The 115,343-nt window shown below is 50.0% G+C and carries 98 protein-coding genes, 2 tRNA genes, 2 pseudogenes and 1 riboswitch (2 of these 103 cut by a window edge); of the genes and pseudogenes, 33 read left to right on the top strand and 69 right to left on the bottom strand.

Going from position 1 to position 115,343, the window contains the following annotated elements; all coding sequences use genetic code 11:
* From CRO57_RS00750 to CRO57_RS00725, 6 genes and pseudogenes are all read right to left on the bottom strand, one after another.
* Positions 1–1,280, bottom strand: a pseudogene (locus CRO57_RS00750) (EAL domain-containing protein); its annotated part reaches 1,537 nt to the left of the window's first position; the annotation flags it as partial.
* A 326-nt stretch (positions 1,281–1,606) separates the two neighbouring features.
* Entirely contained in the window at positions 1,607–2,293 is a 687-nt protein-coding gene (locus CRO57_RS00745) for a GNAT family N-acetyltransferase (RefSeq protein ID WP_097151502.1), read from the bottom strand.
* 92 nt (positions 2,294–2,385) lie between these two features.
* Positions 2,386–3,645, bottom strand: a complete 1,260-nt coding sequence (locus tag CRO57_RS00740) for a M16 family metallopeptidase (protein ID WP_244579983.1) — start codon at positions 3,643–3,645, stop codon at positions 2,386–2,388.
* Between the two features lie 138 nt (positions 3,646–3,783).
* Positions 3,784–5,208 (bottom strand): threonine synthase, encoded by a 1,425-nt coding sequence (gene thrC, locus CRO57_RS00735; protein ID WP_170956020.1) that lies wholly within the window; start codon positions 5,206–5,208, stop codon positions 3,784–3,786.
* 317 nt (positions 5,209–5,525) lie between these two features.
* Positions 5,526–5,903 (bottom strand): type II toxin-antitoxin system ParD family antitoxin, encoded by a 378-nt coding sequence (locus CRO57_RS00730; RefSeq protein WP_097151500.1) that lies wholly within the window; start codon positions 5,901–5,903, stop codon positions 5,526–5,528.
* Positions 5,904–5,953: 50 nt separating this feature from the next.
* Entirely contained in the window at positions 5,954–6,373 is a 420-nt protein-coding gene (locus CRO57_RS00725) for a hypothetical protein (protein ID WP_097151499.1), read from the bottom strand.
* Positions 6,374–6,536: 163 nt separating this feature from the next.
* Between CRO57_RS00725 and CRO57_RS00720 the strand changes: the two genes are divergently transcribed.
* Together CRO57_RS00720 and CRO57_RS00715 are read left to right on the top strand one after the other, a co-directional pair.
* The gene (locus CRO57_RS00720; protein ID WP_170955892.1) at positions 6,537–7,097 is read left to right on the top strand and encodes a DUF3592 domain-containing protein; all 561 of its coding nucleotides are present in this window, start codon (positions 6,537–6,539) and stop codon (positions 7,095–7,097) included.
* Positions 7,098–7,382: 285 nt separating this feature from the next.
* A complete protein-coding gene (locus CRO57_RS00715; protein WP_097151497.1) occupies positions 7,383–7,709 on the top strand; it encodes a PilZ domain-containing protein in 327 nt (108 codons plus the stop codon).
* A 105-nt stretch (positions 7,710–7,814) separates the two neighbouring features.
* Here the strand turns inward: CRO57_RS00715 and rnhA are convergent, their stop codons facing one another.
* Complete coding sequence (rnhA, locus tag CRO57_RS00710) at positions 7,815–8,252, bottom strand: ribonuclease HI (RefSeq protein ID WP_097151496.1); 438 nt, start codon at positions 8,250–8,252, stop codon at positions 7,815–7,817.
* A 323-nt stretch (positions 8,253–8,575) separates the two neighbouring features.
* Between rnhA and CRO57_RS00705 the strand changes: the two genes are divergently transcribed.
* Positions 8,576–9,415 carry a class I SAM-dependent methyltransferase gene (locus tag CRO57_RS00705; RefSeq protein ID WP_097151495.1) on the top strand — a complete coding sequence of 280 codons (840 nt, stop codon included), beginning with the start codon at positions 8,576–8,578 and terminating at the stop codon, positions 9,413–9,415.
* A gap of 48 nt (positions 9,416–9,463) precedes the next feature.
* Here CRO57_RS00705 and CRO57_RS00700 read toward each other — a convergent pair whose 3' ends face one another.
* The 3 genes from CRO57_RS00700 to CRO57_RS24455 all read right to left on the bottom strand — a co-directional run bounded on the left by CRO57_RS00700 (position 9,464) and on the right by CRO57_RS24455 (position 11,893).
* Complete coding sequence (locus CRO57_RS00700; RefSeq protein ID WP_097151494.1) at positions 9,464–10,429, bottom strand: homoserine kinase; 966 nt, start codon at positions 10,427–10,429, stop codon at positions 9,464–9,466.
* A gap of 34 nt (positions 10,430–10,463) precedes the next feature.
* Positions 10,464–11,510: a 4-hydroxy-3-methylbut-2-enyl diphosphate reductase gene (ispH, locus tag CRO57_RS00695; RefSeq protein ID WP_097153118.1), complete on the bottom strand. Its 1,047-nt coding sequence runs from the start codon at positions 11,508–11,510 to the stop codon at positions 10,464–10,466.
* 218 nt (positions 11,511–11,728) lie between these two features.
* A complete protein-coding gene (locus CRO57_RS24455; protein WP_170955891.1) occupies positions 11,729–11,893 on the bottom strand; it encodes a hypothetical protein in 165 nt (54 codons plus the stop codon).
* On the opposite strand from CRO57_RS24455, the gene CRO57_RS00690 reads away from it, so the two are divergent.
* Entirely contained in the window at positions 11,892–12,521 is a 630-nt protein-coding gene (locus CRO57_RS00690; RefSeq protein ID WP_097151493.1) for a hypothetical protein, read from the top strand. The two genes, CRO57_RS24455 and CRO57_RS00690, sit on opposite strands and share 2 nt — an antisense overlap.
* A gap of 90 nt (positions 12,522–12,611) precedes the next feature.
* Here the strand turns inward: CRO57_RS00690 and CRO57_RS00685 are convergent, their stop codons facing one another.
* A complete protein-coding gene (locus CRO57_RS00685; protein ID WP_097151492.1) occupies positions 12,612–13,670 on the bottom strand; it encodes a bifunctional transcriptional activator/DNA repair enzyme AdaA in 1,059 nt (352 codons plus the stop codon).
* A 189-nt stretch (positions 13,671–13,859) separates the two neighbouring features.
* Positions 13,860–14,001, top strand: a riboswitch (glycine riboswitch).
* A 206-nt stretch (positions 14,002–14,207) separates the two neighbouring features.
* Between CRO57_RS00685 and gcvT the strand changes: the two genes are divergently transcribed.
* Positions 14,208–15,344 carry a glycine cleavage system aminomethyltransferase GcvT gene (gene gcvT / locus CRO57_RS00680; protein ID WP_097151491.1) on the top strand — a complete coding sequence of 379 codons (1,137 nt, stop codon included), beginning with the start codon at positions 14,208–14,210 and terminating at the stop codon, positions 15,342–15,344.
* 67 nt (positions 15,345–15,411) lie between these two features.
* On the top strand, positions 15,412–15,786 hold the full coding sequence (gene gcvH, locus CRO57_RS00675) for a glycine cleavage system protein GcvH (RefSeq protein ID WP_097151490.1): 375 nt from the start codon (positions 15,412–15,414) through the stop codon (positions 15,784–15,786).
* A gap of 93 nt (positions 15,787–15,879) precedes the next feature.
* On the opposite strand, the gene CRO57_RS00670 is transcribed toward gcvH, so the two are convergent.
* The 12 genes from CRO57_RS00670 to coxB form a co-directional block, all read right to left on the bottom strand.
* Entirely contained in the window at positions 15,880–17,928 is a 2,049-nt protein-coding gene (locus CRO57_RS00670) for a putative bifunctional diguanylate cyclase/phosphodiesterase (protein WP_170955890.1), read from the bottom strand.
* A complete protein-coding gene (locus tag CRO57_RS00665; protein ID WP_170955889.1) occupies positions 17,925–18,455 on the bottom strand; it encodes a putative pterin-binding protein in 531 nt (176 codons plus the stop codon). Before CRO57_RS00665 ends, CRO57_RS00670 begins: the two co-directional genes overlap by 4 nt.
* 267 nt (positions 18,456–18,722) lie before the next feature.
* Complete coding sequence (locus CRO57_RS00660) at positions 18,723–19,394, bottom strand: HAD family hydrolase (protein ID WP_097151487.1); 672 nt, start codon at positions 19,392–19,394, stop codon at positions 18,723–18,725.
* A gap of 176 nt (positions 19,395–19,570) precedes the next feature.
* The gene (locus CRO57_RS00655) at positions 19,571–20,320 is read right to left on the bottom strand and encodes an SURF1 family protein (RefSeq protein WP_170955888.1); all 750 of its coding nucleotides are present in this window, start codon (positions 20,318–20,320) and stop codon (positions 19,571–19,573) included.
* A gap of 29 nt (positions 20,321–20,349) precedes the next feature.
* Positions 20,350–20,745: a DUF983 domain-containing protein gene (locus tag CRO57_RS00650; RefSeq protein WP_097151485.1), complete on the bottom strand. Its 396-nt coding sequence runs from the start codon at positions 20,743–20,745 to the stop codon at positions 20,350–20,352.
* Positions 20,746–20,758: 13 nt separating this feature from the next.
* Complete coding sequence (locus tag CRO57_RS00645) at positions 20,759–21,163, bottom strand: DUF3052 family protein (RefSeq protein ID WP_097151484.1); 405 nt, start codon at positions 21,161–21,163, stop codon at positions 20,759–20,761.
* A 131-nt stretch (positions 21,164–21,294) separates the two neighbouring features.
* On the bottom strand, positions 21,295–22,134 hold the full coding sequence (locus CRO57_RS00640; RefSeq protein WP_097153117.1) for a cytochrome c oxidase subunit 3: 840 nt from the start codon (positions 22,132–22,134) through the stop codon (positions 21,295–21,297).
* Positions 22,135–22,250: 116 nt separating this feature from the next.
* Positions 22,251–22,865, bottom strand: coding sequence for a cytochrome c oxidase assembly protein (locus tag CRO57_RS00635; RefSeq protein WP_097151483.1), 615 nt, complete (start codon positions 22,863–22,865; stop codon positions 22,251–22,253).
* A gap of 46 nt (positions 22,866–22,911) precedes the next feature.
* On the bottom strand, positions 22,912–23,073 hold the full coding sequence (locus tag CRO57_RS24450; protein ID WP_170955887.1) for a hypothetical protein: 162 nt from the start codon (positions 23,071–23,073) through the stop codon (positions 22,912–22,914).
* Between the two features lie 35 nt (positions 23,074–23,108).
* Positions 23,109–24,074 carry a heme o synthase gene (locus tag CRO57_RS00630; protein ID WP_097151482.1) on the bottom strand — a complete coding sequence of 322 codons (966 nt, stop codon included), beginning with the start codon at positions 24,072–24,074 and terminating at the stop codon, positions 23,109–23,111.
* A 229-nt stretch (positions 24,075–24,303) separates the two neighbouring features.
* The gene (ctaD, locus tag CRO57_RS00625) at positions 24,304–25,908 is read right to left on the bottom strand and encodes a cytochrome c oxidase subunit I (RefSeq protein ID WP_097151481.1); all 1,605 of its coding nucleotides are present in this window, start codon (positions 25,906–25,908) and stop codon (positions 24,304–24,306) included.
* A 25-nt stretch (positions 25,909–25,933) separates the two neighbouring features.
* A complete protein-coding gene (gene coxB, locus CRO57_RS00620; protein WP_097151480.1) occupies positions 25,934–26,788 on the bottom strand; it encodes a cytochrome c oxidase subunit II in 855 nt (284 codons plus the stop codon).
* A gap of 709 nt (positions 26,789–27,497) precedes the next feature.
* Here coxB and CRO57_RS00615 point away from each other — a divergent pair.
* Entirely contained in the window at positions 27,498–28,025 is a 528-nt protein-coding gene (locus CRO57_RS00615; RefSeq protein WP_210200719.1) for an invasion associated locus B family protein, read from the top strand.
* A 187-nt stretch (positions 28,026–28,212) separates the two neighbouring features.
* Here CRO57_RS00615 and CRO57_RS00610 read toward each other — a convergent pair whose 3' ends face one another.
* The 6 genes from CRO57_RS00610 to CRO57_RS00580 all read right to left on the bottom strand — a co-directional run bounded on the left by CRO57_RS00610 (position 28,213) and on the right by CRO57_RS00580 (position 33,851).
* Positions 28,213–28,842 (bottom strand): hypothetical protein, encoded by a 630-nt coding sequence (locus tag CRO57_RS00610; RefSeq protein ID WP_097151479.1) that lies wholly within the window; start codon positions 28,840–28,842, stop codon positions 28,213–28,215.
* A gap of 336 nt (positions 28,843–29,178) precedes the next feature.
* The gene (locus CRO57_RS00605) at positions 29,179–29,691 is read right to left on the bottom strand and encodes a hypothetical protein (protein ID WP_097151478.1); all 513 of its coding nucleotides are present in this window, start codon (positions 29,689–29,691) and stop codon (positions 29,179–29,181) included.
* 12 nt (positions 29,692–29,703) lie between these two features.
* Positions 29,704–30,057: a diacylglycerol kinase gene (locus CRO57_RS00600; RefSeq protein WP_170955886.1), complete on the bottom strand. Its 354-nt coding sequence runs from the start codon at positions 30,055–30,057 to the stop codon at positions 29,704–29,706.
* Between the two features lie 86 nt (positions 30,058–30,143).
* Entirely contained in the window at positions 30,144–30,788 is a 645-nt protein-coding gene (locus CRO57_RS00595) for a LysE family translocator (RefSeq protein ID WP_097151476.1), read from the bottom strand.
* Between the two features lie 21 nt (positions 30,789–30,809).
* Positions 30,810–32,795: a DNA mismatch repair endonuclease MutL gene (gene mutL / locus CRO57_RS00590; protein ID WP_097151475.1), complete on the bottom strand. Its 1,986-nt coding sequence runs from the start codon at positions 32,793–32,795 to the stop codon at positions 30,810–30,812.
* A gap of 375 nt (positions 32,796–33,170) precedes the next feature.
* Positions 33,171–33,851, bottom strand: a complete 681-nt coding sequence (locus CRO57_RS00580) for an outer membrane protein (RefSeq protein WP_097151473.1) — start codon at positions 33,849–33,851, stop codon at positions 33,171–33,173.
* Positions 33,852–34,109: 258 nt separating this feature from the next.
* Between CRO57_RS00580 and CRO57_RS00575 the strand changes: the two genes are divergently transcribed.
* Together CRO57_RS00575 and CRO57_RS00570 are read left to right on the top strand one after the other, a co-directional pair.
* Entirely contained in the window at positions 34,110–34,724 is a 615-nt protein-coding gene (locus tag CRO57_RS00575; RefSeq protein ID WP_141401143.1) for a hypothetical protein, read from the top strand.
* Positions 34,725–34,736: 12 nt separating this feature from the next.
* A complete protein-coding gene (locus tag CRO57_RS00570; protein ID WP_097151471.1) occupies positions 34,737–34,955 on the top strand; it encodes a helix-turn-helix domain-containing protein in 219 nt (72 codons plus the stop codon).
* Between the two features lie 27 nt (positions 34,956–34,982).
* On the opposite strand, the gene CRO57_RS00565 is transcribed toward CRO57_RS00570, so the two are convergent.
* A complete protein-coding gene (locus CRO57_RS00565; protein ID WP_141401142.1) occupies positions 34,983–36,152 on the bottom strand; it encodes a hypothetical protein in 1,170 nt (389 codons plus the stop codon).
* A gap of 206 nt (positions 36,153–36,358) precedes the next feature.
* Between CRO57_RS00565 and CRO57_RS00560 the strand changes: the two genes are divergently transcribed.
* On the top strand, positions 36,359–36,871 hold the full coding sequence (locus CRO57_RS00560; protein ID WP_097151469.1) for a hypothetical protein: 513 nt from the start codon (positions 36,359–36,361) through the stop codon (positions 36,869–36,871).
* Between the two features lie 275 nt (positions 36,872–37,146).
* On the opposite strand, the gene CRO57_RS00555 is transcribed toward CRO57_RS00560, so the two are convergent.
* Complete coding sequence (locus CRO57_RS00555; protein ID WP_244579982.1) at positions 37,147–38,067, bottom strand: alpha/beta fold hydrolase; 921 nt, start codon at positions 38,065–38,067, stop codon at positions 37,147–37,149.
* Between the two features lie 181 nt (positions 38,068–38,248).
* Between CRO57_RS00555 and CRO57_RS00550 the strand changes: the two genes are divergently transcribed.
* Positions 38,249–39,025: a sulfite exporter TauE/SafE family protein gene (locus CRO57_RS00550; protein WP_097151468.1), complete on the top strand. Its 777-nt coding sequence runs from the start codon at positions 38,249–38,251 to the stop codon at positions 39,023–39,025.
* Between the two features lie 9 nt (positions 39,026–39,034).
* Here CRO57_RS00550 and CRO57_RS00545 read toward each other — a convergent pair whose 3' ends face one another.
* Positions 39,035–39,526: a nucleoside deaminase gene (locus CRO57_RS00545; protein ID WP_210200718.1), complete on the bottom strand. Its 492-nt coding sequence runs from the start codon at positions 39,524–39,526 to the stop codon at positions 39,035–39,037.
* Between the two features lie 67 nt (positions 39,527–39,593).
* On the opposite strand from CRO57_RS00545, the gene CRO57_RS00540 reads away from it, so the two are divergent.
* The 5 genes from CRO57_RS00540 (at position 39,594) to CRO57_RS00520 (ending at position 45,517) form a co-directional block, all read left to right on the top strand.
* A complete protein-coding gene (locus CRO57_RS00540) occupies positions 39,594–41,687 on the top strand; it encodes a pseudouridine synthase (RefSeq protein WP_097151467.1) in 2,094 nt (697 codons plus the stop codon).
* 111 nt (positions 41,688–41,798) lie between these two features.
* Positions 41,799–42,356, top strand: a complete 558-nt coding sequence (gene rsmD, locus CRO57_RS00535; RefSeq protein WP_097151466.1) for a 16S rRNA (guanine(966)-N(2))-methyltransferase RsmD — start codon at positions 41,799–41,801, stop codon at positions 42,354–42,356.
* 85 nt (positions 42,357–42,441) lie between these two features.
* Positions 42,442–42,942: a ClbS/DfsB family four-helix bundle protein gene (locus tag CRO57_RS00530; protein ID WP_097151465.1), complete on the top strand. Its 501-nt coding sequence runs from the start codon at positions 42,442–42,444 to the stop codon at positions 42,940–42,942.
* Positions 42,943–43,226: 284 nt separating this feature from the next.
* Positions 43,227–44,384 (top strand): acyl-CoA dehydrogenase family protein, encoded by a 1,158-nt coding sequence (locus tag CRO57_RS00525; RefSeq protein ID WP_097151464.1) that lies wholly within the window; start codon positions 43,227–43,229, stop codon positions 44,382–44,384.
* Between the two features lie 296 nt (positions 44,385–44,680).
* The gene (locus CRO57_RS00520; RefSeq protein WP_097151463.1) at positions 44,681–45,517 is read left to right on the top strand and encodes a universal stress protein; all 837 of its coding nucleotides are present in this window, start codon (positions 44,681–44,683) and stop codon (positions 45,515–45,517) included.
* A 145-nt stretch (positions 45,518–45,662) separates the two neighbouring features.
* On the opposite strand, the gene CRO57_RS00515 is transcribed toward CRO57_RS00520, so the two are convergent.
* A complete protein-coding gene (locus tag CRO57_RS00515; protein WP_097151462.1) occupies positions 45,663–47,705 on the bottom strand; it encodes a methyl-accepting chemotaxis protein in 2,043 nt (680 codons plus the stop codon).
* A 651-nt stretch (positions 47,706–48,356) separates the two neighbouring features.
* Here CRO57_RS00515 and CRO57_RS00510 point away from each other — a divergent pair.
* The gene (locus tag CRO57_RS00510) at positions 48,357–51,083 is read left to right on the top strand and encodes a bifunctional acetate--CoA ligase family protein/GNAT family N-acetyltransferase (RefSeq protein WP_097153113.1); all 2,727 of its coding nucleotides are present in this window, start codon (positions 48,357–48,359) and stop codon (positions 51,081–51,083) included.
* Positions 51,084–51,353: 270 nt separating this feature from the next.
* On the opposite strand, the gene CRO57_RS00505 is transcribed toward CRO57_RS00510, so the two are convergent.
* Complete coding sequence (locus CRO57_RS00505; RefSeq protein WP_097151461.1) at positions 51,354–51,725, bottom strand: hypothetical protein; 372 nt, start codon at positions 51,723–51,725, stop codon at positions 51,354–51,356.
* Positions 51,726–51,960: 235 nt separating this feature from the next.
* Here CRO57_RS00505 and CRO57_RS00500 point away from each other — a divergent pair, with 235 nt between their 5' ends.
* Positions 51,961–53,661: a P-loop nucleotide/nucleoside kinase family protein gene (locus tag CRO57_RS00500; RefSeq protein ID WP_097151460.1), complete on the top strand. Its 1,701-nt coding sequence runs from the start codon at positions 51,961–51,963 to the stop codon at positions 53,659–53,661.
* A gap of 26 nt (positions 53,662–53,687) precedes the next feature.
* Here the strand turns inward: CRO57_RS00500 and CRO57_RS00495 are convergent, their stop codons facing one another.
* From CRO57_RS00495 to CRO57_RS00485, 3 genes are all read right to left on the bottom strand, one after another.
* Entirely contained in the window at positions 53,688–55,838 is a 2,151-nt protein-coding gene (locus CRO57_RS00495; RefSeq protein ID WP_280176170.1) for a hypothetical protein, read from the bottom strand.
* 311 nt (positions 55,839–56,149) lie between these two features.
* Positions 56,150–57,148, bottom strand: a complete 999-nt coding sequence (gene galE, locus CRO57_RS00490) for a UDP-glucose 4-epimerase GalE (protein WP_097151458.1) — start codon at positions 57,146–57,148, stop codon at positions 56,150–56,152.
* A 90-nt stretch (positions 57,149–57,238) separates the two neighbouring features.
* Positions 57,239–58,453, bottom strand: coding sequence for a multidrug effflux MFS transporter (locus CRO57_RS00485; RefSeq protein ID WP_097151457.1), 1,215 nt, complete (start codon positions 58,451–58,453; stop codon positions 57,239–57,241).
* Positions 58,454–58,825: 372 nt separating this feature from the next.
* Here CRO57_RS00485 and CRO57_RS00480 point away from each other — a divergent pair, with 372 nt between their 5' ends.
* Positions 58,826–61,213 carry an EAL domain-containing protein gene (locus CRO57_RS00480; protein WP_170955884.1) on the top strand — a complete coding sequence of 796 codons (2,388 nt, stop codon included), beginning with the start codon at positions 58,826–58,828 and terminating at the stop codon, positions 61,211–61,213.
* Between the two features lie 63 nt (positions 61,214–61,276).
* Here the strand turns inward: CRO57_RS00480 and CRO57_RS00475 are convergent, their stop codons facing one another.
* The 8 genes and pseudogenes from CRO57_RS00475 to CRO57_RS00445 all read right to left on the bottom strand — a co-directional run bounded on the left by CRO57_RS00475 (position 61,277) and on the right by CRO57_RS00445 (position 69,339).
* The gene (locus CRO57_RS00475; RefSeq protein WP_170955883.1) at positions 61,277–62,068 is read right to left on the bottom strand and encodes an inositol monophosphatase family protein; all 792 of its coding nucleotides are present in this window, start codon (positions 62,066–62,068) and stop codon (positions 61,277–61,279) included.
* A gap of 19 nt (positions 62,069–62,087) precedes the next feature.
* Positions 62,088–63,113: a LacI family DNA-binding transcriptional regulator gene (locus tag CRO57_RS00470; RefSeq protein ID WP_097151454.1), complete on the bottom strand. Its 1,026-nt coding sequence runs from the start codon at positions 63,111–63,113 to the stop codon at positions 62,088–62,090.
* Positions 63,110–63,898 carry a glycerophosphodiester phosphodiesterase gene (locus CRO57_RS25315; RefSeq protein ID WP_425291269.1) on the bottom strand — a complete coding sequence of 263 codons (789 nt, stop codon included), beginning with the start codon at positions 63,896–63,898 and terminating at the stop codon, positions 63,110–63,112. The genes CRO57_RS00470 and CRO57_RS25315 overlap by 4 nt, the downstream gene beginning before the upstream one ends.
* Positions 63,884–64,624, bottom strand: a pseudogene (locus CRO57_RS25310) (glycerophosphodiester phosphodiesterase); the annotation flags it as partial. The gene CRO57_RS25315 and the pseudogene CRO57_RS25310, both read right to left, overlap by 15 nt.
* The gene (locus CRO57_RS00460) at positions 64,624–65,682 is read right to left on the bottom strand and encodes an ABC transporter ATP-binding protein (RefSeq protein WP_097151453.1); all 1,059 of its coding nucleotides are present in this window, start codon (positions 65,680–65,682) and stop codon (positions 64,624–64,626) included. The pseudogene CRO57_RS25310 and the gene CRO57_RS00460, both read right to left, overlap by 1 nt.
* A complete protein-coding gene (locus tag CRO57_RS00455) occupies positions 65,682–66,518 on the bottom strand; it encodes a carbohydrate ABC transporter permease (protein ID WP_097151452.1) in 837 nt (278 codons plus the stop codon). The genes CRO57_RS00460 and CRO57_RS00455 overlap by 1 nt, the downstream gene beginning before the upstream one ends.
* Positions 66,519–66,530: 12 nt before the next feature.
* Entirely contained in the window at positions 66,531–67,844 is a 1,314-nt protein-coding gene (locus CRO57_RS00450; protein ID WP_097151451.1) for a carbohydrate ABC transporter permease, read from the bottom strand.
* A gap of 133 nt (positions 67,845–67,977) precedes the next feature.
* The gene (locus CRO57_RS00445) at positions 67,978–69,339 is read right to left on the bottom strand and encodes an extracellular solute-binding protein (protein ID WP_097151450.1); all 1,362 of its coding nucleotides are present in this window, start codon (positions 69,337–69,339) and stop codon (positions 67,978–67,980) included.
* A gap of 638 nt (positions 69,340–69,977) precedes the next feature.
* Between CRO57_RS00445 and CRO57_RS00435 the strand changes: the two genes are divergently transcribed.
* Complete coding sequence (locus tag CRO57_RS00435) at positions 69,978–73,427, top strand: pyruvate carboxylase (RefSeq protein WP_097151448.1); 3,450 nt, start codon at positions 69,978–69,980, stop codon at positions 73,425–73,427.
* A gap of 221 nt (positions 73,428–73,648) precedes the next feature.
* On the opposite strand, the gene CRO57_RS00430 is transcribed toward CRO57_RS00435, so the two are convergent.
* From CRO57_RS00430 to CRO57_RS00420, 3 genes are all read right to left on the bottom strand, one after another.
* Complete coding sequence (locus CRO57_RS00430) at positions 73,649–74,146, bottom strand: DUF2948 family protein (RefSeq protein ID WP_097151447.1); 498 nt, start codon at positions 74,144–74,146, stop codon at positions 73,649–73,651.
* A gap of 102 nt (positions 74,147–74,248) precedes the next feature.
* On the bottom strand, positions 74,249–75,538 hold the full coding sequence (gene murA, locus CRO57_RS00425) for a UDP-N-acetylglucosamine 1-carboxyvinyltransferase (RefSeq protein WP_097151446.1): 1,290 nt from the start codon (positions 75,536–75,538) through the stop codon (positions 74,249–74,251).
* Positions 75,539–75,682: 144 nt separating this feature from the next.
* Positions 75,683–75,904, bottom strand: a complete 222-nt coding sequence (locus CRO57_RS00420) for a hypothetical protein (RefSeq protein WP_097151445.1) — start codon at positions 75,902–75,904, stop codon at positions 75,683–75,685.
* 296 nt (positions 75,905–76,200) lie between these two features.
* Here CRO57_RS00420 and CRO57_RS00415 point away from each other — a divergent pair.
* Positions 76,201–76,275, top strand: a tRNA-Thr gene (locus CRO57_RS00415).
* Between the two features lie 277 nt (positions 76,276–76,552).
* On the opposite strand, the gene CRO57_RS00410 is transcribed toward CRO57_RS00415, so the two are convergent.
* The 6 genes from CRO57_RS00410 to CRO57_RS00385 all read right to left on the bottom strand — a co-directional run bounded on the left by CRO57_RS00410 (position 76,553) and on the right by CRO57_RS00385 (position 82,150).
* Positions 76,553–77,479 carry a sugar kinase gene (locus CRO57_RS00410; RefSeq protein ID WP_097151444.1) on the bottom strand — a complete coding sequence of 309 codons (927 nt, stop codon included), beginning with the start codon at positions 77,477–77,479 and terminating at the stop codon, positions 76,553–76,555.
* A gap of 47 nt (positions 77,480–77,526) precedes the next feature.
* Positions 77,527–78,573 carry an L-idonate 5-dehydrogenase gene (locus CRO57_RS00405; protein WP_097153112.1) on the bottom strand — a complete coding sequence of 349 codons (1,047 nt, stop codon included), beginning with the start codon at positions 78,571–78,573 and terminating at the stop codon, positions 77,527–77,529.
* A gap of 8 nt (positions 78,574–78,581) precedes the next feature.
* The gene (locus tag CRO57_RS00400; RefSeq protein ID WP_097151443.1) at positions 78,582–79,859 is read right to left on the bottom strand and encodes a TRAP transporter large permease; all 1,278 of its coding nucleotides are present in this window, start codon (positions 79,857–79,859) and stop codon (positions 78,582–78,584) included.
* Complete coding sequence (locus CRO57_RS00395) at positions 79,859–80,362, bottom strand: TRAP transporter small permease (RefSeq protein WP_170955881.1); 504 nt, start codon at positions 80,360–80,362, stop codon at positions 79,859–79,861. Before CRO57_RS00395 ends, CRO57_RS00400 begins: the two co-directional genes overlap by 1 nt.
* A gap of 69 nt (positions 80,363–80,431) precedes the next feature.
* Positions 80,432–81,409: a TRAP transporter substrate-binding protein gene (locus CRO57_RS00390; RefSeq protein ID WP_097151442.1), complete on the bottom strand. Its 978-nt coding sequence runs from the start codon at positions 81,407–81,409 to the stop codon at positions 80,432–80,434.
* Between the two features lie 42 nt (positions 81,410–81,451).
* Positions 81,452–82,150, bottom strand: a complete 699-nt coding sequence (locus CRO57_RS00385) for a GntR family transcriptional regulator (protein WP_097151441.1) — start codon at positions 82,148–82,150, stop codon at positions 81,452–81,454.
* Between the two features lie 127 nt (positions 82,151–82,277).
* Here CRO57_RS00385 and uxuA point away from each other — a divergent pair, with 127 nt between their 5' ends.
* Together uxuA and CRO57_RS00375 are read left to right on the top strand one after the other, a co-directional pair.
* Positions 82,278–83,492 carry a mannonate dehydratase gene (gene uxuA, locus CRO57_RS00380; RefSeq protein WP_097151440.1) on the top strand — a complete coding sequence of 405 codons (1,215 nt, stop codon included), beginning with the start codon at positions 82,278–82,280 and terminating at the stop codon, positions 83,490–83,492.
* 2 nt (positions 83,493–83,494) lie between these two features.
* Entirely contained in the window at positions 83,495–84,958 is a 1,464-nt protein-coding gene (locus CRO57_RS00375) for a mannitol dehydrogenase family protein (protein WP_097151439.1), read from the top strand.
* Between the two features lie 89 nt (positions 84,959–85,047).
* On the opposite strand, the gene CRO57_RS00370 is transcribed toward CRO57_RS00375, so the two are convergent.
* The gene (locus CRO57_RS00370) at positions 85,048–85,491 is read right to left on the bottom strand and encodes an acyl-CoA thioesterase (protein WP_097151438.1); all 444 of its coding nucleotides are present in this window, start codon (positions 85,489–85,491) and stop codon (positions 85,048–85,050) included.
* Between the two features lie 58 nt (positions 85,492–85,549).
* Positions 85,550–86,020 (bottom strand): Lrp/AsnC family transcriptional regulator, encoded by a 471-nt coding sequence (locus CRO57_RS00365; protein ID WP_097153110.1) that lies wholly within the window; start codon positions 86,018–86,020, stop codon positions 85,550–85,552.
* Between the two features lie 121 nt (positions 86,021–86,141).
* Between CRO57_RS00365 and CRO57_RS00360 the strand changes: the two genes are divergently transcribed.
* Positions 86,142–88,523 (top strand): transketolase-like TK C-terminal-containing protein, encoded by a 2,382-nt coding sequence (locus tag CRO57_RS00360; RefSeq protein ID WP_097151437.1) that lies wholly within the window; start codon positions 86,142–86,144, stop codon positions 88,521–88,523.
* A gap of 92 nt (positions 88,524–88,615) precedes the next feature.
* Here CRO57_RS00360 and CRO57_RS00355 read toward each other — a convergent pair whose 3' ends face one another.
* The 6 genes from CRO57_RS00355 to CRO57_RS00330 form a co-directional block, all read right to left on the bottom strand.
* Complete coding sequence (locus CRO57_RS00355; RefSeq protein WP_097151436.1) at positions 88,616–89,683, bottom strand: ABC transporter ATP-binding protein; 1,068 nt, start codon at positions 89,681–89,683, stop codon at positions 88,616–88,618.
* Positions 89,684–89,692: 9 nt separating this feature from the next.
* Complete coding sequence (locus tag CRO57_RS00350) at positions 89,693–90,535, bottom strand: carbohydrate ABC transporter permease (protein WP_210200717.1); 843 nt, start codon at positions 90,533–90,535, stop codon at positions 89,693–89,695.
* A 2-nt stretch (positions 90,536–90,537) separates the two neighbouring features.
* Positions 90,538–91,494, bottom strand: a complete 957-nt coding sequence (locus CRO57_RS00345) for a carbohydrate ABC transporter permease (RefSeq protein WP_097153109.1) — start codon at positions 91,492–91,494, stop codon at positions 90,538–90,540.
* A 123-nt stretch (positions 91,495–91,617) separates the two neighbouring features.
* Positions 91,618–92,880: an ABC transporter substrate-binding protein gene (locus CRO57_RS00340; RefSeq protein ID WP_097151434.1), complete on the bottom strand. Its 1,263-nt coding sequence runs from the start codon at positions 92,878–92,880 to the stop codon at positions 91,618–91,620.
* Between the two features lie 40 nt (positions 92,881–92,920).
* On the bottom strand, positions 92,921–94,093 hold the full coding sequence (locus CRO57_RS00335) for an aminotransferase class I/II-fold pyridoxal phosphate-dependent enzyme (RefSeq protein ID WP_097151433.1): 1,173 nt from the start codon (positions 94,091–94,093) through the stop codon (positions 92,921–92,923).
* A complete protein-coding gene (locus CRO57_RS00330; protein WP_244579980.1) occupies positions 94,080–94,871 on the bottom strand; it encodes a FadR/GntR family transcriptional regulator in 792 nt (263 codons plus the stop codon). Before CRO57_RS00330 ends, CRO57_RS00335 begins: the two co-directional genes overlap by 14 nt.
* Before the next feature lie 240 nt (positions 94,872–95,111).
* On the opposite strand from CRO57_RS00330, the gene CRO57_RS00325 reads away from it, so the two are divergent.
* Together CRO57_RS00325 and CRO57_RS00320 are read left to right on the top strand one after the other, a co-directional pair.
* Positions 95,112–95,795, top strand: coding sequence for a D-lyxose/D-mannose family sugar isomerase (locus CRO57_RS00325; protein WP_097151432.1), 684 nt, complete (start codon positions 95,112–95,114; stop codon positions 95,793–95,795).
* A gap of 437 nt (positions 95,796–96,232) precedes the next feature.
* Entirely contained in the window at positions 96,233–96,445 is a 213-nt protein-coding gene (locus tag CRO57_RS00320; RefSeq protein ID WP_097151431.1) for a hypothetical protein, read from the top strand.
* A 187-nt stretch (positions 96,446–96,632) separates the two neighbouring features.
* Here CRO57_RS00320 and CRO57_RS00315 read toward each other — a convergent pair.
* The 3 genes from CRO57_RS00315 to CRO57_RS00305 all read right to left on the bottom strand — a co-directional run bounded on the left by CRO57_RS00315 (position 96,633) and on the right by CRO57_RS00305 (position 98,090).
* Positions 96,633–96,709: transfer RNA gene (locus CRO57_RS00315), tRNA-His, on the bottom strand.
* Between the two features lie 183 nt (positions 96,710–96,892).
* On the bottom strand, positions 96,893–97,444 hold the full coding sequence (locus tag CRO57_RS00310) for a phasin (RefSeq protein ID WP_170955880.1): 552 nt from the start codon (positions 97,442–97,444) through the stop codon (positions 96,893–96,895).
* 268 nt (positions 97,445–97,712) lie between these two features.
* On the bottom strand, positions 97,713–98,090 hold the full coding sequence (locus CRO57_RS00305) for a phasin (RefSeq protein WP_170955879.1): 378 nt from the start codon (positions 98,088–98,090) through the stop codon (positions 97,713–97,715).
* Between the two features lie 511 nt (positions 98,091–98,601).
* Between CRO57_RS00305 and CRO57_RS25050 the strand changes: the two genes are divergently transcribed.
* Both CRO57_RS25050 and CRO57_RS00295 read left to right on the top strand, forming a co-directional pair.
* Positions 98,602–103,800 carry a PAS domain-containing sensor histidine kinase gene (locus CRO57_RS25050; protein WP_244579979.1) on the top strand — a complete coding sequence of 1,733 codons (5,199 nt, stop codon included), beginning with the start codon at positions 98,602–98,604 and terminating at the stop codon, positions 103,798–103,800.
* A gap of 244 nt (positions 103,801–104,044) precedes the next feature.
* Positions 104,045–105,658, top strand: a complete 1,614-nt coding sequence (locus CRO57_RS00295; RefSeq protein ID WP_097151428.1) for a sulfatase-like hydrolase/transferase — start codon at positions 104,045–104,047, stop codon at positions 105,656–105,658.
* 26 nt (positions 105,659–105,684) lie between these two features.
* Here the strand turns inward: CRO57_RS00295 and CRO57_RS00290 are convergent, their stop codons facing one another.
* Positions 105,685–107,085 carry an aminotransferase-like domain-containing protein gene (locus tag CRO57_RS00290; RefSeq protein WP_170955878.1) on the bottom strand — a complete coding sequence of 467 codons (1,401 nt, stop codon included), beginning with the start codon at positions 107,083–107,085 and terminating at the stop codon, positions 105,685–105,687.
* Positions 107,086–107,258: 173 nt separating this feature from the next.
* On the opposite strand from CRO57_RS00290, the gene CRO57_RS00285 reads away from it, so the two are divergent.
* The gene (locus CRO57_RS00285; protein ID WP_097151426.1) at positions 107,259–108,230 is read left to right on the top strand and encodes a threonine dehydratase; all 972 of its coding nucleotides are present in this window, start codon (positions 107,259–107,261) and stop codon (positions 108,228–108,230) included.
* Positions 108,231–108,573: 343 nt separating this feature from the next.
* On the opposite strand, the gene CRO57_RS00280 is transcribed toward CRO57_RS00285, so the two are convergent.
* The 3 genes from CRO57_RS00280 to CRO57_RS00270 all read right to left on the bottom strand — a co-directional run bounded on the left by CRO57_RS00280 (position 108,574) and on the right by CRO57_RS00270 (position 111,671).
* Positions 108,574–109,314, bottom strand: a complete 741-nt coding sequence (locus tag CRO57_RS00280) for an SDR family oxidoreductase (protein WP_097153106.1) — start codon at positions 109,312–109,314, stop codon at positions 108,574–108,576.
* A 30-nt stretch (positions 109,315–109,344) separates the two neighbouring features.
* The gene (locus tag CRO57_RS00275) at positions 109,345–110,856 is read right to left on the bottom strand and encodes an aldehyde dehydrogenase family protein (protein WP_097151425.1); all 1,512 of its coding nucleotides are present in this window, start codon (positions 110,854–110,856) and stop codon (positions 109,345–109,347) included.
* Between the two features lie 185 nt (positions 110,857–111,041).
* Positions 111,042–111,671, bottom strand: coding sequence for an NUDIX domain-containing protein (locus CRO57_RS00270; RefSeq protein WP_097151424.1), 630 nt, complete (start codon positions 111,669–111,671; stop codon positions 111,042–111,044).
* A gap of 272 nt (positions 111,672–111,943) precedes the next feature.
* Here CRO57_RS00270 and CRO57_RS00265 point away from each other — a divergent pair, with 272 nt between their 5' ends.
* From CRO57_RS00265 to CRO57_RS00250, 4 genes are all read left to right on the top strand, one after another.
* Positions 111,944–112,837, top strand: coding sequence for a MurR/RpiR family transcriptional regulator (locus tag CRO57_RS00265; protein ID WP_170955877.1), 894 nt, complete (start codon positions 111,944–111,946; stop codon positions 112,835–112,837).
* Between the two features lie 154 nt (positions 112,838–112,991).
* Complete coding sequence (locus CRO57_RS00260; RefSeq protein WP_097151422.1) at positions 112,992–114,080, top strand: DegT/DnrJ/EryC1/StrS family aminotransferase; 1,089 nt, start codon at positions 112,992–112,994, stop codon at positions 114,078–114,080.
* 308 nt (positions 114,081–114,388) lie between these two features.
* Positions 114,389–115,069: a TetR/AcrR family transcriptional regulator gene (locus CRO57_RS00255; protein WP_097151421.1), complete on the top strand. Its 681-nt coding sequence runs from the start codon at positions 114,389–114,391 to the stop codon at positions 115,067–115,069.
* Between the two features lie 217 nt (positions 115,070–115,286).
* Positions 115,287–115,343, top strand: the beginning of a protein-coding gene (locus CRO57_RS00250; RefSeq protein WP_097151420.1) for an ATP-dependent DNA helicase. 1,044 nt of this gene lie beyond the right edge of the window; the window shows 57 of its 1,101 coding nt (coding positions 1–57); it begins with the start codon at positions 115,287–115,289; its stop codon lies beyond the right edge, outside the window.

The following is a 115,343-nucleotide window of genomic DNA, read 5'->3' as shown; positions in this document are numbered from 1 at the left end:
AGAGAGCCTTGCTTCAAGCCAAGAATTTTCTCCGCTTCACCCGATGTATGAATGCGATCACGAGGAATGTCCCAATCCCATACGATATCACCGGAGCCAACGACAGCCAGAGCACGACGTTCGCTATCCGAGACGATACCCTGCGACAGGATGCCGCCTGAAAAGGCATGTTGCATGATCGTGAAAGAGAAGAGCAGTACCAGCAGAACCAAACCGCCATTTAGAGCTGGTTGAACCAGATCGTTGTCCAAAACTCCAATTACTGCGGCACCCGATGCAACCAGCCATAACAGAAGCAAGATCCATGTCGGAATCAGCATTATGGCGCGATCAAATCCATTGAAGGCAAGATAGAGAATGATTGCAAAACCGGCAGATGCGGTTGCTGCCATGGAAAGACGTGCAATACCGGCACCCAACGCCGGATCGAACAGAGCCACTCCCAGTACAACAATCAGAAAAATCATCCAAAGGCCCGAGATATGCGAATAATGCACATGCCATCGATGAAGCGTCAGATACGTGAACAACAAGATCAGGATTGAGGCGGAGAAAACCACTTCCGCCCCCGCACGCCAGATAGGTTCGGCAGAGGTTGATATATCAACCAGATATCCCATGAAGCCGAAATCAATGGCGAGATAGGCTAGAACCGACCAAGCAAGCAGCGCTGCTGCGGGGAACATTGCAGCACCCTTGACCACGAAAAGAATGATCAGGAAAAGTGCCAATAGCCCTGCGATACCGAGTACGATTCCGCGAAAGAAGGTGTAGCTGTTGACATAGTCCTTATAAGCTTGCGGCTCCCACAGAGCCAGACCAGGCAATTTTCGATTGCTCTTTTCCAGAACAAACGTCACCACGGTCCCCGGGTCCAGCGTTACCCGAAAAACATCAGCTTCGGCATCCGGAATACGCTCGGGTGCAAAACCTTGCGAAGTGGATATGGACTTAACACGCTGTGCACCAAGATCCGGCTTTAACAAGCCTGAACCCGACATGCGAAAATGCGGGACCACCAGATAGCGGTCCACCTGACGATCGGTTTTGTTTTCAAGAGCGAAAACGGCCCAGCCCGGGATGACACCAGACTGACGCGCCCGCACCTCGATACGACGAACAATTCCATCCGGACCAGGCGCGGTTGAAACCTGCAACCTATCTCCGTCACCTTCATGCTCTTCATAAATCTTGCTCAGATCCAGGACTTTGACATCGGCCTTGACATCGACGGCTTCCAAAGCCCAGGCAGAAGACACCTGCACAATGGAAAGCACCATGGCAAACAAAATGGCTGTCAGGACAGATACGCGCGTCACAAAAGGCCCCTTTAATTCAAACGTCAGGCGAGCTGAACACTTGTTTCCATAGTTAAATTTTTGCTAACCGTCACACAAGACGAAATTGCATCAGAAGTCGGTTTTTCATATGAAAATCCGACTAACGACTGCTTCCTTTCAGCAAAATTGCTTTGAGGTTGCAAGCCAGCTGCCACTTACCCGCTGGTATAGCCCTCGGCCATGCTCACATCAGGGCGGATCCATGGCTTCAGAATCATCACTTCCTGCAAGATCATGACATGAAAAAGCGCCGTTTTTACGGCCAGTCATTGCCCATAGTCACTTCGCAAAACTGCAAACAACAAATGATCTTCCCATCTGCCATTGATGCAGAGATATTGCCGAGCAAGCCCTTCATGTTGAAAGCCAAGACGCTGCAAAAGAGCAATCGAACGGTGATTGTGCGGCAGACAGGCAGCTTCTATTCTGTGCAGCGCGTTGTGGCCAAACAAATGCGGCAACAACATGGCCATTGCCTCATACATGAAACCTTTACCTGCGTGTTTCTGTCCCATCCAATAACCAACTGATCCGCTCTGGCATACGCCACGGCGAATATTGGACAGATTGATACCACCCAACAGCTGATTTGTTTGGGTTGCGAAAATGAAATAGGGCAACGAACGCCCATCTTTCGCATCCTTGCGATATTGAGCAAGACGACGTTGATATCCCCGCGGGGTCACATCATCCTCAGGCCAAAGAGGTTCCCAAGGTCTTAGAAAATCGGCACTTTCCCGACGCACAGCCAGCCATTGGTCACAATCCCGTTTATCCGGCGCCCGTAAATAGACATTGGGGCCATCAAGAGTGCCTGTCGATTGTCCTTTGGGCAAAATTTGGTAGGAAGATTGATACCATGATGAAAACCCGCCCTTCTTTGCAGATTGGCCAGATACTTGGGGTGTTCCTTGACGATCTGAGCGCAAACGAGAGACAAGACCGGAAATCATCAGACCATCTCTCCCTTGCAAGCGGTGTTCATTGGCGGTTCTCCACCAGCCTAACGACTGCCGGAGACGGGATCAAGCCAATGCAGACAGTCTCAAGCTCCGGTTCCAAGCCGTTTGGAGACTTCATCCAGAGGCATAAGAGCATCAACCGGACCGACGGATGCCATGGAAGGGGATGATTTGGTAAATAGATTGGCAGCCATATTTCTCACATCTTCAACACTGATTGCCTCAATTTTTTCAACCAATTCACTCGTGCTTAATGTGCGGCCAAACAGAAGGCGCTGGCGAGCAATCTGACTGGCACGAGCAGCGGGACTTTCCAGTGACATCAGCAATCCTGCCTTGATCTGTGCGCGAGAACGGTTGAGTTCTTCCAAGGTCAAATCTTCAGAAGCTCGCATCAATTCACCAAGGATCACAGGCATCAACTCGCCCAAATCCTCAGCTCCGGTAGCTGCATGAATGCCGAACAAACCAGAATCGGCGAACCCCCAATGGAAGGCATAAACAGAGTAACAGAGGCCGCGTTTTTCACGCACTTCCTGAAACAGGCGGGAAGACATACCTCCCCCCAGTAAAGAGGCCAGAATCTGTGCGGTATAGAATTCTTCGTTCTTGTAACTTTTGCCCTCAAAGCCCAGAACGACCTGTGCCTCCATCAATTCCTTCTGTACATCGCGGCTCTCGCCTCCCTTGTATACAGCTTTTTGTGGAGCACTGACATCCGTATTGGAGAATTTGGAGAAAGCCTCGCGCCCCAGATTGACCAGCTCATCATGCTTCACGCCACCTGCGGCGCTCAGCACCATGGCGGGGCCATGATAGTGATCATCCATATAATCGTGAATGGCCTTCGGGGTGAAGCTTTGCACCATTTGCGGTGTCCCAAGAATGGTCCGGCCCAATGGCTGATCAGGAAAAGCCTTCTCCTGTACATGATCAAAAACACGATCTTCCGGCATATCATGTGCCGCACCAATCTCCTGGAGAATCACATGCTGCTCACGATGCAATTCATCAGCATCAAACACGCTTTCGGTCAGAATATCGCCAAGAATATCGACGGCCAATGGCAAATCTTCTTGCAGAATGCGCGCATAATATGCCGTACTTTCCAACCCTGTTGAAGCATTGACCTCGCCACCGACAGCCTCGATCTGCTCCACAATATCCCGAGCAGAGCGCTGCTTCGTGCCTTTGAAGGCCATATGTTCCAGCAAATGGGAGATACCATGCTGATCGTCAGTTTCCGAGCGCGACCCAGCCCCGACCCAGACGCCAACGGCGGCGCTTTTGAGATGATCCATTTCGTCGGAGATGACCGTCAGGCCGTTCTCAAGGGTGGTCATTTGCACTGGCAAGGTTTTTACCTCTGTTCGATGATTATTGTTTTTTTGCCGGACCAGTTTGTCCGGATTGCCCCAAGTTCGATAGAGCACAAATCAAAGGCCGCAGACTATACACAGTCTGCGACCCTCTTAATCTTGTCATGTCTTTTGTGCAGCACGGGCATGTTTGAGGATAAATGCTTCAACGTCCTCAATGCTGTTTTCCAACACATCAAATTTCTCTTCTCTGTCCATCAAATCGGATAACCAGAGTGGCAGATCCGGATATTGGCCTGAAGCTTCTTCAACCGCTGCCGGGAATTTGGCCGGATGTGCTGTGGAAAGCACCACCATCGGAGACTCTGCCGAACAACAATCGCAGCTTTGCCTGTTATGCTTGCGCGCCACATGCACCCCCACCGCAGTATGGGGATCCATGAGATATCCTGTTGTCTCCAGAACATCCTTTATTGTCGCAGCAGTTTCAGCCTCACTAGCCCGATCTGCCGAAAACCCTTTCCTCAAACGGCCCAACGGTTTGTCGGCGATGGTAAAGGAACCGGACTGTTTCAATCCGGACATCATACGCTTTACTGCTTCACTATCCCGGCCATGCAATTCAAACAACAAACGTTCGAAGTTCGAGGAGACCTGTATATCCATACTTGGCGAAGCAGATGGCGTCACACCCTTGACCTCATAAGATCCACTTTCCAGTGCGCGAGCCAGGATATCATTCTGATTGGTTGCAATGATCAGTTTATCAATCGGCAAGCCCATCTGTTTGGCCACGAAGCCAGCAAAAATATCGCCAAAATTACCTGTCGGCACGGTGAAGGAGACCTGACGGTAAGGTGCGCCAAGAGATAGGGCAGATGTAAAATAGTACACAACCTGAGCCATGATCCGACCCCAGTTGATGGAATTCACACCGGACAGCGCGACCGTGTCCTTGAAGCCTTTGTGACCAAACATGTCTTTGACAATGGCCTGACAATCGTCAAAATGTCCTTTGAGCGCAATACAATGCACATTGTCATCCAGGACAGAAGTCATCTGGCGCTGCTGCACCGGAGAAACACGGCCTTCCGGAAACAGAATGAAGATATCTGTATTGGAGCGCCCGCGAAAAGCTTCAATCGCAGCACCACCAGTGTCTCCGGATGTCGCACCCACGATTGTTGCCTTGGCCGAACGCTGAGCCAGCACAAAATCCATCATCCGCGCCAGCAGCTGCATCGCAACGTCTTTGAAAGCAAGGGTTGGGCCATGGAACAGTTCCATAATGAATTCATTGGCGCCAGTCTGAACCAATGGCACCACTGCCTGATGGCGGAAAGCGCCATAAGCTTCATCAATCATGGTTCGGAATGTTTCATCCGGAATTTCACCTTCGACATAAGGCTTCATTACGGCATAGGCAATGTCAGAATAGCTTTTGCCAGCAAGAGCGGCAATCTGCTCATCACTCAAGGTTGGCCATTCCTTGGGAACATAAAGCCCACCATCATTTGCAAGGCCAGCCAGAATTGCATCACAGAAGCCGAGTTCGGGCGCTTCCCCCCGCGTGCTTACATATTTCACGCCTATCACTGCCTCGTTCCACCAGTCCATTCACCATATGGCCGGATCTGGTCAACTGTCTTGCAAGGGCCGCCTACGTGCCTGCCAGATCGCAATAATGCAGAAAGCGTCAACGGTCCCGATATTGATCTCATAAAGGATTTGGCGCAAAGCAGGTTTGCCCGGCCAATACCGGCGGCACCCTAGCCGTTCATGCCGCATGGAGCAAGGGGTGGTTGTTACGGGAGGAGTGCTTTGCTATCAAAAAAGGCGGTAGGGATTGCTCCATACCGCCTTTTTTGATGCCGACCATGTAAAACATGATCTATGAGCAAGAGCTATTCAGCCGCCACTCGCGCGCGAAGCTGACATTTTGTTGCCGGAATAGCTGCCTGCGCTTTCGCCAGGCCACTTCCGGCCAAAGCCTGCATGGCATCTTTGACAGAATTGGTAACCTTCGCCGCTGCCTCACTTGAGACCAACTGAGCCTGTTCTGCCATATTCAGTTTTGCATCGGTTTCCTTCAAATGAACGATGGATTTCTGCTCACGCAAACACAGCTCATGCTCTTCAAGCATGCGCAGGCCTGCTCGCATCACTTCCGAGCTGTTGTTGAAACGTCCAGAAGAAACCTGTTCTGCCACGAACCGTTCGAAATAGTCACCAATTGCAATTGTCCGACTTGAAGATGCCACGTCAGCCTCGCCTTTCCTCATTGGTCTTGCCATCCTTTAAACAGGATCGATGCAATGTGCCGCATCCCAATCTACCCTGTTCCAACCTTGGCCTTCATTCCCATTAAACTGGCTATATCCAGGCAAAATGCGTATTTTCCGCTATTTTCTACCTTTGATATCACCACACCCGCCCGGTTGGTTCGTACAGTCTTACAGCCCAGCTCCGGAAAGGAAACGGTTTTTTTAAGGAATTTTTTACACATTTTCCGCTGAAGCAATTTATCCAAATACGGAAATCGAAACATACAGCCTTTAAACCTTTGACGACTCTTGACCGGCTTTGGTGTCAAGATTCCCGACATGTTTTTTTTTGATCGTTTTAATAATTTTTCGCTTGCCTTGGTTATCCCCAAATGTGCCTGATTTGTTCCCATTTTGCGAACATCAGATAGTCTGAACAAAAATTTGATGACATTTTCAATTCTGTCTTTTCTCGTGCTTTGCTCCATGTCGAACAGCAGATTTGACCTTTGACAATGTCGGCCTACGCATTTCTCCTCTAATGTCCAACTACGATCCTCCCAGATGTATGCTCACTATAATTGATGAATGAATCCGGGTGGAACTTGGTGCTGATTTTCGCCGACAGGCTTTCAAAAGAGGGAAATGATCATGCCCACTCCTATTCCGCAGGAAGAGACGATTGGACAATCCAGCATGAGTTCATCAAATCGATTTTGGCATTTCATGGCTATCCATGGTGTTCCTTTCGGACTTTTGCTGGCAGGTGCTGCTTTCCTCTATCTCGGTATCATGTTGGTACAGGACGCCAACAAAGCCCAAAATTGGCCAACGATTGAAGGTACAATTGTTTCATCGTCAATTTCGACAGTCAAACAGACCAAGGGACGCAAAAAGACCTTCCATTATCCCAAAGTCATTTACGAATTTGTGCGCGATGGCGAAACTTTGCAGCAAGATCGCCTTTCCATGTCCGATATGGGTTACTCAAAAATGCAAGACGCCAAGGCAATTCTGGCTGACTATCCCAAGGGTTCCAAGCATCCGGTATACGTTGACCCCAACAATCCGTCGGTGACCATTCTACGGCCCGGCGAAGATAGCATAGCCAATTTTGCCCTTTGGTTTGGTGTTGGATTTGTGGTGGTTGCCTTGTTTGCATGGTGGGGCTTGCCAAAGGTTGCAAATAAAGTTCGCTTCTACACCAGTTGAGTTGGAACTTGTCGATACCGCAACATGTATGAAAGACAAGGCTCCCTGCGAGCCTTTTTCCTTTGTCTTGCAGTATCTTTGAAGGGCGTGTTTAAAGTATTACCAAAGGTTAAAGAAAGCCTGCAAATGCACTTGTTCATGTTAAGAGCTTGTTAAGACATTTTTTGGAAAGCCGATGCAACTGCTTGGTGTTTATGTTAAATTTGATGAAAATTCAGACATCAGACCCGACTGCTGCAAAACAGGATTGTCACGAAATGCAGCAGTCGCATTGAGGCAAAAAACATGGACATCTTCCCGGACCGTCGCCAGTGTACGCGTCGCCGCGTTCTGAAGGGTGGCAAAGTCTTTTATAACAATTTCGCCATGAGCATGGATTGCACCATTCGCAATGAAAGCCGGCATGGCATGCGCATCAAGGTGGATCCGATGATCACCCTTCCCAGTACCTTTTCCCTGCTGAACCGTAAGGACGGCACTATGGCAGAGGTTCATATTGTCTGGCATCGGGAAGATGAAATCGGTGTGGAGTTCGACACTGATATGGAAGATGTGCGCACATTGGCAAAAAGTGATATTCGCCGAATGTCCATTATTGCCACACGTGGATGACAAAAATTCCTGATGCCCAAGATCCTTTGGACGGGTTGCGCGCATCTTGGCAGCAAGGGCTGGCTGGTTCTCAAGATCAGCTGGCCCTTTTGTCGACATCTATGTCTAACCCTTGTAGGGCTCCATACCACGACGAGCCAACTCATCGGCCCGTTCGTTTCCTTCATGTCCGGCATGCCCCTTCACCCAGTGCCAACTCACCTGATGAGGTCGCAAAGCTTCATCCAGGGCTTGCCAAAGCTCCGCATTTTTAACTGGTTTTTTATTGGATGTTTTCCATCCATTTTTTTTCCAGCCATGGATCCAACCAGTAATTCCACCCTTTACATATTGACTATCAGTGTAAAGATCGATCTCGCAGGAACGCTTCAATGCATTGAGCGCCTCAATAGCGGCCTGAAGTTCCATACGATTGTTCGTAGTCTCAGCTTCTCCACCATAGAGCTCTCTTTCGTGTTCGCCATAAAGAAGCAATGCACCCCAGCCTCCTGGTCCAGGATTGCCGGAACAGGCTCCGTCCGTATAGATCGTGACTTTTCCCATCAGCCGTCCTTTCACATGCGGTTGAATATTCTAGGTTTCCACGTCCTCGCGCCCAAGCGCTACGGACAAGCGCAACAATGCCGGTAAATGCACCATCGGTTTAGATCGTGATTTTCACTATCAGCTATTATTCTTCGTTATCGGCGCATAGTTTTTTGATTAGTCGATATCTAGATCGCCTGCTTGCGACACGCAAGCAGCAGCTCAAATCATACACAATGCAATCGAGGCCACCTTCTGTTCTTTGGTACTCGTTTTTTTGCTGGACGTTTCTGATTGACACCTGTATGGGGAGCATCCACGACAGTAGGAGACGATTGGTTATGAGCGAGCTTGATCAGGGCGCACTGGCTGAGGCCTATAACAAGGCGCTGGAACTGGAAAAAGCAGGCAAATTGAGAGAGGCTGCTGAGGCCTATCGCACCGTCTTGGCATTGGATCCAGATGATCATGGAGGCGCTGCGGTGCGTTTAGCTTCCATAGAGCAAGGCCCAACACCTGAAAAGGCACCTGTGGCTTATGTCGCGACCCTGTTTGATCAGCATGCCGAAGCTTTCGAAAAAATCCTCGTCGACGATCTGGGCTATGCCGTTCCCATGATGGTCCGTGAGATGATCGTCTCCCATCGGCCCGAGCGGCGTTTCAAACGCATGTTGGATCTTGGCTGTGGCACCGGATTGACCGGCATATCAATGGCTGAGAAGGTCGTGGAAATGATCGGTGTTGATCTATCGACCGGCATGCTCGATGAAGCCTATGAGAAAGGTGTCTATGATGATCTCTATGCTGGTGACGTGGTCGAATTTCTCAAAGACATTGAAGACGATGGTACCTCCAAGGGCGAAATCCAGGGTTGGGATTTGATTGTCTCAACCGATGTTCTTCCATATCTTGGGGCACTGGAAGAAAAATTCCATCATGTTGCCCGATGCCTTGATAAAGGCGGGTTCTTTGCTTTTTCTTCCGAGACGATGCCAGATGAAGCCTTTGAAGGTGCAGATTTCAAGGTTGGGCGCAAACATCGTTTCGCCCATAGCGAGAGCTATATTCGGAGACTCATGGATGCCAATGGACTGGTTGCCAAACATTTCGAAATCATTGTTGTGCGCAGTGACGAAGGCAATCCGATCTATGGACACCTTGTTTTGGCGGAAAAGAAATAGAAAGCCGAAAAGACACTTTTCTGGAACACGCTGCCATCTTCTGACCATTCAGGTCTGAATGCCATAGTCCGCCACCGAGCGGATTGAGCGATGAAAACGAAGTTTCTTGATATATTCACCCGGATCCTTGGGCATGACCAATGCCCCTTCGGGTATATTCAACCAATCATAGAGACGGGTAAGAAGAAAACGCAGGGCTGCCCCTCTGGACAACAAAGGCAGAGCTGCCAGCTCAGCCCCCTCCAGTTGGCGGACAGACTGATATCCCTTCAAAAGCGCTCTGATCTTGGTCACGTTGAACATATCATCTGCTTCAAAACACCAGGCATTGATGCAGATGGCAATGTCATAAGCCAGAAGATCATTACAGGCAAAATAGAAATCGATCAAACCTGATAATTCATTGCGCAAGAAAAAGACATTGTCAGGGAAAAGATCGGCATGGATCACCCCGGTTGGCAGCGAAGCAGGCCAATTGCTTTCCATAAAATCCAGCTCATTCTCAATCTCGGCATGCAATCCCGCTTGCACACTGTCAGCCCGATCTCCACACATGGCAAAAAGAGGACGCCAACCAGAGACAGAAAGCGCATTGGAGCGGCTCAATTCAAAGTCCTGACCAGCTTCATGCATTTGTGCCAAGGCGACACCCAATTGCTCGCAATGCGTGACATTTGGACGGCGCACCCACATCCCATCCAGGAAACTGATAATAGCAGCAGGACGCCCCGCCAAATGACCAAGGCTCTTACCATCCCGATTTTTGATCGGCACCGGACAATTGAGTCCCTTGCTGGCAAGATGTTCCTTCAGACCGAGGAAAAATGGCAGGTCATTGGAGTCCACCCGCTTTTCATAAAGGGTCAGAATGAAATTGCCATTTTCGGTATGGATCAGATAATTGGAATTCTCCACCCCTTCCGCAATACCCTTATAAGAAAGCAAGGCTCCGATATCATAGCCATCGACAAACTCATTCAGTTCTTCATCAGACACTTCAGTATAAACGGCCATAATTCTTGTCTCTTGATCTTATTGGGCAGAAAAATCAGACAGTCGGGATTGCTTTGGCGACAGGAGCCAATACCCCGGCCTCAATCGCGGCTTCGCGTAATTCTCGAGGAATATTGAAGGTGATATCTTCCTTGGCAGTGATCACCACTTCCATCTTTACCTGATACCGCTCAGAGAAAGCTTCAATCACTTCTTCTACCAATACTTCAGGTGCGGATGCCCCTGCTGTGATCGCGACGGAACGAATGTCGCCCAAACTATCCCAGTCAATTTCACTCGCCCGTTGCAACAAAAGAGACTGGCGACATCCAGCACGCTCCCCCACTTCTCGCAAGCGTTTGGAGTTGGAGCTGTTCGGGGCGCCAACCACGATCATCACATCGGCCTTTGGAGCAACATATTTCACAGCTTCCTGCCGATTGGTCGTGGCATAGCAGATGTCATCTTTGTTCGGCCCCTTGATGGACGGAAAACGCTCTTTCAAAGCCAGAATGATATCAGCGGTATCGTCCAGTGACAGAGTCGTCTGGGTTATCCAGGCAAGATTTTCCGGATCATTTGGCTTGAAGCGAGCCACATCGTCGACCGTCTCGATCAAGTTGACCACGTTGTCTGCCAATTGCCCCATGGTGCCAATCACTTCAGGATGTCCTGCATGGCCGATGAGCACGATTTCGTGGCCACGTTTATCATGAAGCATGGCTTCCTTATGCACTTTGGAGACCAGCGGACAAGTTGCGTCAAGATAGAAAAAATTACGAGCCTTGGCATTGGCCGGGACGGATTTCGGAACGCCATGGGCCGAGAAGATCACCGGTTGGTCGGTATCGGGTACTTCATCCAGCTCTTCGACAAAAATCGCGCCTTTTGATTTCAAACTTTCAACAACGAACTTGTTATGGACTATTTCATGACGAACATAGACCGGTGCACCATAGGTCTCCAAAGCCAGCTCAACAATCTGGATGGCTCGGTCGACCCCGGCACAGAAACCACGAGGAGCACAAAGAAATACCTCCAATGGTGGCAAATCTGGAGCATTCACAGCCTTGACAGCACTTGCATCCTGACTTTCTGTCATATTGGTCGGCTCCTTGCCCCATTTGTCTGAAAACCTGGCATGTTGAGATATGGCCTGTAACATGGCTTTTTCGAATACAGTGTCAAGAGATTATCCAGCTTTTGCTGACAAAATCCCACGCCGCCTGATGGCAATTACACCTCGAAGTCTCGCCAAATGCCATAATTATGCTATAAGCGATGAATACATAGGCAGCGACACCCAAATATCACCCCCTGTCAAACAATCACATGATCGACAGGACTGACAGGACAAGCTGCCAGATGCGGCGCGTAATTGAGTATAGGACAGACCAAGATGGCGATGAAGCGTTCACCATCCAACCGCACAAGATGTGCATCATCCCAATTTGTCAGCAAAAGATCCTCTGCAGCCTCTGGCATGAGATCTCTGGCTGTGCTGGGCCTGATGTCTATTGGTCTTGCAGGCTGCTCCGGCGGGGCTGGTGGCCTCTCCATGCCATCCCTTGGTGGTCTGGGTGGGGGCTCCAGCAAACCGGCAGAAGTCAAACCATTGCCGACCAGCACTGCGGCAGACGTCGCCAATGCGGGTTCCATTGCAGATCAGGCGACACAATTGATGTTGTCCAATCCCAAGAAACTGACCGGCTATTGTCCTCCTGTTGAAGTTCTGGGCGACACCACTTTCTATCAGAAGTTCGAGCGTAAACACGACGGTGATTCACGCTATCTGATCTATCAAGGTGTTATCAACCAGACAGCACGTGAATGTACCAATCTGGGTGCTGAAATGTATATCAAGGTCGGTATCGCCGGACGCGTTCTTGCCGGCCCCAAAGGCGAAACTGCAAAAGCGGTTCTTCCTATTCGCGTGGTCATTCGCGAAGTGGATGGCGATGTGCTTTATAGCAAGCTGCACAAGGTTCCGGCTCAAATCACACCACCGGATCGCTCTGCCCTGTTTGCCAAAATCGATGATGCCATTCCAATTCCAACACCGGAAAAACAGAATTTGAAAATTCTGGTTGGCTTTGATGGTGGCGCTAAATAAGCTCATCAGCAAACGAAATAAAAAAAGCCCTTTGATAAAACCAAAGGGCTTTTGTATTTCGTGTCAATGTTGATCTGGTTGGCGAAAGCCCTACCTCTTGGCGGCAATAGTTTGCTCAAGCTCAATCAATTTCTGCTTTCGCCATAGTCCACCACCATAGCCAGTTAGCGCACCATCGGCTCCAATCACACGATGACACGGAACAATGATTGCTAGAGGATTTGCACCATTGGCGCGAGCCACTGCTCTGGTGGCTGCAGGATTTCCCAACTCCTTCGCCAACATACCATAGGAACGTGTCTGCCCTGCCGGAATTTTGCGCAACTGATTCCAAACCTGCTTTGTAAAATCGCTACCGTGCATCGTGACAGGCGTTGCAAAATCTGCTTGCGCTCCCTTGAAGTAGCTGGCCAATTCCTCTTCAACCTGATCGGTAGGTGCGAAGCGTCCAAAACCAAGACTACTCCTGGCGCGTTTCTTCAGATCCTTCAATTCTCGGGGCAAAGCTTTGCGTTCCAGAAATTCCAGCAAATGCAAACTCGATCGATCACTGACGGCAATCATGGCTCCAAGCGGAGTATCAATCCAATCCGCTCGCAATAGCGCATCTCTATGAAAACCGGAGGGCGCCATACCGAGCAGCTTCCCGAAGGCAGCTCGAAAGGCGCTCGCAGACGAAAAGCCGGCATCAATCTGGGCATCAATGACCTTGCCGCCTACGACAAGCGTTTCAAAGCCTTCCCGTATACGGGTTTGTCTGGCCATTTCCAGGAAGGTAATACCAAAATGGCGCTTAAAGGTTCGGCGAATGGTGGACGGGTCATGACCCATGCGGATTACATCAGCCTCACCCCAACGATAAGCCGGATTTTCTTCCAATGCCTGCAGCAAACCCTGTACGGCCGGGTCTGCTTCTGCTGCCGTACTCATGGGATGGCAACGTTTGCATGGCCGATATCCCGCTTCCAGACATTGCGCAATGGATTCATAAAAGCTGCAATTTTCAAATTTAGGTTTTCGCGCCGGGCAGGTCAGGCGACAAAATACCCCTGTTGAGCTTACACAGACATAGGCTCGTCCTTCAAAAGAAGGATCTCGATCCAGTAAAGCCTGATACAACACTTGGTCGTTTGGTAGTTGAATTAACATAAGTTTTTATATCGAAGACAATTGAATCTGTCCGTCTGGTTTCGGGCATCTATTTCAAAAATATAACGATCTGATCAGAAAAAACAAAGATATCTTGACTTTCCGGGACTTGCCAAGCAAGTTAAAAGGAAGGCTACCAGATTGTTGTCGCGATCTGGAAGCAGAAGCATGGTATTGCGATATCATGCAAGTAGGTCAGCGGGAGAGATCGGAGGAGCTGACGACAAGCGCCAATGTCCCCACTATGGACGCTTTGTTGAAAGTTATCTCTTCGACGCCGAAGGAGCAACCGCCTCGGAAACTCTCAGGCATCAGGGACCGCGTAGACCAGCGACACTCTGGAAAGCAGTCAGGCACAGACCAATTGCCCGGCTCACCGAAGGAAGTAACTGATCCTTTTTGAAGGATCGGGAAATCTCTCAGGTCCTGTGACAGAGGAGGCACTTTGTTCTGGCAGCATGTCGGAACTTGTGCAACTCTGATTGAAGGCTGATATGGGCTCCATACAGACCCTTCAACGCAAGGATTAGGTGACCGATGGCTGATTTGACCCAGGCTAAAAAAACCCCTCTTTATGATCTCCATGTCGAGCTAGGCGGAAGCTTGGTTGACTTTGCTGGTTATGCCCTGCCCGTTCGCTATGAAGCTGGCATCATGGCAGAGCACGTACAGTGTCGCGACAGCGCCGCAATGTTCGATGTCTCCCATATGGGTCAGGCCGTGCTTGAGGGTCCGGATCATGAGACCACTGCGAAATTTCTGGAAGCACTGACCCCGTCTGCCTTTACCAAGCTTGGTTTGGGAAAGATGCGGTATTCCCTGTTGCTCAATGATGAGGGCGGTATCATCGACGATTTCATCGTCACTCGTCCTGCCAACCCTGAACTGGATGGGCATTTGATGATCGTCGTCAACGGTGCTTGCAAGGATGGTGACTACGCCCATCTGGAGTCCAAACTGCCAGACAATATCAAATTGAGGAAACTTGACGATCGCGCCTTGATCGCCATCCAGGGCCCCAAAGCGATTGATGCAGTCCAACGTCATTGCACGGAAGCGGATGACATGTCTTTCATGACTTCCATTCGCGCCAATGTCGGAAGCATTGACTGCTTTGTTTCTCGCTGTGGCTATACCGGGGAAGACGGATTTGAGCTTTCTGTCACCAATGACGAAGCTGAAACTCTGGCGCGCCTGTTGCTGGCGGAGCCAGAAGTCGAAGCATCCGGCCTTGGCGCACGAGACAGCCTTCGCCTTGAGAGCGGCCTGTGCCTCTATGGTCATGATCTGACCAATGACACAGACCCCGCAGAGGCTGATCTTGGCTTTGCCATTCAGAAGAAACGTCGCGAGGAAGGTGGCTTCCCTGGTGACAAGCGGATCATTTCCGGTCTTGCCAACGGCACCAAACGCAAGCGTGTTGGCTTTCGCCTGGAAGGAAAAGCACCCGCCCGCGAAGGCGCCATCATTCAAGATCTGAATGGCAATGAAATTGGTGAGATCACCTCTGGTGGCTTTGCACCAACTGTGCAGGCTCCAATCGCGATGGGCTATATCGACAGCAACTTTGCTGCTGAAGGCACCGAGGTCAAGCTCATGGTGCGCAAACGTGCATTGGATGCCAAAGTAGCCTCCATGCCATTTGTGCCGCAGCGCTATGTGCGCAAGCCGTAATCCGGCTTATCAATTACACAAAATAACAAACCCAAACAGACAAACACCTAGATACAGGACCTGACTTATGAGCAAACTTTTCACCGAAGATCATGAGTGGATTGCCATTGATGGCGATGTTGCAACTGTTGGCATCACTGATTTTGCCCAAAGCCAGCTTGGCGATGTCGTATTCGTAGAATTGCCAGAAGTTGGCGCTGAGCTTGAAAAAGGTGGCGATGCCGCTGTCGTTGAAAGTGTGAAGGCCGCTTCCGAAGTTTATGCTCCGATTGATGGCGAAGTTGTCGAAGTCAATGAAGCATTGGAAGAAGACCCGTCCAAGGTCAATAGTGAAGCAGAAACCGGTGCCTGGTTCATGAAAATAAAAGTAAGCGATTCCAGCCAGCTTGAAGGCATGATGAGTGCTGACGCCTACAAAGCTTTTGTTGCCGAACAGGAATAAGAGATTTTACCGAGCTTCAGCAGCCTTGCAAATTATATAAAAGCCGCCAGAAAATGATCTGGCGGCTTTTATTTTGACTTCATCTTCCAGAGCCTAGCTGGACAATTCATCGTCGTGGAATGTTGCTTCGCGATAAGGAACATCCTCATTGTCATTCAACTCGTTCCAGAGATTGGCTTGCGCCCGCTCTCGCTCCAGCATTGCCACCAGTTTGAGCTTGTTCATCGGACGGCCAAACAAATAGCCTTGCCCGACATCACAATGCAGACTACGCAAGAATTCCACCTGATGCTCAGTCTCCACACCTTCCGCCACAACCTTCAGCCCCATACCGCGAGCAAGGTTGACAATACCGCGCACCAATTTGCGATCTTCTTCGTTGGTTTCGATATGGGTCACAAATGAACGGTCGATCTTCAGACAATCGAGTGGCAAGCTCTTCAGATAACCAAGGTTTGAATATCCTGTTCCAAAATCATCCATGGCCAGCGAGATACCGCGCTTGTTCAATATATCAAGCATCTCAACTGCTGTTTGAGTATTTTGAACCGCAGCACTTTCCGTGATTTCCAGCGTCAGCTTATCGGCAGCCATGCCGGTATCTCGTAGGACCTGGAAAATCTCATCGGGCAAATAACGATTGTTCAGCTGATGAGGGGACAGATTAACGGCAAGGCTGATGTCAAAGCCGGCCTTATGCCACAATACAACATCCTCACAGGCCTGACGGGTCACCCAGGAAGATAGTTCATCAATGATCCCGGTGCTTTCCGCAATATCAATGAAGTCCATTGGCGGAATTGCACCATGTTCTGGATGGAACCAACGAACCAGAGCTTCAACACCAACCACCGACAATGCTTCATTCTTATTTTCGGTGAAGAGCACTTGCGGTTGATAATAGACTTCCAAGCCACCGGTTTCACTATTCAATGCATTGCGCAGGTCTGCCTCCAGACCCATACGATGTTTGATTTCAACGCTCATGGAATGCTTATACAATGCCCAGGTATTCCGGCCCGCATTCTTGGCGGCATAGAGGGCAAGGTCAGCATCACGCATCAGATCATCTGCTGTGTCCGATAGATCTGGATAACGGGAAACTCCGACCGATGTAGAGATATGAATTTCATGACCGTTGATCACAAAGCTGGAAGATAGAGCAGCAATAACCCGGCTTACAACCTTTTCGATATCCAGCATATCGGCCTTGATCAGAATAGCAAATTCGTCTCCACCCAACCTCGCCACGATATCATCCGAACGGAAGATACCCGACAGGCGTCTTGCCGCGTTTTTCAACAATTGATCGCCAGTTGGATGACCAAAGGTATCATTCACATCCTTGAATTTATCCAGATCCAACAACAACAGGTGAAAACTCTCATCCTGGGCTTTGGCCTCCTTTATGAACTCCTTCATCTTGATGTTCAAATAAGCTCTGTTTCCAAGACGCGTCAATGAATCATGTTCAGCAAGGAACCGTACCCTTGCTTCTCTGATCTTGATCTTTCTTTCCGCCCGGCGCGCTCGAAAAGCCTCGACACCGAACAGGGTAAGAATCAGGACGCCGCCAGCAGTGGAAGTGATCAGCAATGTATCAATTCCCTGCAAAGCCAAATCGAGATTGTCTTGCAGCGATGCTGCCTCTTCCACTCGTGTCTGGGCGATTGCTACTGCCAGTTCCGTCACACGGCCATCAAAAGCTTCCAACCCCTTTTGGATTGCAGACAGGGCTTCTTCATCACCCCTGCGCAAATTCTGCACCAATGGATCAACTTGTTTCAGTGCCTCGCGCATATCGGCAAATAGAATTGTTGCTTGCTTGGCATCCATACCATCGGGAATGGAGTTTTCTGTTGCAATGGAATGGGCTCGGCTCCAGAAAATATCAAACCATGTCAGAACATCAGCATGACTTACTTCGCCTTGTCCACGCACATAGGAAGCCACCTTATATTGGAAGCGTCGATATTCTACTTCCAGGCGCAACCCTTCATCGCGCGAGGAGATCAAATCATAACTTTCGCCAATCTGGCTACTGACCTTGCGCATTTCCTTGAAATGAGCAACTTCAAGGAAGAGCAAAGCACCAACAGCTGCAAGATAAATAAGAGCAAGCCATTTTATTTGCTTTTTCATTTCACTCTCATGCCCTTGATTTGCCATATATAGCGGCTTGCATATTTCTTATCGCTCAATTCAGAATGCTGCTCTATTGGATAGATTATGCGAGCAGGTCCGCGATCGCGAATGGATAGATTTTTGCCATCCAATTTGAAAGCCAGCAAAACATCGTATTTTTGGTAATCTGCAATCGGGATATTGATCCGATAATCATCAAGCGCAGTCACTTCCAGTGTTTCACCATTTGCCCCGACATAATCGAGAAGATCACGCATCAAAACACCGCTAAACTTGTAGCGTTTTTTCGAATAGAAAGTGCGGGTTTCCATCTCCTTGACACCAATTTTCTTGAAAGTGTCATAGCCAATTCTGGCTGCTCCGTTTGGAATATCCGGAGAGATTTTTCCCGTGATGGTAATGATTGTTCGCTCTTTGGTCTCTTCATAAGCACCCGCGCTGGCCCCTACAACCCATAGTAGCCATGCTATGGGAACCAAAATCAACTTTACCCAAGTGCCAGTGCCGAACCTCGTATGATGCATGACATTGCCCTCGCCTACCGCATTTGCAATCAACATATAGCATATGACGTTTAAATTGGGTAAATAATTGCTATAGCCATTCTGACAACAAAGTCTAAAACACTTATAATTGCAAAGAGTTACAATTGGCTTGCGCTTATTGTCATTTCTAACAAGGCTTCTGGCATGTATATGACAAACATATTACGGAAGCGGCCAGATATACTCCAGCCACCTTATATTCACGCTTTCAAAAAAACACAAAATCGCTTGTAAGCAATACACGTTTTACTGATCCTGCCAGATTTTTAGTGCTTCCAATGTTGCTGGCAGATCTTCGAAGCGATGAATCACCGTTTCGGCACCGGCATCCATCAAATGCTCTCCATGTCCGGGATAGGAATGGCTGCCACCAATGAAGCCTACCACACGCATACCCGCAGCAACCGCAGCCTGCACACCGTGAAAACTGTCCTCCACGACATAGCAATCCTTTGGTTCAACATCCAAAGTTGTTGCAGCATGCAGGAAAACATTTGGATCCGGCTTTGGCGCTTTGGTTCCAACTTCCGGGGCAGCATAAACATACGGGCGGAAGCGATCCCACAAGCCTGTCGAACGCATGTGGTCAGCCAGATATTCACTACCGGAGTTGGAACAAAGGCATCGGGCATAATCCAGTTCATCAAGCATTGCATGAACACCATCAATGACTTTGAGCTTCTCCAGTTTCTTGTCTACCTTATCTTCAATACGCTGGGGAATGTCATGAGCAAGGCCCTGATCAAGTTCATCTTCCAGATGCTCGATGATCTCATTGGAGTTCATGCCGGCATATTGGGCATTATATGTCTCGACGGACATATCAATCCCTTCCTCTTGCATGATTTCTGACGTTGCCTGAGCCCATAGAATCTCAGAATCCACCAAAGTGCCATCAAAGTCGAAAATTACGAGCATATCACCGTCCTTGCAGTGCCGATCAGTTGCCTTTGCCCAATCTCCAGATTGAACTCGCCATATTGCCGCACTGATCGCCCGTTTTGAAGCATGGGTCAATGAAAAGGTTTACCTTATGCCATCAAATATCGTGACACTTTGCTACCTTTGCAGAGCGTCACGATATGGATAGGTCGCTAAGATCTTCGACGTTTGACCAGCCAGACCAGATATACGCCAATCAGAACACCGGCCAAGCCATACCAGGTAAGAAGATATTGCAAATGATTGTTGGTAAAGCTCACGACAGTCTCGCCACCTTGTGGTAACCCAGCTTCGCCCTGTCCCTTGGTCAAATCAATCCAATAGGGTGCGGTGCGTTCAGGATCAAGCTTCAGAAATTGTGCCATTTCCTCTACTTGCCGCACGATCCAGACATTATTATCCTTATCCGCAGGAGGTGACAGCCAACTTTTAGGTTCATCAAAACGCACCAATCCTGTGATAATCTGTTCGCCCTGCTCCAAAGTCGTGGGTCGCGAGGCTGGATCTTTCATTCCTTCCGGCACGAAACCACGATTAACGATTACATCCCAGCCTTCGCTTGTCGTGAATCTGGTCAGGATCAGATATCCTGGACCATAAAGCGGCCCACCTTTGGGATCATTCAATGCAAACCAGACATGCACTTCCCGCTCATGATCATATTGACCGCTCAATTGCACCGGGCGATAAAGATGGCTTTCCCGATCGACATTCGACCATTCCTTCGGACCTGGCGCGTTTTCAGGTTTCATTGCCAATCGCTCGGTCACTGTTGCAATCAGGTTTTCTTTCCAAGAAAGTCGTTTGAGCTGCCAGGTCCCAAGACTGATCAGGATCGAGAGCGCAATCAGAACTGCCAGGCTCATGGGCCATATGCGTGCAGGCTTTGGTTCATCGGTCATAGTGTGGCTCATTCGGAAAGGTCTGGAGATCATTGATCCTTGTCGGGTTTGTCATGGCGCAACTCACCCGGCTTGGCATGGGTTTTATATTGCTGTGCAATCAATCCTCCCTTCAACCAATACAGAAAAAGAAGGGAGAGGAGAATAGTCAAAGGTCCCCATAGAACAACATGCAACCAGACCGGGGGCTCGAACGCAAACTCGGTATAGAGCACACCGGCCGTTGCCAAAAACCCCACTATCATGATCACAAAGACCGCAGGTCCATCTCCGCTATCGGCAAAGGAATAATCCAGATCGCAATGATTGCACCGATTGGCAATCTTCAAGAAGCCGCTATAAAGCTTCCCATGCCCACACCGAGGGCATTTGCCGAGAAAGGCCGATCTGGTCAGACTGCCACTCTGTTGCTTCCGAGTTGTCATCTTTTCGATTCCTTCAGCGCAATTCTTTTCGAATGACCAGTTTAAGGCCGGACCAAATATCATCAACGGCACAGACCTTCACATCAACCAGTCCCATGGGAAAACACGTCTCTCTCACCGCATCTTCGCTCATATCCGTTGGCACTTTGGAGGCTTTCTTGGGCCAGGATATCCAAATCATTCCTGCAGGTTTGATTGCCTCTTTTGCCAACAACAAAAAATCACTTAACACGGCTTGTTCTTTGACAAAAATATGAACAAAATCCATATCCTTACTCATACCTTCCAGCCAATCGACAGCAGGGGCTCGCTCTCCCAGAAGCGTCAGATAGTCATCAGGCGCAAACAGATGGCAAGCTTTGATGCCTTCTTTCAGGCCGAGTTTCTTGTGCAAGGGATTAGGAGAATATCCTGCCATACCGATTCATTTCTTGATGCCGTTGAGAAGACACATGATAAAAAAGGGTGACCATTGGCCACCCTTCTTTTGTTCATCCAAATGACTGAGTAACAAGCTCGCTTTCAAGTCTTGCCATTACACAGAATTCGTTAGTGAGCGGCCACAACACCACCTGCATTGCCCCACAGATAGACTGCAGCAAACAGGAAGAGCCACACCACATCCACAAAGTGCCAGTACCAAGCAGCGGATTCGAAACCGAAATGCTGTTTTGGAGTGAAGTGACCTTTGTTGGCACGGATCAAACACACAATCAGAAAAATGGTGCCGACAAAAACGTGGAAGCCATGGAAGCCGGTCGCCATGAAGAAGGTTGCGCCATAGATGCTATCCTTGAAGGCAAAAGGCGCTACGACATATTCGTAAACCTGAACGCAGGTAAAGATCGCGCCGAGCAGCACTGTAAGGATCAAGCCCCATTTCAACCCTTCACGATCCCCTTCGATCAGAGCATGGTGCGCCCAAGTCACAGTAGTGCCAGATGTCAGCAACAGCAAGGTATTGAAAAGCGGCAGATGCCAGGCGTCAATCACTTCGATACCTTTTGGTGGCCACATGCCACCGGTATATTCAACACGAGCAAATTGTTGCGCCTCGTCGAAGAACAGGCTGGCATCGAAAAAGGCCCAGAACCAGGCAACGAAGAACATCACCTCTGACGCGATGAACATGATCATGCCATAGCGCAAATGCAGTTGCACCACAGGCGTATGATGGCCCTCATGAGCTTCCTTGATCACATCGCTCCACCAAGCCAGCATGGTATAAAGAACACCGGCCAGACCGATCAACATCACCCAAATCGGGCCGTCATGGAAATAGGTGATCGCACCAACTGCCATAATGAAAGCAGACACTGAACCGATGAACGGCCAGGGACTGGGATCTATGATGTGATAATCGTGGTTTTTGGTACTAGCCTCTGCCATATCAGCTTTCTCCTCCCAGCACATGCTTGGGTTTGCGTTCTCATCTCCCGCCCTATTCCCTGGAACAGAGAGGCGACGACAATCTTGATCTTATCTGTTGCGGATCAGCGTCCGCATTATGACTCAGTCCCGATTCCTGCCTTGCTTTGTTTCTTTTCTGTCAAAGCAGCTTCCTCTCTCTCCTGAGGGAAGAAGGTATAGGACAATGTGATGGTATCGATGGTTTCCAAATTCGGATCTTTGTCGATATCGGGGTCAACAAAGAATACCACCGGCATTTTGACGGACTCCCCTGCTTTCACCTCTTGATAGGTGAAGCAAAAACAATCCAATTTATTGAAATAGATGCCTGCTGCCTGCGGGGTAACGTTGAAGGTCGCGGTGCCTGCGGATGGTGCCTTGCCTATATTGACCACCTGATAGTTAGCCTCTGCAGTTTCACCCACTTTCAGCGTGATCGGTTTGGTAATCGGCTTGAAATCCCATGCAAGCCCGTAACCAATGTTGGCATCGAACCGGATTGTGATTTCGCGATCAATAACGTCTACCGGGGAAGAACTTGCCTGTTGAGTGGTTCCACCATAACCGGTTACACGACAAAAAAGCTCATAGAGAGGCACCGCCGCATAAGCCACACCCACCATGCAGGAGACAAAGACTGCCAGACCTATCGCCATATTGCGATTTGCCTTGCTCTTTGCAGTCTGCAATTTTTCTGTCTGCTCTGTCATTTGGTCTCTATCCGTAACTCAGAACCGATTACGTGTCGTAACATGATCACAATGGGCGATTGAGGATACCCGGGCCCATCTTCACCAATGTGATGGCATAGAAAATAGCAACCAACACACCAAGTGACACAGCTATCGCAATAGAACGTTTGCGTTGACGCTTTTTTTGCTCGTCACTCAACTGCACCATTTCAGTTACTTTGGTCATGTTCATTCCTTTCGGAGCCAATATCTGCGCCAGATCTATCCAAAGACAGACGGCAGCATTTCAAGGCCCATCAAATGCTCCGCCAACAAAGTGGCATAGAGTGCAAAGAGGTAAAGTATGGAAAAGCCGAACATCTGGCCAGCAGCCTTACGAGCTGGTGCACCTTCGCGAAGGTGATAGACACGATAAGCTGCAATCAGAAAGACAAGGCCCAAAACAGAAGACAAGGCTGCGTAGCTCATACCTGCAAAACCAAGAAGTGCCGGGGTCACTCCCAAGGGCACGACAACCAGGCTGTAAAGCAGAATCTGACTGCGAGTGACATCCTCACCCGCGACAACGGGTAACATGGGAACACCAGCATTCTTGTAGTCGTCGCTCTTAAGCAGTGCCAGCGCCCAGAAATGAGGTGGCGTCCACATGAAGATGATGAGAAACAGCACAATGCTCTCGATGGTTACAGTTCCAGTCACCGCCGCCCAGCCAATCATTGGAGGAAAGGCACCTGCAGCTCCACCAATCACAATATTCTGTGGTGTGGAACGCTTGAGCCACATGGTATAAACCACGGCATAAAAGAAGATGGTGAAAGCGAGAAGGCCAGCAGCAAGCCAGTTGACCAGGACCCCCAGCACCAGAACCGATGCGATCGACAGAATCAAACCAAAGGCAAGCGCCTGATCCGGTGTGATTTTGCCTGCCGGTATGGGGCGAGTGGCCGTGCGTTTCATAATACGGTCGATATCGGCGTCATACCACATATTCAGAGCACCGGAAGCACCGCCACCAATCGCAATACAAAGAATGGCGATGATGCCCTCGAGCGGATGGATCGTGCCTGGTTGCATGGTCATTGCAACAACAAGCCCCACAAAAGCGGTAAAGACCACCAAAGACATTACTCTTGGCTTCAGCAGAGCGATATAATCCCTTACATCGGCACTGCCGAACTCGGCATCGCTCAAGGATCGCGCCTGACTGGTCTGTTCCACTACGCTCATTTGGTCCTCTCTCCCCTTTCAGGAACTCAGTTTCAGTGCCTTGCCTTGTGAAGATCTCGATGAAATCTGAGAAGCTCATTTTCGGGATATTCCGGTTGAAATCATCTCTTCCCGGTCATGGAATCTGGCAAATATGCCGAAATATCCTGAAAATAGGCCCATGCTTTTAACTTTGAAGCTTTGAGAGAAGCGCCTTGGACAGGCGCTTCTCAATTCGTTTCTATGCCGCCTATTTGATGCGTGGCAGTTCTTCCCACTGGTGGAATGGTGGAGGGGAAGACAGTTGCCATTCCAGCGTATTTGCACCCTCACCCCAAGGATTGGCTTCTGCCTGGCGCTTCTTCAAGAAGGCCTCGGCGACGCTCCACAGGAAGATCAGCACACCAAAGGCAGTGATGTAGTACCCCCAGGAAGAGACAGCATTCCAACCAGCAAATGCATCAGGATAGTCAACATAGCGACGTGGCATACCCTGAAGCCCCAGGAAGTGCTGAGGCATGAAGACCAGGTTCACGCCGATGAACATCACCCAGAAATGCAGGTTGCCCAGTTTCTCGCTATACATCACACCGAACATTTTCGGGAACCAGTAGTACCAGCCAGCAAAGATGGCAAAGACAGCACCCAGAGACAGCACATAGTGGAAGTGAGCAACCACATAATAGGTGTCATGCAAAGCACGGTCGAGACCAGCATTGGCCAGCTGCACCCCGGTTACACCACCCACGGTAAACAGGAAAATGAAACCGATGGCCCAGAGCATAGGCGTGCGGAAGGAAAGCGAGCCGCCCCACATGGTGGCAATCCAGGAGAAGATCTTCACGCCTGTTGGTACAGCAATCACCATCGTCGCAAACAGGAAGTATGCTTGGGTGTCTACGTCCAGACCTACGGTATACATGTGGTGCGCCCACACGATGAAGCCAACGACACCAATTGCCACCATGGCATAAGCCATGCCCAGATAGCCAAAGACCGGCTTGCGGGAGAAAGTGGAAATGATGTGGGAGACGATACCAAAACCCGGCAAGATCAGGATGTATACCTCAGGATGGCCGAAGAACCAGAAGAGGTGCTGATAGAGGATCGGATCACCGCCACCTGCCGGCGCAAAGAATGAAGTACCAAAGTTACGATCTGTCAGCAACATGGTGATGGCGCCAGCAAAAACTGGCAAAGACAGCAACAGCAAGAATGCGGTTACCAGCACGGACCAGGCAAACAGAGGCATCTTGTGCAGGGTCATGCCCGGTGCACGCATGTTAAAGATGGTGGTGATGAAGTTGATCGCACCCAGAATGGACGCTGCACCAGAAACGTGCAGAGACAGAATAGCAAAATCCATAGCTGGGCCAGGATGCCCTTCAGGTCCAGAACCAGACAGCGGCGGATAGGCGGTCCAGCCACCACCGAAGCCATTGGAGCCTGATGGACCTTCCACGAACAGTGAAATGATCAACAGCAGGAAGCTTGGTGGCAACAACCAGAATGAAATATTGTTCATCCGTGGGAAGGCCATATCCGGCGCACCAATCATGATCGGAACAAACCAGTTGCCAAAACCACCGATCAATGCAGGCATCACCATGAAGAAGATCATGATAAGGCCATGGCCAGTGGTGAACACGTTGAACATGTGCGGATTGGAGAAGAATTGCATTCCAGGTTCGTGCAATTCCAGACGAATACCACCGGACAGTATACCACCGATAATCCCTGCGATAATCGCAAAGATCAGGTACATCGTGCCGATGTCTTTATGGTTGGTCGAATAAACCCAGCGCTTCCAGCCAGTTGGCATATGGTGCGCATCATGGGCAGCAGAAGATGACATAAATTAGCTCCCTTTGCTGGCGCGCCTATTGCGCTGCGAGTTGAAGGTTGGATTTGGTAGCAGATGTGGTGGATGCAATCAGAGCCTTGTTGGCTTCTTCGACATCCTCAGCAGCGGCTGCAAGCCAGGCGTCATATTTTTCCTGAGAGACAACACGCACCGCCAACGGCATGAAGGCATGGTCCTTGCCGCAAAGCTCGGAGCATTGACCATAATACATGCCTTCGCGATCTGCAGTGAACCAGCTCTCGTTCAGGCGACCTGGTACAGCATCCATCTTCACACCAAAAGCAGGGAGTGCATAAGCGTGAATCACATCGGCAGAGGTGATTTGCAAACGAACAACCTTGCCTACAGGCACAACCATTTCGTTATCAACGGCAAGAAGACGGGGCTCATTGGTGCCTTTTTCCTTGATTTCTTCCTCACTCAACATGATGGAATCGAAGGAGACATCAGGATTATCAGGATATTCATAACCCCAATACCACTGATATCCTGTTACCTTGACAGTCACATCTGCGCTTGGAATTTCCATTTGCTTGTAAAGCAAACGAAAGCTTGGCACGGCAAGAACAAGAAGGATAAGAATTGGCACAACGGTCCAGACCACTTCAATCATGGTATTGTGCGATGTTTTGGATGGCTCCGGATTTGCCTTGGCATTGAATTTGATCATGACAATGGCCAGCAAAATAGCCACAAAAACCACAATCACACCAATGATCCAGAAAGTGAAATTTCCAAACCAATGGATATCATCCATCACGGTACTGGCACTTTCCTGCAAGCCGATGCCCCAGTCATGAGGCTGTGCAGCATTTGCTGCAACTGACATCAAACCTGCAAGGGCAAAGCTCAATAGCGAGGTCACCAACATTGTCGGCCCTCGCTTGATAACTTCTAATAGACGTTTGCCGATAGACACGTCCTCGCTCCTCCTGCTTTCTTCGCCCCTCATGCGAAGACCACTGCACATGCGTCCTGCCAACTTACAATCCACTTGGGAAAGCTGAGGCATCGACCAGCAAACTGGCCGAAAGCAAATGCAGACCTATTCAGATCTCGTCATTCACTCATCCGGTTCGAGCAACATGTGCTCAACAACTGGACACGGAGATGAATTCTGATAGCGCCATTGCCACACCCATTGAAAAGTCCTTTTGTGGTCCATGCCCAATGGGTCTGACTGGGCGAGATCAATTTGACATAGATCAATCTATTCTTATTCAGCCATATGCGACAGCCTGTCGCAACTCTTTCCTGCTATACTTTTGTGCGACAATTTGCCACCATTTACAGAGAATTCCCCAGTTTTTCGTATTTTTCATATTAGGGATAATTCGTATTTATTGATTAATGTCATAATTTTCCCCAATCTTTTATTGCCACATTTGTTAACTAAGTTGCCCCGATTATGCTTTTCGGCGACAAGTTGCTCGCGAATCAGGCAAATAGGTTTTGGTGTATTTTCAAGAAAGATCATGGTGACTGGCCAGATGCAGACCTCCTCCGACCAAGCAGGCAGAGCCCCTGTCAAAATCAAAATGTTCTCTTCGTTTGAACGTTTGACACGGACAGAATTCGCCATGATGAAAAAAGGGGCGATCACTGCCCTTTTGACCCTATCATTCGTGCTGAGTTCATCCCTTTCCGGTAGCTTTGTCGGCAGCAATACCGCTCATGCACAGGGGGCCGTTCGCTCTGTACATGGGGAATGGGAGATCCGTTGCGATACTCCTCCCGGTGCTCGCTCCGAACAATGTGCCCTCATGCAATATGTAACTGCTGCGGATCGTGATAACGTCGGATTGACTGTCATTGTCCTGAAGACTGCAGACAAGACAGCCCGTATTTTGCGCGTTCTCTCGCCTTTGGGGGTTCTACTGCCTCACGGCCTGGGCCTGCGCGTGGACGATACCGACGTTGGTCGTGCCGGTTTCATTCGCTGCTTGCCACAGGGTTGCATCGCGGAAATCGTAATGGATGACAAATTGATCAAACTACTAAGCGATGGCAAGTTTGCAACCTTCATTGTTTTTCAAACCCCGGAAGAAGGCATTGGCATTCCTATTCCGCTGGACGGTTTCAAAGCTGGTTTTGGTCAATTAAAGTAAATTTACCAACCAATCAAACCACCAGATATTAAAAGCCCTCTCAGTCATGGACTGAGAGGGCTTTTTTGAATGTCTTATGTGGCACTTGAAGCCTTTTTCGTAATTTATGAACAGCAACAAGAGGTTAGCTTCTTGTTCTGAAACGAGCTCTTATCCGAAAACCGCATACGCTTTTCGGGAATATACTCTAGTGGCAACTACAGCTTTTTTGTCCATGGCTACAATTGCCCTGTTGGCTTTGGGCAGCAATTGAACGCTTCAATGCTTCCAACTCGGATGTGCTCCAATGTTTTGCCACCCCTGCCGGGCCATCTGGCATGTGACCCATCAGAGCCATGACCTTCTGTGCCTCTTCCTTGCTTGGGAAAGAGCCAAAGGCAGGCAAACTGTCGCCATTTTCCAATACTGGCACCAGCATCAAAACAGCTTCATCCTGAGCCCAGGAAGGGCGTTTCACATCGAAAAATGCGATTTCAGTAAAGGGAGTAACCAGCATTTTTTTTGACCTGAATGACAGACCACGACTGGTTTGTCTTAGAACTTGTCCTGTCAAATCCACTTTGGCCTCTCGTGCTTCACCGAGAATGGCCGAAAGACAGAAGGAAAGCCCAGCCAAACCGGCGGCAATTCCAATCAGGCCAAACGGAATGAGAATCCAAGAAAAATGGTTCCAACCCGGAGCAAGCAGTAAATAATAAGGAAGCGACAACAAGACCAAACCGAAAATACCCACCATGACGCGTACCGGCAGAGGATAATGATTGCGGAAGGCAAGCGGATCATCTTTTACTTTGGTGCCATTTCCACAGCAGGCCATATCTCTACCTCTCACGGCTATTCCTCGCTCCACTCGGGCCTACGAGGTGCGCAGCATTCCTGTCGATACGCTTATCATCTCACTACGGCTCGAAGGCGCATCTTGCAAGCTGCGGTCGCCTATCAGCTCCCGAACACGAAACAATTTCGTGTTCGAAGGTCTTTTCCAATCGAGAGAAGGGCATCCCTCTCGCGTTTATTCCTCGCATTCCTGACAAAAGATCTGGTCTTTCGCCACGACTATCAAGCATATGTTGTCATTTGTCGGTCACAAAGCAATAGCTTACTTAAATTCTCTTTTCACAAAGAAGAGAGCCCATAGCTAGCAAACAAGATGTTAATTGGGATCGCCAGGTGCATTTTGCAAGCTTTGAGTAATTTGCTGTTTGCAAAGCAATATATCGGCCTCATCTTCAAACAATCCTACCACCATCATGACACGGCCCTGATCGTCTTTCAAATGCATGGCCATCCCATCTGACGCCGCAAATTCAGGATTTGCAGCTTCCATGGAACTGATTTTGGAAAATGGAATAGAGAAAGGGCGCGACCGACCAAAGAGAGAGGCAGTGTAGTGCCGGATTTCCCGTTTATCCAAATCAATCTCGCTTTCCTTTGACCATCCCATCATTGCCTGACTTAGACCGGTATAGGCCAAGCCCAACGCAACAAAGGCCACAAACAGGGAAAGAACAAGCAGAATGGTGCTATCACCTTCCCATTTGGGGCCGAGAAGCAAACCAAGAGCAATCAACAATGTCACAATTCCGACTGCCGCCTTACGCATTCGAACGGCAGAAGCCAATTGATTGCGGAGCACGCGAACACTTTCAGACTTGGTCTTACTCATTGTTTCCTCAGGCTAGATGAGAGTTTTATAGATCACCCAGCCACTATAGAGCGTGACCATCGCCAAGCCACAAAAAACTGCAAATGATCCCAAATCCTTGGCTTGGCGAGCAAATTCTGCAAAATCCATGGTCAAATGATCCACCAGCACCTCAACTGCTGTATTGAGTGCTTCCAATGCCAGAATGATAAGAAAGAAGAAAGTTAGCAGCGCAAAATCCGTAAATTCGGCGCCAACCAACCAATAAATGAGGAGTAACAGACAAAAGAAAATGACTTCCACTTGCGCGGCTGTTTCCTGCATCAAGCGCTTGAACCCGGCAAGCGAATACGCGGTTGCCCGAAATGTATGGCGTATATACTCCATCGCGTTCCTGCCTCTTTGCATTTTCACCACAAAATACTCGTTTGATCAGATATTCATGACGGGGACATTACGCAATGATCGTATCTTCAACTTGATCGGACCGCCTGCCCTGCCAGTCCTGCTCCCAATCCTACGAATGTGATCCCGGATATCCGTGCCATCCATTTGCGCGCTCGACCGGAAGTGAGTCTTTTGCGCATTCCCATGGCCAATAACGCATAGAAAGTATGGATTGAGCCAACAATCACGATGATTGTCGAGAACATGATCATGAATTGTGGAGCGATAGCTGCCTCGAGATTCAAAAAAGAAGGAAAAGCAGCTGACAAGAACAGAATGGCTTTGGGATTGCTGAGCGAGATGGAAATAGCCTGCAGCATGATATTGCGTGCCGGCAGATCTATCTGCTTCTGTTCATCCGTTATCTCGATATCTGCATATCGAGATAATGAACTTTTCAGCATCTTGTATCCCATCCAGATCAAATAGGCGGCACCGACCAGCTTCATGACCATGAAGACAATGGGAGAGGTTTTCAAAACGGCTCCCACCCCGACAGCCGCCAATAGAGCAATGGAGAAAAGAGCGATCAAATTACCCAGTATCGTCAGCAGACCACCAGTGAGCCCATATCGCAAGCTGTTGGTGACAACAATCAGGACATTTGGTCCCGGCGACAGGGTTGCCAGAGCAATCAACGCCGCAAACGGCATCCAAAGTTCCAAATTCATTGCTTCTCCCTCGCAATTTTACTATCCGCTACGACCAAAGAGCCTCTCGATATCGCTGAGTTTCAGCTCAACATAGGTCGGACGACCGTGATTACATTGCCCCGAATGAGGTGTTGCTTCCATCTCGCGAAGCAAGGCATCCATTTCCTCAGCCCGCATGCGCCGACCAGAGCGAACAGATCCATGGCAAGCCATGGTTGCGGCCACATGGTGGATTTTCTCCTCCACTCGCGTTGCCTTGTCCCATTCGGCCAGATCATCTGCGATGTCCCGCACCAATCGATCCAGATTGGGCTTTCCGAGGATAGCCGGTGTTTCTCGCACGGCAACGGCCCCGGGGCCAAAGGCATCCAGACTGAGGCCTAGATCCTGTAATTCTTCCTTTGCCTCATCCAGCCGGGCGACATCATCCTCATCCATTTCCACCACATGAGGAATGAGCAAGCCCTGCTTCGCAATACCTTTTTCTGCAATGGCAGACTTGAGGCGTTCATAAACCAGACGTTCGTGGGCAGCGTGCTGATCAACAATCACCAAGCCATCTTCGGTCTGAGCAATGATGTAGTTTTCATGGATTTGCGCGCGTGCCGCCCCGAGTGGGCGACTAAGCTTTGCCTCATCCAGTGGGATCTCTCCGGCCCTTGCATCCGCACTGGGAACTGAGACATCCATCATGCGACCTTGTTGCTCAATGGTTGGTATGGCAACATCGGCATCAAACGCACCCTTAGACGTCTCTGACGAGACCGCATAGGGCTGGGCACTTTCTTCAAGGTCAGTCACGACATCAGAGGTTTGCACTTGTGGCGCATAGACAGATTGCCTCCAATTCCAATCCTGATGACGAGCCGGTTGCACAGGTGGTGATGCATAGCCAGTCATCGATGCCCCGCTGATCTCCGATGAAGAAGGCATTCCGGTTGCGACCTGGGTGCTTCGCATGCCATCGGGGCGCAACGCCGCCAAGGTTGCATCCCCGCCCGTTGTGGTGGCGCGGTGACCTGCTTCCATCAGAGCACGACGAATTGCGCCCACCACAAGACCACGCACATGTTGCGGGTCCCGGAAACGCACATCGGCTTTGGTAGGATGAACATTGACATCCACCTCATGAGGGTCGAGATCAATGAAGAGAACGACACAGGGATAGCGATTGCCTGCGAGAAAATCGACATAAGCTCCGCGAATGGCACCGAGGATGGTCTTGTCCTTGACGGGACGACCATTGACGAAAACAAATTGCTGTAAGCTGTTGGCACGGTTCAAAGTCGGCAGGCCAGCAAACCCCGTCAGGCGAACTGTATCACGGATGGCATCTATCTCTACTGCATTGTCGCGAAAGGCCTTGCCCATAACCTGCCCCATACGCACCAGATGGGCGTCATTTCCTTTGCAGGCGGCATAATCGAGGCGGGAACGATCTGCACCTGTGAGCGTGAAACGAATTTCCGGATGGGCCAGCGCAATGCGTTTTATGATTTCAGAGATTGCGGTATTTTCTGCCCGATCGGTCTTGAGAAATTTCAAACGCGCTGGCGTCGAGAAGAACAGATCTTCCACCTCGATACGCGTGCCTTTGGTAAGAGCAGCCGGTCGGATTTCGCTTTGCGTTCCACCTTGCACTTCGATTTCCCAGGCATGGGGCTCGCTATGATGGCGGGTGGTGATACTCAGTTTGGCAATAGACCCGATGGAGGGCAGTGCTTCCCCCCTGAAACCAAGATGGCGAATATCCATCAAATCATCAGGATCAAGCTTGGACGTGCAATGACGCTGAATTGCGAGAGCCAAATCGCTTTGCGTCATGCCTATGCCATCATCACTGATCCTGATCAGGTTCTTGCCACCACCGGCGGTCACGATCTCAATCCGGCTCGCACCGGCATCAATGGAATTTTCAACCAACTCTTTCACAACCGATGCCGGGCGCTCAACGACTTCTCCGGCTGCGATCTTGTTGATCGTGGCATCGTCAAGCTGGCGAATGATGGTGGATTGCTCTGTCATTTCGTCTTCGTCTGCTCATTGGGATCCCTAATTATCGCCTTTCACTCCTTCGATTCATCATCGTATTTGGAGCAAAAGAATCGACCAATCCCTTCCATCGCGAAGGCGCAGAGTGCCACAAGGCTGGCTGGGCAGGCAACCGCCGAGGCCCATTTTCAAAGATTCAGAAGAGCAACCATAAGCAAGCATGACAGAAATAGTATCAAGCGACTGGAAACGTCCAAACTCAGCAAGAAGAGGCGATGATTTTTCATTGCTATCCTGTCCCAAATTCAGGCCATATTCTCGTTGACCGATTGTTTCATCAAGGTCGGAGATTCTGCTCGACATAGCGCGGCATCTTCTCCGACCTTGTGAGTGATAAGGATGTGTCGTCTAGAATTTATAGGACAAACCCATCATCAACTGCTGTGATCCGGCGGTGTTTTTAACCGCTGTACCAGCAAAGTTACGCGTCTTGTTATCCAACCCCCTGATGCTGTAATCGGCCCGGAGGTGAATTTTATCGGTCAGAGCATATTCCAGACCAGCACCCAGTGTCAGACTTGCAACATTGGTTTTCTTTCTCTGGCCTTTGGCGGTCAATTGATAGTCCGATGCTGCAACACCGAGGCTCAAATACGGCATGAAGCGATCAATGGGCAAACCTACACGGCCTTTGATGCCTGCACTCCAAGATGTTTTGGTAGATACATTGCCAAGAGAGCCCACCGTCCCCGTTTTCTTGTTCGCGTTCAGATTTACATCTGTTTCCAAACCCAGAACAAATCTGGAGAACTGCCAGTTATAGCCCGCATATACGCCGCCTGCAGCACTTCCATCTTTCAAGGTTCTCTTAGCACCACCTGACTTGACCTCACTGGCGAGCAATCCCGCGCCAATCTGGGCACCTACATAGGCGCCTTCCCAACTGAATTGAGGCTTGGGTCCTGACGGATCATACAGACCTGGCATAGAGGGCAGGTCAGCTGCAGAGACGGTATTTGTCATGGCTACGAGAAGCAAAGCCATTGATGGTAGCAGGCTTTTTTTCAGCAATCGTTTCTGCTGGTTCATCACTCTCTCCTTACGGGGACGTACGATTGGGAGGTATATCGCCCCGTTTAATTACACTCATGCACTCGATAATGAATATACCTAAAAAATATATTTATTATCGTTTTACAATAATTTTTAAAATGTATATATTGATTTGTAAGTCAAGAAATATTTTTAAATTTTCTCGGACACCTGACTTGTTAAGCAGCGAATGTCTGGGGCAAACATGAGTTATCAAGCGGGAATCGCTTTATTTTCTGGATGGAGAGAGCCTTCATGTCTTTTTTGAGGAAAAACACGACAGCCAGTCCGAATGTAATGAATACCAGCATGGAGAAAACCAAACGATTGGCCCGGATTTCCCGCTTGAGCGCTGTTATGAAATGGGCTTTGACCCTTTTCATGGCATTCTTTGCCATCATTGGGGTTGTCTATCTCGCCGGACTGCTGGGTCTGGATTTTGCCGATATACTCGAAGAGACAGTTGACTATATAGAGCCGGAACGTCGCTATGGAGATCTCGGGTTTGGTCAGAGAGCGATACTGGCGCTCATCGGCGATGCATTATTGGGTGCCTTTTTGATTACGCTTTGGTATGTTCGCAAATTATTCAGTGCATTTCAGAGACATCTCTTTTTTGCTGCAGAGACATTATCCGATATGGTCAGAGCGGGAATCTGGTTTCTGATTTTCGGCATTTTTGTGATTCTGGAAGTGCCACTTACGACCGTCGTAGGCACTTATGATTTGCCAGAAGGACAAAGGCAGGTGTCCATTGAATTCAGTGGAGGCGAACTTTTGTTCATGTTCTTTGGTGTGCTATTCATTGTGTTTGGTTGGGTGATGCGAGAAGCTGCCGTGATCGATGAAGAAAACAAGCAGTTCATTTAAGGGGGCTAACTCGTGGCCATAGTCATTGAACTGGATGTAATGCTCGCTCGGCGGAAGATGAAATCCAAGGCTTTATCTGAATTGATTGGCATTTCCGAACAGAATGTTTCCTTGCTCAAATCCGGCAAAGTCAAAGGCGTACGCTTCGAGACGCTTAACAAGATCTGCGAAGTTCTGGAATGCCAGCCGGGCGATATTCTGGTCTATCAACCGGATGAGGATGAAAATTGAGCGTCCCTTCAACCATCTCAAAATGCATCAATGCTGCGGTTCAGCAAGATCTTTGGGCCAGATCGTAAAATCATCGCGCAAGACAAAAAGCTGGTTGTAGGGCATGGCAACATCGAGCTTTTTAAGCCACCTTCGGCTTTCAAGACTATCCGGTATACTCACCCGTAAATAAATGGCCACATCATAAATCCGGGTGAACTTTACCAGCAGGTTGCAATGTGATCGCTTAGCCCGCTCGCGCGTCCTGGTGCTTGCTTGCTCCACAGAATGATCCGTGATCTCACCAAGAACATCATCACCCATTTGCAATCGCGCTGGCAATTTTTCGATCACTCTATGAGCTAGTCTCTCGCGCAGTTGTTCCTGAACATGTGTCGTTGCACGGATCAGAGCGCCTGATAACAGCAGCAAAGTCAAAATGACACCAACTATTTCAATGGTATAGCCGCTCTTAAGCCACAGAATGGCGGTCATCAAGGCAGATTCTGCTGCCGGGATGCTCAAGCGCAGTTCGAGATATGTGCCGATTGCAAAGAGAGCAATCATGCTGACCGTCGCGATGAGGAATGCCTGCACAAATAGAAACATAATGGTTTGCTTGGCCGTCAATTCATCAAGACCAAGAAGATCTTGTTGCCGGTGCCCATAGCGGATCACAGTTCTTTCTTCCAAATCAGACAAGCGATCAAAGAACCATTTGTTCTGATCATAGATGGAGTTCGTCATGACAAGTGGATCATGGCTGGATACACCGGCACGCAAAAATAGAGAGTTGTTATCCAGATCCTGACCCAGAAAGAGATAAGAAACCTCACTCCCCCATTTGACGACATAATGGACTTTCAAAAAATCCAGAGTGAGTATTGTCGAAAAAATGATCATCACAATAGCAACAACCAGCGCCAACCAGGTCAGATATGATGTCTGTAACCAGATGGCGAGAACCGAAAGCCCGTCGACCCCAATTGTCAAAATGCAGAGGATGTGAAAACAGATCACCAATAAACATGGCAGGATGACCAGCGCATAATTGGCTCGCCACCAGTAATTTGGACCCATCGATACAGACTTGGGTCCATGCTCCCGATCGCCAGCTTTTTTCTTAAAAAAAAATCTGGAACTAAGTGGCACCACAACTGAAAGCACCAGCAGCCCGTAGCCCAAAGTTTGCACCAATGCAGGAATTATACCTGCCATTTCGGGAAACATCTCCTGCCCAACGGGTGTGTCAAGTCCCCATCGGCCAAAAGCAATGCATGCAAATCCTGACAAGAAGAGCAAAAGAAAAGTCATAACAAAGCCAAACTGACGCTCAAAAATCGAGAGCTATTGGTAAGAGATGTTTATTAGGAGACGCCAGCACGGCTCCAAAGGTTCAAATACTTGAAGGAAAAAATACCATTATGCGCTTTTCTCAGCTCCGCTTATATCTTTTCATCATCATTGGGCTAGCTGCTCCGCTCGCTTTCGCTGAAGAGATCAAAGAGCCAGATTCCGACGATCACTCACTGAGCATAGGCGGAACACTCATCATTCCTGATGCGTTTGCAGGCGACTATCTTTTGATTGGAAAACATCCGGATAACGGTACGCCCTACAACGGAAGTGCTCGTCTCAAAACGATGGAAAACAACATTGTCATGAAACTGCGGATCGGTGACGAGACAACATCCGCCGTTGGACAATTTGAAATCCCTCATCCACCCGGCGAAGGCGCGGTCCTGCGATTTGTCGAGGCAAACAACAAATGGAGTTCCACCTGTTTGTGGCAGCCGGATCTGGATAATTACTTCCGTTTAAGCTGCTACAAGTTGGAAGCGGGAGTAAGCCATTCAGAGCCCGGTCTTGAGAGCTTCTTTCCAATTGGTGCCTGGCCAGAAACTGTTGCCAGCAAATATTCTGTCCCCGGGAAATAGAGGCACGTGTTTAGGCTCAGGACTCATTAATTCTGCACATTCTGTTCGCTCTGAAGTATTCAGATAGAAGAATCAATGACAAAATCAGAGTGGTTCTCTTTTTGCAGTCATTGGTTCGATAGATGGATACTTCAGGGCAAACCCGAAGGGCGAGGCACTTTTTCCCATTGGTTGCGTTGTAAAATCGTGAAAATGCACCACATTGTCGCGACTTCACGCCTTGCCAATGGACAAAATCATCCTCGCAGAATGTGCCTAATTAATGGGTCCTGAGCCTAGCTCTTCAGGAAAGGCAGGAGCAGATCCAGTGTCTCGCTTGGGGCTTCTTCAGCTACGAAATGTCCCGCAGAAACGGTTTGGCAGTCGATATTCTCGCACCATTGCTCCCATAATCTTTGCTGAGCCTTGGAGTCCGATGTCTTGCTGGCAGGGCCGGAAATCACCAAAGTCGGAGCTTTGATCTTTCGTCCTTCTTCCCGATCCCTGGCATCCAGCTCCTGATCAATTGCCCAGCCTGCACGATAGTCCTGACAGGCACCGTGAACCTGCTCTTCCGTGGCAAAGGTTGCCCGATAGTGATCCATGGCCTTTGGATCGAAAGCACTGAGATCTCGACTTTTCGCCCATGATGCAATGGTGTGATCAAGATAATAGGCCGGATCGGCCATGATAAGCTTTTCCGGTAATGGATAGGGCTGTGCCAGAAATTGCCAATGATAGGCATTCATAGCCTTGGGCGCATTCATGCCCTGCCACATATCCAACGTGGGAGTGATGTCGAGGCAGACAAGTTTCTCTACTTTGTCAGAATGATCCAGCGCCATGCGATAAGCAACACGCGCACCTCTGTCATGCCCAGCAACCAGAAAGCGTTCATGCTCCAACTCTTCCATCAATTGTACGAGACTGCTCGCCATAGCACGCTTGGAATGATTGAGGAAATTCTCATCATCTTCCGGATGCGAGCTTCTGCCATAACCGGGAAGATCCGGTAGAATAAGCGTGAAATGTTCTGCCAATATTGGAGCAATCTTATGCCAGCACACATGGTTTTGCGGATAGCCATGGATCAATAGCAGCACCGGACCAGAACCGCCCACACGAAGGAACAATTCCTGACTTCCCACCTGAATAGTTCGGGTTTCAAATCCGGGAAACATATCCTTCAGGGCAGCATAGTCAGAATGATTGCTCATGGTGATACTCTTAAATCTTGAGATAATTTGAATGTGGGCAATAAGCGGTGGGGCTGTTTTAAACTAGACTGGCCGAGCTTTTGATGTGTTGCAAGCGGTCAAAAGCACAAGTTTCATGATAGCGCGCAAAACCAGATCAGAATAGCCTTTCCTATCGCACACAATTTTGCATACTGCGCCTATGATTGACGCCCTCCTCCATACAGTCCTCGACTGGCCTTTATTGCTTCTCATTCTCTTGACTTTCCTGTTGGCAGGCATCGTCAAGGGCGTAATCGGCATGGGCCTGCCGACTGTCGCGGTCGGGCTTGTGGTTCTGTTCCACGATCTGCACACAGCCCTGGTGCTATTTCTTGCACCTACCTTTGTCACCAATATCTGGCAGGCCCTTCGTGGTGGCTACGGGCGTTGGCTGCTTCGTCGATTATGGCTTTTCTATTTGCTGGTTTTCTCCATGGTCTTTGTGGGCGCACAAGCCTTGGTGCAATTCAATATGGGACTTCTGACAGTCATTCTGGGTGGAAGTCTCGCCTTTTATGCTTTGCTAAGCCTACGCGGACTGCATCTTTCCATCTCAAAGCCTCATGAATGGTGGGTTGGCCCCGTGCTTGGCACAGCCAACGGCATCAGCATCGGCATGACAGGCGCATTGGCAGTGCCGGGCATCATGTTCTTGCAATCCATCGGACTGAAGCGCGATCAATTGGTGCAAGCGCTGGGTATTCTTTTCGCAACCAGTACGTTGGCACTGAGCCTTGCCTTGGGCAATCTGGAGTTTCTGGATGAGCAATTGGGTCTTTATTCCCTGCTTGCCATCGTGCCAGCCTTGATCGGCATGGAACTGGGAGCCAAAATCCGCAAAGGGTTGGGTGAAGCCAACTTCAGACGGATCTTCTTCCTGGCCAATCTGGGGCTCGGCATGCTCATTTTGGTTCGGGGATTGGTCAGCCTGATTTAGCCCCATATCCTAGTCGCGTTTTTCCTTGAAAAAATCCTGCAAAATGGCTGCGCATTCGCTTTCGCGAAAGCCGGAGTAAACCTCTGGTGCATGATGGCAGATGGGTTGATGATAGAGACATGGGCCATTCTCTACGGCACCACCTTTCACATCCCCTGCTCCAAAATACAGGCGGCGAATACGGGCAAAGGAAATCGCTGCTGCACACATGGGGCATGGTTCCAATGTCACATAAAGATCGCAATCCGGAAGGCGTTGGCTTCCTAGCTTTTGGCAGGCTTCACGGATCACCAGAATCTCGGCATGAGCAGACGGATCATGTAGCTCGATGGTGCGATTGCCAGCACGGGCAATGATCTCCCCCTTATGAACCAGCACTGCTCCAATAGGCACTTCGCCCCGCTGTTTGGCGAGTTCGGCCTCATGAAGAGCTTCAGCCATGAAGTCCTTACTCTTACCGGAGCTTTTGCCGTTGGGCTCTGCGCTTTTCGCATGGCTCATATGCAATTTGCCTTCATTTGCGGATTTTTCTCGCCTTTTGATAGCGTATTTGATAAAGGCTGTCGCCATGGAACGTAAATCTGCTCACAAGGGACGCCGTTCTGCCGACGCGAGGTCGCCAGAGGGTTCCGAAAACGCGCGCCGCGATGGCGCCCGTAAATTCACGTCAGGTAACCGCGATGCTGCGGGCAAGTCTGGCAAAGATGGTTTTAAAAAGGGCGGCTTCAAGGCTAAGTCCTTCAAGGGCGACGGCTACAAATCCGGCCCGAAACGGGATCGCAGGGATGATGACCGGCCCCGTCGCGCCAGAAGCGATGGTGATGGCTGGAGCCCCAATAGCGATGCCCGCAAGCCAAACCGCGAGGAGCGCGAGATTACGCGCGGTGAACGCGGACAACGCAGCGAATTCAACAAAAAACGAAATTTTGGCGATCGAGATCGCTCTGATGAACGTGGTCGTGGTCCACGCCGTGAATTCCGCGACGGCGAAGGTCGAGGTCCGCGTCGTGACAATCGCGACAACGATGGTCGCGGCCCACGCCGTGATGACCGCTCGTTTGGAGACAGAAAGCCACGTCGGGATTTTCACGATGATGAAAGCCGCGGTGGCCCACGCCGTGACAATCGTGATAACGACAGCCGTGGCTCGCATCGTGATGATCGTGGATATGGCGAAGGACGTGGTCCGCGCCGCGATGATCGTGGATACGGCGATAAAAAGCCGTTCAATAAACGCCGCGACAATCCAGGCCCGAACCGCATTGAAGCTACAGGGCACGACGCCAACAAGCCGAAGGGCCCAAGCTACACCCCGCCCACCCGTGCGTTGGAAGAAGGTGAGCGTATCGCCAAGATCATGGCTCGTGCCGGTCTTTGCTCACGCCGTGATGCTGAAGACTGGATTAAGGCTGGCCGCGTAAGCGTCAATGGCTCAGTTCTGGAAACTCCAGCGATCAATATCAAGGCTCATGATAAAGTTCTGGTAGATGGCCAGCCCTTGCCTGTGCGTGAGCGGACCCGCCTGTGGCTCTATCACAAGCCACGTGGCTTGGTGACCACAACGTCCGATCCTGAAGGTCGCTCAACCGTTTTTGAAAAGCTGCCTGAGGGCCTACCTCGTGTCATCACCGTTGGTCGTCTGGATATCAATACCGAAGGTTTGTTGCTACTGACCAATGATGGTGGCTTGGCACGCGTATTGGAGCTGCCAAGCACTGGCTGGCTGCGTCGCTATCGTGTACGCGCCTATGGCAAGGTGACACAAGCACAGCTGGATACTTTGGCTGATGGTATTGCACTGGATGGTGTTCTCTATGGTGCCATTGACGCCCAGCTGGAACGGGAACAGGGCGACAATGTCTGGATCACCGTAGCACTACGCGAAGGTAAGAACCGTGAAGTAAAGAAGGTTCTTGGCCATTTGGGTTTAGATGTAAACCGCCTGATCCGTGTTTCCTATGGTCCTTTCCAACTTCTGGATCTGGATGAAGGTGTTGTCAATGAAGTCCGTGGCCGTGTGCTGCGCGATCAGCTCGGCGAACGTCTGGTCACAGAATCTGGAGCCGACTTCGATGCGCCAATCCTGACAGAGATGCCAAAGGAAGAACCCAAAGCCAAGGAAAAGAGAGAGCGCAAAGGTTCTGGCGGTGGTGCCAAAGGTGGATATTTGTCCGCCAAGGAAGGGGCGCGTGCTGTTTCTGGTGGCAAGGATCGCAAGGATGATCGCAGCCGCGATTTCAATGATCGTGCTGGAGATCGCGGCGGAGATCGTGACCGGGGCGACTTCAAGGATCGTGGATCCCGTGATCGCGACTTTGATGCACGTGACAGCAAATATGCAGAGCGCAAGCCGTTTGATCCAACAGCCCCGCGCCGCACCAGCTTCACCTTCCGTGAAGACGGAGCGGACGGCAAGAAAGTCTCCGGCAAGAGCTCTCGTCGTGTGGGTGGTAAGCCTCAAAAGACTGATTTGCTGGATCCAAATGCCCGCATTGAAAAGCGTGGTGGTAAAAAACCTCACAAGGCCGGTCCAACCCGTGGCAAACCGGGTGGTCGAGATGGCGGACGGTTTGAGGGACGTTCTGAAGGCCGTTCCGATAACCGTTCTGGCAATCGCTTTGGTGACCGTCCTCGCGGTCGTCCGGGACGTCGCAACGACTAAGCCTGGTAAGTTGGCTCTTTGCTAAGTGCATATTAATCCCGCTCCGGGCTTGCCTCGGAGCGGGTTTCTTTTTATGCAGAACACACTTATCAGACCACGAGGATCCAGAATATGCGCATTGTAGGTGGCCGCTTCAAAGGCAAGGCTTTGGCAACTCCAAAAACCAATGCCATTCGCCCTACGACCGACAGGGTTCGCGAGACATTGTTCAATATTCTCGCCCATGGCTATGATCACGTGGTTGATGGCGCTCGAGTGCTGGATCTGTTTGCGGGGACAGGTGCTCTTGGTTGCGAGGCACTCTCTCGCGGAGCCGAGCATGTCACCTTTGTTGAAGAAGGCACGGAAGGACGTGGTCTGATCCGTTCCAATATGGAAGCGTTCGGTCTCAATGGTGTCGCCAAAATTCTACGCCGTGATGCAACCAAGCTTGGATCAGCAGGAACCATTGCCCCCTTCGACTTGGTTTTCCTCGATCCTCCCTATCGCAAATCTTTGGGCGAAGCAGCGCTCGCCAGCGCAGCGCAAGGAGGCTGGCTTGCAAAAGATGCATTGTGCATCTGGGAAGAAGATGCCAAAGCTGAACTGGCAATCCCTGCTGACTTTGAAGTGCTGGAAGAGCGTACCTATGGCGATAGCAAGCTGACCTTTGTGCGTTATACGGGCTAATTTCTCCGTTCTTTGACAGAGATCAGGCATTTGCTCGCTGCTTGGGTTATCGTGAGGATATTGCATTCTCACGAAGGAATTTTCCATGCCTGCTGCCATCAACCGGGATGATCTTATTGCGGCCACCGAATTAGAATTTGCCAAACTTGATAAATTGCTCTCTTCAATCAGTGAGGAGCAAGCTCTTTACCTCGAACCGGATGATCAGCAATCCATCAAGGATACCATAGCTCATCGCGCTCATTGGCTCTCCCTTTTCTTTGTCTGGTACGAAAGCGGCTTGGCCGGAGAAGATGTCCAGACCCCTGCTCCGGGATACAAATGGAACCAGCTCAAAGCTTATAATGCAGGTGTGATCGAAGCGTCTCGAGATCAAAGTTGGGAGCAGGTTTTAGGCGACTTTCACGCAGGGCATGACAAGCTTCTGGACTTCATCAAAGTCAGTGATGATGATCTGCTTTACACACCCAAGCTCTATTCATGGATGAACAACTGGACCTTGGGGCGCTGGGCCGAAGCCAGTGGTGCATCCCATTACCGATCTGCTGCAAAATATGTGCGAAAGCTGATCAAACAACAGAAATAGCCCAGCGCATGTTTAGGGGTGTGAATTCTGATCCTGCGTGCAGGAGCACGCAGGGAAAGCACACTGGGCCGAAGCCAGTGGTGCATCCCATTACCGATCTGCCGCGAAATACGTACGCAAGCTGATCAAGCAACAGAAGTAATCTCCCATTCGCACTTTATCTGTGTGTCTCCTTCCGTCCTACTTCAAACCTCTCCCAAAGGATTGTTTGACGTAAACGTCAAAGGAGAGTAGATTTCTGCAATCAATTCAGCTGGCAATGGACTTATTCCCAGGAGAGAAACATGCAGTTTGCGCTTAGTGAAGAACAGGAAATGATCCGTGATGTTGCAGCCAAACTGGCAGCCGACCGGTTGGAGCCTCTGGCGGAAAAACTGGATCAGGGTGGCGGCCGCGACGAGTTTCTCAAAAATCTCAAAGAGATGGCAGAAAATGGCTTCATGGGACTGAATGTCGGAGCTGAGTATGGTGGTACAGAAGCGGGCACCATCAGCTTCTCGTTAGCCATCACGGAACTTTCCCGTGCCTGCGCATCAACTGCAGTCACCACATCTGTTACCAATATGGTGGCAGAAGTGATTCAAGCCGTTGGTTCGGACGAGCAGAAAAACGAATATCTGCCCAAACTATGCGATGGCACATATTCCGCAGGTGGTTTCTGTCTGACCGAATCTGGAGCTGGTTCTGATCCTGCTGGCATGAAAACCTCCGCTATCAAAGACGGTGATGATTATATCCTCAATGGCTCCAAGCTCTATATTACCTCAGCCGAGTTTGCCGGTATCTTTGTTGTCTGGGCTGTGACGGACAAGGATGCCAGGAAAGGCAAAGGCATCAGCTGTTTCCTTGTGCCAGCAGGCACCCCCGGTCTGATTATCGGTAAAGCCGAAAAGAAGATGGGCCAGCACGGCTCTGCCACCAACGAAGTGCATTTTGAGAATTGCCGTATCCCTGCCTCGGCCATGATGGGCAAGGAAAATGACGGCTTTCGCATTGCCGTAGGCGAGCTCGCAGGAGGACGTATTGGCATTGGCTCCTTGGCACTTGGCCTCGGCTTGGAAGCCATGCACCGTGCCAAAGCCTATATCATGGAGCGAGAGCAGTTTGGCACCAAGCTGGGTAACATGCAGGGCCTGCAATGGATGATTGCCGATGTTGAAACCGAACTGGAAGCAGCAAGACTTCTTCTGATGCAAGCCGCCTGGTTGAAAGACGAAGGCAAGCCGTTTGCCAAGGCCGCATCCATGGCTAAACTCCATGCCACAGAAGCCGCCCAAAAAGCCACCTATACTGCTTTGCAACTGCATGGTGGTACAGGCTATATTAAGGAATATCCTCTGGAACGTTATGCCCGGGACGCGCGCATCACCACCATTTATGAGGGCACATCTGAAGTTCAGCGCCTGATTATCGCAAGAGAAGCATTGGCGGACTATCGCTAACATCCGATCAAATATTTGGCGGCTGTTTCAGCCGCCATTTTTATGGCCAAATAGATAAAACTAACAAGGCCGACCATCTCAACGAAGCATCCCGTTTCGTTTTTTTCAAACAAACAGCGTGGGCTTGATCCCAATCAAAGCGATTAGCTGTGACATTTGGTCATATATAGTTGAAGACCGGTCTTGTAACCATGCGGGACTTGGACCGTTGAATGACAATGGATTGCCCAGCCAAAGATTGATGGAGGCAATCATCAGGTCACAATTCTAGGGCCTAAAGGGAAGGAAGCCAGACGATGGCAATCAAAGATATTGTAACTTTGCTGGATATCGAAACCGATCTGACAACCGCTCCGATCCAGATCGCAAATGAGATTGCTGAAAAGCTCGATGCCCACATCACCGGCATTGCACCATTGGTTGAGCCGATTGTGCCGGCTCTGATGGTTCAGCCTGTGCCAGATCAGTATATCTCCGATGCACGCACCCGTGCCGACGAAAAAGCACATTCTGCTTTGGAACGCTTTGCCGAATATGCAGATCGTGTTGGCACCAAGTTCGAAACCCGCCTCATGGATGTTACCCCTGGCGCGTTGGAGACCTTTGTCAATCATACCCGTATGTGTGATCTGATCGTTGTCGGTCAGGACAATCCAGATCGTCCGGAGCCGCTCCGTACCGATCTGATCGAAGCTGCTCTGTTCGATTCCGGTCGTCCGATCCTCATGGTTCCTTATGTTGGCACCGAGGCCTTCTCCGCCAAGAAGATCATGGTGGCTTGGGATGGCTCCAAAACTGCTGCACGCGCCATTCATGCTGCAATGCCAATTCTAGAGCTGGCAGACGAAGTTCAGATCGTGATGGTGGAAGCCAAGAAGCTGCATCTACCAGGTGACCCTGGTGCGGATCTGGCGGTTTATCTTTCTCGCCATGGCGTACAGGTGTCTGTCGAGAAGATCCCTGCCCCATCCTCAGGCGTTGCTGATGCACTGCTCAACCATATCTCCGATAATGGCATTGATCTGGTTGTCATGGGTGGCTACGGACATAGCCGTGTCCGTGAATTCATTCTGGGTGGTGCGACCCGTGGCATGCTGCAGGCGATGACAGTGCCATGCATCATGGCTCACTAAAGCATCTTGAAGTAATTCTTCAATTTGAAAATCAGATCGGCTCCACAATGTGGAGCCGATTTTTATTATCCATGCCACCAAAACCGGCATTGAAAAAAACCGCTCATGAATAGGCGGCTTTTAAATCATTCATATTTGCCTTGGGTTAAGCTGCTTTCACTTTGGTGAGAAAGGTTGCAATTTCCTGGCGCAAATTGCCCACATGATCGGTTAATTCTCCGGAAGCTTGCTGTACATCATTTGCAGACTGGCTGGTCTGATCGACGGCTTGTGTCACCGTAGACATATTGTCGGTTACACCTTGCGTTCCGCCAGCAGCCAACTGCGCATTGCTGGAGATCTCATTGGTAGCCTGACCTTGCTGGTTCACAGAGGCTGCGATCCCGGCGGTGAATTCATCCACTTTGGTCATGATTTCCGCAATTTCCTCGATAGCGGAGACTGCTTCATTGGTGGACGATTGAACCTCGGAAATCTGACGGTCGATCTCCTCGGTTGCCTTGGAGGTCTGATTGGCCAGTTCTTTGACTTCAGATGCCACAACAGCAAACCCTTTGCCCATTTCACCAGCTCTGGCAGCCTCGATTGTCGCATTCAACGCCAAAAGGTTGGTCTGTTCGGCAATATCCTGAATAAGGGTCATGACCTTGCCGATTGATTGCACTGCAAGATCAAGTGACTGCACCTTGGTGGTGGTGTTGTCTGCCATGTGGCTGGCTTTGGAAATAAAGCTCTGTGCCTCATCAACCTGGCGGTGGATTTCACCTACCGAAGAAGATAATTCTTCGGTTGCTGCCGCAATGGAATGGACATTGTTGGATGCTTCTTCTGAAGCATGTGTAGCATTGCTGGCCTGTTGCTGGGTCGTGGTCGCCACATCCGTCAATTCAGTCGCACTATTTCCAAGGATAGATGTATTGTCATCTACTTTGGCCAGAACATTCTGTACGCCACAGTCGAACGAGCTGATAAGATCATCAATATACCGGGTACGTTTCTCACGTTTGGCCGCTTCGTCATCCATTTGGATCTGAAGTTCTTTCTGCTCGCGAACATTGTCACGGAAAACAACAACCGAACGTGCCACTTCACCCAGTTCATCAGACTGTCTCGCGACATCAAAGCTTGCCGAGATATCCCCTGCAGCCAAGCGCTTGGAATCGGAGACCAGCGAACGGACCGAACGATTCATACCGCGAATTACAAAGAACGCAGTGCTCATTGCCAACAGCAGGGCTGCCATACCTACGGCCAAATTAATCACAGTTGCATTGAAGGCTTGGCTGGAAGACACTTGAGCCTCTGTCACGACTTCAGCAGCGAAAGCATCTTCAACCACCTTCAATTGATCAATACGCTGTGTCGCCAGCGCGAACCATTCGGGGCCGCTATGCCCTTCCAGCGATCCACCAAATGGACCGGCATACGCCACTTCTCGCCAATCCTGAACTGTCGTAAAAATCGGCTTTGAGAAGATGTCCTTCATTTTGCTCTGCAGATTTTCCGGAGCATTGCTACGAGCCAGATTGAACAATGTTTCCTGTTGGGCGCCCAACTGAAGCAACTTGCCGTACAGAGCCTGACTGAACTCACCAGCTCCAAAACCGCCGCCACCCATCGCACGTTCCTGACCCGCCATTTCCTTGCCCCACAAGAAGAAGGAATAGTTATGAATAGCTGAAGCCATCTCGGCATCGGTTGCCAAATTTCCCAACTGATCAATTGCATTTAGAAGGCTTGCTATTGTCACAGTGTAGTATTTGGCCATATTCGGCACAGAGGTGTTCAGACCATTGACCTGATTGCGTATAGCGTCAAGATCTTGCAGCTTGCTCTTTGCTTTATCCAATTGCGCCAAAAACTGTCGATCAGCCTCTTCTTTGCTCACGTTTGCAAGCGCTGTATGCATATGCTTGATCGCCTGATCACTATCACCATGCTGAACCGGCAGGCTGGCAGTCATTTTCTGCCCCTTGGAGCCAATGAAAACTGCAGACTGGCCGCGCTCCTTTTGCAATTCGTGGACAACAGCGCTAATCGAAGGCGCAACTTCAATAACGGAGCTGACCATCTTGGCTTCGCTCAGTCGTGTCGAGTTTGTGCTGATATCCTTTACGACGAAATACATCATGGGAACCAGCACAGCCAAAAAGACTGCCAGAATTTTTTGTGTGATAGAAAGTTTCATTTCCTTACCCGCTATTCGTACCCAACCCGACCTGAAATGATTTAGTCAAAAGGTTATACCTCACCAACCACATCGTGCTCCGGGCTAAGTTAACAGCCATTTAATACTTCAATTCATCCCTTTGTATTTCCAAGTAATTATTGAATTCATACATAGAATTACTTATTTTGTTAGTATTTAGAATATCAGTTAAATTACTTATTACTTTAAATATGACTGCTATCGCACACACTCTTTATTAAAGTATATCTACTTATATTTCATCCAATAGCAGGTACTCATTATCGCAACAAATATCTCAGATTGCGGAAATTTGTGTAATGGATGTAAACACTTGATAACTGGATCAGCCGTCAGGTAACCGGCCCTGATTGTCCGCTCCGGAGCTCTGCGTAATATGCATAGCTGCTATTCACATTTATCTGTGACAATCCATCCAGATCAGAGATGAAAGACCGCATAGATCAAAGATAAAAACTTGCGGCTACTTTACCTAAAAGTCGCAAATCCCCTCTAGAGTCGATTTGCCAAAGCCCGTTTTATGGAAACGGGCCTGTCGTTTCAGATCGGATTACCGGTATTTTACCGGTATTCAGACAAAGCCATGTCGGCCTATCCTCCCATAGGCACAGCATGGCGGCCGAGGATAGAATGAGCAGTTACAATCTAGACGTCTTTTTTGCCCCAAAGACTGTCGCCATCATTGGTGCCAGTGCGCGCGAGGGTAGTGTTGGTAATATTCTGGTGCGCAATCTTTTGGATGGCCCCTATCAAGACAAGTTGATTCTGATCAATCCCAAAGGAGGCGAGGCAGAAGGACTGCCCATGCATTCTTCGCTTGCCGACGTGGAAACCGAAGTTGATCTCGGCGTTATTGCTGTCGCTCCTCAATTTGTTCCTGCAACGATTGAAGATCTGGGTAAAAAAGGCGCACGCGGTGCAGTGGTGATCACTGCTGGTCTTGGCTCCGGCGAAGGCTCCCTATCGCAGGAATGTCTGGATATTGCTGCTCGCTATGGCTTGCGCATTGTCGGTCCCAACTGTGTGGGTGTGCTGTCACCTCGCGCTGGCCTCAATGCCAGCTTCTGTCATCTACCGGGAAAACCGGGAGATTTGGCACTACTGTCACAATCAGGCGCTATTGTTACATCTGTGGTCGACTGGGCCGAGAAACATAATATCGGCTTTTCAGGGCTTGTTTCCATGGGTGACAAAGCCGATGTCGATTTCGGTGACCTAATTGACTATTTCGCCATGGATCCGCATACGCGTGCTATTCTTCTCTATATCGAGAGCATCAAGGATGCTCGCAAGTTCATGTCATCTGCCCGCGCTGCTGCTCGTGCAAAGCCAGTTGTTCTGATCAAATCCGGCCGCCATGCTGATGGTGCCAAAGCCGCAGCATCCCACACAGGCGCCTTAGCTGGCGAAGATAATGTCTATGATGCTGCATTCGAACGCGCAGGCCTGCTGCGTGTTTTCGATCTGGATGAATTTTTTGATGCAGTTGAAACGCTTACCCATGTCCGCAAACTTAAAGGCCCTAAACTGACCATTCTGACCAATGGTGGCGGTGCTGGCGTTCTCGCTGTTGACGATCTGGTCGACCATAACGGCCAAATGGCTACATTATCCGATGAGACCATTGAAGCACTTAATCAGGTTCTTCCTGCCACATGGTCCGGTGCCAATCCGGTCGACATCATTGGTGATGCTGGCGCTGACCGCTATAAGGCTGCGCTGAATCTCTGTATGGATGACAAAAACAGCGACGCTGTTCTTGCCATGGCCTGCCCCACCGCTCTTGCATCAACCGAAGATGCAGCTCGTGCTGTTGTAGAGGTAATGGAAGAGCGTAAAAAGCAGGGCAAGCGTCGCCCACCTATTTTTGCAGCTTGGCTTGGTGGTGATGACAAGATCTCCGAAATTTTCGAGAGCGCTGGTATTCCGCACTACCCAACTCCGGCGGACGCAATTCGCGGCTTCATGTATGTGGTCAAGCATATGGAAGCCCAGAAGACTCTGATGCGCATGCCTCCTGCCTTGCCGGAAGTAAAACCGGATTTGGAGACTGCAAGAAAGGTGATTGAAAAAGCCCTTGCCAAGGGAAAAAAATGGCTGAATGCCGTTGAGATCACCAAAGTACTGGAAGCATATGATCTGCCTATAGCAGCAGCTCGAGCAGCTTCCAATCCAGAAGAGGCTTCCGAGCTTGCCAAACCGCTTATTGAGCAATTTGGCGCGGTTGTCGTTAAGATTGACAGCCCTGATATTCAACATAAATCTGATGTTGGTGGTGTAGTGCTGGACCTCAACAGCTCTGAACTGGTGGCCAAGGTTACCAAAGAGGTGATGGAACGGGCAGCTGATGCTGTGCCGGATGCAGATATTAGAGGTGTGACGGTTCATCCGATGATCCGCAAACCACATGCCATCGAGTTGATTGGCGGCATGACGGTCGATAAACTCTGGGGACCGGTCATGGTCTTTGGTCGTGGCGGCACCGCGGTAGAAGTGATCCGGGATAAGGCTTTGGCTTTGCCACCGCTGGATATGTTATCCGCACGGGACATGATGGAGAAAACGCGTGTCAACCGACTGCTGGGTGGTTATCGAGACCGTCCGGCCTCTGATCGCGAAGCCATTGCCAAGATCATGGTCAAGCTTTCCCAGATCACGGCTGACTTCCCTGAAATTCAGGAAGTCGATTTCAATCCGATCCTGGCCGATCATGCGGGTAGCATCATTACCGACGCTAGAGTACGTATCGCATCAGCAGAGGAAGGTCATCCGCACAAACGCTTTGCGATCAAACCTTATCCTGCTGAATGGGAGCATGAAATCGAACTCAAGGATGGACGCGTTGTCCTCGTTCGGCCAATTCGCCCTGAAGATGAAGAGCTTTATCCTCCCTTCTTCGAACAGGTAACAGACGAGGATTTGCGACTTCGTTTCTTCTCTGCTGCCCGCTCCATGAATCACGCCTTCATTGCCAAACTGACCCAGCTTGACTATGCCCGCTCCATGGCTTTCATCGCCATTGAGAAAGATAGCGGCAACATGTTGGGCGCCGTTCGTCTGCATGGTGACCCCAACCATGACGACGGCGAATATGCCGTGATGGTGCGATCTGACCTCAAAGGTCAAGGCCTTGGCTGGAAGCTGATGAAGCTGATCCTGCAGTTTGCCGAGAAAGACGGTTTCAACACCGTGACCGGTGAAGTTCTGCGTGGGAACCGCACCATGCGCTCCATGTGTGAAGCTCTGGGTTTCGAAGCTCATTCCGACCCGGACGATGAAGATCTGGTTCGCATGATATTCAAGGTTCCAAACATCTCGCAAAGAATTTGCGAAACCCAAAAAGCTATGGAGCAATAACAAGACCTCAAAATACCCAAAAGCCTGACCTCCCTCCTTTCGGATGGAAGTTGGGCTTTTTTCTAGCATTTGAGAATGCATACATAAAAATGACCCTGCAGGCCGCAAGACCTACAGGGTCATCTTTTGAGAAAGGAAGAGTAATCAAATGGGGACCGCTTTTTCGGGGACGAATAGCGTGATTGATTACTCAGACCAAATCCGCCGCGTCTTTGATCTCGCTTGCCCTTTCCCTCTAGCTCCTTGTTATTACCTATTAAATATCGATCCTTACAACTGCTCTACAGTCACCACTGTGAAGGTATATAAATCCCCATCTTCATCCTTGATAGAGACATATTCTCCGGGTTTGAAGGCATGAAGGCCGAAACGATATCCCGCCTCATCATCGTCATCGCCATCAATATCATAAGTAAACGCCCAAGACCCGCCGGGCCGGTGAATCAGATGACCATATTCGTCGCTTTCACCTTGCCAGAAGCGATGTACCCGGCATTGATCCCGGTTAATTTTCCAGAGGCTTGCGTCAATATGTCCTTGCTCATCCAATGGCGCAACAAACTCGTAGCCATGGGCGGCACTTCCATTGGGGTAGTCATGATTACGCGCCAAATTCAGACGGATTTTCTTCATATCAGCCATGGATAAAACGATACCTCCCTTGGTCTGTGTCTGATCAGCATCACTGCTTGCCCGTTACAACAACAGCAGACTGCATGACATCACCCTCAATTGCCCCTCATCATTGCAGACATGCGAACCCAGCATCAGAGCCTCGGTGTCATCTTCTCAATGCAGGAAAAGCAGTACAGGATAATGAACTGAATAACTGGATATAGTATGTCATAAAGCCCTTCAGGAATCTTGATTTCAATCAATGCCAAATAGACATTTTATCGGCAAGGTGCAGGCTCCAAACAAAGGACCAAGACCAACCATGGGCTCGCCTGTCAATCATATCACTGATGCAAATCAGAGGGACACATCGTCGAAAAATGTCCTGTCCTGTCCACTTGAACTGCCAGAAGCAAGCGAGCCATCCAAACCTCCCTGCCCCCTTGATGATCAGAAGGAAACACTAGTGTTTCTCGGTAAATCAAAAAGCTATGGGCTTGAAACGAGTGTAGACCGGCTGGGGCTGGTCGACAGTATCCTGTACTTCACGGAACAGCATACCTATCGCATTCGCCGCAGTCGTCCCATGGGATGTCGCGATGAGCTTGATGTTGCCCAGCGCGGTATTCTGGCACAAGCAGAGTTGAATTTTGGCAAGACCACCAGTCCTGGAATCTATCTTTGTTTACGGCCAGTATTGAGAGGGCCAAACACTCTGAAACTGGGAGAAGGCGTGCAGCAGATTGATGGCTTCCAAGCTCCTGAGGGATGGGTGCTGATTGATTGGCTGGTTCAAATGCAGCGGTATGACTACAATCAGACTTTTGACAAGATTGGTGGACTGGAAGATCTGTCGCTTGATGATTGTTGTTCACTGGCTCAATATCTGGTCGACCTACATAGTTGGTCAACCAGCTATGATCAGGAAAATTGGGGGGAGTGGCTAGAGGCCCATTTGAAGAGCTTTGGCAAACGTCCGCAGCTTTTCGCCCCACAACCTGGTTTACGCGGTCTGAAAGCCAGTCTTGATCAGGCACTGCAACTGAATGAACAACTCAAACCTCTATTGCATATGCGCGCTCGGCATGGACAGGTACAAGCACTTCATGGCAACATGCGTCTTGCCAATTTTGTTTCCCAAGATGGCGTACCACAACTGATCAACCCTCGTCTTGTTGACAACTCACCACAACGTGGCGATTGCCTGTTTGATATTGCAGGATTGCTCATCGATCTGTGGTCTCAGGGTCAGCGCGAAGCGAGCAACTGGATTTTCTCCCGCTATTTTGGCTCCCTTCTGGACAATAGCAATCTGGATGGTCTACGGGCTCTGAGTCTGATGATGTTTGTACGCTCAATTGACCGAGCGCTCGCCATTTGTCCGATAGATGAAGCTTGTCGGTCCGGTGCACGCTGTTCTTTGGCTTCTGCCTTTGAAGGCTTTGTGCGAACAGCAATGGAAAGCTTGCTGGAAGAGCCCAAGATACTAATTGTCTTGGGTGGCCCTGACAGCAAGATGAAAACCGAATTTGCACAATCATTATCCCCTGCTTTGGGGCGCATGCCCGGTGGACTGTGGCTAAGCACGAATCATGAGAAAACTCTTCTTGATCCCAGCGGTCATCAGCAGACACGCCATCAAGCAGGTCTTTATGATCTGGTCCATGAATATATGCTCGAAAAAGCACGCTACGGCCTGGAAGCCAATTTCTCTGTATTGCTGGAATGGGGTGCGTTGCATCCTGCATGTCTCAATGCCATGGGCCAATTTGCCGTTGCAACAGAAGCAGTATTGGTTCCGATATGGCTCACTGATAACAAGGAAACCGTCAAATCCAATCGGCTAGCTGAAGCTGGCTGGACAATTTTGGATGCATCCATGGAAATAGAAGACATGCTACATCGTGCTCACGGTCTGCTGGGCAAAGCATGTGATCGTGGCTTTCCAGGCATTCTGCATTAAACCCAGATCCATCATATCCTGTGTTGTCAGGCAGCGACCGACTTTGACTGCCGGGCTTTGCGTAATCGCGCTTGCATCAAGGTTCCCAAGCCATGCTCACTCGACAAAGTAAACTCGCCACCAATTGCCTCAATCAATCGGGTTGCCAAAATCAAGGGCAGAATCTGTGCAAAGCCCAAGTCGCCAAGAGAGCCAATCGCCGTAAATGGGCTGGTGATTGCTCTGACTTGACGCGAGGAGAGAGCGGCACCTGTGTCGATGCATTCAAATAGGATATGGTCGCCACCAATATGCTCGCGAAGCTCCAGACGTACCGGATCCCCTCTTCCTGCCACAAGGCGATTGAAGGCTCCTTCTGCGGACAACATAATCATTCTCGAAAGGGCCTTGGCATCACCATTTACAATCAGATGCTCTGTGTCGCGCAGATCTACCTGCAACGGGTTGTTGCGAATTTCTGCAGATGCCAACAGCACTTTGCTACGTTCTCGCAGAACTGCAGATAAATCACAGGTATGATCACGAACAAAGAAGCCATCGCTATCTGCATCACAATAATCAGCCACCATTTCGATCTGATGGGCGCAGCGCGAGATGGAATCAGTTGCGCCGATGACCATCGCTTCCAATTCTTCCAGCTCGGCCTGCAATGGCATATGGCGGATATATTGCTCCAAATCCGACATTGTCGGAACAAGCAGCAATTCAATCGCCTCGATAGACCAACTACGCAGCTCCGGTCCATAACCTGCAGCATTGTCGCGAGAAAGAACACGTTCAAGCAAAAGCAGAACATCTTCGGCATTGACCCGCAATGTATCATCGGACATTCGCATCCGGGCCGCCATGGCAGCTCCCAGTTTGGCATCGGGAGACGTCGACTGAATACGATTGATTGCCCTACGAATTTCGTTGCGCAGATTGACAACCTTGTTGCTTACATCTGCTGAGAGCCGTCCCAGTTCCTCGCCGCTATCCTTTTGCGTGGCAGAGCCCAGAATCGAATTATGTGACATATATGAAATGACGTAATCGGGTTCACTTTGCATTGCAAAATTGGCAAAAGACAGGCCACGAACTTCATCAGCCGGATCCACTCTCATGCCAAAGACCTGATCAAGCACCTTGGCAACTGCCCAAACGCACAGAAATGCCCATAGGCATATGGCAGCAATGCCCAGCCATTGCAGAAAGAGATTGTTGAGCAGATCCCCTCTCTCTCCAGATACCATGATCGGAGCAATGGCCCCACCCAGGACGCCGCCTGCAATAGAGGACGAAATCAGATCCCCTACATCATCAATTTCCAGCTGCATCAGAATATTGCGCAAACCAATTCCCATGGCACCAGCAAGCATGCCAACAAGAGCTGCGCTGGCGGGGCTGGCTTTGCTGGCGAAAGCAATCAATGCGATCCCCCCGGCCAAACTGGAATTGAGCAGATCCATGGCGGAAACCCGTTCAGGCCACATGATCAAAAGCCCAAGAGCTGCCGCTCCTGCAAACGTAGACCCAATCACTACATGAAGAAAGGCCTCGGACATGAGTGCAGCCTGATTATGCTGACCAGCGGTCATGACGGCCAAGCCGATAATGAGGATCATTGCTCCCAGAAATGTGAATGTTGGGCTATGCCCTCTCGGGCGGGAAGCCTGATCGGGGAACCGCATCATGCGAGGACCAATAACTATGGATGCCGCCAGAGCAGCAAATCCTGCCGCTGCAAAGAATACGACTGCGCCACCTGAATCCATAAATCCGCGAGTGATCAACCAACCTTCGCTATTGTGACTATTGTGCCAGCCCCAATGCGCCACGATCGGGAAAATGAATGCGGCGACAATCGCTACCAGAATATTGCCTGCCAGCCATCTACCTCGCTCAGCCATCGTAGACGCCACCAATATTGACGGTATCGCAAAAAGGAAAATTGTTCGCAGATTTAGACCATTCGTCATGCTGTTGGAATAATGGTCGATGGCTCCCCAGTTCCAACCTACAAATCCCCAAAGACTAGGAGAAGAATAGAGGCTATGACCGATCAGCCAGAATGCCGCAATCGTGATGCCGAATGCAGACGTAATACGAACCAGCGTATCCAGTTCGTTTCGATACCGCACACGTCCTGCCATGATAAGAAGCAATCCTAGGGGGATCGCAATTCCCGCTATGGACATAAAGAACTGGATGAGCTCCAGCATTTTGACCTCACGACCTAGTATTTTCCCTAATATCAGAATGCCTTAGCCGCACCCTCGCCCATGCTGACCCTAACGAAACATGGTTGTTTAAAGGTTAATTTCTACTTTTGATGAGCTCTCTTTGACTATTGAGCGATGCTGCTGGTGAGCCACTCCGCTGCAAGTGAATGAAAAGATTGATCTGTTTGATTTCTCACTCATGATTGTACCGGAACCTGATTTGCATTCGCGTACAATTGGGAGGGAAGACAGGCATCAACCTATAGACCTATGCCCCTTGAGAGGGCTTAACCAGATACTGATTGTTCAATCAGATGGCGCTCCCAATTCAGAGCATCACGTACAATCTGGTCCAGATCATTATGCTCCGGCTGCCAACCAGTCAGAGATCGCAAGCGCGAGGAGTCAGCTACCAATTGCGCAGGATCTCCCGGACGGCGATCCGTCATTTCGACATCAAATGCCCCGTTCACCTGCTCCCGTACAGCTTTCACCACTTCCAAAACCGAATAACCCTGTCCATAACCTGCATTGGCAACGAAGCTATCCTGCCCATCCAGCAAGACCTGCAAAGCCAACGCATGTGCCGCAGCCAAATCACTGACGTGAATGTAATCGCGTATGCATGTTCCATCAGGTGTTGGATAATCAGTGCCGAAAACAGCAAGTCTCTCGCGTTGGCCCAATGCAACCTGATTGGCGACTTTTATCAAATGGGTTGCTTCAGGCGTTGATTGACCGGTTCGCCCTTTCGGGTCGGCTCCCGCAACATTGAAATATCGAAGAGCGGCATACCGCAAACCATATGCACGGCTGGCATCACGCAACATGATCTCGGTCATTAACTTGGAAGATCCATATGGCGAAATCGGATCAAGTGCCAGATCTTCTATCAAGGGACGCGATGTGTCTTGCGGATTTCCATAGACCGCTGCGGTTGAAGAAAAGATGAAAGCCTTGAGCTTGGCCTTTACGGCATTTTCAATCAAGGATCGGGATTTAACCGTATTGTTAAGATAATAACCAAGCGGATCGGTTATGGATTCCGGTACAACTATGGATCCTGCAAAATGGATAATGGCTTCCACATTGTGGTCATCAATAACCTTGGCGACTAGCGCCTGATCATCAATATCACCGACAATCAAAGGCACATCCGCTGGTATCTGGTTTGTAAAGCCCGTCGACAGATTATCGAAAACAACCACATCTCGTCCCTGATCTTTCAGGGTCCAGGTCATGTGACTTCCAATATATCCGCAGCCACCAGTTACCAAAATCGTCATCACTCAAACCTGCTTCTCGAAACGTGTATGGGGAATTCTGGACACCAATATTATCAAAAAGAGATAATATATGGTTGTTTCAGGTCCATTTTATTGGCGCTCAAGTGCAGTTACACGCTTGACGATGAACAGAGTTAACAAACCCGAAATCACGAAAGCAACAGTCAGAGGCAGCAATGTCTCGTCATAAAATCTGCCTATGATCCAAGCAATAAACATTGCAAGGAATGTGCTGATCGCACCAATAATTGCTGATGCGATCCCAGCGATCTCGCCTACATCTTCCATCGCCAAACTGTTCAAATTTCCAAACAGAATACCATTGGCAAAGAATAGCAGAATGAAACTGACGACAAACAGGCCAAAGGGCGGCACGAAATCATAAAAATAGGACGCAGTTAAAAAAGCTGCGGCAACGACAGTGCTTGTTGTCAGCGCAATTCGCACCAATGGGACCATTCCAATAGACATGACGATGCGTCCATTCAGCATTGATGCCAATCCAATCGATAATGCCAAGGCTGCAAAATAATAAGGGAAGGCCTGCCCTACACCATAGACAGATTGGAAGATTTGTTGGGCTGAACTTAGATATCCAACAAATGGGCCAAATATGATGCCTGAAGCCAACATATATCCCAGTGCCGTCGGTGTCCTGAAAGTCTGGCAAGTCCCGTCCCAGAGATTGGACGGGGTCACAAGGATCCGTCTCTCAGGCAACAAGGTTTCCCGCTGCCGAATAGCGAGCCATAACCCCCCGAGGAGTCCGAGAAGGATGAAAGAAAAGAAAATGGCGCGCCATCCCCAAAGCAGAAAGATAGCCTGCCCCATCGCCGGTGCCAAAACCGGCACCAGAATAAAAACACCCATGATAAAGGACATGACCCTCGCCATGGAGGCGCCCGCAAAAAGGTCACGTATCATGGCAACTACGACGATTTTTGATCCAGCAGCCCCCAATCCTTGCAAGAAACGACCTGCCAGCATCGTCGAGAAATCTTCAGCAAACCAACTCAGGATGCTTCCCAGAATGAAGAGTATGAGGCCAATGTAAATTCCTTTCTTGCGCCCTATCTGATCAGATAGCGGACCATAGAAGAATTGGCCTATTGCCATGCCCAAAAACAGGATTGTAACGACCAGTTGGATATCTTGAAAAGAGGCAACAGACAGATCCTCTCCCATCACCTGCAAAGCAGGCAGCATTGCATCCGTGCTGAGAGCAACCAGGGACATCAATAGTGCCATCAGGGCAACAAATTCCTTGAAGGAGAGCTGCTGGCTCGAAGGCTTGCTCTGTTCCATGAAAAGAAGTTTCCGGCTTTGGAGAAAAATATAGAGAAGACAAAACTGATTATGTCAAACCATCCCATACTGGGATCAATTCGCTCCTATAGCATCGCTCGACAAGCGAAGCCAGACATTGGACACAAAAGTTTATCTTTCCCTCCATTCCTGTCGACACTGTATTGACGCCCCGATACGTGATGGCTGCTTATTAGATTATCAACTATTTTACGCCACACTGCGGGATGAGCCTAAGTAATGGGGATATCCTTAATGGCCTTTCGAGACCTCCGGGAAGTAATACAGCGTAGTGAAATACGGTTGCGATTTACAACTGTGTTATTGCTAGGTCTTCCGATCATTGTGATCGGAACAATTATTGCCTGGCTGATGTCAAACGATAATCTGCAAAGCCATCATGCTGAGGGGGGACTTGAAGCTCATCCGGAAGTAATCTTCATACTTGTGTTGGCATGCCTCATTATTGCAATCACCTCAGGCCTTACTTACCTGATTCATAGCAGAAATGCTCGCCGGGCCATGGCCGATGTCAGCCTGCTCAATTCCATCTTCGAGTATTTTCCTGGTGGTTTAAGTTATTTCGATGGCGATCTGACTCTCAAAATGGCAAACAAGGATTTCTACCATCTCCTCGACCTGCCGGAAGATCAGCTAAAGGTCGGCTGCACATTTGAAGACATCATTCGTTTTAATGCAGAACGTGGAGAATATGGGACCTGTAACAAGGACGAGCAAGTCAGCAAGCGGGTGAAGCTTGCAAGAAACCCTGTTCCTCACGAGCTCAAGCGTAGGACGAGCTCTGGTCGAGTTCTGGACATCAGAGGTATACCTCTTCCAAGTGGTGGCTTTCTAACCACTTATCTTGATGTTACCGAACAAGAAAACACCTTATCCGAGCTGCAGACCAAACGTCAGGAATCCCTGATTGCCACCGAGCGTCTAAGAACAGCGCGAGACGAACAAGCCAAAACTCACAAGCATTTGATCTCGGCGATCAATTCCATGCGCAATGGATTTGTGATTTGGGACAAAGATGGCCGTTTGGTCATGGCAAACAAAACCTTCCGCCGGGTTTATGCGGATATCAAAGATAGCTTGAATGCCGGTTTGCCATTTGAAGACTTCCTGTTCAAGGGGGTCGAAGCGGGCATTTGGAGCATCGGGGATGAAGATGTAGAAACCTGGATTGCAGAACATGTTGCCTATCGCAACAGCAATCAGGACAATGAGCGGGAAATTACACTCAATAACGGTCAGCAATTGATCATTTCCGAACGCAAGCTCGATAATGGCGATACCATTGTTACCCTGATTGATGTTACCAATCACCGCCGGAGAGAGGCTGAACTTCGCGATACCAAAGATAAACTCGAACATATTGCTTTTTATGATGAACTGACCACGTTACCCAATCGTGCACGATGTCAGAAAGACCTTGATACCCACTTCTCGCAAATTTCTTCAGCCAGCAAGTTTGCGATTGTTCAGATTGATCTCGATAACTTCAAACGCGTCAACGATACGATGGGGCATGCAGGGGGCGATTTCCTGCTCAAAACCGTTGGCGAACGTCTCAGTCTGTTCAGCAATCAGATCAGCAGTTTCAAACCCTACCGTTGGGGGGGAGACGAATTCATTGCTCTGGTGGAACGCAAGGGCGATATTCCGTTGGATGAAATATGCCAGGAAGTGACCGATCTCATTTCCATTCCTGTGCATTTTGAAAGCAAGACATTCTGGCCCACTGTTAGCCTTGGTATTGCGCGGTATCCCGAAGACGGAACTGATCGTGAAAGCCTGATGGTTTTCTCTGATCTGGCACTTTATAAAACCAAGGAGCTTGGACGAGACGGTTATCAATTCTTCACATCCGAAATGAAGGAACAAGTGGATCTGGAATCCCGAATCGAAAGTGAATTGCGTGTTGCCATTGAAGAGGATCAGCTTGATCTCTATTTCCAACCGCAAGTTAGTTCTTCAGACGAAAGCCTGACCGGCATAGAAGCTTTGATACGCTGGAATCACCCTGAACACGGTCTTGTGCCGCCCAGTATGTTCCTTGATGTCAGCGAAACAAATGGCCTTGCTTCGCAATTGGGCTGCCTTGTTTTTGAAAAGGCCATGTCTGCAGCAAGACAGTGGACAGACCTGGATCTCGACTTTGGCAAGGTGGCAATCAATCTGTCACCATCCCACCTGAAGCGCACATCATTACTGGATGATTTCTTCTCCACGATGCAGCGCTTTGATCTGGCACCTGATTGTCTGGCCGTAGAGTTTGTAGAATCCTGCTTGCTGGATGATCCGCATGCCGATATCTCGAACATTCTGGAAACCTTCCGTCAACGGGGCATTCATGTGGAGCTGGATGATTTCGGCACTGGCTACGCCTCACTCTCGCATCTCTCAAGTGTGCCAATCGATGGTATCAAGATAGATCGCAGTTTCGTTCAGAATATTGAGAATAATTCCAAAGGACAGGCCATCGTAGGCGTGGTCATGTCCATGTCCAAGCTCATGCAGTTGCATGTGGTCTGTGAAGGTGTTGAGACTTACGAACAATTCAAGGCTGTTTCACATATCTCCAAATGCTCCATTCAGGGCTATATGGTTGCAAAACCCATGAGCTTTGCAGATATGACGGAATGGATGCATAAGGGCCTCAACAAGGGAGTGCTGGCTGATCCAAATACGCACCCTATCGTTTCCCAACCAGCCAAGGCTCTTTTGGCAGGCAAGGAAATCTACTCAATGTAATCAATCTGAACCAGGAATTCATCCTTTATCGGGATCTGGGGTTTTCGCATGTATGACAGCCACTTACCTGCCGGACAAGCCGACCAGATGTGTCAATTCCTGTCGCAAGCAAACCTTGCCCGCTGCAACCGGATAATTACTCAAATCTTTCAACATCTGCTGCCCTGAGACAACGACACCGCCGCATTCCTCAATCAACAACAGTCCTGCGAGACAGTCCCATGGATTGAGATCAGCTTCAAAATAAGCATCAACCAATCCTTCTGCGGCCTGAGCAAGACCCAAAGCCGCTGACCCAAACCGACGATGCTCGACTTCTTGTTCATGAAGATATTTCAACGTGTTGAGATAAACATCGAAACCAATTCGGCGGGACTGCCCAAGAATGATCAATGCGTCAGCTGGTCGTGTATTCCCGGAATTCAATTGCGGCATGGTTTGCCCATTTTGCATGGCTCCCTGTCCATGCCGACAATGATAGAGGATGTCACGCATCGGATCATAAATAACGCCAATCTCCACCCGTTCCCCGGAAACCAGAGCGATGGAGATACCCCATTGGTCAATCCCGCGAATGAAATTGGCTGTCCCATCGATAGGGTCAATGACCCAGGTCAATCCATTCTTGCCACGTGCTCGCTCCGATTCCTCGCCCCAATAGCCATCGCCGGGAAAAAGAGCGGACAATTCGCGCTTGATAAAATTTTCAACATCACGATCGGCATGGGTTACGAAATCCTGCAATCCCTTAACCTCAATTTCCAACTCCCCTGCTTGCATGGAGGAGAGGTGGTCAAGTGCCAGTTTTCCGGCCGCTTTGGCCACACGCTGTGCTGCCTGGTAACGCTCTTGCATCCGATAGAAATCCTGTCCCTTATGAGGTTTTTGTTGTTGCCCGCTCAACCACACTGACATCGACCATGCGAATATCGGGGGGAGCGAGTGGGTTCTTAAAACGCGCTGTCAGGGCACCAACCACCTGTTTCGCCAATAAACGTGTATCTTGTCGGATGGTCGTCAGGTCATATCCTGCCCAACTCGCCTGCAAAATGTCATCACAACCGATGACTTTCAGATCATCCGGGACCTTTCGATCTGATCTAAGGCGGAAATAGTCGAGGCTGCCCAAAGCCATATAGTCGGTAATGCAAAAAGCACCATCAACATCTGGCATGTCGCGAAGCATGGCTTCTGCTGCCGTGAAACCACCATTATAATCCGAGATTGGAGCGGAGAAGTGACCTGGCGCATTCATTCCCAGCTCTTTGCAAGCAGCTTGAAAGCTCTTCACGCGCACGCTCAGCGAGTAGGATGGCTTATCCGAACCAATGCTTGCCAACTGACGGCACCCTTTATCGTAGAGATGCCGGGCAGCGATACGTCCGGATGTTTCATTATCGAGCAATACCCGATCAACACTGGCATCAATCTCGCCCTTGTTGATCAGAACCATTGGTACACCGAGCGAGACACATTCCTGACAAATACTCTGAGGAGGGGTATCCGAAGTTACAATTACCCCAGATACATTATATTCCAGCAGCATGCCAATCACACGGCTTGGATTTTCTTCTCCTTCCGCTGGAAGCAGGATCGGGCGAAAATTTTGCTCCACCAACTCACGAGCCATATGCTCAACCTGCTGCGCACGGAAGGGATTATCCATATTAGCCGCAACGATTCCAACCAAATCCGAGCGTTTGTTGATGAGGCTCCGCGCCAGCTGGTTTACGCGATAGCCAAGTTCATCAGCCGCCTTCATCACCTTCTCACGGGTGGATGCAGAAACACTGGCACCCGGTGTGAAAGTGCGAGAAACCGCAGAGCGTGATACTCCGGCATGCTTGGCCACATCCAATGCCGTCACCTGGCGGCTGAATTCTTCCTCTTCACGCTTCATTGGCACGCAATCTTTTCTTGTTGCTTTCGGCAATGGTTGAACCAGACTTCTTTCCAGATATGGGAGTGATTCACATTTACCATATGGGGTTCAAGCTCAATCATGCGCTCAAAAATTGCAATATCTGCTCCCATATAGCAAAGCATGAGACGAGCATTGGTTGCTTTGGCTGCTGCAACCAGTGGCTCGAAGTCTTCACTCATGTTGATTTCAATGATCTCGGCCCGCACACTTTTGACGGCATCTGCAACAGTATGAAAATCAAGACTTCTTGCCATAAGACGTGCTTCTGGCGAAAGTGCACGAAGCTCTTCAATGCAAGACCAGTCAAAGCTCCAGAAGAAGCAATGGCCCAGAAAATTCATATCCTCGACGACACTCAGGATCTTTTGTGGATCACCCTGTTTGATCTCGATATAGAGGCCTTTGCCATGATTTTGCGCAAGAGTGATCACCTCTTTCATGGTTGGAATTTGCTCACCTTTGAACTGATGGGCAAACCAGTCTCCAGCGTCAAGGTTGCGCAGTTCATCTAGACGATAGTTGGCAACCGATCCCCGACCATTGGTCGTACGATCCAATGTATTATCGTGAATAACGACTAGCTCGCTATCGGCAGTCTCGTGCACGTCGATTTCCAACCAGTCAAAATCCTGATCAAAAGTCAATCGACCTGCGGACATGGTATTTTCCGGCGCCAGTTTATTAACCCCACGATGACAACAAACCTCTGGCCCCTTGGGGAAAAGTGAAGGACGTGATGGCGAATTTGCATAAGGTACCATCAATTCGGGTCGATCCGAGCAAACGGCTTGCACGTTCATGGTCATGACAGCGCGGATCACATGTGGGCGCTCTTCATGCCAGAGCACGATCTCCTGTCCTTCTTCACGAGCACGGTCGAAAAGCTCCGACGTCAGCAATTCATGAGGATTATCATCCGCACGTTCCCAGCACAGATGAATGGCATCCGACTTGGCAGTCTTTGCACGCTCAAACGGATCCTCATCCACACGAACCAGCACTGCCAGCGGATAGGGGCAATCGCTATCAGCGAGTTCTGCGATCCATTCTGCAATGAAAGAACCAAGAGCTGCGTAAGCAAAATTAGCTTCTTTCAGCTCGTCCAACGCGGCCATACCGGCCCCCTCACCCTTGATCTCGATATAGAGACCGGTACCGAGCTGGTTCGCCAACGCGATAACCTCGGCAAGGGTTGGTATGGCAACATCCTCCATGGCCGCAAGTTCATATGCGGTCATGGAAGAGAGTCTTTTCTGCACGCCAAAAACCCGTTCCAGATCATCATCATGGGAGACAACGCAAACGCCATCCTTGGTCTGGCGAACATCCAGTTCCCACATATCAGCCCCTAGCTCACTGGCCAGCTGAAAGGCAGAAAGGGTATTTTCCACGGCATGGTGGCTGGCACCACGGTGGCCGATGATGCGTGGCCCACCAAAGCGGCTGGCTGGCCATTTCAGGGATTGGCATTTGGCATGCATAGACATCAGAGACGGTTTCCTTGCGAGTTGAAAACGAGCATACGCTCAGTATCAACAGTCCAGCTTATGCTTTGACCCAATGCAATATCATGACGAACCGGCTGGATTGAGCGTAGAATGGAGCTGTTATCCAACGTCATATCGTATAGATTCTCACGCCCTTGCGTTTCGACAAAGCTGATTTTACCCGGCAACTCCGTCCCCTGCCCTTGCCCGACATGTTCTGGACGCACACCCAACTTGACATAATCACCTTCGGACAATCCGCTAATCGCGCCGGGCAATGGGAGAGAAAACTCAGAGCCCTCGAGTTTTACTTTCCCATTGTCCAACTTCCCTTCCAGGAAGGCGATTGGCGGGTTACCAAGAAAACCAGCCACAAAATCCGTGATCGGATTGTCATACATCTCGGTTGGCGATGCCACCTGCAGGATCTTGCCCTGATCCATGATGGCGATGCGGTCACACATGGACATGGCTTCAACCTGATCATGGGTCACCAGAACGGCAGTGATGCCTGTCTCCAACTGAATGCGGCGGATTTCCGAGCGCATTTCCAGACGCAGTTTGGCATCCAGATTGGCCAATGGCTCATCAAGTAGCAGCACATCCGGTCGACGGATCAGAGCACGAGCCAGAGCTACACGCTGCTGCTGACCACCGGAGAGCTGAGAGGGCTTTCGCTCGAGCAGGTTGCCAATATGCACGAGATCTGCAATGGCATGGACTTCCTTCTTGATGAGCTCCTTGCTTTCCTTCCTGACAGTCAGAGGGAAAGCGATATTGTCGAAGATCGACATATGCGGATAGAGCGCATAATTCTGGAACACCACACCCACGTTGCGGGTTTGAGCTGTTGTACGGGTCACATCCTTGTCGCCAAACAGAATGCGGCCGCCGTTGATTTGATGAATACCGCAAATGGCAAACAAAGTGGTTGACTTGCCGCAGCCCGACGGTCCGAGCAGGGCCAGCATTTCACCATCATTGATTTCCAGATCCATCTGATCGATGACGGTTACTTCACCAAAGCTTTTGGTAAATTGGTCGAGTTTGATACGCATCAGCCTTTGCTGCCTCCGCCATAAATGTTCATCAGTTTGTTCTGGAAGATGAGATAAAGAATGATAACCGGAACCACATAGAAGAGACCGATTGACTTGAACAGGTTGAAGTCGAATTTCTGATCATCGGCGATCAGTGACGCCAGATAAACCGACAGAACCTGAACATCCGCATCCGGTGCAAAAATCTGCGGCAGGATGTATTCACTCCAGCCGTCGAGGAACGCAAACACACCCAGGGCAATCAGGCCCGGTTGAATTTGCGGCAGGACCAGACGACGCCATACGGTGAAGCGTGATGCACCATCTTGAACACCTGCCATCTCGATTTCCCATGGCACAGTGTCATAGAAGCCTTTCATCACCCAAATGCCGAATGGCAGCATCAAGGCTGACTTGATGAAGATTACGCCGATCAAGGTGTTATAGAGACCAACCATTTGTAGCACGATGAAGAGAGCAATGACCAAGGTGATGGTTGGAAAGGCATGCAATGCCAGTACACCCGCCAGGAAGAAGCGGCGGAAAGGCAAGTTCAGACGAGACAGAGCATAGCCTGCTGTCAGTGATACGCCCAGAATGATACTGGCATTGGTGGTGGCAAAGATCACGGTATTGCGCGTAGCTACCCATACAGAAGTGGATCCTGTATCGGTCTCCCACAGGAAACGCCAATGCTCCAATGTGAACTCGTTTGGCACCAGTGAGCCGGGCTCGGTATTGGTGATCGTATCAATGAAGAGATACAGATACATGATCAGGATTGGGGAAGAGAGCATCCCCAACAAGAGCAGCACCGGCCAGGAGGTAAAGTTACGGGTATTTTCTTGTTTCATGATCCGATCCTCCTATCCTTCAATTTTCGGGCGAGAGACAAGATCATCGAACTTGAACAGTCGCAGATAGAGAAGGGACAGAGTGATGCCGACGGTAACAAGAACCAGCGCCATCGCAGCGCCATAGCCATATTCCAGATTACCCGCATAGTTGTTGAGCGCGGTGAAATAGGCTTCCAGTGCCCAAACCGTGGTTGACCCGCCTGGTCCGCCTTTGGTGGACAGCAGGATATAGTCGAACGAGGTCAGCAGGGACAAAGTGGTGTAGCTGGTAACAAACAGGATCGGCCAACGCAATTGCGGCAGGATGATATGACGAACCTGTTGCCAGCGGCTCGCTCCATCAACCTCACTTGCTTGCAGCATGGAGGTCGGGATAGCACGAATGGCGCTCGAGAACAGGATCATGCCCATGGATGCACCGACGAACCCATTGATCAGGATTACGACTGACCAGGCGTTACCGACAGAACCGAGCATATAATTGTGGGCGGGCAGACCAAAGAAGCTGCCTAGGCTTGAAAGGAACCCTGTATCCCATGTGAACCATTTCCAGAGCAGGACATAGAGCACTGGCGGAGAAATGCGGGGGAGCAACCACACAGCACGGAAGAATGCAGCCTGTCCGGATGGCAGATAGAAAGTGGTGATGGCCAACAGCAGACCGAAACCGACATTAAAGCACAGGGTAAGCGAGACATAGATGAAAGTGTTCATCGCCACGAACCAGGTTGCAGGCTTCTTGAACATTGCCGTGAAGTTATCAGTTGTCCATGACCAGCCGGTGTAGGCCCGCTCGACCAGAAAATTATGCTGAACTTCCGTCAACTTGATACCAGTCTCATTCAACGCTGCGACAAAGTCTGCTTCAAGCGCATAGCGTTGATTGAGAATGGAGCGAGAGAAAGATTCTGCTGCCTTTTTCAACTCGCGCGTCTTGCGGGGACGGTTTTTGAGTTTCTTGAGTGCGCGCTCGAAGGCACGGCGACTATCAAAGCTTTTGCCAGACAGGCGGCTTTCAATCTCTTTGAGAAATGGCTTTTTAACACCAGCTTTTTCAGCTTTTGCCAGAGCCGCCGCATCCACCAGATAGGTTGTTGCCTGCAGGTTTTCCAGCACCTTGTTATCGAAGGCGTCGTGACCCTTCAAGGATTTGAGCGTGTTGGTGGTGATCAGATATTCACCGCCAGAAATCCCTGTGGCCGTACTCATATTGGTGAAGGCAAAGACACCGGTCAGCACAACCGGAATCAGGAAAAAGAGCACCACCATAACGAGAGCGGGTGTCAAGAACCCGAGGCCCAGGAGGCTGATTTTCGAACGCATCCTGATGATCCTTAGCAGGGATCTGCGCACAAGGAAGGTCCCTTGCGCAGATCCATTGTGAGCATGATTGTCCTTCCAATAGCCGGACGCTTGTGGAGAAGCATCCGGCCTTGGGAGGGGTGAAAAGCTATCGTTACTTTACGATAATGTCGTCACCCAAAGTGGACTTCAGTTCTGCTTCAACATTGTTGACTGCGTCAGCCACAGGCTTCTGGCCGGTCCAAGCGGATTCCAGACCTTTGAACATGATCTGCCAGTACTGACCGAACTTTGTGTGGTTCGGCATTGCGTTGGCGGAGGTCAGCAATCGCTCGGTTGCTTCAGATGCCCAACGGTCATTGGCATACAGCTCGACCTTGGACTGCTCGGTGCCGATACCCAGATGAGCAGATTTGATGGCATGCAGGGAGTTGAGACGTGGCTCGGAAGCGATTGCAACCAGCTGCGCTGCAATTTCGGCAACTTCGTCATTACCGGTATTGGAGACGAGATAGGTCAGAGGATGGGTGATGGTGTTGGCACGACCCTTTTTATTACCAGCCGGGATCAATGTGAACTGAATGTTGCCGAAGAAATCATCCAGACCTTCTTTGCCTGTGTAACGCTTATAATGCCAGGTACCACCATGCCAGGTGCCAGCTTTGCCGTTGGCAACTTCGCTATACCACTGGCTCCAATCGCCACCAAGATGGGTTTTGGAAGTCACGCCCATTTTCACGGCATCTGCGAAGAACTGGAACATATCGGTCATGGCCTGCTTGTCGAAGACCAGCTTGCCAGACTCCTTGTCCTTCATCACGCCGCCAAAGCTTTGGTAGAATTGCCAATAGTCAGGGCCATTGGAAACGCGTGGGGAGAAACCTTTGCCTTTGGCAACAAGACCTTTGTCCTGAATTTTCTTGGCGTCTTCCAGAACATTATAAAGGGTGTATTCGCCAGATTTCACTTTCGCTGGCAGCTCAGCAATCTGCTCATCGGTGTAACCGATAGCCTTCATGTGAGGAATCCAGAAGAAGAAGGGACGAGATTCAGCATCCTGAGGGATACCCCAGACCTGATCATTGTAAGAGGTGATCTCAACAAGGTTTGGATAGAGCTGGTTCAGCGGCCATGCGTCCATGTCGACATAATCTTCGATCGGACGGATCAGACCGGACTGCGACCAAGGCGCGATATCAGCATGAGAGGTTACGATGATGTTTGGCGCGGTTTTGGACTCTGCTGCCAGAGTGATGGCCTGCTTGAAGTTATCCCATCCGTCATTGTGCAGCTTGGACTCAACTTTGATGTTCAGCTCCTCGCCACGGATCGCCGCTTCGCGCTCCAGAATATCGGCAGCCATTTCGATCGCCTCGACGCGATAGCTGTCATTCTGGTTGGAACCACCAGACCAGATGCTGATATTGAAGTCTTTTGCAAGAGCAGGCGCAGAAGTAGAGGCAAGAGCAACAGCTGCGGTAAGAGCAGCCACCTTGAGAGATTTGGTTATGGTCATCCGGTTTCTCCTTAAGGGTGATCGTTCATTTTTGTTATGAACGAATTTTTGCACACGAGTGCAAAATGGTAAAGGATATAAATTGCACGCGTGTGCATAACCTAACTCTACCGCCCCTTCATGACAGGCAGATTACAGTTTCAAAAAGCTTTTATGCCGATCTTGGCGGTGAATGAACATCATTGAATTCACTTGCCTCTCTACTCTGCAAGAACCGCTCTGCACATGAAACCGCTCACAACCCGAAGCTCCGAACCTCGCCTTTTCGACCCTTTACATTGAAAAATTGCTCTTTGCCAATCACGAATCGCCCTTCTCTCTGGTTCAGTTTTGCAAAAAACCGCAGAATGCTATTGGTAAATTTTATTTCACATATTCGCCTTCAACTCATTCCCATTCCGTCATCAAACTCCAATATCCCGAAAATAAACTGAAATTATTATTCTTAAATATGCAAAATTGGCAAAAAAATTTTACCTCCCATCGGGAAGACATCTTTGCTGCTTTGCACTATGATCGCCTCGCAATGACATGACACCTGTCATCTGCCCAACGCCAAATACCAACACATGACGTGAGAAACAGATCTCATTGAATGCGGGCCGCGAGCAGTATGACGCCAGATTTGGGATAATCTGATGGGATCCTTCCGGAAAATACTGATTGCGAACCGCGGCGAGATCGCGATTCGTGTAATGCGCGCAGCCAACGAGATGGGCAAGAAGACCGTTGCGGTTTATGCCGAGGAAGACAAGCTCGGCCTTCATCGCTTCAAGGCTGATGAAGCCTATCAAATCGGGGAAGGTATGGGCCCTGTTGCGGCTTATCTGTCGATTGATGAAATTATCCGGGTTGCCAAATTGTCTGGCGCTGACGCCATTCACCCTGGCTATGGTCTGCTGTCTGAGAATCCTGAATTCGTAGATGCCTGTGAGACCAATGGCATCACCTTCATCGGCCCCAAAGCTGCCACCATGCGTGCGCTGGGTGACAAGGCCTCGGCACGCAGGGTTGCGATTGAGGCTGGTGTGCCTGTTATTCCGGCAACCGAAGTACTGGGCGATGACATGGTCGCAATTGCAGCTGAAGCATCCGAGGTTGGCTATCCGCTGATGTTGAAAGCCAGCTGGGGTGGCGGCGGACGCGGTATGCGCCCTATCCATGGCCCGGACGAACTTGAAGAAAAAGTACTGGAAGGTCGCCGCGAGGCAGAAGCCGCCTTTGGCAACGGCGAAGGTTATCTGGAAAAGATGATCACCCGTGCTCGCCATGTGGAGGTACAGATCCTGGGTGATAGCCATGGTGGCATGTATCATCTTTATGAGCGCGATTGCTCCGTTCAGCGCCGCAACCAGAAAGTGGTCGAACGTGCCCCTGCCCCATATTTGACGCAAGAACAGCGGGATGAAATCTGCGCCCTTGGCCGCAAAATCTGCGCTCATGTCAATTATGAATGTGCAGGTACTGTCGAATTCCTGATGGATATGGAAAGCGGCAATTTCTACTTCATCGAAGTGAACCCACGTGTTCAGGTGGAACATACAGTCACCGAAGAAGTCACCGGCATTGATATCGTACAGGCGCAGATCCGCATAGCCGAAGGCGCTTCCATCGCTGATGCCACTGGCAAAGCCTCTCAGGATGAAATTCGTCTGAATGGCCATGCCTTGCAGACCCGCATAACAACGGAAGATCCGCAAAATAATTTCATTCCCGATTATGGGCGCCTGACCGCTTACCGTTCCGCAACCGGCATGGGCATTCGTTTGGATGGTGGCACTGCATATGCCGGTGGTGTCATCACACGTTATTATGACTCACTGCTGGTCAAAGTCACCGCACATGCCCAAACCCCGGAAGCTGCTATTGCCCGCATGGATCGCGCACTGCGCGAATTCCGTATTCGCGGCGTGTCTACCAATATTGCCTTTGTTGAAAACTTGCTCAAACATCCGACTTTTCTGGATGACAGCTATACCACCAAGTTCATCGATGAGACGCCGGAGCTGTTTGATTTCAAGAAGCGTCGCGACCGCGGCACCAAGGTTCTGACCTATATTGCCGATATTACTGTCAACGGTCATCCCGAGACCATTGGCAGAGCGATTCCCGATGCGTCCCTGAAGGCACCAAAAGCACCGATCTGCCATGGCGATCCGATCAATCCACCAGCTGGCACTCGTACGCTTCTGGAAGAAAAAGGTGCTCAAGCCGTTGCCAACTGGATGCTGGATCAAAAGAAGCTCCTTTTGACCGACACTACCATGCGTGATGGTCATCAATCCTTGCTGGCAACTCGTATGCGCTCCATTGACATGATCAAGGCAGCCCCAGCTTACGCAAGTAATCTCTCTCCGCTTTTCTCCGTGGAGTGCTGGGGTGGTGCGACCTTTGATGTGGCTTACCGCTTCCTGCAAGAATGCCCATGGCAGCGTCTTCGCGATCTTCGCAAGGCCATGCCAAATCTTCTGACCCAGATGCTACTGCGCGCCTCCAATGGCGTTGGCTATACCAACTATCCGGATAATGTCGTGCAGGCTTTTGTAAAGCAGGCTGCAGAGACCGGTGTTGATGTCTTCCGCGTGTTCGACAGCCTGAACTGGGTGGAAAATATGCGCGTCGCCATGGATGCTGTCGTTGAAAGCGGCAAGATCTGTGAAGGCACCATCTGCTATACAGGTGATATTCTGGATCCCGACCGTGCGAAATATGATCTCAATTATTATGTTTCCATGGGTAAGGATCTGAAGGCTGCTGGCGCTCATATTCTGGGTTTGAAAGACATGGCTGGTCTTTTGAAACCTGCGGCGGCGCGTGTGCTGGTCAGGGCGTTGAAAGAAGAGGTTGGCCTTCCGATCCACTTCCACACTCATGACACATCCGGCGCATCTGCCGCCACTATATTGGCAGCTGCAGATGCAGGTGTTGATGCCGCGGATGCGGCTATGGATGCCTTCTCCGGCGGCACTTCTCAAGCCTGCCTCGGCTCCATTGTGGAAGCATTGCGTCATACTGATCGTGACACCGGCCTCGATATTGGCCATGTCCGTGAAATGTCAGACTATTGGGAGCGAGTTCGCGCTCAATATGTCGCCTTTGAAAGCGGCCTTGCAGCCCCGGCTTCTGAGGTTTACCTGCATGAGATGCCAGGTGGTCAGTTCACCAACCTGAAAGCACAGGCTCGCTCACTTGGCCTGGAGGAACGCTGGCCGGAAGTGGCACAGTCCTATGCTGATGTGAACAAGATGTTTGGTGATATCGTAAAAGTGACACCTTCTTCCAAAGTTGTGGGCGATATGGCGCTGATGATGGTCAGCCAGGGTCTAACTCGCGAACAGGTGGAAGATCCAAACAGTGATGTCGCCTTCCCTGACAGTGTCATTGACATGATGAAAGGCAATTTGGGTCAGCCCAAAGGTGGCTTCCCGGACGCAATTCTCAACAAGGTTCTGAAAGGTGAAGCACCAAATCTGGATCGCCCGGGCAAGCATCTGGCTCCGGTTGATCTGGAACAAACCCGTAGCGATCTGTCTTCCGAGCTGGAGGGCTTTCAAGTCGATGACGAGGACCTCAATGGCTACCTGATGTATCCAAAGGTCTTCCTCGACTATATGGGCCGTCATCGCCGATATGGTCCGGTGCGCACTTTGCCGACCAGAACCTTCTTTTATGGTATGGAGCCAGGCGAGCAGGTCACTGCCGAGATTGATCCGGGAAAAACGTTGGAGATTACCCTTCTTGCCGTTGGAGAGACCAACGAAGATGGAGAGGTCAAAGTCTTCTTTGAACTGAATGGCCAGCCACGCGTAATCCGCGTTTCTGATGCCAAGGCCAAGGCAAGCAGCATTCAGCGCCCCAAGGCGGAAGCTGGCAACGCAAAGCATGTCGGTGCCCCTATGCCGGGGGTTGTGGCCTCTGTAGCTGTGACAGCTGGGCAAAAAGTTGCCGAGGGCGATCTGCTCCTTACAATTGAGGCCATGAAAATGGAAACCGGCCTGCATGCCGAGCAGGATGGCATAGTCAAGTCTGTTCACGCACAGGCAGGCGGCCAGATTGATGCCAAGGATCTGCTGATTGAGTTCGAATAAACAGCAGGCTAATGCAATGACTGAAAAGGCCGGGTTCATTGAACCCGGCCTTTTTCGTTTGAACTTGATATTTGAAAGTGCTTATACCAGCGAGGGGAAAGAATGACCCATATGACCGGACTTTTCGGGCTTTGTGGCAAGGAGCGGGTGCCGTCTTGGTCTGACTGACCACAAGGCAGCGGCGATGCAGTCCACGAAGCTTGAAAATCCGGCCTTTGGTATTATGCCTGCGGTTGGTCTTTAAGCAACTCTTCAAATGTTTCAGCTGCTTCATGCTCTGGCAGATTTTCCGTCTCCCAAGCACTGCCGGCATCAGCCAATTGGCTCTCGATGCAATCGACCTTTAAGCGCAATTCCGCATCGCCAGCAAAGACCAGAGTTACATTGCCACCTGGCCCTTCACCTTCGCTTTCAAAGGTAATGGCGAGCAGATTGAGAACCGCGTCTTTCGCCTGCATTTTGATATTGCGAGCCTGCACACCCAGCACTTGATCGAAATGCAGAACAGATTGCCTGCGTTCATAGGTTGGCTTTGGAGCGAACAGGCCTTTCTTTTGCGAAAGCGCCTGCTCCCATGCAAAGCGATGCATGGCAATGACCAACCGATGCTCTGACTTCAGCCAAGAGATATCCCCCACCTTGACGACAGCATCCTGACTATGGCTGGACAAGATTTCCAGATCCTCTGCATCAAGTGCGGCAAGCTTTAAAGGGGTCATGATCCGCTCTCCAAATTGATTTCTCTATTGTTGATTAGATAGGATGCATCCTGTCAATCTACAAGCCCGAGAAATTGCACGCAGACAGGAAGCTGCTCTTGGTCAAGCAGAGATACGTTCAATCGTAGCGCCGCAGGCTGTCAGCTTGTCTTCCAAACGTTCAAAGCCGCGATCCAGATGATAGACGCGGTTGACCTTGGTTTCACCCTCAGCCACCAGGCCCGCAATCACCAGCGACACAGATGCACGAAGATCGGTTGCCATGACCTGAGCACCTTTCAGCTCACTTCCGCCTTCCACATGAGCTTTCTGACCGTCCAGGGATATGGAAGCGCCAAGACGGGCCAGTTCCTGCACATGCATGAAGCGGTTTTCAAAGATTGTCTCGGTGATGGTCGATGTGCCCTCTGCACGAGTCATCAAAGCCATGAACTGGGCTTGCAAATCGGTCGGGAAACCCGGGAATGGGTCTGTTGTAACATCCACTGCCTTCAGTGCCGTACCGTTGCGTGCCACGCGAATGCCTTCATTGGTCACGGTAATGTGGGTGCCGGTTTGTTCCAAAACATCCAGAGCGGACTGCAACAGGTCTGCACGTGCCCCTTTCAGCATGACCTCACCACCGGTCATGGCCACAGCCATTGCATAGGTGCCAGTCTCGATGCGATCTGGCAAAACGCTATGACGCGCACCATGGAGCTTCTCAACACCTTCAATGGTGATGGTGTCAGTGCCCGCACCAGAAATCTTGGCACCCATTGCAATCAGACAATTGGCTAGGTCGGTGACTTCTGGCTCCTGCGCAGAATTTTTCAGAGTAGTCACACCGTTTGCAAGAGAGGCTGCCATCATCAGCGTATGAGTCGCACCAACAGAAATTTTTGGGAACTCGAAAGTTGCGCCTTGCAAGCCATCAGGAGCTGAAGCAACCGCATAACCGCGCTCAATATCGATTTGAGCACCGAGTGCCTTGAGACCATCAATGAAGAAGTCGACCGGGCGGGTTCCGATTGCGCAACCACCAGGCAGAGACACACGGCATTCTTTCATACGGGCCAGCAAAGGACCAATCACCCAGAAACTGGCACGCATTTTGGAAACCAGCTCATAAGGCGCCTTGGTGTCGATAATTTCTTTGGCGCGCAGATGGACGATCTGACCATCCATGCTGCCCTGACCTGGACGCTTGCCCTCGATCATGTAGGAGACACCATGATTGGAGAGGATTTGCTGCAATTGCTGCACATCACGCAGGCGAGGCAAATTTTCCAGAACCAATTCTTCATCAGTCAGCAGAGAAGCAATCATAAGCGGCAAAGCCGCATTTTTTGCACCGGAAATAGGAATAACCCCATTCAGTTCTGCACCACCAACAATGCGAATTGCATCCATTTGCTTCTCTCTCTTTTGTTCGCTATTCACCTGCCACTATGTGTGACAGGTTCGGGAGCTATCAGAAAAATGCTCACCGTCATTGATATTTTCCAAGCTTGCCTGTTCAACAACAAGGCAAGCTTGATCATGGATCAAGGGATCTTACTGGTCCTTTGCTTCCGACTTGATAGCCGCCAGCAATCCAGGACCCTTTGAACCCAAATCCTTATCGTCCCGCTTCTTGGCTTGTGCCTTGCGCCGACGCAAATTGCCTCTCAAAGCACTCGACAGACGCTCATCTCGCTCTTTTCCAATCTTGCGACCAGGGGACTTCACTTTGTCGCCAGCAGATTGATCGGATGAGTTTTGGCACTTATCAGACACACATATTTCCTAACATAAATCTCTCCAGAGAGATCTTTTATGATTTCGAACTTCTTAAACCAAAAGCACAGCACAAAAAAGCCCACAATAGGGCCTTTTCATGGTCATTTGGCAGAAATTTTCCGCCTTGGTTAGCGTGAGAGGTAAAATTATCGAGCTGTCAGCTGGATAGGAAATTCGCCTTTTCACAGGAAAGCCGTCTTTTTCAAAAAACAGGCTTGCAATGTCGCTGAAGCTGCTCTAGAAACCGCCCTCATTGGGGCGACATTGAGTGCCCTATCAAAACACCGTGGTATGCTGCCGTAGCTCAGTGGTAGAGCACTCCCTTGGTAAGGGAGAGGTCGAGAGTTCAATTCTCTCTGGCAGCACCACGGTTTTTTTGTGCCTGATTAAAAGAATATCCCAAATATCAGTGGCTTTGCAGGCTGATTATTACTCTCTCTCTTATCGATTCCCTGATTTACTCCTGCAGAACGATCAAGAACAAACCGCTGATGTGCCGCAACGCCTGGCGCGTTTAGGCACAGTCGGATTAGATATCTCCGCCATGGAAGACATGAACAACTTCGGGTGTTCCGGTTAGAGTGTTAGGCTCAGGCCCTTTAGAGTCGGCATTAAGCACTCTCTCTTTCAGCGCAATGATTGCGGCTAATCCCTCGAAGGCACAATTGCCCCCGGGAAACCGATTACGTAGGCAGCGAGTGCATGGCCCGCCTTGGCAGAAAGAATGTCGCTATGTCCAGCAATATGAGACGCCAGGAAGCCTGCATTAAAGCTGTCGCCCGCAGCGGTGCTATCGATAACAGGCCCCTCCCTAGGCGGTACTTTGATCTCAAGCCCCGTTGAAAGGTCCAGAGGTCCGTCAGCCCCGCATTTGAGAATACCACGTGTTGCCCCTGCATCATGCAATCGGTCGACAACTGCCATGCGATCAACATCCCCAAACAGTTCCATCTCATCCTCCAGAGAAGGAAGTGCAATATTTGCAAGGCTCCACATAGCTGAGTTGATTTCTCTCGCTGTAGCAATGTCTTCCCACAGGCGGGCGCGGTAATTGTTGTCATAGACCAATGTACCCCCGGCATTTCGAAAGCCTTCGGCCCAATCAATAACTGCCTTGCGTACAGGCGGTGGCAAGATTGCCATGGTTATCCCTGACAAGAAAACCAAATCAAATGATGACATACGGTCCAGCTCGACTTCGCATGGCTCGGAAAAGAGAGTGCGGGCTGCCGCAGTTTCCCGCCAATAGCTAAAACTGCGTTCGCCGCTGCCATTCGTATGAATTGCATACAGGCCGGGCATGCGGTCGGGCCGTCTTTCGATATGATCTGTTGCCAGGCCATGCTGTTTGATCTCCGCCAAGATCCTGTCCGAAAAAAGATCGGCTCCAAGAGCGGTGACGTAGGAGACTTTCACGGAGTTGTTTTTCAACTCCCTGGCGAGATAAACGGCGGTATTGAAAGTATCACCAGCCACACCGGCTTTAAAGCACTCAGGAGCTTCGGGACTGAGCTCGACCATTACTTCGCCAATACAGGCAACCGAACGGAGGGAATGTTTTGGCGAATTCAAGAAAAATTCTCCTAAAAACAGTAAAAATCGTCTTGCATGAAGAGTTTTTATTCTGCAGCAAAAGAAAGCTGGGTCTTGACCGCTTTGCTGCGATCTCCAGCGACTTTCAACGCCTCTGCAGCCTTTTCCAATGGGAACGTAGCTGTGATCATCGGCCTGACATCAACGCCCCGGCTTCCCAATAGATCAACTGCCAAATCGAACTCTGCATGAAAACGGTGAGATCCCAGAAAATTGATTTCTTTACCTACTATGACATTTAAAGGTACAGACACATCGCCTGTTACACCGACCTGAATGATCGTTCCCTGTGGAAGCGTTGCATTGACTGCACTGTGAATGGCGGGAGCCGCTGCAGAGCATTCAAAGGTGACATCGAAGTACCCTTTGTCAAATGTATAGGTTTGGAACTGTGTTGCATCGGTGGTGATGTTGATGGTTTGCGTTGCGCCCATTTGCTGCGCAACGTTCAAAGGCAAATCCTTCAAATCTGTGACAACGATTTCGTGGGCTCCTGCTTCGGCGGCAAGAGCGGCGCATAAAACGCCAATCGGTCCGGCGCCAGTGATCAGAACACGGCGACCCTTTAGATCCGGTGCACGGTTTCTGGCATGCAAACACACAGCGAGCGGTTCCGCGCAAGCCGCCTCGGCCAGCGTGATGCTGTCTTTGACAGGAACACATTGACCTGCCTTCAAAACGATCTGGTCGCGAAATGCGCCTTGTTCATGTGGGAACCGCAAGGCCGACCCCAGAAACCGCATTGTCATGCAGTGCTGAAACAGGCCTGAAGAGCAGAATTTACAGGTGCCGCATGGATGGCTGGGATTCAGAGCAACACGATCACCAAGCCTTAATCCATCAACACCCGGACCGATCTCACGAACCGTTCCCGCAACTTCATGACCCAGAATAATAGGCTCTTTGACCCGAATTGGCCCGAAGCCTCCATCTTGATAATAATGCAGATCCGATCCACAGATGCCGCCGGCACCCATTTGAATTCTTACCTCTCCCTCTTTTGGTGCGCTGACACTCAAGGTTTCAATTCGAATATCTTCTTTGCCGTGCAGACGGCAGATACGTGTATGCATAGCAGCACCTACGGGATCAGAATGGACGGCAACCAAGTCGCCAGAGCAGGAATGTAGGAGACCATCAACAAGATGATGATATTGGTCGCCAAAAAGGGCAGAATGGCCCAAACAACAGGTGAAAGCGGGAGGCGCGCGATATTCGCGCAGACAAACAGACAGACACCAACGGGAGGAGTTGTCAGTCCTATCATCAGGTTCAACACCGCAAAGGTTGCAAAGTGAAGCGGCTCGACACCAACTGCCTGGGCCAAGGTCAACAACGGAACGAAAAGAATAATGAGGGCAGCAATTGTCTCCATGAACATGCCTACAAACAGTAGCAGGATGTTGACAATCAGGATCACCAGAAATTTGTTTTCGGTGACAGAAAGGACCGCCGATGCGATTGCTTGCGGTATGCGCTCGGAGACGAGAATCCACCCAAACACATTTGCAAAACCGACCAGAACCAGAATAGCTGCGGAGGACACCCCACTATCAATCAGGATTTTGGGAACTTGAGACAGCTTCAGGTCACGATAGACGAACGCTCCTACGATCAGTGCATAAAGGCTCGCGATCACAGCAGTTTCGGTTGGTGTCGCCAATCCACTCAAAAGTCCGTAGATGATCAGGCCGGTCATTGCCAGTGCCCAAAACGCAGACACGAAAGATCGCCCCAACTCAGACGTCCCACGCCATGCCTGCCGAGGGAAGTTCTTTTTAACAGAGACGATGTAACAGGTGACCATCATCGCGACACCCATCAGAATGCCGGGTATAGCACCAGCAAGAAACATCTTACCCACTGAGATGCCGGACAATGCACCGACAATGATCATTGGAACACTTGGAGGAATGATCGGCCCAACAGTTGAAGACGCAGCAGTAACGGCTGCGGAGAAATCTGCAGGGTAACCAGCCTTTTTCATTCCCGGGATCATGACGCCACCGATCGAGGCCGCGTCAGCGACGGCTGTCCCGGTAATGCCACCAAACAGCATTGAGGCTGCGATGTTTGTCAAACCAAGCCCGCCGCGAATCCAACCAACCAACGCACTTGCAAAACGGATAATCCGCTCTGTAATGCCACCGCTATTCATCAAATTACCAGCAAGGACAAAACCTGGAATACTGAGCAGAACGAACACATCCATACCTGCATACATTTTCTGTGGCATGACGACCAAAGGAATTTCTGCAACCAACAAATAGGCCAATGACGCAACACCGAGGGTGATTGCAACAGGCAAACCTATGATCAGGCCGATTACAAAAATTGAAATAAGAACAGCAACTTCCATTAGGTGTTATCCTCTTTCTCTTCAGAGAGTCCTGAGGCACCGCCCCAAAGCATTGAAACAACGCGTAGTGCAGCGAATATGAGCAATAGCAGCAGAAGCATGAGAACGCTCGCGTGGGCAAAGTCCATTCGAATGCCCATTGCGGGTGATGTTTGAAGAGCTCCGATAGCAGTGTATTTCCATGCCGGAGCAATCAATGCCAAACACAAGAGAGTTGTAATGAGCGCTGAAATTAATCTTAATCGCCTGGGCCATTCACCAGGCAAGGATTCGCAAATCACATCGACATTGACCAGTTCACCACTGAGCAAGGACAATCCAACGCCAAATGCAGCAACATAGAGCAAAGTGTAGCGAGTTAACTCTTCGGTCCATACGAATGACATCGTAAATGTGCGGCCAATAACCTGATACAAAACCGTTCCAAGCAGCAGGCAAAATGCCAGTCCGACCCCGGCACGGCAGATTTTGACAAGTATCGATTGAATATGCTGGATCGACATGATTACCCCTTGGAGCAGTAGAAGCGAGGCCGATTGACACCGGCCCCGAGTGATATCATTCAATCAGACTTACTGCTTGAAAAGGTCATCAACGATGGGCTTGATTTCATCATTGACATTGGCCAGCACTGCATCTTTGGCTTTGGCTGCAAAAGCCGCCCCGTCTACTTCGACAAACGTCATGCCTTTGCCTTCAAGATAGGCACGATCTGCGGCAATTGATGCTTCAAAGAGACCACGCTCATAGGCCTGTGCAAGGGCTGCGGCCTGCAAGACAGCGTTTTGATCTTCTGCTGACAATTTCTGCCAGGTAGATTCGGCGATTGTCAGATAGATCCATGAGCGCACATGCTCCGTCATGTTTATATGGCTTTGAACTTCGTTGAAGTTTGCCGAGCGGATCAATGCAAGGGGATTTTCCTGGCTGTCAATTGTTCCATTCTGAAGTGCTGTAAACACTTCGGAGAAGGCCATCGGTCCCGGATTTGCCCCCAATGCCTTCCATACATCAACAAACAGCGGCACGTTTGGTACGCGCATTTTCAAGCCATTCAGGTCATCGGGTGAAGGAATTGCGCGGTTGGATGTCAGGTTACGCGGCCCCCGTGCAAAATGTGCGATGGGGCGAATCTTTGCCTTCTCGACAATCTGTGCCTTAATCAGATCGCCGATGTCGCCACCGGCAACCTGATCCATATGTTCAATCGATTTGTAGGCATATGGAACAGCCAACAACGCTGCCATGGGAGCCCAATTTTGCAAGCTTTCCCCGGTGATCGTCATATCAACTGTTCCCAGTTGCATTCCGTTGATCAGGTCAACCTCTTTGCCAAGAGACTCGTTTGGGAACACCTCAACCGAGATGCGGCCATCTGTCAGACGGGAAAGCTCAGTGCCGAATTTAACAGACGCTTTATGCCAAGGATTCGCCTCGTTGGCCAAATGACCAAGTTTCAACGTCATGTCTTGCGCAATGGCTGAACCACCAATGACCTGAGCCATGATACCCGCAGCGAGGGTAGTCACGATCGTTTTAGTAATCTTCATAATCTTCCTCCATGATTGTTTAGGTAATTGCCTGTATTGTTGTTATTCGGGCGCTTGACTAAAGAACTCAGGATTTACAGCCTGGATCTCCGGTAAATCTTTCAGGATTTCTTTCAAATGAAGCCGGATTGCGCTTTCTGCTTGCGAAATATTTCCGACTTCGATGCAATCAACAATTTCTTTGTGTTGAGCAATCAGCTTGGGCATTGGGAAAAAACTGAGGCTTAAGAACCGCACCCGATCCATCTGAGACTTTAATCCTTCGATGAATTTCCATGCGCTGGCATTGCCTGACGCCTCTGCCAGAGTTCGATGAAAGCGCTCATCCAACCGTGTGAATTTTACGGGATCACTTCCCGCAACACGCTCTTGCTCCGCAAGTTGCGCACGCAATTCGCGCACAAGTGCGGGGTCAGATTTCGTGGCCAACAATTTTACTATGTCAGCCTCAATCGCCTCACGGATGAACCGAGCATGCAAAACAGCTTCAGAATCGATCCTTTTGATAACGGTGCTGCGTTGAGGTCGTATTGAAATCAACCCTTCCTCTGACAGCTTGATGAATGCCTCACGAACCGGTTGACGACTGATTGAATAGAATCTCGCGATTTCGGTCTCGGAAATTTTGCTACCGGAAACCAGATCATTTCGGACAATCCGCTCTCGCAGAATCCGGTGGAGCTGCGGTCCAATCGGAGCCTCAAGATTAAGGTCCCAAGCTTTATCGTGTTGTAGCTGCATCAGGTATCCTCCCTTGACTTTTATGCTCCATACTTCCATACAAGTCAACACTCTTGTATGGAAGTATGGAAAATGGCACACTTGAAACAGGAAACGATTCATCCGCGAAATCAATGGAGAGTATAAAATGAGACAAACCTGGAGGTGGTTTGGACCAAAAGATCAAGTCACATTGCAAGACATGCGGCAGGCTGGCGTTGAAGGCGTGGTCACAGCTCTCCATCATATCCCTACCGGGGATATTTGGACGTCAGCAGAAATTGCCCGCAGACAGAAAGAAATATCGTTCCATCACGATGGAACGTCGTCAGGATTGCAATGGGAGGTCGTTGAAAGCTTGCCGGTCTCTGAAGACATCAAAAAACAACAAGGTGAATGGCGACAACACATCGACAATTACAAGGCAAGTCTTCGCAATCTTTCTGACGCCGGAATTGATGTGGTTTGCTACAATTTCATGCCGGTCCTAGACTGGACACGCACAGATATCAAGCATCGCTTGCCCAATGGGGGTACCTGTATGCGGTTCGACTGGCATGACTTTATCGCCTTCGATATACATATCCTGAAACGAGCTGGAGCCACTGAAGAATATTCTGAAGCGTTGCTGGACATCGCAGCATCGCGCTACAGAGCCATGGATAACGCCGCTCAGAAAAGAATTGTTCGCAACGTCGTTTACGGTTTACCTGGAGCTGCGGAAGCGTTTTCGCTGGATCAGGTGCGCCAACATATTTCCGAATACGCGATCTTGTCCGAAAATGGACTTCGCAACAATCTGATCGCTTTTCTTGAACAGGTCACACCATTGGCGCAGGAGCTTGGTATCAGACTCTGCTGCCATCCGGATGACCCTCCCTTCCCATTACTTGGCTTACCCCGGATCATGTCTACCGAGGTGCAATATAGCAAGGTAATGGATGCCGTGGACCTTCCCGCAAACGGCATCACATTATGCTCGGGCTCATTGGGTGCCAGACCGGACAATGATCTGCCCAGGATGATGCAACAGTTAGGAGATAGGGTCCATTTTCTTCACCTGCGCAACGTTGCACGTGAAAGCAAGGACATTCGGGGTTCCTTTTACGAATCCGAACATCTTGAAGGTGAAACAGATATGGTCGCCCTCGTACAGGCTGTTCTGAAAGAGGAAAAACAGCGGCGCGAATCCGGACGCATGGATTGCTCCATTCCGTTTCGCCCCGATCACGGGCAGGACATTCTGGATGATCTGCACCGCAAAGCGCAACCTGGCTATCCGGCGATCGGCCGCTTAAAGGGACTTGCCGAACTGCGCGGCGTCATATCCGCCCTTACATATATCGACAATACCAGGGCATGAGCATGAAAAGACTTGCTACCTCCACAACACTCCCCGTTCATTTGCGCCAGCCCGCCTATCTACCAAGTAAGCATGGAAGCGGAATTGTTCACTTGGGACTTGGGGCGTTTCATAAAGCCCATCAGGCGGTATATACCGATGATGCATTGGCGGCAGAAGGCGGTGATTGGCGAATAATCGGTGCAAATCTGCGAAGCCCCAAAGCAGCCGAAGAATTAAACCCGCAAAACGGGCTGTTCACATTGATCGAGCATGATTTGGATAAAACCAGCGCCCGCATCATAGGTAGCATCGAAAGAGTTATTACAGCCAAGGGAAACACCAAACAGCTTTTGGACACACTTGGTGATCCGCGCATTCGCATTGTCTCTCTGACAGTGACAGAAAAGGCTTATGGTATTGAACGGGTGTCGGGTGGCATAAATCAAGATCACCCTGCAGTTGCAGCAGATATTTCAAACCCTGACAATCCGGTTGGTGTCCTGGGAATCCTGGTTGCTGCCCTACGACGGCGACACAATGCAGGAACGAAACCATTCACTGTGTTGTGTTGTGACAACCTCCCCAACAACGGTGCATTTCTGCGCGCGGGTGTTCTCGATTTTACCCGCCAGATTGATCATACTCTCGCCGAATGGATTGAGGCGCATGTTTCGTTTCCATCAACCATGGTGGACCGCATTACCCCGGCCACAACGCAAGATACTCTGTCCAGGGCAAACGATCTAATTGGATGCATAGATCTTGCTGCGGTTGAAACGGAGCCTTTCAGCCAATGGGTTATCGAAGATGATTTCCCAACTGGACGGCCCGCTTGGGATGCCGGAGGTGCTTTGTTGGTAAAGGATGTAGCTCAATATGAGAATATGAAGCTACGCATGTTGAATGGAGCACATTCCATGCTGGCTTATGCCGGCTTTCTCTCCGGTCTTGACCATGTCTGCAATGTCATGACCGATCCAGATCTGGCAAAGCTTGTCAAACGGCATATCATTGCAGCCTCACAAACGCTCGATCCGGTCCCGGGTGTCGATTTGGATATCTACACCAAATCCCTGCTCCAAAGATTCGCCAATCCCAACATTCGTCATGAAACCTATCAAATTGCAATGGATGGCACGGAAAAACTGCCCCAACGCATTTTTGAACCGGCGGTCACTGCGCTGGATAGAGGCCAATCGATAGCTCCATTTGCCTTCGCTACTGCGGCATGGATGTATTATTGTGTCCGCGGAACAGATGCCAATGCAACCTATGAGCTTCGCGATCCCAGACAAGACCAGATTGCAAGAAATATCGGGGCAAGGAAAAATCCGGACGAATTAGTGGCATGTCTGTCCAAACTTGATGGCTTCTTGCCCAAGGATCTCATTTTGAATCAGCGTTGGAATTCAACAGTGTCATCGAAATTGACAATGATGCTCGACAAAGACATGCAGTCTGCGGTACGCAATGAGGCCAGATAGATCTACCATGTCATCATAAGATTCTGATTGTTTGCAAGGATCTCTGATAGCAGCACTTTACCCGTGTAGCTGATGGCTGACCGTTTGAACTAGGTCAGCTCTAGCAACAGTGGCCTCATGGCCTTCGTCCAGTTATCGGGCAATGGCATTGGTTTTCGGCTTTTACGATCCACATAGACATGTACGAAACGCCCTTGGGCGGCGGCTTTATCTTCGCCTTCACGAAACAATGCCACGCGGTAGATAACAGAGGATGAGCCTATGTGCTCGATCCCTATCCCAGCTTCAATTTTGTCCGGAAAGGCCAGTTCGGCAAAATAGTGGCAGCCCGTCTCCACCACCAACCCAATTTGCGAGCTGTTTTCGATATCCAATAGTCCTTGATCAATCAACCATTCATTCACGGCCGTATCAAACAAAGCATAATGCACCACATTATTCATGTGACCATAAATATCATTGTCGGCCCAACGGGTTTGCAATGGCATAAAGACATTGAACCTGTTGCGTTCATAAGGTGCCGGGCGTGTCATATATCACCATTTCCATTCGTTAGATCCAAAGCCATCTATGCGGGATAAAGCCAGGTATTTACAGCATACGTGCCTGCCCATCCTTCACACGTCGCAAGGGAATAGAGCTTTCAATGGTGGATACTCCAGGCACTTTGGTCAATTGCCGTACAAGAAAATGCTCGAACTCCTTGAGATCAGATGTAACCACGCGCATCATATAATCTCGATTGCCAGTCATCAGCCAACAATCGACCACCTCGGGAAACGCCTCAACAGCCGCCTCAAATCTGGCGAGGGCATCATCGACCTGTCTATCCAGTTGAACCGAGACAAAGACCGTCACCGTATATCCCAGTGCAACTTCATCAATAAGGGCGCTATATCCCCTGATTACACCCGTTTCTTCCAACCGTTTGAGACGGCGCGCTGTTGGCGTGGGGCTGAGGCCAATCAGCTCGGACAAATTTTGGACCGACAGCCGACCATCACCGCGCAAAGCGCGCAAGATTTGCGTATCAAAAGAATCAAGTTGAGCAATTTCTGCCATCAATAAGACCATTTGGAGTTATAACCGCTAATTTTATCGCAAATCTCAGCTGAAAAAGCCAGATAAAACCAATTGGAGCGAGATATTCTAGCCCAAAATCAGAATTCTGGAGGAGGTCCGCATGGAAAAACAAAATCTCAAAACCATTGAGCAGCGGCTTTTGTGGCTATCACACTGGATGATCCATCATGCCAACCATATTCGTCCCAAGGTCGATGACATCAAGGTTGGCGGTCATCAGGCGAGCTCCGCCTCCATGGTGTCCATCATGACGGCGTTGTATTTCTCATCGTTGAAACCCGAAGATCGGGTTGCAGTGAAGCCTCATGCCTCTCCTATCTTTCACGCCATGCATTATCTGATGGGTAATCTTGAGCGCGAGCAAATGGAGAATTTTCGCGGCTTTGGTGGTGTCCAATCCTACCCTTCCCGTACCAAAGATGCTGACGACGTAGATTTTTCTACCGGTTCCGTCGGCTTGGGTGTTGCGATTACCAGCTTCGCTTCCCTCATTCAGGATTACATCAAAGCCAAAAACTGGGGGCAGAAGCAGAAGCTTGGACGCATGATTGCCTTGGTCGGAGATGCCGAACTGGATGAAGGCAACGTCTATGAATGCCTTCAGGAAGGCTGGAAGAATGATCTGCGTAACTGCTGGTGGATCATCGACTACAATCGCCAGTCACTGGATGGCATCGTGCGCGAAGGCCTTTTCGAGCGCGTTGAGAAAATCTTTGATGCCTTTGGCTGGGATGTTGTGCGCGTCAAATATGGCAAACTGCAGCAAGAAGCCTTTGATGAACCGGGCGGCAAGAAGCTGAAAAACTGGATCGATGCCTGCCCCAATCAGGATTATTCCGCTCTCACTTTCATGGGTGGTGCTGTCTGGCGCAAACGCCTGATGGATGATCTGGGTGATCAGGGCGATGTCAGTGCGCTGATTGAAAAACGCAGCGATGAAGAACTCGCTGACTTGATGGAAAATCTCGGCGGAAATTGCGTGACCACCATGGCCGATGTCTTTGCTTCCATTGATCATGATCGCCCAACCTGTTTTCTGGCCTATACCATCAAGGGTTGGGGCACACCGATTGCCGGACATAAGGACAATCATGGTGGCTTGATGAACAAGACCCAAATGGAAGAATGGCAGGCCCATATGGGCGTAGCCAAAGGCGAAGAGTGGGAGCCATTCGCAACCATCAAGGATGTTGATGCCTTCAAAGCCGCTCTTGATCAGGTACCGTTCTTCTCCAAAGGTCGCCGGGTTTACCACGATAAAAAGCTCGCAGTCCCCGCTATCGAGTTGAACGCTGATCGCGCCACATCGACACAAGCAGCTTTTGGCAAGATTCTTGATGATCTTTCCAAAGGAGATAGCGAGTTGGCCAGCCGTATCGTCACAACCTCTCCTGATGTGACGGGCACCACCCAGCTTGGCCCATGGGTCAATCGCCGCAAATTGTTTGCACGCGAAGCCCAGAAAGATGCCTTCATTGAGCATCGCATCCCCTCCACCGCCAAATGGGTATTTGATCCATCCGGTCAGCATATCGAGTTGGGAATTGCAGAAATGAACCTGTTTCTGCTGCTGGGCGCTGCGGGGCTGTCTCATTCACTGTTCGGCAAACGACTTATCCCAATTGGAACAGTCTATGATCCGTTCGTGTGTCGTGGTTTGGATGCACTCAATTATGCCTGCTATCAGGATGCCCGCTTCATGATTGTCGGCACACCGTCCGGTGTGACCCTTGCACCGGAAGGTGGGGCACACCAATCAGTTGGCACCCCACTGATCGGCATGAGTCAGGACGGACTGGCATCATTCGAGCCAGCCTTTGCCGATGAGCTGGCCGTGATCATGGAATGGGCCTTTGATTACATGCAGCGTGATGGAGACAATGATCCTGACGAGCGCACATGGCTGCGAGATGAAACCGGCGGCTCCGTCTATCTGCGCCTAACCACCAACCCGATAGAACAACCGGTCAAACGGGCTGATGATGCCTTTCGTCAAGGTGCCGTGGACGGTGCCTACTGGCTCCGCAAACCCGGGCCCAATTGCGATATCGTGATTGCTTATCAAGGTGCTGTTGCATCCGAGGCTATCAAGGCCGCAGGGGCTATTGCCGAGGCAAGAAGAGACATCGGTGTGCTGGCGGTTACCTCCGCAGATCGGTTGAATGCGGGCTGGACAGCTGCGCAACGGGCGCGGGCACGTGGCAATATCAATGCTGCCTCCCATGCGGAGCAATTGCTGGGCGATTTACCAAACCATTGCAAGATTGTGACAATCATTGATGGGCATCCGGCGACCTTGGCCTGGCTCGGTTCTGTTATCGGACATCAAACCATCTCGCTTGGTGTCGAGCATTTCGGCCAGACCGGTTCGATTGGCGATCTGTATCGCCATCACGGCATTGATGCCGCTTCCATCGTTGAGAAAGTCGAAGGATTGTCAGTGGGTGGCAGGATCAAACAAGGTATTGCTGCTTCTCTTTAAGACAGACAAACAAAAGACAGGCCGCGTTGAGCGGCCTGTCTTTTGTTATATTTGGCCATCACAATCAGACTACAGTCTTTGACATCACCCGTTCATAAGAATGGCTGGTGCACCGCATGGCCCTGATTGTCGAAGTAGTGAAGCTTTTCGAGATCAAAGCGAACCTTTAGTTCGGTGCCACTCGCAACCTCCAGATCACCATGATGGCGAACAAGGAATTGCCTCTGGTTCCCCAAATCAAGATAAATGTTGGCATCTGAACCAAGATGCTCCACAACCACCACCTTACCGGTGATATGGCCGTCTTCCGCTTCCTGGTCGGAGGATTGTACAATCTGGACATGTTCGGGACGTATTCCGAGTTTTGTCACGCTATCTCGGATATCAGCGGGGACAAGCATCTCGATCAATGATGAGGACAAGGCCTCTTTCTGAATGATATTCATTGTCGGAGACCCAAGGAACTGCGCCACGAACAGATTGGCTGGACGCGCATAGAGCTCCATTGGAGTACCAATCTGCTGTATATCACCATTATTCATGACTACGATCCTGTCGGCGAGTGTCAACGCCTCCACCTGATCATGGGTCACATAGATCATGGTGGCGGAGAGCCGCTTATGCATCTTGGCAATTTCAAGTCGCATTTCCACCCGCAAAGCAGCATCCAGATTTGACAAAGGTTCATCAAACAGGAAGGCTTTGGGGTCACGCACGATGGCCCTGCCCATTGCAACACGCTGACGCTGCCCACCAGACAAAGCCTTGGGCAAACGATCCAGATAGGGTTCCAAGCCCAGAATTCTAGCCGCTTCCTGCACCCGTTTTTTCCGCTCAGCCTTGTCTTCACCGCGGATTTCGAGACTGAAGCCCATATTGCGTTCGACGCTCATATGCGGATAGAGCGCATAGGACTGGAATACCATGGCAATGTCACGGTCCCGGGGACGTAACTCATTCACCCATTCATTACCGATAAACATATCGCCAGAAGTAATTGGTTCCAATCCGGCAATCATCCGCAGCAACGTGGACTTCCCGCAACCGGACGGTCCTACCAGGACGATGAATTCTCCCTCCTCAATGCTGAGGTCGATATTGCGCAGAACTTCGACAGCGCCATAGGATTTTGCGATATCCTGAAGTTGAATAGAAGCCATCGGACAGTCTTATCCTTTTACTGCGCCAGAGGTCAGGCCCTGGACAAGGTATCGTTGAATGAAGATGAAGAATAAACAGCTCGGAATAAGGGCCAAGACCCCTGCGGCCATCATCTGCCCCCAGTCAACCGAGAATTTCGAAACGAATGTCAGCAAACCGACCGGGAAAGTCATGGTATCGTTGGAACTGATAAGCATCAGGGCGAACAGGAGTTCACTCCAAGCTGCGGTAAACACAAAGCCCAGTGTTGCCGCAAGTCCCGGCAAGGTTAGCGGAAAGATAACCTTGCGCAATGCCTGAAACCGTGTTGCTCCATCTGTCATGGCCGCCTCTTCCAGATCTTGCGGGATACCGTCGAAGAAGGACTGCATCAGGAAGGTAGCGAAAGGAACATTGAACGCCGTATAGGCGATGATCAGACTGGTCAGCGTATTCAGCAGCCCCAGAGAGGCAAAAATCTTGTAGATGGGAGAGATGATCATAAGGAGCGGAAACATCTGCGTCAGCAACATGGCCACGATGATCAAATTCTTACCAGCAAAATGAAAGCGCGAGAAGGCATATCCAGCTGCGGTGGCCACCAAAGTGGTGATCAATGCAGTGCCCAGAGAAACCAGGATGCTGTTTTTGAAATAGGCCATGAAATCGCTATAGAAGATAACCGATTGGAAATTCTCCAAGGTCAAAGCACTGGGCCACAGGGCAGTGCCTTCCGTAAATACCAGTTGATCCGGTGTCAGACTGATTTTCAAAAGCCAATATAGCGGCAACATGGCAAAAGCAACATAGCAGGCCAGAGCGCCATATTTACCGACCACAGCCAAACCATTCGTGATGTTTCTATCAAGCATTTTCATACCTTCACCAGTTTCTTCCGCATTTTCAGAAGGATAGCAGCATAAAGCAGCATCAGAAGCAGCAGGACGACAGCAACTGCCGAGGCATAACCGAAATCAAGTTTCCGGAAAGCTGTCGTGAAAATGTAGGATGACAAAATTTGGGTGGAATTGGCCGGACCACCTCCGGTCATGACGTAAATCAGATCGGCAAAATTGGCGATCCAAATGGTCCGCAACATAACCGTGATCGCGATCATCGGTGCCAGGAATGGCAAGGTGATTTTCGTGAAACGCTGCCATGATGTCGCACCATCGATATCAGCAGCTTCATACATATCAGCTGGAATGGATTGCAGCGCCGCTAGAAGAGTGATGGCGAAAAAAGGAATACCAAACCAGATATTGGCCACAATCGGCCCCCAGAGAGCCAAATCCTTGTCACCCAGAATATTGAAGGGTTCAGCCAGAATACCCAGGGCCGCCAACCAATGCGGCAAAGGCCCAATGACCGGATTGAATAACCAGGCCCAGGTGAGCGCAGACAACAGGCTCGGCACAGCCCAAGGCAGAAAAACAAGCGCCTGGATCAGCTTCTTGCCATGAAACTTGGTATTAAGCAGCATCGCAAGGCCAAGGCCGAGCAAAAATTGCAAGGTTACGCAATAGAGAGTCCACCAAAAAGTATTCTTGATCGCCACCAGGAATTTCGCATCTGTGAAAAGGGCACGATAATTGTCCAGACCAATCCAACCGGTTTTGAAGGGTTGCAACAGAGCGATGGATTGGAATGAATAGGAAACTCCGATAACCAATGGCACCAGGATCACCAGACCAATCAACAACAAAGCCGGAGACAAATAGAGATAGGGTTCAAGAAAATAAGACAACGACAATCCAAGACCCTTGGTCTTTTGTGGCGAATTATTCTTGGTTGGATCCGATGCATCGGCAGGCGGGAGGTGAGTGTTCATATCCGTCATGGCAAACCATCTATTGATCTATGCAAGGACTGAATGGGCCCCTGATATGGGTGCTTTCTTGATTGAAAAGCATTATCCTTCAGGAGCCCTGTTCTTTAGAACCAGCCAATCAGCTTATTGTTTGGCTTTCCATTTGGCATATTCGGCGGTCAAAAACTCCGCCCATTTGTCGGCAAGCTCCTGCGCGCTGATTTCTCCCAGCAAAGCTTGCTGACTGCTTTCCAATGCAAGGGTACTTGCGAAATAACCAAATCCTTCCAGATAGGATGGCAAGATCAAAGGTTGATATTTGGAACTGTTCAATTCGGTGAACCATCCGGCAAATTGTTCTGTCTTGTAATATGGATCCTGTTCTGCACCGGTATGAATTGGCAGAACTCCAACCTTGCGTGCCCAGGTCTTGTTGTTCTCGGGATCAGACAGATGAGCCAACAATGCCCAGCTTTCACTCTTGTGTTTGGTGGTTTCAAAGATGGACCAACCTGCAAATCCGATTGTCGGATAGGCTTTTCCGGCAGGACCAACTGGCATTGGGATTACTGCGAAATCTTCTGCAGGCATCCGCTCGGCTATGGCGATCAACGCATCCGGATCCTGATCAAGGAAAGCGCAGGTTCCTGAGTAGAAGCCCGCAACGATTTCATTGAAGCCCCAATTGACGGAATCCTTCGGTGCCGAACCATCCTTGTAGAGATCCATCAAATATTGCAGCCCCTTGACCGAACCAGGCTGATTGATGGTCGCTTTGCCTGCATCATCAAAGAATTTACCGGAACCATTCATGGCGGCAGCGCTCATCATCCAAGCATTCAAACCACCACCGCCACCGCGCAGGCAATATCCATATTTACCGTCCAGCTTGGAGACCTTTGCAGCAGCTTCCTTGAATTCGGCTGTTGTAACCGGAGGTTTGGCAACACCCGCTTCCTTGAGCAATTTCTTGTTATAGAACATTGCGCGAAGGTAGAAACCATAAGGGATGGAGTAAGCCGTTCCACCTGCCTGACGAGCCATGGCCAAAGTCTTCTCGCCCAGAGTGGCACCATGTTTCCAGTTTTTGATATTGTCTTCCAGGTTGGCCAATTTACCAGCGCCTGCATAAAGCGCCTGCCATTTGTCCGGCATTTCAACAACATCGGGCACATCACCACCAGCCACCATTGTTGCCAGCTTCTCAAAGGCCTGCCCCCAAGGCAGGGAGACGATCTCGACGGTTACTCCGGGATTGGATTTTTCATAGTCTGCAACCATGGCCTTGAGTGTTTCAGTCCGGGCAGGACTGGTGATCACTTCTACAAGCTTGAGTTTGGTATCGGCCAATGCCGAACTGGCCATCAATGTGGCCACCGCTGTCAATCCCAAGACAATCTTTCGCATTTTTTCCTCCACGTTTATTTGTTGATTAAAGTTCGCTTGCTTAATCGAGACTTGCCTGCAATGCCGTGGCAAAATCACGCCACAGATCCTCAGCATCCTCCAGTCCAACGCTCACCCGCACCATGGTGTCGGGCACTTCAAAACGTTGCAGAGAATTCTGTTCTCCCTTCTGGGCCAAGCCGACTTTGGATGGCATCACAAGACTTTCAAATCCGCCCCAGCTCACTCCCAGCTTGAAATATTTCAGCTCATCGACAAGACCTTCGATTCCGACAGACGGAGAAAAGTCGATTGTCATAAGACCTGAGCGTCCCCTCAAACCCGGCACACTATTGGGGGCGGGAGAGCAGACTGTCTTCACAGCGGGATGGGCGGACAATCGCTCAATGAACAGATTGGCTGTGGCTTCATGCTGTTTCATGCGGGCATGCAGGGATCGCAACCCTCGTATCAGAAGCCAGGCTTCAAACGGTGCCAGCTTGCCGCCGAAAAGCGGCAAGGTAAGCTCCCGAATTGCCTTGATCTTGTCATGGCTGGATACCACCACACCCGCGACAACATCTGAATGGCCCGAAATATATTTCGATGCCGAATGCAGAACGATATCAATGCCATGCGCCAAAGGATTCTGAAAGACAGGAGTAGCCCAGCTATTATCAATCACTGTCACAACATCATGAAGACGGGCATGGGCCGCAACCTTGGCCAAGTCCATGGCTTGCAACAACATGCTGTTCGGGCTTTCCAGATAGGCAATACGACACCCTTTAAGAAGGTCAGGCTTGTCTTCAAAATCGCTCACTGCGTGATAGGTGACTTCGACGCCAAAAGGACGCAGAATTTTTTCAAACAGGCGATAAGCGTCTGGATAAACATTTTCAACGCACGCAACACGATCTCCGGGACGGAGAAAAGCAAATAGAGTAGAGCTGATGGCAGCCATTCCAGAGGAGAAGGCAACGGCTTCCTCCCCGCCTTCGGCCTTGGCCATCATGTCTTCGAACACATGAATTGTGGGATTGGTGACACGGGTGTAAAGATCCTGCTGCCGCCGTCCAGCCATTGTTTCTTCAAAAGCCTGAAAGCTATCAAAGCTGAACAGCGAAGTCTGGTATATGGGAGGCGTGATACTCCCCGACCCGTCCTCATAGGCTGCCGCCAACAAAGTAGCCAGAGACGCCCCTTCTCCACTTATGTGCTTATCGATTTTCATCTAGTGTGTTTGCAACCTCGACTTCTAAAATGGCAAAAATTTCTTGCAGGGTTCGCTTGGCTGCTTCCCAATCCCGGGTTTTCACAGCATCCGCCAAATCCCGATGCAACGGGATACTTCGATCTGCCATCTGAGGTTTGTCGAATGGCGCTTGATACGCATCGTGGAACGCCGAATGCAGCTGCTGAATCAACTGACCGAACAAGGGATTACCAGACGCATCGTGAATGGCAGCATGAAAGCGGGCATCCGCCTCATGCCAGTTTTCGCCCGCTTCAAAAATAGCCATCAGTTCTTCACATCGGGCACTGATGATGCGCATGTCTTTTTCCGTGCCATTCTGAATGGCCAGGCGCGTTGCCTCAAACTCCAACGGACGCCGGACAGTCAAGGTTCGTGCCAAACCCTCCGCCTCAAGTTGTATGGTCAAGGGAAGCTGAACGGATTGCGAACTCACTTTGGCAACCAGCCTCGTCCCTGCTCCCTTGTTGCGCACCACAATACCCATACGCTGCCAGGCCATCAGAGCCTCACGGATACTGGAACGCCCAACCCCTAAAGATTGAGCAAGTTCCTTTTCCGGTGGCAATCGATCACCAGCCTTCAAGCCTGCTGCCTCAATGATCTCCACCAGGGCGTTAAGCACCTCTCGGCCACGATCACCCCCACTTTGGGGAATTCGCCGCTTCATGGCTTCCTTGATCACCATCTCCTGTGAGGCTTGTTGCTGCTGTTTTTCCGTCGCCGGCATAGCTTTCTTTTGCCTATCACTCTTCATCTGACACCTGCCTAACATGCCTTTATTGTCTGACAATGTAAAGAACTTTGTCAGACAATGTTTACAATATTGATTTTCAACGCTATTTTATAGGCCCAGTTCTAAACCTTCGATAATTAAAAGAATTGAATGTCTGACAAAATATCATGTTTTGAGGAAATTACAGCCACCCAATCGACATCCAGACATTTCGGTGTCTCAATTCCCAAAATGCAGATCAACAAAAGGCAGTAAACAATCATGAAAAGATCCCACATCAATGAAATCCTGCGTAAAGGTGACGCCTTCATTCGTTCTTTTGGATATCAATTGCCTCCCTTTGCGTATCTATCTCCAGATGAGTTGAAACGAAGTGAGTATTCGCCCACACTCAAAGAGCGGGCCATGGGCTGGGACATCACCGACTATGGAGAAGAAAAGTTCGATGAGCTCGGTTTACTCCTCTTCACTGTTCGCAATGGTCTTTTGGGCGATCTCAGCAAAGGTCGCGGCATGCTCTATGCCGAAAAATTACTGGTTAGCCGCAAAAATCAGCTAAGCCCAATGCATCGACATTTTCTGAAAGCCGAAGACATTATCAATCGCGGCGGTGCCAAGCTGGTTTTGGAGCTTTATGCCGGTAGAGATGACGGATCCATTGATCGCACCAGCGACATTGCGGTGCCGGTGGACGGACGCATGATCACGTTGCCCGCCGGAGGCCATCTCGCGCTTGATCCGGGAGAAAGCGTGACCCTGCTTCCTGGCGTCTGGCATGCCTTTTGGGGTGAAGGTGGCGATGTACTTATTGGTGAGGTCTCGACTGTCAATGACGACAAGACAGACAACGATTTTGAAATGGAGATTGGCCGATTTGCCAAAGTTGAAGAAGATGAAGCACCGACACATCTTCTTGTCTCCGATTATGACACTTATCTGGACTGATCAGCATCCAGCTTCTCAGGCCCTTGGGGAGATGTCGGCATGGCCCTTGTTATGGCGAAGCCCTGATTTATGTGTTTCCCTTGTCTCAAGCATGAACAGACAGGTTTCGCCTCTCATACCTGAAACGCAGCTGTAGACCTCGACAAATTCGAAGTTCCCACAGCCATGTTCAGCCATCTCGCAAGGATCAAGAACAGATTTTATACCAAAGAGGGGGAACAATACTGCTTCAAATGAATTCCACGTTTCCATTCAAGTATTGAAATCCAAAATCCGAACACTGCTCGCCAGACAAACAAACTCATCAAAACAGATTTACTGTCATCCTGACGGTTGCCTATAAATAAACACGTTTTCAGGCCATTAACTTTTTATTAACTATGTTTGTTAATAGTTTATTAATGACGACAGGTACGTATTCATAGGGGGTCAGATTGATGCAAACAAAACCAGTACGCCCTCATATATTGAGTGAATCCGATTTGCGCATTGCCTTGCAAGCTCTTAGCGAGCAAAACGGCCAACCCAAAGATATCATTGCAGATTTGCTTGATCGATATATTGTAGATCTGGATTTGCTGGCGCAATTATATTCGGCGACCAACGCTTCTACTGCCGCTCTGGCAGTCCCCACTTCCGAAGCGGCCTAGGCCCAGAAACCATTAATTCTGCATATCCTGTTTGCGATGAAGCATCTCGTCGATCGAACCATTGGCTGGAACAAGATTATCCAGCATAAATCTACTTCGGAGCGATAATGATGTAAGGACAAATGCAATGGACTTTTCCTTCCATATGGACAGAAAAGTCTTGTGCGGCGATTTGGAAAGGGAAAAATGGTACAGTCGAGTGGATTCGAACCACCGACCTTCGGAGCCACAATCCGACGCTCTAACCAACTGAGCTACGACTGCATACCAATGTGGGCTGTTTATTAGGCGGGCTTGGGACAAATTGCAAGAGCGGAGTGCGTTATTCCCACAGATTGTCCAAACTATCCTCACTGCAACGGTGAGGTTTTTTCCGAATTACTCATAACAAGAAAAAGGCCCGCGTGGGAGGATTGCGGGCCTTCTTGGTTGGGCATTATCAAGCGCTTAAGCGGCTTTGATTGCGTCCAGATTCTTATTGATGGCTTCCTGAACAGGAGCTGCAATTTCCTGGGCACCCTTATTTACGGTTTCCTGAAAATCTTTGGTCTGAGCCGAGACGGCATCAAATTGGGAACGAGCAAAAGAGGTCTGCAGTTCAATAGCATCACCAACGCTCTTCACGCTCAGGATGTCACGAAAGAAGTTGAAACCAGCTTCAACATTAGCCTGAGCAGCATCCAAAGCCTTTTTATTCAGTTCCATGCCAGCTTCGCGAGCGGTATCCAGACTTTTCTCAACAGCTGCATTCTGTTCTTCGGCAGCGGCACGTACGGAAGCATAATTCTCACGAGCCTTAGCAACACCTTTTTCCGCCATATCACGAACCATTTCCGGCATCATCTGAGTGGACAGATCCATATTCGGCAATTCAAAAGACGGCATTGCGAAGATGTCTTTCGCAACTTCTTCCTTTTTTGCAGCAGGCGCTTTTGGTGCAGCTTTGGCAGCGGTTTTTGGTGCAGCTTTCTTTGCAGCAGGAGCTTTAGCAGTGGTCATTTCACTATCCTTGTAATGCAACTTGTTTCGTTCAAAGACAATGCAGCCCACACTATAGTGGTGATTGCTTTGACCTGGCTCTTGCATTGCGCGAGATACGCTCACCCAAATCCGTAAAGATCAGACCGCCTTATTCTTGGTGTTCTGATCCCCTCGCAGCAAAACCAGAGGAAATTCTCTATCTTTGTGGAGTTTGTGCGCCGCATCCTATCGCGCCGCACAAATGAGCAAATTGATCCAGAAGGATCTTTCAGCAAACCTGCCGAAATTATTTTTTTGCGGTCGCGTCAGCGGCTGCTTTGGTAGCAGCTTCGCCCATTTCGCGAGCAACTTCACCGAAGCGCTGCATCTGAGACTGAACGTAAGCAGTCTGCAGTTCCATGGCTTCATTCAAGTCTTTTGCCTTGACCAGCTTGGTAGCCAGATCGAAAGAAGCATTTACGCTTTCTTCGGTAGCAGACAAAGCTTTTTTGTTGAGGTCGGCGGCACCATTGCGCATGGTTTCGGCAGAACCTTCAACTTTGGCGGCAGCATCGTTGGCAGCAACGACGAACTCGTCGAATGCCTTACGAGCTTGCTCAACGCCTTTTTCAGCCATGTCACGAACCTGGGTTGGTACTTCAAATGCTTCTGGGGTCTTCATCATCGTCATATCTCCTGGCCAAATATATGGCACCGAAACTCTCATTGTGCATCGCACCATAGCACGACAATTTGTGCATTGCAATAATTATTTCCGCATGCGCGAAAAACTAGATAACCTGCCTTTATGGCAAACACGTGAAACAACTTGAGACTTTCGTTTATTGGCGAATTATTTTGCACTGCAACATACAAAATTCCAAAAAAATAACCCGTGTCGGAAAAGAACCAAAGTCATCATTATTAAGCTGGAACATTAACCAAGAGCATGCATTTCCGCCGCTGTTGGACGGCTAGATATGGATTTGCGGGTCATAAACCGGTATTAACAGACTGTTAAGGACTTGTTGGATTGGCTTTGCCATTGACTGGTCCAATCTGTTCGCCCGGTTTAAGAGCTAATCACAAAGCCGGATGCAAACAAAGAATCGTGGTTCTGCCTATTCTGCCAACAGAGCGGTTGCTGCTACTTCGATAAATGACGAGACGACCAAGACCGGATCAAAGGGGAAATCATGCCTGAAGTTACCACGGCCTCCCATATCATGCCTTTTTTGGCACTGACAGCTCATCCAGCAATTGGTGCGGTTCTGCTCGATCCTCGTCCGGCCTGGGTGTGGAATCATGAAGGCAATCGGATTATCTGGTCCAATGCTGCAGGACTGGCATTCTTTCAGGAACGGGATATGCAGGCATTGCTGGATCGCACCTTTGGCGATGTTCACCCTGCCCGCCGTCATCTGGCCCGCCTTGCTCTAAATTCACGCCTCAACGCGCCACTTCTGGATCGCTTGCGGTTTTTCCTTGGCGTTAGCGCCGTCACGACCACTTGCCTTTGCAAGCGCCTTGAAGTGGAAGGTGAGAGCATGGTTCTGGTCTTGGCAACAGATGCGGACTTGCCAAAGCTTGACGAAGAACAATCTGCATCCCGTCTGGTAGAGGCATTGAGCCCGCATACATCCGTGTTATCAGCAATTATGGATGGAGATAGCAGAGTCTTGGCGGCCTCTTCCGGATTTGAAAGTCTGGTAGATTTCTCTGAAGATATCGATGCTCTTCTGAGCGGTTCTGATGAACCGACAGGCCTTGCAATTGATGCCTTGAAGGAAGAAAACCCTCAACGAATAGGTGGTGTAGCACGAGTAGGAAGTGGTCTCGACGCCCGCTATTTGCTGATCGTAGCCAATCAGGATGACGACACCATCGACGAGGTGGATTTCAGCGCACTTGAAGAAGACGATACCAGCGGCCCCTATATCAGCGATGAAGTCATGGCTCGTGAAGCAGACATCTTTGACATGTCAGCTCACGAAGTCAAAAAAACTTTGGAGAGCAAAGCTGATCAACCTTCAATGCTGGATCATATGGATACTGTCTCTTTTGCTCAAGATGGCGAAGCAGATAACACACTTGAGAGTGCACACAGGGATGGCAAAAAATCTTCCGGTCCGCACTCCAGGGAAACATCATCCAATATTGTGACGCTGCCTTTTGCTGCTGGCTCTCAAATTTCATTTTCCAATCCATCCTTCACCGATGACACACAGCCTGATTCCGGCAGTATCGTTACTTCCCTTGAAGACCTTGAGGAGGAAAGCATCAGCGCACCTTCCAAGGATGAAGTGGCCAGCGAAAACAACGATGACGGCACAGATAACAATCAAACCTCACATGAAGAGGAAACTGACAAGGCCAACTTTGCATTCGACAAAGATGGTGGGCCTTATCACTTCGTTTGGGAAAGTGATGAAGTTGGTCGTTTCTCTTTCATCTCCAAGGATCTTGCTGATGCCGTTGGACCAGATCATGCAGCCATTGTCGGGCAAAGCTGGGATGATTTGGCACAAAATCTGGGCATGGATGAAGACAGGCAAATTTCCACTGCTTTCGCAGCAAGAGACACATGGACTGGTCTGACCGTTAACTGGCCTGTTCAGGATAGTGATGTTGCAGTTCCGGTTGAGCTGACCGGACTTCCCGTTTTTGGTCGCTTTCATGGATTTCAGGGGTTTCGGGGTTTTGGCATTTGCAGAACTCATCTGGCGGTACCATTTTCATCAACAACAATTCAGCCAATTGTTTCGCCTGATACGGACGAAGAGACCATTGTTGAAGAAGATGACACATCAGCTTTGAGCCATGATGATCCGCTTCTGTCAGATGATCTGATGAGGGCTGCAGATCTGGCTGTCAAAACAGCAGGGGCGGTCGTCTCAGGTGACGATTTCGCGGAAGACCTGATTGACGGGCCACCCGATGACGAAGCCACCCAAAAGGTTGCCGCCGCCATGCATGATCTGTTGGAAGAGGAGGACTTTGTTGCTGAAGTGGCTCTCTACGATAACGATGAGATCACTGATCTTGATGACGATATGGCTGCCCAACATGCAATTGAGGGAAATGAAGTTGCCATTCCAGACACCCTTTCCATGACGGAAACAGATTGCGACGGTGACATTGCACCGGGTCTCGAACCAGACGAAGAAGATTTGTCCCATCTCAGCAAAAGTGAACAGGATGCTTTTGATCAGATCGCGGAAGCATTGGTTGATGAGGAAGAGGCGCCTCAAAATCAAAGCGAGCAAATCCCTGAAGAGCTGGATGAAGAGTTGATAGCTCACGCTGATCCAGGGCCCGAGGGAAGCCCGGAAGACGATGACAGCGGCAATCATGACATGTTGCTTGCTGCGGCTGGCGCTGCGACAGCACTGGGCGTTAGCCTGCCTCATGACCAAGGGGAAATGGACGTAAGCATTACATCAGACGAGCCAACTGAACAAGCCTCCGAAGAACGCTCGGAAGCCAACATCCTGCCTGAGAAGAAAGACAAGAAAAAGAAGAAGAAACACAAAGCAGCGAAGGCCAATGATGCTGACGCTGGTGATGAGGCACAGGATCAGGAAGCACCCCTTGATAGGACAGATTCAGAACTTGAGCTGAGCAAAGCAGAAAAAAAACGCATGAAGGCGGAGAAAAAGCAGCGCAAGGAAGAAAAGAAACTCAAAGCCAAGAAACTGAAAAAAGCGCGCAAACGCAAGAAAGCGCGCAAGGCTGCGCGTTTGGCAATGTTGCGAGAAAAAGAGAATGGGTCACTGGTCGACGATCAGCCTGGTGCCAACGTCGCACCATCTGACGATAAAGAAGATCGCAATGGCGATCTGGCTGACAAGGCTGTGCTGACCACAACAGCCGCTGGATTGATCGGTGTTGTGGCTACCGGCAACAACCTAGGCGCACAAGATGATGTCTCGCAGGAAACGGATGATTCTTCTTTCCCGCAAGCAAAGATATCATCCGAAACATCGGAAGATGACGCTTCTCTCTCTCGAGAGTTGGCGAGTGCACAGGCCAATACCAGTATTGCTCCTCCTGAGGATGAAGCATCATCCTATCAATCTTCCGACCTCGAAACGATGAAGAAGTCAGAAGAGCAAGATGGTGATAATACGGATTTCTTGGAAGCTCCAACAGATGTGACTGATGACATGATCACAGCAGATGCTCCATCTATCGCTCCTATAGAAATCTTGGAAATTTCTGATTCCGATCAGGCCGATCTCTCATTGAATGAAATCGAACCATCCAGCGAAAACGAAGAGGCCGCCGCTGTAGAAACATCCATGGCAACTGAGGGCCCAGGCTCATCTGAACCTTCAGACCATGAGAAGATGGATGAAGCAGCCACTAACAACGATGATGATGCTCTCAAAAGTGCAGCATCCATCGCTTTCCGCGATATTCTGGCGATGGACCCTGCATTTCGCCATCTGCATGGCTCCAAGTCCGAGGATACGCGTCTCGAGGAAGATGCCGGAAAAGAAGCCATGCGTCGCCGCAACAAATCCGGTCCGCGCTTTGAGGCGCTTCTTGGAGGACTTGATCAAGGTGACGATGCAAAGACAGACCAGAGCACGCCAGCATCTGAAGACACAATCATGACGCATGATGGCGGTTTTGATAGTGTTGAATCAGCTGATATCATGGAAGAAACAGTCGATACTTCCAATGTTGTATCGCTAACAGATCAAGAGACTGATCTGACTGATATTGATGGTGAAAACGACAATTTGGTGGACTTGTTCGCTGATAATCTGCAATCGAAAAGCCATCCGATCCATGATGTGATTGACTTGGCAAGCCATGCTTCTTCTCTAAATGATGATAGTGGACCAAACGAACCAGTCCTGGATGTTGTTGAGAAGGGAAAACCAACCAAACTGGATGTTGCCAAGCTGGCCCAGGCAGATACAGGTTCAGAAGCGCTTGCTGCAATTCTGGACAAGGTTCCTGCCGCACTTATCGTTTCGGCCAACCAATCTACTCTTTATGCGAACAACAAGGCGTTGACATTGCTTGGCTTTGAAACCCAAGAAGCTTTTGAAGCGGCAGGAGGCATGGAATCCCTGTTTGGAGGTCGTCCCGGGGACTGGCTGACCAAGACCGAGGGGCTTACAACTCTGCGCAAGCAAGATGGTGTGCCCCTATCTGCTGAAGCCAAGGTTTCTTCAATCCAATGGAATGGCGAAGCCGCAGCCATGCTCTGTTTTGGCGAGGCAAAGACAGAAACACCAAGCATAGGCTTATCCGAAGAAGATGAGAAGATTGCCGAATTGGAAGCCATTCTGGATACTGCCACCGATGGTGTTGTGGTGCTTGATGAGCGTGCTGGTATCTTGCGCATGAACCATTCTGCGGAAGCTTTGTTTGAGGTGGATCGCCACGAGATGGCGGGAGAAAGCTTCCTTGATTTGCTTGCAGAAGAAAGCCACAAGGACGCGATCGATTATCTGGATGGCCTGATGGCCAATGGCGTTGCATCCGTTCTCAATGATGGACGTGAGGTGATTGGGCGCGTTTCAACTGGTGGTTTAATTCCGCTTTTCATGACCATGGGACGTGTGGCCATTCCCGGCACCAACCGCTTCTGCGCGGTTGTGCGCGATATTGCACAATGGAAACGCGCAGAAGAAGACCTGTTGGCCGAAAAACGTCGGGCGGAGAAAGCCAATAGCCAGAAATCCGACTTCTTGGCCAAGATCAGCCATGAAATCCGTACACCTCTCAATGCCATCATCGGTTTTTCCGAAGTGATGATGGATGAGCGTTTCGGTGCTATTGGCAATGAGCGTTACAAGGATTATCTGAAGGATATTCACACGTCAGGTAGCCACATAATGAGCCTGATCAACGATCTGCTCGATCTTTCCAAAGTCGAAGCCGGCAAGATGGATTTGTCCTTCCAGGCTACCGAACTGAATGCGCTCATTCAGGAAAGCGTTGGCTTGATGCAACCTCAGGCCAATCGTGAGCAAATCATAATTCGCACCTCGCTCGCCTCCAATCTACCTGATGTGGTGGGAGATGCTCGCTCCTTGCGCCAGATCATATTGAATCTGCTTTCCAATGGTGTGAAATATACGCCAGCCGGTGGTCAGGTCATCATCTCGACATCCTACGAAGAAAATGGCGAAGTAATCCTGCGCATTCGCGATACAGGCATCGGGATGAGTGAGGAAGAGGTTACAACTGCGCTCGAACCATTCCGTCAGGTTTCTTCCACCTCCGGCAAAGGCGGGCCTGGCACAGGATTGGGGCTTCCTCTGACCAAAGCCTTGGTGGAAGCCAACCGAGCACAATTCTCTCTGGTGAGCGCCAAGGACCATGGCACTCTGGTCGAGATCACCTTTCCCAACGCTCGGGTGCTGGCAAGCTGAGTACCGGCAGGATCAAAATCATAAAATCAAAAAAGAGCCGCTTGTTCGTGCGGTTCTTTTTTGAGAACCCGCTCCCGAAGAGTAGCAATGCTTTTCAAACAAGACCTCACTTCAACATGAAACCGTATTATTCAACAGCTCCATCAAGCCTTCGTGAAAAGAAGAATGAACAATAGCCTGAGATAGAAAATGCTCTAATCTGGCCACACTCATTCTTCGATCCATTTCAGGCTGGCCACAAAATATGAGCAGTATTTCTTCCCCCAAACGCTCCAATATCGTTCTCGTCATTGCAGATCATGTCGCTTTTGCGGGACATTATCGGGCACAATTTGATGGCGCTTATGATTATCACTGGCCAAATCTGGAACGCATCGCCAAAGATGGTGCTTGGTTTGACAACGCCTATGCCATTACTCCGATCTGCACCCCCTCCCGAGCCTCCATGCTAACGGGAAAACGTGCAGACAAGCATGGCATGCGTTGGAATTGCGAATATCCAATTCCCGATAATAGAAAGGAATTTCGCGAGGATGAAATTCTGTTTCCGCAAGCCTTGGCAAGTGCTGGATATGATTGCCATTATTTTGGAAAATGGCATTGCGGTACCAATCGGGGGCCGGAGGATTACGGCATCAAGGGCTGGTCCCTGCCTGAATATGGCAATGTCTATCGCTCTGATACCTACAAGGCTTATCTTGAGCAACTTGGGGAAGAGCAGCCCAAATGCCGGATTGATCATCACCTCATGCGGCCCAAACTGGATGGCACCGAGGTGTTGATGGATCCGGACGAACCCTGGGATTATATGGACGGAGCGGGTGTGCTTCTTGGTAGTCCTGAAGTTCAGGAGCAGTTTTTTGTCACCAATCTGGCTTGCGAGCAATTGCGCAACCTGGCGAACGAAGAACGTGAGGAGCCGTTCTTGCTGGTCACCAGCCTATGGGGGCCGCATCATCCCTATTATCCGTCACAAGACTATGCCGATATGATCAACCCTGACGATATCGCTCCCTATCCAAGCTTTGCCGAAGATCTGAAAGATAAACCCCTTCGCTATCGGATACATAGGGATCTACGCTGTTTGCATCGTGCGTCGGAGCGTTGGAAGGATTGGAAAACATGGCAAACAGTTCTCGCTCGTTGCTATGCAGCTGGTTTGCAGACAGATGCTGCTATTGGTCGCCTTTATGATTGCCTGAACGAGACGGGATTAGGCGACGACACCCTTTTCATTGTCACAGCCGACCACGGGGATGGAATCGCGAGCCATGGCGGTGGTTGGGACAAATATTCCACCTTCACTGAAGAAGTCGGACGCGTCCCTCTTGTCATGCATTGGCCCGGCACCATCGAACCCGGCAGCAAGGTTGCAGATCCTGTCAACCTGCTCGATATGACCGCTACGATGCTGAATGCCGGTGGCGTTGATCTGAATGATTTGCATCCTCTGGGGCTTGATGGAGAAGATCTCCTTCCATTCATCAAAGGTGAGACCAGCCGCAGCGTCATGATTTGCGATCATTTTGGCCATTCCGGCGATGTAAGCTATCAGAAGATTCTCTATTCCGAGGGATGGAAATATGTCTCTGTCTGGGGAGACGATGACGAGCTTTATGATTTGAACACTGATCCGTATGAACTCACCAACCGGATTGAAGATCCGGTAACAACTGAGCGACAGAAACAGATGCGTGATTTGATTATCAGTCATCTGGAAAGTCGACGTGAAGAACGCGCCAATTGGCATAAACCGGAATTTCTTGAACGTGGCATCGTCTTCTCCTCTCCTGAATGGCCAAGGGAAGAGACCTTGCATCTATTCAAGTTGAAAACCCAGCAAGGCTATGAGACCTGACATATTGGTTGCTTCAATCGTTTCACTTAGCCCCAAGCCCGAGCGAGACGCTGACAGGCTTCGATCAGTGTTGTTCGAGCCAATGGTGCCGTGAGGCAAAGACGGAGACCGTCGCGCTGCATACGGCCAGCGCAGAAGGTACTGGCAGGCACCACTTCCACACCATGAGCACTTGCGGAGGCTGCAAGCCATTCGCCGCTCGGCATGCCTTGTCTGATATCTATCCATAGATGCGGAGCTGCGGGAGCCTTGCCCAAAGCAGGAACCTCCATCAGATTGGCAAGTTTTCGTCTCACCATGATTTGACGTGCCCGCGCTTCCTGTCGTTGCCATTCCATATGATCTTCAACAGCGCCTGTTTCTATCCATTGGCAAGCAAGTGCCAGCATGAGCGGTGCAGTCATCCAACTTGTCGTATGAACCAGTTCATCCGTCGCGATACCTGGAGTGCGCCTCTCATCCAGCATTGAAATAACGAAGCCAAAGCGTGGCCCCGGTGCAACCAGCTTGGAAAATCCCCCGACCAGCAAAGAGCGACCCGCAAGGTGAAGACTGAGAGGTGGATCGGAGGTAAATGCTCCATAGACATCTTCCTCAATCAGGGTCAGATCCAGTTGTTCAACACAATTGGTAATCTCACGCCTTCTCACAGGCCCCATATTGGCTCCGGTGGGATTTTGTAAAATGGGGCTGGCTACGAGAACCTTTGCACCGGATGCTCTTGCTGCACGATCCAAATCTTCCGTGATCAATCCCTCCTCATCCATAGCCACAGGAATAAGTCGAAGCCCCAGTTGTCGGGCTGTTGCTTTCATGCCGGGAAATGTGAACTCTTCGACCAGAACTGCTGTATCGGGCTTGGTGATCATCTGCAAGGCAGCATAAAGAGCTGCCTGTGCTCCGGCGCATGGAAAAATATCGCCAGCTCTCGGGTGGAAACCACGGGATTGATAGAATTGAATGATCGCTTTTCGGCAGCGCTGCAGCAAAGCAGGACTGTGATAGTCCATCAATTCTGCAAGATTTTCTGTTTCCATCAGATCGTGCAAGGCCTGACGTACATCATTCTCCTGCAAGGCTCTGGCAGGAATATTGGTTGACAGATCAATCGCATCACCACCCTCAAGCCCCGACCTCCCATGCCCGGGGGAATAAAGCTGCGCTTCTACGGCACTGGCCAGCACAAAAGTGCCTCTTCCCACTTCGCCCGCAATCAAATGCTTCCTCGTGGCTTCTCGATAGGCGTCGGTTACCGTCGAGAGATTCACCCCCAAATCCCAGGCCAAATCTCGCTGAGTGGGCATCTTGTCGCCCGGTTGCAAAAGCCCTTGTGCAACATCATCTTCCAATGCTTGTACGATCGCCCGATATTTCGGCCCCGAATAAGGAGACAAATCCGGAGACCAAATACCCTTTTGATCCACCACGCACTTTCCTCCAGTTTCGCGTTGCGTACAATTGACCACTATTTTGTATGGGAGACAATAATTTTTATTTCCCATACAATGATTGCTTTGAACCATACAATTAATTTTGCCATGCTGCAAGAAAGCAGCCCTTTTCCAGCTGCACCTTTGATCGCCATGCCAAGAGGTTTGCCATGTTGTCTCGTCGTGATTTTGAAAAAGCAGAAGATCTGATTTATCGATCAATGCCAGCGACCCCTTGTTATAACTGGCCTCTTCTTTGCGAAGCGGTGGGGACTGAAGTCTGGATGAAACATGAAAATCACACACCGACCGGAGCCTTCAAAGTACGCGGTGGACTGGTTTATGCTGCACGTCACAAGGAGCGGTTCCCTGAAAGCCTGGATCTGATTTCTGCTACTCGCGGCAATCACGGTCAAAGCCTTGCCTTCGCGGCTCGTGAGCATTGCCTGCAGGCCACCATCGTGGTTCCACATGGCAACTCACTTGAGAAGAATGCCTGCATGGCTGCCTTTGGTGCTCAGCTGATTGAAGAGGGCGAAGATTTCGACATTGCAGTTGGTGCTGCACGTCAGCTCTCAGAAGAGCAAAACATGCATATGGTTCCGGCGTTTCACGAAGATCTGGTGGCTGGCGTTGGCACTTATGCCTATGAAATGATGCAGGCTCATGCCGATTTCGACACCGTTTATGTGCCAATCGGCAAGGGGTCTGGTATCTGCGGAATGATCACTGCTCGTGATGCGTTGGGTTTGAAAACCAAGATTGTTGGTGTGGTTTCCGAGCGGGCTGATGGGTATGCAAAGAGCTTTGAAGCGGGAAATTTGCAGAATGCCGATCGGTCCGACACATTTGCCGATGGTATGGCTGTTCGCTGCCCGGATCCGGATGCGTTGGAGATGATCCTCAAAGGTGCAGAGCGTGTAATACGTGTTGGTGATGATCTGATTGCCGAAGCCATGCGCCTTATCTATCGCGGCACCCATAACATTGCCGAAGGTGCGGGAGCGGCTTCACTTGCTGGTCTTTTGAGCGAGAAAGAGCAAATGAAAGGCAAGAAAGTCGGTACCGTGCTTTCTGGTCAGAATATTGATGCCGATATGTTTGCAGGCGTTCTTTCAGGAAAAACCCCGACCGTTGTTTGATGACACTGAGGTGGGCAGCCAGAGCATTTTTGATCAATTCGAAATGCTCTGGTCTTTTTCAAGCAATTTTTCGGAAGCGCTCTTTCCTCATGCGAACTCTTAGCCGAAAAGTCTGCAACTTTTCGGGAGCGCGCTTTCCTCATGCGAACTCTTAGCCGAAAAGTCTGCAACTTTTCGGGAGCGCGCTTTCCTCATGCGAACTCTTAGCCGAAAAGTCTGCAACTTTTCGGGAGCGCGCTTTCCTCATGCGAACTCTTAGCCGAAAAGTCTGCAACTTTTCGGGAGCGCGCTTTCCTCATGCGAACTCTTAGCCGAAAAGTCTGCAACTTTTCGGGAGCGCGCACTAGATACACCTTCCGCCATCGACTTCCAGCGCCACACCGGTGATGAAATTGGCTTCATCACTGGACAGATAGAGCGCAGCATTTGCCATATCCTGTGGACTGGAAAGACGTCCAATGGGGATGGAGTCCTTGAACATTTCGCGCTTCTCTGGTGTATCTTCTCCCATGAACAGATGCAGCATGCCGGTTGGCCCTGCAACAGGGCAAAGGGCGTTGACGCGAATTTGCTTTGGTGCCAACTCCACGGCCATGGATTTGGTCATGGAGATGGCAGCACCCTTTGAGCTGTTGTACCAGACAAGACCAGGACGCGGGCGCAGACCAGCAGTAGACGCCGTATTGATAATGACACCACCACCCTGCTCTTCCATGATCGGGACGACGCGTTTTGCAGCCAAAAAGATGGCTTTCACATTGACATCAAAGATGCGATCAAAAGTCTCCTCATCGACATCCAGCATGGGCTGATTGCGATGGGTGAAGCCTGCATTATTGATCAGGATATCCAGGCTGCCCAATTCAAGTGCCGCTTCCACCATCTTGTCGATATCTGCTGCCTTGGTCACATCAACGCCAACTGCAACGCCACCAATTTCATCAGCAACCTTTTGAGCGCCCTCATCATTGAGGTCTGCAACCACAACCTTCGCTCCTTCCTGAGCGAATCTGCGCGCCATACCTTCGCCGAAGCCTGAGGCTGCACCTGTGATAATAGCAACCTTGTCGGCCAGACGCCCCATTGCTTTCTGATCTGTCATTATATTTGCCCGTTATCCGTGGTTCATGACAATGGTTTTGGTGGCTGAGAATTCATAAAGACCTTCAAAACCCTTTTCCCTACCGTGCCCGGATTTCTTGAAGCCACCAAAGGGCAATTCGATGCCGCCACCTGCGCCATAGCCATTGATATAGACCTGTCCAGCGCGAATGGAGCGCGCCAATCGCATGGAGCGTGCCGCATCTCTTGTCCAAAGTCCTGCCACCAATCCGTAGGGCGTGTCATTGGCAAGCTTTACGGCTTCTTCCTCATCACTGAAAGGCAACATGGAGAGAACCGGACCGAAAACCTCCTCTTGCGCCAATGCACTGTCGCTTGGAACCGGCCCAAACAAGGTGGGCGCAGCATAATAGCCCCCTTCCGGTGCATCTTCAGCAATCTTGCCAGCAGCCAGCACCGGGATATTTGCATCATCTGCCAGATCCATGAATCCGGCCACGCGTTCAGCCTGATTGCGGGTCACCAAAGGCCCCAGATCCGCATTCACGTGATGGGCATTGGCGACAAGATTGTCAAAACGCCTGACCAGATTCTCCAGCACTTCATCCCATTTGTCTTTGTGCACCAACAAACGCGATCCAGCGGAACAGGTTTGCCCGGCGTTCTGAATGATCGCATTGGTAATTACAGGCATGGCAGCCTCAAGATCCGCGTCATCAAACAGGACTTGCGGGCTTTTGCCGCCAAGTTCCAAAGTACAACCAATATGGTTGCCTGCAGCGGCACGCTGAATAAGCGTCCCAACCTCCGGGGAACCGGTGAAAGTGATGAAATCCAACCCCGGATGAGAGGCAAGCAAGGCACCGGCTTCCTCGCCTGTGCCCGTCACAACATTGAGAACACCTGGCGGCACACCTGCTTCCAATGCCAGCTCTGCTATACGCAAGATTGATAGACAGGCATCTTCCGCTGGCTTGATCACCAGACAATTGCCCATTGCAAGTCCGGCTCCGACAACGCGCCCCATGATCTGCGCTGGATAATTCCACGGAATAATGGATCCGACGACGCCATGAGGTTCACGCAATGTCATGGCCGTAAAGCCGTTGGGGAGCGGTATGGTCTCCCCATGCACTTTGTCTGCGGCTCCCCCGTAATATTCAAAATAGCGCGCCGTTGCGGTAATGTCAGCTTCTGCCTGACTCAGAGGTTTACCAGTGTCGCGACTTTCCAGTGCTGCCAAATCTTCAAAATTGGCATGAATACGTTGCGCCAGATGGCGCAGAATTCGACCGCGTTCCAGAGCTGGCATACGTGACCACAAACCATCCTCGAATGCTCGTCTTGCCGCATCAACTGCTGCATTGATATCTTCCAGTCCAGAGTGAGCGATCATGCAAAAGGTCTTGCCGTCAGAGGGGCAGACCATGTTGATGACCCGCCCGGTAACAGAAGGCTCGAATTTGCCATCAATCACATTGCTCCAGGTGCGTTCCTGTGCGATCACTCTTGAGCGATTGGCAAGATTATCAGAATGGTTTTCGAATTCTGCGAGATCAACCATGGCGGAGAACGCCTTTCAGCTGGAAACAGTAAGGTGGGTTATTTGCATTTCGAGCGAAGTTTGGCCCTGTTCTGGACAAAGGGCAAGCTCTTGCAGAACGACCTGTGGGTTTCCCCATTTCGTCTCCCAAGTCATATTGAAAAGGTGCTCTGTTGTTGATCTTGGTTTCTGAGGCAGCAATTCACCTAGAAGAATAACTCCGGCTCACTCAGCATAAGATGCTGGATGAGGATGATGGTTTTCATGTCTCGGAGTTTGCCTTGCAAAACCGCTTCCCCCAACTCATCCAGTGCTATTTCCTCAACCTCGATATCTTCACCTTCGGCTTCCAGCCCGCCTCCATTGCCGATTTTGTCTGTCAAGCTATAGCTCGCCAGAAAGTGATAGGGTTTTTCGGTCAGCGAGCCGGGACTAGAATAGGCGTGTGCAACGAGATAAAGACTTGAGAGTTTGAAGCCAAGCTCTTCTTCCCCTTCCCTTACAACTGCCTGTTCTGGCGTTTCCCCTTCATCGATGAGGCCAGCAGCCGCTTCCAGAAGCAATGGATCGGTCTCCCCTGTGACAACCAATGGAACGCGCAATTGTCGCGCCAACAAAGCCACGCGACGCTCACGATCAACAGGGAGAACACAAACCACACGGCCATGATCGTGCACTTCACGAGTCATGGATTGGCGCTTTGCATCACGGCGTGTGAAGGCAACTTCAATGGCCGCGATATTGATCCAGCTTTTCAGCAGAGATGTGCTTCGTGCCAGCACTGCCTTTGCACGATAAGTTGATGGCAGGAAGCGGTCATTGGGTTTTTCATACATCGTCTTCCATCCATTTCCATCACATGTCTTCAGATTTAATCATTACAGCCAGATCGATCTCACGCCGGGAAGCTTGAATCATTTCTGCGTCGATTAACGCAAAACCAAACAGTTTTTGCTAGACTAGCCGCAACGGGATGTTGTGCAACATTCAAATGATGGATTTACCGATATTGTATGGAGCAGGATTTGGTATCTGCCTTTACATCACTCTTCATGCTTTTGTATGACAATAGCGAACCGGACCGAACCAGCAATAGATGAGCGACAACATGAAACTTGACGATTTGCGTCAAAAATTGTGGGACAATTATGCGCAAATGTCGCCGCAGATGAAAATTGCTGCCTCTTATGTGCTCGAGCATCCGGGAGATGTTGCATTCAAATCTGTGCGCCAGCTTGCAAAAGCCGCCGACGTTCATCCATCAACCATAGTACGCCTTGCTCAGACTGCTGGCTTTGCAACCTTCGAACCATTTCGCAAGGTTTTTCAGAATGCTGTTCAGAGCAAGGAACTGCGGTTCGAAGATAGAGCGGCAGCCCTGTTGCAAGAAGATGCCCGATGGGGAGAAGAAAGCCGGGTCTTTCTGGAAATAGGTCAAGCGACCTTATCCAATCTGAAGAGCCTGTTTCAACCAGATACCCATAAGGTGGTCCAGCAGATTGCCACTGCAATCCTGTCTGCAAATCGGGTTTATGTCGCTGGTTATCGCTCTTCTTTCGCCTTTGCTCACTATCTGGCCTATGCAGGGAAAATTGCTGTACCATCCATCCAATTGCTGGAAAGCCCGGATGGATCGCATTTCGATATTCTGGGTCAGGCGGATAGCCGGGATCTGATCATTCTATTCACTTTCGCTCCTTATGCTTCCGAAGGCGAGCGCCTGCTCACAGTTGGCAAGAAAAGAGGCTGCAAGGTCATCGTTATTACCGACGTCATGTCCTCTCCAGCCGTGCCTCATGCCGATATGGGACTGTTTGTCCCCATGGGTGGACCGCAATTGCTACCATCTCTGGTACCTGCTGCATCTGTGTGCGAATTGATCCTTGCTGAAGCGACCAAGCAAGGTGGGCATAAGGTCGTGGATAATCTGAAACAGTTCCGCGAACAGGTCCATGCGGTCGAGGGTTATCTTGCTCCACTTGAGCCCAGGGATTTTGAGTGATCGGTTCATCGCCACCCGCTTAAGACTTTATTCATCATGATCACAAAAGCCGCCATTTGAGCGCTTTGGCAGCACGCGCTTTAACCATAATTTGGCTGTTCCCATCTATACTGCTCTCAAACTGATTTCGTTTATTCGGCAGACAGACATTATCATGAGCCTGTTATCCTCTTTCGAGCCTTCATCCAACCTGGCATCCCTGGAGCCTGTTGAGCAAAGACTCTGCAATCTGTTGGGACAAAGCCGCATTCAGCTGGCTCAAAACTGGTCACAGGCAATTCTGGCTTGCCTTTTGGAAAGCGGAGTTGGCTCTGAAAACGAGGTCATAATCCCTGCATTGGCTCCCGCATCGTTAGCGGAAGCAATCATTCTTGTAGGGGCAAAACCCGTTTTTGTCGATGTGGAATCGGACAGTCTGCTCGCTAGCCATCGTGCCATCGAACGCGCTGTAACCGATAATACCAAAGCTGTGATCGTCAGTCATCTTTATGGTCAAATCTTTGACAGTGCTGATCTGTACGCCAAACTACGAGATCATAAGATCACACTTATCGAAGATGGATCTGATGCATTTCTGACGCTTGCGGTCAATCAATCTGCGGCACAAGAAAATGCTCGACATTGCGACTATCTGATCACTTGCCCTCCCCAATCACGTGAATTGGAAGCCAAGTTTCCAACCTTAATTCTCTCCCAGCATGAGGACAAAATGGAGCGACTGGCTCGCTGGGCGAGAAGAGATGATCAGGATCACTGGATTGACTTGCACCTTGGTTCAGGTGTCCTGCTTGGCCTGCTGGGCTCCCTTGATGAAGCTGGCACAACACCACTTGCTGCAATGCTTGATGATCTTTCCCACCAGCAACGAAGACTGGAGAGGCAGATCTCGACATATCAAGCAGCATTTCGACAAGCGCCCCTTCGCATGCTAAAGCCGAGGAAGTCAAACAGTCTTGGGCAAACTTCCATGCCTGTCCATGTTCCCCCACCTATGCGAAGCGAGTGCTTTGATGAATTGCGCTCATCGGGATTTGCGGTTTTCCAGACCTATCGCAGTCTTCCGGAACTATCATACTTCCATAAACGCTTTGATTCTCTTCCTTGCCCCAATGCGCGGCGGTGGACGATGGGAGCATTTGGTTTACCCACAGGGTTTCTGATGTCCTCTCGAGAACAAAATTTGCTGATGGATCATATGAAGGCCGAGTTGTTCCCTAAAATTCTTGACCAGCTGTTCAATTAAGCATTAACACTTTTATCAATGTTAAAACTAGTGATAGATGAATAACTTCAAGTTTTTGCAATGCTTTAGATGAGATGCATCTTACATGCATCAAAAACTATTAGCGTGTTCAAACCTCATCAATTCTACTCATTTTTAAAAATCTTCCACATTTTACTTCCACTCTATTATATTTTTTATTTTTGAATTTTTAGCTCAACTACACCAATTCTATAATTCCCATGCTCTGGTCATTGCAGTCCAAGAAATTTCTAGATAAAGTTATTAAATATATTTTACACTTTTAAATTGCAGGGAGAGCTTAACCCATGGGCCGACCAAAAAAATTTGATCAGGAAACCGTTCTCTTGTCTGCTGAAAACTGTTTCTGGTCGCAGGGCATTCATCGCACATCCATCAGTTCACTGGTAGAAAGCATGAATATCCAACGATCCAGCTTCTATAATAGCTTCTCATCCCGTGAATATGTCTTATCTCTGATCCTTCAGCGCTATTGGAAGCATTCACCAATAGGCAAGATGGAACAGAATGTTTCCTCAGCTCAGGCTCTGGACTATCTGGCTCGCTTCTTTACTGAATTCTGCTATTTTCTTGCCCAGAATGCCAAAGGACGTGGCTGCCTGTTCTTTAATAGCATGAGTGAACTGAGCGCGGAGGACGGTCAGATTTATGAAATTTTCCATGACCGCTATCTTAATCTGATTGAAGGATTGGATCACCACTGGCAAGCATTATTAGATAACACCAATGTCAGAATCACCAACAAGGATGATGCCATTCAGCACATGATTGTTACGCTTTTTGGTATCAATCAGTATTCCAAAATGGATCAGACTCCGAGGCGACTTGTTCAACTAACAGCTATGTCTCTTCATTCCCTCAGCCCCGAACTCTCAAGAGTGATCGAGACGATGGGACGGGAAACGCAAGATAGTGCATCCGATCTGATCTGGCTTGATGTATCCGAAGAAACAAAAGCGATTGCCTAAGTCATTTCCGAGGCTTTAGCTCAAACATTCTTCTGTCCACAACGTCACCACTCATTCCGCTTCGAATTACGTTCGGAATTATGGACAGGTCTCTAAAGTCTCTTGCAATATGAGGCGCATTTTCGCAGTCTGTTCTCATGATTTGACAGACTGCGGATTTGCTTGTTTGACCACCGTCACATGCCTTGATCCGCTCTTTTTCCGGCAGGTAACGTATATGGATTGGTCCACTCAGCAAGATAATGCCCTTCAGGCTGTTTCTGACTGGATTAAA

Origin of the sequence: Cohaesibacter gelatinilyticus, assembly GCF_900215605.1 — a bacterium.
Classification (GTDB): Bacteria; Pseudomonadota; Alphaproteobacteria; order Rhizobiales; family Cohaesibacteraceae; genus Cohaesibacter; species Cohaesibacter gelatinilyticus.
The sequence above is the reverse complement of the archived record's forward strand: the minus strand, read 5'-3'. Positions and strand labels throughout refer to the sequence as shown.

Coding starts and splice junctions, on each gene's coding strand:
- CRO57_RS00745 (WP_097151502.1), bottom strand. CDS start 2,293: ATGATTTCCGGTCTTGTCTCTCGTTTGCGCTCAGATCGTCAAGGAACA.
- CRO57_RS00740 (WP_244579983.1), bottom strand. CDS start 3,645: ATGACCACCCTTGAGAACGGCCTGACGGTCATCTCCGACGAAATGGAT.
- CRO57_RS00730 (WP_097151500.1), bottom strand. CDS start 5,903: ATGAGGAAAGGCGAGGCTGACGTGGCATCTTCAAGTCGGACAATTGCA.
- CRO57_RS00725 (WP_097151499.1), bottom strand. CDS start 6,373: ATGGAGCAAAGCACGAGAAAAGACAGAATTGAAAATGTCATCAAATTT.
- CRO57_RS00720 (WP_170955892.1), top strand. CDS start 6,537: ATGCCCACTCCTATTCCGCAGGAAGAGACGATTGGACAATCCAGCATG.
- CRO57_RS00715 (WP_097151497.1), top strand. CDS start 7,383: ATGGACATCTTCCCGGACCGTCGCCAGTGTACGCGTCGCCGCGTTCTG.
- rnhA (WP_097151496.1), bottom strand. CDS start 8,252: ATGGGAAAAGTCACGATCTATACGGACGGAGCCTGTTCCGGCAATCCT.
- CRO57_RS00705 (WP_097151495.1), top strand. CDS start 8,576: ATGAGCGAGCTTGATCAGGGCGCACTGGCTGAGGCCTATAACAAGGCG.
- CRO57_RS00700 (WP_097151494.1), bottom strand. CDS start 10,429: ATGGCCGTTTATACTGAAGTGTCTGATGAAGAACTGAATGAGTTTGTC.
- ispH (WP_097153118.1), bottom strand. CDS start 11,510: ATGACAGAAAGTCAGGATGCAAGTGCTGTCAAGGCTGTGAATGCTCCA.
- CRO57_RS00690 (WP_097151493.1), top strand. CDS start 11,892: ATGAGATCTCTGGCTGTGCTGGGCCTGATGTCTATTGGTCTTGCAGGC.
- CRO57_RS24455 (WP_170955891.1), bottom strand. CDS start 11,893: ATGCCAGAGGCTGCAGAGGATCTTTTGCTGACAAATTGGGATGATGCA.
- CRO57_RS00685 (WP_097151492.1), bottom strand. CDS start 13,670: ATGTTAATTCAACTACCAAACGACCAAGTGTTGTATCAGGCTTTACTG.
- gcvT (WP_097151491.1), top strand. CDS start 14,208: ATGGCTGATTTGACCCAGGCTAAAAAAACCCCTCTTTATGATCTCCAT.
- gcvH (WP_097151490.1), top strand. CDS start 15,412: ATGAGCAAACTTTTCACCGAAGATCATGAGTGGATTGCCATTGATGGC.
- CRO57_RS00670 (WP_170955890.1), bottom strand. CDS start 17,928: ATGAAAAAGCAAATAAAATGGCTTGCTCTTATTTATCTTGCAGCTGTT.
- CRO57_RS00665 (WP_170955889.1), bottom strand. CDS start 18,455: ATGCATCATACGAGGTTCGGCACTGGCACTTGGGTAAAGTTGATTTTG.
- CRO57_RS00660 (WP_097151487.1), bottom strand. CDS start 19,394: ATGCTCGTAATTTTCGACTTTGATGGCACTTTGGTGGATTCTGAGATT.
- CRO57_RS00655 (WP_170955888.1), bottom strand. CDS start 20,320: ATGACCGATGAACCAAAGCCTGCACGCATATGGCCCATGAGCCTGGCA.
- CRO57_RS00650 (WP_097151485.1), bottom strand. CDS start 20,745: ATGACAACTCGGAAGCAACAGAGTGGCAGTCTGACCAGATCGGCCTTT.
- CRO57_RS00645 (WP_097151484.1), bottom strand. CDS start 21,163: ATGGCAGGATATTCTCCTAATCCCTTGCACAAGAAACTCGGCCTGAAA.
- CRO57_RS00640 (WP_097153117.1), bottom strand. CDS start 22,134: ATGGCAGAGGCTAGTACCAAAAACCACGATTATCACATCATAGATCCC.
- CRO57_RS00635 (WP_097151483.1), bottom strand. CDS start 22,865: ATGACAGAGCAGACAGAAAAATTGCAGACTGCAAAGAGCAAGGCAAAT.
- CRO57_RS24450 (WP_170955887.1), bottom strand. CDS start 23,073: ATGACCAAAGTAACTGAAATGGTGCAGTTGAGTGACGAGCAAAAAAAG.
- CRO57_RS00630 (WP_097151482.1), bottom strand. CDS start 24,074: ATGAGCGTAGTGGAACAGACCAGTCAGGCGCGATCCTTGAGCGATGCC.
- ctaD (WP_097151481.1), bottom strand. CDS start 25,908: ATGTCATCTTCTGCTGCCCATGATGCGCACCATATGCCAACTGGCTGG.
- coxB (WP_097151480.1), bottom strand. CDS start 26,788: ATGTTGGTGACCTCGCTATTGAGCTTTGCCCTTGCAGGTTTGATGTCA.
- CRO57_RS00615 (WP_210200719.1), top strand. CDS start 27,498: ATGATGAAAAAAGGGGCGATCACTGCCCTTTTGACCCTATCATTCGTG.
- CRO57_RS00610 (WP_097151479.1), bottom strand. CDS start 28,842: ATGGCCTGCTGTGGAAATGGCACCAAAGTAAAAGATGATCCGCTTGCC.
- CRO57_RS00605 (WP_097151478.1), bottom strand. CDS start 29,691: ATGAGTAAGACCAAGTCTGAAAGTGTTCGCGTGCTCCGCAATCAATTG.
- CRO57_RS00600 (WP_170955886.1), bottom strand. CDS start 30,057: ATGGAGTATATACGCCATACATTTCGGGCAACCGCGTATTCGCTTGCC.
- CRO57_RS00595 (WP_097151476.1), bottom strand. CDS start 30,788: ATGAATTTGGAACTTTGGATGCCGTTTGCGGCGTTGATTGCTCTGGCA.
- mutL (WP_097151475.1), bottom strand. CDS start 32,795: ATGACAGAGCAATCCACCATCATTCGCCAGCTTGACGATGCCACGATC.
- CRO57_RS00580 (WP_097151473.1), bottom strand. CDS start 33,851: ATGAACCAGCAGAAACGATTGCTGAAAAAAAGCCTGCTACCATCAATG.
- CRO57_RS00575 (WP_141401143.1), top strand. CDS start 34,110: ATGTCTTTTTTGAGGAAAAACACGACAGCCAGTCCGAATGTAATGAAT.
- CRO57_RS00565 (WP_141401142.1), bottom strand. CDS start 36,152: ATGGCAGGTATAATTCCTGCATTGGTGCAAACTTTGGGCTACGGGCTG.
- CRO57_RS00560 (WP_097151469.1), top strand. CDS start 36,359: ATGCGCTTTTCTCAGCTCCGCTTATATCTTTTCATCATCATTGGGCTA.
- CRO57_RS00555 (WP_244579982.1), bottom strand. CDS start 38,067: ATGAGCAATCATTCTGACTATGCTGCCCTGAAGGATATGTTTCCCGGA.
- CRO57_RS00550 (WP_097151468.1), top strand. CDS start 38,249: ATGATTGACGCCCTCCTCCATACAGTCCTCGACTGGCCTTTATTGCTT.
- CRO57_RS00545 (WP_210200718.1), bottom strand. CDS start 39,526: ATGAGCCATGCGAAAAGCGCAGAGCCCAACGGCAAAAGCTCCGGTAAG.
- CRO57_RS00540 (WP_097151467.1), top strand. CDS start 39,594: ATGGAACGTAAATCTGCTCACAAGGGACGCCGTTCTGCCGACGCGAGG.
- rsmD (WP_097151466.1), top strand. CDS start 41,799: ATGCGCATTGTAGGTGGCCGCTTCAAAGGCAAGGCTTTGGCAACTCCA.
- CRO57_RS00530 (WP_097151465.1), top strand. CDS start 42,442: ATGCCTGCTGCCATCAACCGGGATGATCTTATTGCGGCCACCGAATTA.
- CRO57_RS00525 (WP_097151464.1), top strand. CDS start 43,227: ATGCAGTTTGCGCTTAGTGAAGAACAGGAAATGATCCGTGATGTTGCA.
- CRO57_RS00520 (WP_097151463.1), top strand. CDS start 44,681: ATGGCAATCAAAGATATTGTAACTTTGCTGGATATCGAAACCGATCTG.
- CRO57_RS00515 (WP_097151462.1), bottom strand. CDS start 47,705: ATGAAACTTTCTATCACACAAAAAATTCTGGCAGTCTTTTTGGCTGTG.
- CRO57_RS00510 (WP_097153113.1), top strand. CDS start 48,357: ATGAGCAGTTACAATCTAGACGTCTTTTTTGCCCCAAAGACTGTCGCC.
- CRO57_RS00505 (WP_097151461.1), bottom strand. CDS start 51,725: ATGGCTGATATGAAGAAAATCCGTCTGAATTTGGCGCGTAATCATGAC.
- CRO57_RS00500 (WP_097151460.1), top strand. CDS start 51,961: ATGCCAAATAGACATTTTATCGGCAAGGTGCAGGCTCCAAACAAAGGA.
- CRO57_RS00495 (WP_280176170.1), bottom strand. CDS start 55,838: ATGTCCATAGCGGGAATTGCGATCCCCCTAGGATTGCTTCTTATCATG.
- galE (WP_097151458.1), bottom strand. CDS start 57,148: ATGACGATTTTGGTAACTGGTGGCTGCGGATATATTGGAAGTCACATG.
- CRO57_RS00485 (WP_097151457.1), bottom strand. CDS start 58,453: ATGGAACAGAGCAAGCCTTCGAGCCAGCAGCTCTCCTTCAAGGAATTT.
- CRO57_RS00480 (WP_170955884.1), top strand. CDS start 58,826: ATGTCAAACGATAATCTGCAAAGCCATCATGCTGAGGGGGGACTTGAA.
- CRO57_RS00475 (WP_170955883.1), bottom strand. CDS start 62,068: ATGCAAGAGCGTTACCAGGCAGCACAGCGTGTGGCCAAAGCGGCCGGA.
- CRO57_RS00470 (WP_097151454.1), bottom strand. CDS start 63,113: ATGAAGCGTGAAGAGGAAGAATTCAGCCGCCAGGTGACGGCATTGGAT.
- CRO57_RS25315 (WP_425291269.1), bottom strand. CDS start 63,898: ATGGTACCTTATGCAAATTCGCCATCACGTCCTTCACTTTTCCCCAAG.
- CRO57_RS00460 (WP_097151453.1), bottom strand. CDS start 65,682: ATGCGTATCAAACTCGACCAATTTACCAAAAGCTTTGGTGAAGTAACC.
- CRO57_RS00455 (WP_097151452.1), bottom strand. CDS start 66,518: ATGAAACAAGAAAATACCCGTAACTTTACCTCCTGGCCGGTGCTGCTC.
- CRO57_RS00450 (WP_097151451.1), bottom strand. CDS start 67,844: ATGCGTTCGAAAATCAGCCTCCTGGGCCTCGGGTTCTTGACACCCGCT.
- CRO57_RS00445 (WP_097151450.1), bottom strand. CDS start 69,339: ATGACCATAACCAAATCTCTCAAGGTGGCTGCTCTTACCGCAGCTGTT.
- CRO57_RS00435 (WP_097151448.1), top strand. CDS start 69,978: ATGGGATCCTTCCGGAAAATACTGATTGCGAACCGCGGCGAGATCGCG.
- CRO57_RS00430 (WP_097151447.1), bottom strand. CDS start 74,146: ATGACCCCTTTAAAGCTTGCCGCACTTGATGCAGAGGATCTGGAAATC.
- murA (WP_097151446.1), bottom strand. CDS start 75,538: ATGGATGCAATTCGCATTGTTGGTGGTGCAGAACTGAATGGGGTTATT.
- CRO57_RS00405 (WP_097153112.1), bottom strand. CDS start 78,573: ATGCATACACGTATCTGCCGTCTGCACGGCAAAGAAGATATTCGAATT.
- CRO57_RS00400 (WP_097151443.1), bottom strand. CDS start 79,859: ATGGAAGTTGCTGTTCTTATTTCAATTTTTGTAATCGGCCTGATCATA.
- CRO57_RS00395 (WP_170955881.1), bottom strand. CDS start 80,362: ATGTCGATCCAGCATATTCAATCGATACTTGTCAAAATCTGCCGTGCC.
- CRO57_RS00390 (WP_097151442.1), bottom strand. CDS start 81,409: ATGAAGATTACTAAAACGATCGTGACTACCCTCGCTGCGGGTATCATG.
- CRO57_RS00385 (WP_097151441.1), bottom strand. CDS start 82,150: ATGCAGCTACAACACGATAAAGCTTGGGACCTTAATCTTGAGGCTCCG.
- uxuA (WP_097151440.1), top strand. CDS start 82,278: ATGAGACAAACCTGGAGGTGGTTTGGACCAAAAGATCAAGTCACATTG.
- CRO57_RS00375 (WP_097151439.1), top strand. CDS start 83,495: ATGAAAAGACTTGCTACCTCCACAACACTCCCCGTTCATTTGCGCCAG.
- CRO57_RS00370 (WP_097151438.1), bottom strand. CDS start 85,491: ATGACACGCCCGGCACCTTATGAACGCAACAGGTTCAATGTCTTTATG.
- CRO57_RS00365 (WP_097153110.1), bottom strand. CDS start 86,020: ATGGCAGAAATTGCTCAACTTGATTCTTTTGATACGCAAATCTTGCGC.
- CRO57_RS00360 (WP_097151437.1), top strand. CDS start 86,142: ATGGAAAAACAAAATCTCAAAACCATTGAGCAGCGGCTTTTGTGGCTA.
- CRO57_RS00355 (WP_097151436.1), bottom strand. CDS start 89,683: ATGGCTTCTATTCAACTTCAGGATATCGCAAAATCCTATGGCGCTGTC.
- CRO57_RS00350 (WP_210200717.1), bottom strand. CDS start 90,535: ATGCTTGATAGAAACATCACGAATGGTTTGGCTGTGGTCGGTAAATAT.
- CRO57_RS00345 (WP_097153109.1), bottom strand. CDS start 91,494: ATGAACACTCACCTCCCGCCTGCCGATGCATCGGATCCAACCAAGAAT.
- CRO57_RS00340 (WP_097151434.1), bottom strand. CDS start 92,880: ATGCGAAAGATTGTCTTGGGATTGACAGCGGTGGCCACATTGATGGCC.
- CRO57_RS00335 (WP_097151433.1), bottom strand. CDS start 94,093: ATGAAAATCGATAAGCACATAAGTGGAGAAGGGGCGTCTCTGGCTACT.
- CRO57_RS00330 (WP_244579980.1), bottom strand. CDS start 94,871: ATGAAGAGTGATAGGCAAAAGAAAGCTATGCCGGCGACGGAAAAACAG.
- CRO57_RS00325 (WP_097151432.1), top strand. CDS start 95,112: ATGAAAAGATCCCACATCAATGAAATCCTGCGTAAAGGTGACGCCTTC.
- CRO57_RS00320 (WP_097151431.1), top strand. CDS start 96,233: ATGCAAACAAAACCAGTACGCCCTCATATATTGAGTGAATCCGATTTG.
- CRO57_RS00310 (WP_170955880.1), bottom strand. CDS start 97,444: ATGACCACTGCTAAAGCTCCTGCTGCAAAGAAAGCTGCACCAAAAACC.
- CRO57_RS00305 (WP_170955879.1), bottom strand. CDS start 98,090: ATGATGAAGACCCCAGAAGCATTTGAAGTACCAACCCAGGTTCGTGAC.
- CRO57_RS25050 (WP_244579979.1), top strand. CDS start 98,602: ATGCCTGAAGTTACCACGGCCTCCCATATCATGCCTTTTTTGGCACTG.
- CRO57_RS00295 (WP_097151428.1), top strand. CDS start 104,045: ATGAGCAGTATTTCTTCCCCCAAACGCTCCAATATCGTTCTCGTCATT.
- CRO57_RS00285 (WP_097151426.1), top strand. CDS start 107,259: ATGTTGTCTCGTCGTGATTTTGAAAAAGCAGAAGATCTGATTTATCGA.
- CRO57_RS00280 (WP_097153106.1), bottom strand. CDS start 109,314: ATGGGGCGTCTGGCCGACAAGGTTGCTATTATCACAGGTGCAGCCTCA.
- CRO57_RS00275 (WP_097151425.1), bottom strand. CDS start 110,856: ATGGTTGATCTCGCAGAATTCGAAAACCATTCTGATAATCTTGCCAAT.
- CRO57_RS00270 (WP_097151424.1), bottom strand. CDS start 111,671: ATGTATGAAAAACCCAATGACCGCTTCCTGCCATCAACTTATCGTGCA.
- CRO57_RS00265 (WP_170955877.1), top strand. CDS start 111,944: ATGAAACTTGACGATTTGCGTCAAAAATTGTGGGACAATTATGCGCAA.
- CRO57_RS00260 (WP_097151422.1), top strand. CDS start 112,992: ATGAGCCTGTTATCCTCTTTCGAGCCTTCATCCAACCTGGCATCCCTG.
- CRO57_RS00255 (WP_097151421.1), top strand. CDS start 114,389: ATGGGCCGACCAAAAAAATTTGATCAGGAAACCGTTCTCTTGTCTGCT.